The sequence below is a fragment of the Roseateles toxinivorans genome (assembly GCF_004362525.1).
GTDB lineage: Bacteria > Pseudomonadota > Gammaproteobacteria > Burkholderiales > Burkholderiaceae_C > Paucibacter > Paucibacter toxinivorans.
Genome location: NZ_SNXS01000005.1, coordinates 1 through 113,826, shown reverse-complemented (window position 1 = coordinate 113,826; position 113,826 = coordinate 1). Strand labels below are relative to the sequence as shown.

The window sequence follows — 113,826 nt, the reverse complement described above, 5'->3', positions numbered from 1 at the left end:
TCGGCGTGTTCGAGCTGCTGGCCGATGCGCGCTCGCAGATCGTCAGCGTCAATGCCTCTATCGAGGCCCTGCGCGACTTCTGGGTGGCGCAGGCCGATCTCGACATGGCCATCGTCGGCAAACCCAGCCTCAGCGGCAGCGGTCAATCAGCCGCGATGGCCCCGGTGGCCGGCGCTGCCGGCGGCCCGGCCCATTGAACAAGGACATGAACATGCTTTCACGACGCAACTTCTTCCAGGGCGCCGGGGCGCTGACAGCGGCCGTTTCGGCCGCCGCCGTCAGCCGCGTGGCGATGGCCGCACTGCCCGAGCCGGTGATGCAGGCCAAGCCCGACACGATGCCGCCGCTGGTGCCCGGCACCGGGCGACCCTACAAGCCGGTGGTCACGCTCAATGGCTGGACGCTACCCTGGCGCATGAACCAGGGGGTCAAGGAGTTCCACCTGGTGGCCGAACCTGTCGTGCGCGAGCTGGCACCCGGCACCAAGGCCCATCTGTGGGGCTACAACGGCCAATCGCCGGGCCCGACGATCGAGGTGGTGGAGGGCGACCGCGTGCGCATCTTCGTCACCAACAAGCTGCCCGAGCACACCAGCATCCACTGGCATGGCCAGCGCCTGCCCAATGGCATGGACGGCGTGTCGGGGCTGACGCAGAAATCGATACAGCCGGGCAAGACCTATGTCTACGAGTTCGTGGCCCGCCGGCCGGGCACCTTCATGTACCACCCCCATGCGGACGAAATGACGCAGATGGCCATGGGCATGATGGGTTTCTGGGTCACGCATCCGAAGGCGAAGAACCCCCTGATCGACGAGGTCGACCGCGACTTCTGCTTTCTGCTCAATGCCTTCGACATCGATCCCGGCGCGGCCACGCCCAAGATCATGACCATGCTGGACTTCAATCTCTGGTGCTGGAACAGCCGCATCTTTCCGGGCATCGACACCCTGAACGTGCGCCAGGGTGACAAGGTGCGCATACGCGTCGGCAACCTGACGATGACCAATCACCCGATCCATCTGCACGGCCACGAGTTCATGGTCACCGGCACCGATGGCGGCCCGGTGCCCAGGACCGCGCGCTGGCCCGAGGTGACGACCGATGTGGCCGTGGGCCAGATGCGCCAGGTCGAGTTCCTCGCCGACGAGGAGGGCGACTGGGCCTTCCACTGCCACAAGAGCCACCACACGATGAATGCGATGGGCCATAACGTGCCGACGATGATTGGCGTCGATCATCGCCAGGTGGTCAAACAGATCACCAAGCTCGTGCCCGACTACATGGTGATGGGCGAGCGGGGCATGGCCGACATGGGCGAGATGGAAATGCCGCTGCCGGACAACACCGTGCCGATGATGACCGGCCAGGGCCCGTTCGGGGGCGTCGAGATGGGCGGCATGTTCTCGATCCTGAAGGTGCGCAAGCATCAGAAGCCCGGCGACTACAGCGACCCCGGCTGGTACCGCCACCCCAAGGGCGAGGTCGCCTTCGAGTGGACCGGCGCGCTGCCCGAGCCCGCACGCTTTGCGGCCGAGGGCGGGCAGTCGATGCCACGCCAGCAGGCCGCCCCGCACGCCGAGCCGCTGAAGGTGCGCAAGCCCAGCGGCCACCAAGGACATTGAATGAAGAGGCTATCGATGATGAAGATGAATCAACACCCCGCGCTGCTGATGGTGGCCGTCAGCCTGTGCCTGATGGCCGGCACAGGAACCGCCATGGCCCATGGCGAAAAGGCCCATGCCGCCGCCCCGCTGAGACTGGAACAGAAGGCCTGGGGCATTGCCGCCAAGCCCGCGGCCGCCAGGCGCACGATCCAGGTCAGGATGACCGACGCGATGCGCTTTGTGCCCGATCAGCTGACCGTCAGGCAGGGCGAGACCGTGCGCATCGTGATCCGCAACGAGGGCGCGATGCTGCACGAGTTCGTGCTGGGCACCAAGAAGGAACTCGACGAGCACGCGGCCCTGATGCTCAAGTTCCCTGACATGGAGCATGACGAGCCCTATATGGCCCATGTGCCCGCCGGCAAGAGCGGCGAGATCGTCTGGACCTTCAACCGTGCCGGGGACTTTGACTTCGCCTGCCTGATCGCCGGCCATTACCAGGCCGGCATGGTGGGCAGGGTCAAGGTCGTGGCAGCCAAGGGCACCAAGCCCGGCAAGGAGGGGGGCCATGTCGAATCCAAGCAGTGATCCTCGCGCAGGCACCCGCCGCCGCCTCGTCTTGACCGGCGCCGCCGCCTGGCTGATGGCAACGGCCGCCGGCGCGAAGACCTCGCCACCCGCGCTCATACCGATCCAGGTCTGGAAGGGCCCTGCCTGCGGCTGCTGCCAGGACTGGATCCGTCACCTGGAGGCCCATGGCTTTCAGGTGCAGGCCAGCGACAGCGGCAACACCGACGCGCGGCTGCGCCTCGGCGTCGAACTTAGGTACGGTTCGTGCCACACCGCCCTGGTCGGTGGCTACGCCATCGAAGGCCATGTGCCGGCACGCGAGATCAAAAGGCTGCTGCTGGAGCGGCCGCAGGCCATCGGCCTGGCGGTGCCAGCAATGCCCATCGGCTCGCCCGGCATGGATGGTCCGGAATACGGCGCCCGCAAAGATCCCTATGACGTGCTGCTGCTGAGCAAGAACGGCGGCACACGTGTCTATCAAAGCTATCGTTGAAGGAGCAAACACCATGAAGGCAATCAAGAACATCACCCTGGCCGCACTGCTGGCCGCCACTGCTGCGCTGAGTAACTCGGTCATCGCGCAAGCCGCCGAGATGACCGACGGCGAGATCAGGAAGGTCGACAAGGACAGCAAGAAGCTGACGATCAAGCATGGCGAGATCAAGAGCCTCGACATGCCCGGCATGACCATGGTGTTCCAGGTCAAGGACCCGGCCGTGCTGGATCGGGTCAAGGCGGGTGACAAGATCCGCTTCAAGGTCGAGAAGAACGCCAGCGGCTTCGTCGTGACCGAGCTGCAGCCGGCGGCCAAGTAGGCCCATGACCGATTTGATCGATATCAAGGCCTCGGTCTGAGCTTGGTCCCAGCATCGGGGCATGGTCGGCACTCTTTGAACAGCGAAAGCATCAGCCCATGACTCTGAGCCTGCGATCAGCGCCCCGACGGCATCTGGCCGCCGCGATGCTGTTCGTCTGGTCGCTCGCCCTGGCCGCAGGCATCGTGAACGCCTGCGCGCTGGGTGAGGGCAGGGAAGTCCTCGATGCTGTTGCCAGGGCCACCCAGCACGGGCATGGTGCTCCCGCGAGTCATGACCACGAAGAGCCCTGTCAGAAGCTCTGCGACGACGAAGGCGTGGCGCTGAATCGTGTCGTCAAGGAGCTCGGAGGTTCAAGCGCCCTTGCGCCGATGCTGCTGCAGACGACCACCCTGGCCTGGGTGTCGGGAGGCGTCGCCGAGCAGGACGCGCCGCGGCCCCGCGTGACGGCCCGAGACAACGGTCCGCCGATCGCTATCCGCTATCTGCGCCTGACCCTATAGCGGCCGGCATGCGTGCCGCGGGCCGGTCGTGCCCGACGCGCGCCGGATCCGGACGCCCGCCCTCATCTGCGCGTGGCGGCACACGACGGCTGCACGCGCACCTCCGGCCAGGCCCCTGCCTGGTCGTCCTTGTCGCTTCCATCGGAGTTCATCATGATCAAGTTCCTCGCCCTCGTTGCCGCTGTGCCCTTCATCGTCGGCTGCGCCGCAGCCCAGCCCAAGCAACCCGATCACCAAGCCCACCATCCTGACGGCGCCGCATCTGCCGCCGTTGCCAAGCCGATGCCTGGCATGGGAGGGGACATGGCCGTCAAGATGAAGGCCATGCAGGAGATGCACCAGAAGATGATGGCCGCCAAGACCGCTGAAGAGCGGCAGGCGCTGATGGCCGAGCACATGAAGGCCATGCAGGGCGGCATGGGCATGATGAAGGGCATGTCCGGCATGGCGGGCGGCGCGGCGATGGGCAAGGACATGCCGGCCGACCCGCAGCGCCGCATGCAGACCATGGAGCAGCGCATGGACATGATGCAGATGATGATGGAGATGATGATGGACCGCATGCCGGCCGTTCCGGCACCGGGCCCAAGCGGCAAGTAGGGCGGGGTGCGGCATGAAGCACGATCATCAAGGACATTTGGCCGAGCCGGTGCCCGTGCCGCAGGGCTCAGGCGCGATTTACACCTGCCCGATGCATCCGGATATCCGCCAGGATCAGCCGGGCAATTGCCCCAAATGCGGCATGACGCTGGAGCCGTTGCTGCCGGAACTGGAGGCGCAGGAGAACCCCGAGCTGGAGGACTTCCAGCGGCGCTTCTGGTGGACCCTGCCCTTGACCGTGATCGTGACCCTGCTGGCCATGGCAGGCCACCGGCTGCAATGGTTCGAGATGGCCACGCAGAGCTGGGTCGAACTGGCCCTGACCCTGCCGGTGGTGCTGTGGGCCGGCTGGCCGTTTTTCGAACGGGGCTTGCAGTCTGTGCTGAACCGCAGTCCGAATATGTGGACCCTGATCGGCATGGGCACCGGTGCGGCCTTTCTCTACAGCGTCATCGCCACCGTCGCGCCTCAGGTATTTCCCGCTTCGTTCCAGGCCATGGGCCGCGTGGCAGTCTATTTCGAGGCGGCGGCGGTCATCATCTCGCTGACCCTGCTCGGTCAGATGCTGGAGCTCAGGGCCCGCTCGCAGACCTCGGCGGCGATCAAGTCGCTGCTGGGCCTGGCGCCCAAGACGGCCCGTCGCATCGACGCCCAGGGGCAGGAGAGCGATGTGCCGCTGTCCCATGTGCATGTGGGTGATCTGCTGCGCGTGCGCCCGGGCGAGAAGGTGCCGGTCGATGGTGTGGTCGTCGAGGGCCGCAGCGCCGTCGATGAGGCGATGCTGACCGGCGAGCCGCTGCCCATCGTGAAGAGTCCCGGTGACAAGCTGATCGGTGCGACCCTGAACACCAACGGTGCCCTGGTCATGCGCTCCGAGCGCGTCGGCTCGGCCACGATGCTGGCGCAGATCGTGCAGATGGTGGCGCAGGCGCAGCGCTCAAGGGCGCCGATGCAGCGCATGGCTGATCAGGTGGCCGGCTACTTCGTTGTCGCGGTGGTCGGCATCGCTGTGCTGACCTTGCTGGTCTGGGGGCTGTTCGGGCCCCAGCCCAGCTGGGTCTACGGCCTGGTCAATGCCGTTGCCGTGCTGATCATCGCCTGTCCGTGCGCGCTGGGCCTGGCCACGCCGATGTCCATCATGGTGGCCACCGGCCGTGGCGCGACCAGCGGCGTGCTGTTCCGCGACGCCGCGGCGATCGAGAACCTGCGCAAGGTAGACACGCTGATCGTCGACAAGACGGGCACGCTGACCGAGGGCCGGCCGGTGTTCGACCGGGTCGTGGCCATGCCCGGGGTCGAGGCCGACGAGGTGCTGCGCCTGGCCGCCAGTCTGGACCAGGGCAGCGAACATCCGCTGGCCGAGGCCATCGTGCGTGCCGCGCGTGACCGCGGCCTGCCGCTCGACAAGCCGGAGAGCTTCGAATCGGGCTCTGGCATCGGCGTGCGCGGCCGGGTCGGTGGCGGCGAGCTGGCGCTGGGCAACACGGCCTTGATGCAACAGATCGGCGTCAGCGTCGATGCCTTGGTGGACCAGGCCGAGGCGCTGCGCCTGGAGGGCGCCAGCGTCATGCACCTGGCCGTCGATGGCCGCCTGCTGGGCCTGCTGGCCGTGGCCGACCCGATCAAGGCCAGCACGCCGGAGGCGCTGGCCGCATTGAAGGCGGCCGGCATCCGCATCATCATGGCCACCGGTGACGGCCTCACCACGGCCAAGGCTGTTGGCGCCCGCTTGGGGCTGGACGAGGTGCACGGCGAGGTCAAGCCGGCCGACAAGCTGGCCCTGGTGTCGCGGCTGCAGGCCGAGGGCCGTATCGTGGCCATGGCGGGCGACGGCATCAACGACGCGCCGGCGCTGGCCAAGGCGGATGTCGGTGTGGCCATGGGCACCGGCACCGATGTGGCAATGAACAGCGCCCAGGTCACGCTGGTCAAGGGCGACTTGCGCGGCATCTCGACGGCCCGCGCGCTGTCAGAGGCGACGGTGGGCAATATGAAGCAGAACCTGATGTTCGCCTTCGTCTACAACGCGCTGGGTATTCCGGTCGCCGCCGGCCTGCTGTACCCGCTGACCGGCTGGCTGCTGTCGCCGATGATCGCCGCGCTGGCGATGAGCCTCAGCTCGGCGTCGGTCATCACCAACGCGCTGCGCCTGCGGCATGGCTGAGGACTACTCGTTCGCCTGACGTTGAACGATGAACTCGTGAGCACCACTTGAGAAAAAGCAAACACACCAGGGCATCAGTGCTTATGCTCTGCCGTATGGTCTTCTCAAGGCGATTGCGCTGCTGGGTGTCGGGTGCTGTGCTGATGACGATGCTGTTCATGCAGCTCGCCACGGCGGCCTATGCCTGCCCGCAGCTTGAGACTGCCCTTCAGGCACCGGTGATGGCAGCCACCATGCCCGGCTGCGACAACATGCCCGCACAGATGGATGCGGAGCAGCCGCAGCTGTGCAAGGCGCATTGCGACCGCGATGCACAGAACACCAGCTCGACGCTGGCGCCGGATCTGCAGCCGAATCCATCGGCCGCGATGCTGCTGATGGGCAGTGTCGAACCCGTTCAGCCGCCAGTGCTGCGTGGCGCCGCCCAAAACTGCACGGCAGCGCTGCCGCGCCCGCCCGGCGCACCACCGCTGTACATCTCTTTGCAGGTCCTGCGGAATTGAGCTGAACGCTCACCGGCGCGCGTCGCGCACCTGGTGCTCGTTCCAGCTTTCATTCCGAGGACCGTCATGCCATCTCATTCCACCTCTGTGCCCGCGAGGCACGCCACGGCGCGCGCCCTGCGTGCGCTGCTGCTCCTGGGTGCAGGCGCCAGCCTGGCCGGCGCATCGCTTGCGCTGGGCTACGCCGAGGCGCTGAGCCTGGCCGAGCGCCAGAACCCCGCTCTGCTGGCCCAGCAATCGTCGCTGGACGGCGCCCTGGCAGCTCAAGGTGCGGCCGGGGCCTTGCCGGACCCGCGCCTTTCCGTGGGCATCGAGAACCTGCCGATCAGCGGCATGGACCGCTGGAGCCTGACGCGTGACTTCATGACCATGCGGCGCGTGGCGCTGATGCAGGAGGTGCCCAATCGGGCCAAGCGCGACGCCCGGTCGCTGGGCGCGCAGGCCCGCGCCGAGCGAGAGCGGGCCGTGCTGATCATGCAGCGCTTGCGGCTGCATCAGGCCCTGAGCACGGCCTGGTTGAGCGTGCAGTCGGCCGAGCGGCGCGAAGCCGTGCTGCTCGAGCTGACGGCCGAGAATCAGCGTCTGCAACAGAGCATGGGGGCCCGCATTGCCGGCGGCAGCGTGCAGGCCGGCGAGCTGCTGACGGCGCGGCAGGAGGCGCTGGCGCTGTCGGACCGCCGGGACGAGCTGAAGCGGGATGCAGCGAAGGCCCGCGCCGCGCTCAGACGCCTGGTGGGCGCGCAGGCCGACGAGACCCTGGACGGCGAGCCGCCGCTGGCGCAGCTGAGCGCCGAGGCCTTGCGGGCGCGCCTGCACCAGCACGCCGAGCTGGCGGTGTTTCCGGCGATGCAGGGCATGGCCCAGGCGGAGCTGCGGGAGGCTCAGGCGGAGGCCCGCGGCGACTGGTCCTGGGAGCTTGCCTACAGTCGCCGCGGGTCGCAGTGGGGCGATATGGTGTCACTGCAGCTCAGCTTCGATCTGCCCTGGCAGAAGGACAGGCGCCAGCAGCCCCTGATCGCCTCCCGGCAGCGCGAGGCCGAGCGCGTGGCCGCCGAACGCGAGGACGCCGAGCGCCGCCACCGCCAGGAGCTGGACGATGAGCTTGCCGAGTTGCAGTCGCTGGACAGCCAGATCGCGCGGCTCGAAACCGCCGGCCTGCCGCTGGCGCAAGACCGTGCCGGCCTGGCCCTGTCGGGCTACCAATCGGGGCGCGGTGATCTGGGTGCCGTGTTGTCGGCGCGCACGCAGGTCCTGGAGGCACGTCTGCGCCTGATCGAGCTTGACCTCCAGCGCTCGCTGCTGCGTGCGCGCCTGAACTACCTCGCCGCAGAGTGAATACACCATGAGAACCAAGAACCTGATCGCCGCATTGGGCCTGCTTGCCGCAGGCCTTGCCCTGGGCTGGGGGATCGCCCGTTGGACCGCGACACCGGGGGCCGCCCCCGCGACGCACGCGGCGGCCCCGGCCGAGCGCAAGGTGCTGTACTGGTACGACCCGATGGTGCCCACGCAGAAGTTCGACAAGCCCGGCAAGTCGCCGTTCATGGACATGGAGCTGGAGCCCCGCTATGCGGACGAGGGCGGGGCCGATGCGCCGGGGCTTAGCGTGTCCCCGCAGGCGATCCAGTCGCTGGGCCTGCGTACGGCCACCGTCGAGCGGCGCAGCATCGCCAGCCATGTCGAGGCGGTGGGCACGGTGCAGCTCAACGAGCGCGATGTCAGCATCGTGCAGGCCCGCGCCGGTGGCTTTGTCGAAAAGGTCTATGCGAGGGCGCCGGGCGACGTCGTCGCGGCCGGCGCGCCCTTGGTCGATCTGCTGCTGCCGGAGTGGGTGGCCGCGCAGCGCGAATTCCTGGCCGTCAGGGCGCTGGGCGATGCGGCGCTGACCGCGGCCGCCCGGCAACGCCTGACCCTGCTTGGCATGACGGAATCCCTGATCGCACAGGTCGAGGTCAGCGGCCAGCCACAGGCGCGGCACACCATCACGGTGCCCGGCGGTGGCCTGATCGCCGAGCTGATGGTGCGCCAGGGCATGACGGTCACACCCGGCATGAGCCTGGCCCGCATCAACGGGCTGGGCAGCCTGTGGGTCGAGGTGGCGGTGCCCGAGGCGCAGGCCGGCACCCTCCATATCGGCCAGGCGGCCGAGCTGAACCTGGCCGCCTTTGCCGCGGAGACCTTCAAGGCCAGGGTCGTCAGTGTGCTGGCGGAAACCAGCCGGGAGACGCGCACGCTGCGCGTCAGGCTCGAACTGCCGAACCCGGCGCAGCGGCTGAAGGCCGGCATGTCCGCCCAGGTCAGCCTTCGTGGCCCCAGCCAGGACCAGCTGGTGCTGCCCAGCGAGGCGGTGATACGCACCGGCAGGAGGGCCCTGGTCTATGTGGTCGATGCGCCGGGGAAGTTCAGGCCCGTCGAGGTCGGTCTCGGGCGCGAGATCGATGACCTGCTGGTCGTGCTGGGCGGGCTGGAGGCCGGCCAGCAGGTGGTCGCCTCGGCCCAGTTCCTGATCGACTCTGAGGCCAGCCTGCGCGGGTTGCTGCCGGTGCCGCCGGCGGTACCCGGATCGGGAGCACGGCCATGATCGCCGGGCTGATCCGCTGGTCGGTCGGCAATCGCCTGCTGGTCCTGCTGGCCACGGTGATGCTGGCGGCCTGGGGCATCTGGGCGGTGCGCAGCACGCCGATCGACGCCTTGCCTGACCTGTCGGACGTGCAGGTCATCATCCGCACCAGCTACCCCGGCCAGGCGCCGCAGATCGTCGAGAACCAGGTCACCTATCCGCTGGCCACCACCATGCTGTCGGTGCCCGGCGCGAAGACGGTGCGCGGTTTCTCCTTCTTCGGCGATTCCTTCGTCTACGTGCTGTTCGACGATGGCACCGATCTGTACTGGGCGCGCTCGCGCGTGCTCGAGTACCTCAACCAGGTGCAGGGCCGCCTGCCGGCCACGGCCAAGACCGCGCTGGGGCCCGACGCCACCGGCGTCGGCTGGATCTTCCAGTACGCGCTGGTGGATCGCAGCGGCAGGAACGACCTGGCCCAGCTGCGCGCGTTGCAGGACTGGTTCCTGAAGTTCGAGCTGAAGAGCCTGCCGAACGTGGCCGAGGTGGCCTCGGTGGGTGGCATGGTCAGGCAATACCAGGTTGTCATGGATCCCGGCAAGCTGGCCGCCCACGGCGTCACGCAGGCGCAGCTTCGCGAGGCACTGATGGCCGCGAACCAGGAGTCCGGCGGCTCGGTGCTGGAGATGGCGGGCGCGGAGTACATGGTCCGGGCCAGCGGCTATCTGAAGACGCTGGACGACTTCCGCGCCATCGCGGTGACGGCGCGCGGCGGCGTGCCGGTGCGCTTGGGCGATGTGGCCAGCGTGCAGATCGGACCGGAGATGCGCCGCGGCATTGCCGAGTTAGACGGCGAGGGCGAGGTGGCCGGCGGCGTCGTGATACTGCGCTCGGGCAAGAACGCGCAGGAGACGATTGCGGCGGTGAAGGCGAAGCTGGCCGAACTGCAGGCCAGCCTGCCCAAGGGCGTGGAGATCGTCACCACCTACGACCGCAGCGCGCTGATCGAACGCGCCATCACCAACCTGGCCCACAAGCTCGGCGAGGAGTTCCTCGTCGTGGCCCTGGTCTGCCTGGTGTTCCTGTGGCATCTGCGTTCGGCGCTGGTGGCCATCATCTCGCTGCCGCTGGGCGTGCTGGCGGCCTTCATCGTGATGCGCTACCAGGGCATCAACGCCAACATGATGTCGCTGGGCGGCATTGCCATTGCCATCGGCGCGATGGTCGATGCCGCAGTGGTCATGATTGAGAACGCGCACAAGAAGCTGGAGGCCTGGCAGCACGCCCACCCGGGGCGGGAGCTGGCCGGGGCCGAGCGCTGGCAGGTCATCACCAAGGCGGCCGAGGAGGTCGGGCCGGCGCTGTTCTTCTCGCTGATGATCATCACACTGTCCTTCATCCCGGTGTTCACGCTGGAGGCGCAGGAGGGGCGGCTGTTCGGGCCGCTGGCTTTCACCAAGACCTATGCGATGGCGGCAGCCGCAGGCCTGTCGATCACCCTGGTCCCGGTGCTGATGGGTTACTGGATCCGCGGCCGCATCCCCGATGAGCAGAAGAACCCGATCACGCGCGGCCTGATCGCTGTCTATCGACCTGGCCTGGAGTGGGTGCTGCGCTGGCCCAGGGCGACACTGCTGATCGCCGTGGCTGTGCTGGCGACCACCGTCTGGCCGCTGATGCGCCTGGGCGGCGAGTTCCTGCCCGGCATCGACGAGGGTGACCTGCTCTACATGCCCTCGGCGCTGCCGGGGCTGTCGGCGCAGCGGGCTGGCGAACTGCTGCAGATCAGCAATCGAATGATCAAGACGGTGCCCGAGGTGGAGCGGGTGTTCGGCAAGGCCGGCCGCGCCGAGACGGCCACCGATCCGGCGCCGCTGGAGATGTTCGAGACCACGGTCAAGCTCAAACCGCGAGAGCAGTGGCGGCCGGGCCTGACGCCCGACAAGCTGATCGACGAGCTGGACCGCGCGGTGAGGATCCCCGGCCTGGCCAATCTCTGGGTGCCGCCGATACGCAACCGCATCGACATGCTGGCCACCGGCATCAAGAGCCCCATCGGCGTGAAGGTGACGGGCAGCGACCTGCGCGTGATCGAACGCATTGCCGGCGAGATCGAGCAGGTGGCCAAGACCGTGCCCGGAGTGTCTTCGGCCCTGGCCGAGCGGCTCACCGGCGGGCGCTATATCGACGTAGAGATCGACCGCGGCGGGGCAGGGCGCTACGGCCTCAGCGTGGCCGAGATCCAGGCCATGGTGTCGGGCGCGATCGGTGGCGAGAACGTCGGCGAGACGGTGGAGGGCCTGGCCCGCTTCCCGATCAACCTGCGCTACCCGCGCGAGTGGCGCGACTCGCCGCAGCGGTTGACGGATCTGCCGATACTGACCCCGACCGGGCAGCAGATCACCCTGGGCATGGTGGCCAAGATCGCGATAGCCGACGGGCCGCCGATGCTCAAGAGCGAGAACGCGCGACCTGCGGGCTGGGTCTATGTCGATGTGCGGGGGCGTGATCTGGCCGCGGTGGCCAATGATCTTCGAGTGGCGGTGGGAAAGTCCGTCAGGCTGGAGCCCGGTGTCAGCGTCGCCTACTCGGGGCAGTTCGAATACCTGGAGCGTGCCAATGCGCGGCTCAAGGTCGTGGTGCCCGCCACCCTGCTGATCATCTTCGTGCTGCTCTACCTGACCTTCAAGCGCATGGACGAGGCGGTGCTGATCATGGCGACGCTGCCCTTTGCCCTCACCGGCGGCATCTGGTTCCTCTACCTGATGGGCCTCAACCTGTCGATTGCCACCGGTGTCGGCTTCATCGCACTGGCCGGCGTCTCGGCCGAGTTCGGCGTCGTGATGCTGATCTATCTGCGCCACGCGCTGGAGGCCAGGCTTGCCGCAGGGCAGGCGCTGACAGTGGAGATGCTGCTCGACGCGATCCGCGAGGGCGCCGTGTTGCGCGTCAGACCCAAGGCGATGACGGTGGCCGTCATTCTGGCCGGCCTGGTGCCCATCGTCTGGGGCAGCGGCACCGGCATCGAGGTGATGAGCCGCATCGCCGCGCCTATGCTCGGCGGCATGGTCACCGCGCCTCTGCTGTCTCTGTTCCTGATACCCGCAGTGTTTCTGTTGATGAGGGCCAAGGGTGCTGCCGCCGGGCCCACGGCCTGACCGCGGCGCGCCCAATGAAAAAAGCCACTCCTGAAACCAGGAGTGGCCTTCCGGGAGTCCGCCGCTTGCAAGCGGCGGTCCTTCATCAGAATTCGTAGCGCACGGTGACCTGCACGGCCCACTGCGATTCGCCACGGGCCTGGCGGGTTTCGTAGTCGTCGGCGCCGATCACGCTGTAGACGTACTTGCCATTCTCCATGCCGGCGAAGTTGACGAAGCCGCGACGATTGCCGCCGTTACCGCCACCGGCGGTGAAGGGGATCTCGTCGATACGGCCCCAGCGCTTATTCAGCAGGTTGCCTACGTTGAGGATGTCAAAGGTCACCACGCCCTTCTGGCTCGGGCGGAAGCCCGGGATTTCCTGGCTGATGCGCAGGTCGAAGCTGTTGGTGAACTTGGACAGGCTGGTGTTGCGAGCCACCACGCCGCCCTTGGCCGAGCTGAGTGCCGAGTCGGCATCCACGACTTCCCAGAACTTGGCCTCGGCCTGCGCCGGGGTCAGGCCGCTGGCCGTGGTGCCGCGGAAGATGACTTCACCCGAGCCCGGAGCCTTGGGGATGTACATCAGGTCGTTGCCGATCACGCCGTCGCCGTTCATGTCGTTCTTGAAGGTCCAGCTATAGGGCTTGCCCGAGCGGCCTTCGTAGAACAGACCGAAGGTGGTCTTGTAGGCGCCGACAAAGGCCTTGGACCAGTTCAGCGAGCCATTGAAGCGGTCACGGATCAGCGAGGCCGAGGTCGCGTTGACTTCCTCGTTCGGATTCAGGATCGCGCGGTTGGCATAGTTGGAGCTGGAGGTCGAGGAGGTCAGCGGGCTGACTTCATCGGCGCTGGTGCGGGTGTACGCCACCGACCAGCCCAGGCCCTGCTTGGCCGGGCTCGTCAGCGACAGGGTCAGCGCATTGCCACCACCCTGGCTGGTGCGCTCGGCCAGGAAGGCGTTGCCATAGGCGCGGTCACGTTTGTCGCGCGCCGAAGCGCCGCAACCCGTGGTCGCAGAGGCGTCACCGGCCACCCAGCAGTTGCGGCTCAGACCGGCTGCGTTGTAGAACATATCGCGGCCATCGAAGGCCGTCACCGACGGTGCGCCCAGGTTCAGCTGCTTGTAGAAGATGCCGTCCTTGGTCTTGGTGTGCAGCCATTCGGCGCCTGCCACCAGGCCCATCCAGGGCAGTTCGGTGTCCACACCCAGGTTCAGCTTCCAGACCGAGGGCTGTTTCAGATTGCCTGAGATGAAGTCCACATTGGCCGCCGGAGGCACGCCGGTGATCGTCGGCTGGTTGGCGGTGTCCGAGGTGAACAGCAGGGTCGGCGGGCACAGCGGCGAGGTCTGGTTGCAGCTCAGCGTGGCCGTGGCCATGCCGGTGTTCGAGTAGGGGTTGGACAGCCAGACATTGGCCGCCGCGCCCTGGAACAGGCCGAAACCACCGCGCACCTGCGTGCGGCGCTTGTCGGCCGAGCGGATCGCGTAGTTGAAGCCGAAGCGCGGCTGTACCAGGTCCTGACCGTCGATGGTCTGGCTGTTGTCATAGCCGAACTTGGTCAGCGCCGCCTGATTGAACAGCGGCTTGTCACCGGTGCTGGCCTTGTCGATGCGGATGCCGCCAGTCAGGGTCAGGTCCTTGTTGACGGTCCAGGTGTCCTGCACGAACAGGCCCAGGTTCTGCAGCGACCAGTTGGCCGCGCCCTGGTCGATCACGCCCCCATTCAGTGGCAGCTGCACGGTGTAGCTGGTCGGCTTGCCGGCTGCCCACAGGGCCGCCGGATCCACACCACGGAAGGTGTAGGTGCCCTTGGTGTTCTGCAGGAAGGCGTTGAAGGTGTCGTTCTTGCTGTAGTCACCGCCGAACTTCAGCTCGTGGTCATCCAGCGCCCAGTTGCCGGCCAGGTAGGCGTCCAGCGTCTTGGTGCCCAGCACGTTGAAGTGGCGGCTGTTCTCGGTGCCGAGGAACAGCGTGCGGTCGACGCGGTTGGTGGCATCCGACTGATAGACCAGCGCAATCTGGGGCAGATTGGCGTTGTTGGTCGGCGAGCTGTCGAACTTGCGGTTCGAGATCTTGAACTCGGTCGAGAAGTCAGGCGTCCAGTCGGCGAACCACTGGCCCACCGCGGTCTCGATGACCTTCTTCTGCGTCCACCAGTAGGAGCTCATCGACAGCGAGTTGGCGTTGAAGCCGGCGAAGGTGGGCTCGCCCTGCTCGGTCTTGGCCAGGCGCAGGCTGGCGCGGTGCTTGTCGTTGATGTTCCAGTCCAGCTTCAGCAGGTAGTCCTTGACCACCAGCTCGACGCCGCTGGGCACATCGGGGCTGCCGATGTCGATGCCGTACTTGTCCTTGGCCACCTGCTGGGCCGCGGCGATCTGGGCCGGGGTTATGGCCACGTTCGTCAGCGCGCTGCCGGTCGGGCCGAAGCTGGGCGCCGAGCGCGAGCTGCGCAGCTCTTCATAGCTGCCGAAGAAGAACAGCTTGTCCTTGATGATCGGACCGCCGAGGACGAAGCCCTTGGTGTCTTCCTTGAACTTGGGCGGGGCGAAGTAGGTGCCCTTGACGCGGTCGAAACGGTCGCCGGCCATGCTGTCGTCACGATAGACGTAATAGACGCTGCCCTTGAACTCGTTGGTGCCCGACTTGGTCACCGCATTGATGTTGGCGCCGGTATAGCCCTGCTGGGTGACGTCGTAGTTCGACAGATTCACCTGCACCGACTGGATCGCATCGATCGAGATCGGCTGCTTGGCGGTCGGCAGGTTGTTGTCTTCCAGGCCGAAGGTGTCGTTGGTGCGCACGCCATCGACGGTGATGGCATTGAAGCGCACGTTCTGGCCCAGGGCCGAGATGGCGCCGCGTTCCTTGTCGGTCTGCGAGATGCGCGGGTCGCTGCGGGCATAGTCCTGCAGATTGCGGGCGATCGAGGCATAGGCATCAAGCTCCTGGCGGCCGATGCTGGTGCCGGCACCCATCGTGCTGCTGTTGAACTTGCTGGCGGCCTGACTTTGGCCGGTCACGGTGACGGTGCTCAGCGCGGTGGCGGCGCCACCCAGGCTGACGTCCAGGTTCAGCGATTCGGCAAGCGCCAGGAACAGGCCGTCGCGCACTTCGCGGTCTGCACCCTTGCTGACGGTGATGATGTAAGGGCCACCCACGCGCAGGCCGCGGGCCACATAGCGGCCCTCGTTGTCGGTGACCAGCGTGCTTGCGGAGCCCGACTCACGGTGCAGGATGGACACCGTGGCGCCGGCCACCGGCTTGCCATCGGCGCCCGTGATGCGACCGGCCACCGCCGCCGTCGTGTTCTGGGCCAATGCCGGCGCCGAGGCGACTATCGCCACCGCCGCATACAGCGCGGTGCGCTGAAAGCCATGCCAATATTTGCTGCTCATTCCAATAACTCCTCAAAAAGAACTCACCGATGCTTGAAAGGATCGTCGGCCCCGCCGCCTGATCCACGCCGAACCATCACTCCGCCGCAGCCGACCATCGCGCCAGCGTCCTGGCGGCTGCTAATCCCTGATTCGCGCCTGCAGGCCCTTTGGAGGGGCTCGCAAACGTTTTCCTCTTCCTTGCCCTGACCATTTCAAAAAGGTCCCGACCCGTGGCCCGCCTTGCTCTGCGGCCCCATGCGCTAGTCACAAACAAGATGACATCTCGCAATTACCATGCCCGTCGCTGTGCAAGGGCCGGCCGCTTGGGCCTGTGTACTGTCCCTGGGCTGACGGACTGAAGAAGCCACATTCGATCAATCTGAATCCAAAAAATGTACCACCAGGGGTGGTCGCAAACGTTTTCTTTCGGGGTTTGACCGGACCCGAGAAACTACGGCTTGAAAGCTTTATGGCTTTGTGCTTGATGACATTGATGGGCCGTTCGGCCTATCTTGCCCCAGGCAATTCACCTCAATCAAGCGCTGACCTGGTCGGTCCAGGGCCCGGTCCAAGCCCATTGCATCGCCTGCGATTTCAGCAATGCGGCAAGTATGTTGCGCAAATGTTTAAGGGTGATGACGCGATTCGCGGGTGTCGGCCCGGTTCGTGCGCAAGGATGTGAACCCGGCATTGGCAGCTGGAAAAAAAACCGCCCTTCCGGCGAGCCGGAGGGCGGTGAACGAGGGTGGGCACCACGGCGGTGCGCTCCCCCCGAGGGGCTTGGCACCAGTCTGGGGATCGGTGTCTGAAGGTCTTGCGGGGCCGCTGAGAGGCTTAACGCTCCCTGCGCAGCGCGCCGCTGGGGCTGGCCGCCCCATCCAGCATGAACAGGGTGTAGACACCCTGCTGCAGGATGTTGATCGTGGTCGCCGTGCCGTTGGTGGTCGTTGTGCTGCTGCTGTACAGGGTGGTACCGGTCAGGCCCGAGGTCACGTCGATGCGGGCGGCGCTGTTGCTGGGCACCAGGGCGAAGTCGGAGGCGCTGCCCACGGCCACGTTATTGGCCACGGCACTGAAGTCAACCGCCATGGTCAGGCCGCCCTGGCCGGACACACCGTTGATCAGCCGCATCTTGGCGCTGGTGCTGCTGCTGGGCAGGCGGTTGTCGTCGGCGATCAGGGTCAGCTTGGGGGCCGCCAGCGCGCCATGGGCCAGCAGGGTGTAGTCCCCACCCGCCACCAGGCTTTGCGTTTCGGGCGCCAGGGTCGTGCCGCTGACCTGGGCGCTGAGCACCTGGCTGCCGGCCGGCACCAGCACATAGCTGCCGACCGAGGGCGAGGGCAGGCCCACATTCAGCGAGCTGCTGCCGACGTTGGCGGTGACGGCGCCGTTGCCGGCCACGCTGGCCACCAGGCGCACGCGGGCCTGGGTGTTGGGGCTGGCCACGACGGCGCCCTTTTGCAGCAGTTGCAGGCCATGAACCAGCATGCCGCTCTGGCTGGGCTGGGTGATCAGGGTGAACACATCCAGTGCCGTCAGGTTGACCGAGGGCAGGTCCAGCCGCACATCGGTCTTGCTGCCGGTTGCCGTCACGCGCAGGCGGTAGGTGCCGGCAGTGACCTCGCTATAGCCGCTGAAGCGGCTGCCGCTGATGGCGCTGACCACTGGTGTGGCGCTGCCCAGGTCGGCATTGCTGGCGGTCAGGTAGAGGTCCAGCGCACCGGCGTCCAGCGAGGTGTTGAACAGCCGCACCTTGGCCAGGCCGGCGCTTGGCGCCTCTTCGTTGTCGGGGAAGTAAAAGGTCTGGGTGGCGCCGGCCAGACCCCAGGTGACGACGGTGTAGGCAACGTCTTTCTCGAAGGTGGGCGAGGCGCTGGACAGGGCGGTGGCCGAGCCGGTGTTGGTGGCCTTGATCGTGTAGTTGCCGGTGCTGGCGTCCTTGTAGGCGCTGGCCGCGTTGCCGCCCACGCCGCTGAGCAGCAGGCTGTCGCTGGCATACAGGTCCAGCGAGCTCACGCCCACCGTGGCATTGACCAGGCGTACCTGAGTCGTGCCCGAGCCGTCGCTGCCACCGCCGCAGGCCGCCAGCAGGGCTGCGCCCACCACGAGCAGGCCGGCCAGGCCGCCCCTCATCCATTCGCTTCTTTTCATTCCGTGTCCTTGTTTGAATCCAGCGACCGGCGCCGCGCGCCAACCGCCTTGGATTCCAACCGGCACGGGTTGCGCGGCTGTTGCCTCTTCGTAAGGTCTTGTTCGCGGTTTGTGTCAGGCCGGAAATGAAACGGATCGCCTCGTTGCTTCTTGGCGGCCCCCCGACCCCACTGCGGATGCGCTGGTGGCAGCCATCTCTGCCTCGTGCGCGTGCCTTGCGGAGTGGCGAGCCTGCACACCCGTTGCAGCAGGGGCGAGGGTGCGCCGGTCGCAGCGGGCATCAAGAAGCCGAGGTTCGGACCGTCCAGGGCGGGACAATGCTTCAGCCCGCAGCGGCCGGCGCGTCCTCGGTCCTGCCGCCTCATGTTTCACGTGTCGAGTGAGGGGCGCGGCTAGCGTACCTCCAGCACCAGGGCTGCTCGAGCCGGCACGCGCAGCATCTGGCCGAGTTCGTGCCGTGCGCCGGTCAGTACATCGGTGCCAACCGACGAGGGGCTCAGCATCTCGCTGAAGCGCCGCGTGTCCAGCGGCGTGTCGGTGCTGTTCTTGTTCAGCACCACCATCACTTTGGCGGCGTCACCGGGCAGGTAGCGGAAGAACACATACAGGCCCTGCTCCGGTGCGAACTGCATCAGCGCGCCCTCGTGAACCGCCCTCGACTGCCTGCGCCAGTTCAGCAGCCGGCGCATGAAGTCCTGCGCTTCGCGCTGCGCCGGGCTCAGGCCCGCGCCGGTGAAGGCATTGACCGCGTCGCCCTGCCAGCCCCCAGGAAAGTCGCCCCGCACCGCACCATCGTCGCGCTGGCGCGGGCTTTGCAGCAATACTTCGTCGCCATAGAAGAACTGCGGTATGCGCCGGGTGGTCGCGATATAGGCCATAGCCATCTTGTAAAGGGCCAGGTCTTGATGCAGAAGCGAGTAGATGCGCGGCGTGTCGTGATTGCCCGGGAACAGCACCAGCCGCGCCGGGTCCGGATAGACGAAGTCATGGGCCAGCGCCTCGTACAGCTTGGTGAAGCCGCTGTCATGGCCATCGCTTTCGCTCAGCGCTGCCAGCAGCGCGCCGTGCAGCGGGAAGTCCATCAGGCCGGGCATGTTCGAGACATAGCCATCGTGGTTGCGCTTGCCGCGCTGCCAGTAGGACACGATGGCCGGGTGCGGGCTCCATTCCTCGCCGACCATATTCAGCTGCGGATACTCCTTCAGAAGGCGCTGCGACCAGCGGGCCAGGAAGTCCCGATCCGAGTACGAATAGGTGTCGGTGCGCAGGCCGGACAGGCCGGCCGTCTCGACCCACCAGATGCTCATCTGAATCAGGTAGTTGGCCAGCAGCGGCTGGCGCTGGTTCAGGTCGGGCATATTGGGGCTGAACCAGCCATCGGCAAACCGCCGGCGGTCACTGGTGCTGGCATAGGGGTCCTGCAGGGTGGTGCGCGCGTGGTTGGTCTCGGTGTAGCCGGGCCATCGGTTGACCCAGTCCCGCGTGGGCGGGTCGCGCATCCACCAGTGATTGGCGCCGATATGGTTGAGCACGATGTCCTGGATCAGGCCAATGCCCTTGGCGCCAGCCTCGCGCGCCAGGGCCAGATAGTCCTCGCGGCTGCCCAAGCGCGGATCGATCTTGTAGAAGTCGGTGCTGGCATAGCCGTGGTAGCTGTAGCTGGCTGCATCGTTCTCGGTCAGCGGCGTCGGCCAGATCTGGGTGAAGCCCATCGCCGCGACGTAGTTCAGATGCTGGCGCATGCCGGCGAGGTCGCCGCCGTGGCGTCCGCCGGGCGCGCTGCGGTTCGGGCCCTCGCGCAGGCCCTGGGCGGTGTCACCGGCCGTGCCGCCTTTGGCAAAGCGGTCGGGAACGATCAGGTAGATCGCGTCCCGCGGACCAAAGCCCTGGCGCTGGGCCGAGCCCGGTGCCCGCGCCAGCAGCGGGTAGCCGTGGGTCAGCACGGTCTTGCCCTCGCGCTCGAAGCGCAGCTCAACGGTGCCGGGTCTTGCCTGGGCATCGAGCTTGAGGTCCAGGAACAGGTAGTTGGGGCTGTCGCCTCGGGTCACTCGTTGCAAGCTCACGCCGGCGTGCTGCAGCTGCGGCTGCAACTCCGCGATGCGCTCGCCCTGCACCAGCAGTTGCACGGTGGGCTCCTGCATGCCGACCCACCAGTTCTCGGGTTCGATGCGGGTGAGGGTTTGAGCGGGGCTTGAGGTCATCAGTCCGGCGGTCAGGGCCGCAGCAGCTAGCAGTTGTTGCGGAAGGTTCATCGGCAATACACCGCCAGCGATTGTGCGGGCAAGGCGATCTGCGCTCGGCCTTGGCCGTTGCTCAGCAGCGCAGCCGCTCCGGGTGGATGGGCGGCGAGCAGGCGCGTTCGCTCGGGCAGCTGTTCCACGCCCAGGCGCTGCGTTTCGGCCGCATAGTTGATCGCCACCAGGCAGTGCTGACGCCCCAGCACGCGCTGGAAGCTCAAGGTCTGACCCTCGGCGCGGGCGGCGCGGTAGTCGCCCCGGGCGATTGCCGGCAGGCCGTTGCGCAGCTTCAGCATCACCTTGTAGAAGTTCAGGATCGAGTCCGGATCGGCCGCCTGGGCTTTCGCGTTCTGGCTGGTGGCGTTCGGTGACAGCGGCCGGAAGGCCTTGCCGCTGGCGCTGAAGCCGCTCAAGTCGGACGTCCAGCTCATCGGTGTGCGCAGCGGCTCGTCGCCTGCCAGGCCCTTGACGCCTGCCATGCCGATCTCCTCGCCGTAGTAGATGAAGGGCGTGCCCGGCTGCAGCAGATAGGTGGCCGCGGCCAGCTTGTAGCGGGCCAGATCGCCCTGCAACTGGTCCCAGACCCGTTCGCCGGCAAAGATGTCATGGTTGGACAGCATCGTCGCCATCGTCAGCGGTGCGGTGTTGAAGTAGTCGGCCACCGCCTTGATGGCCTCACCATCACCCTGCGCGGCCTTGATGATGCGCTGCTCGTGGCCGAAGGCAAAGGCGCTGCCACAGACATCGGGCGCGGCATAGACCGTCGGGTTGGCGGTGGCCTCGCAAACGACGTGGCGCCGCTTGTACGCCGTGATCAGCCGGCGCAGCTCGTTGGTCAGCGCGCGGCTCTCCGGCTGATCGTTCCAGCGCACAGCGTCGTTTTCTATCAGATGGGGCACGGCATCAAGCCGGAAACCATCCAGTCCGCGGTTCAGCCAGAAGCGCAGGCTGCTCCTGTGATACTCCCGCACCGCCGGATGCTTCAGATTGAAGTCGGGCATATGCGGGCCGAAGGTGCCGAAGTAGGCACCGTTGGCAGTTGACGTCCAGGGGTTCTTGCCCCAGATGTCCCAGCCCTCGATCGCCGGATTGGGGGCCGGTCCCTGCCAGACGAACCAGTCGCGGTAGGTATTGCCGGGGCTCGATGCCGCCAGCTCGAACAGCGGGTGTGACTTCGAGCTGTGGTTGACGACATAGTCCATGATCACGCCGATGCCGCGCCGGTGGGCCTGTTTCAGCAGCTCATCGAGGTCGGCCATGCCGCCGTAGTCGGGCTCCAGCGCGCGGAAGTCGGTCGTCGCATAGCCGTGGTCATGGTCCGAGCTGGCGGTGATGGGCATCAGCCACAGGCCCTTGACGCCCAGCTCCTTCAGATAGTCCAGCTTCGATATCAGGCCGCGCAGATCGCCGATGCCGTCACCATTGCTGTCGGCGTAGCCGCGCACAAAGATCTCCATGAAGGCACCCTGCTGCCAGCCCGGTGCCAGGCGGCTGCCGGTATCGCGGGCCGTGATCGGCCGGATGTCCACCGGCGCCGCCGACAGCCCCGCCTGACTCAGCAGCAAGGCTGCGCTCAGACTCACTTTCAGTGTCTTGTATTTGTAGCTAAAGTACATATTCATGCCCAGTGACAGACATCAAGCATAGGGAAATTCAGAAAAAATTGAAACGGGTGGATGCGTTGATATGTAGTTTTGCTACTATTTTGATATTCGACTTCAGATGAAAAACAAGATGCGCATCCGCTTGCTTGAAGGTTTGACCGTGGTGCTGCTGCTGAGCCTGAACCCGGGCCAGGCCAGCGCCAATGCGCCGGCGGCCTGCGACGACGAAGCGCTGCATCGGGTGCTGCAGCCGGCACAGGCGATCGCGGCCGAGGGCATCTGGCTGGGTGCCAGGCTGTTGCAGTGGCCGGGCGTCCGTGCCGAAGCCGGCAGCCGCTTCAAGCTCTATGCCTCGCGCGACGGGCGCCTGCGGGCCGAGCCCGGGCGGCGCGTCAGTGGCGCTGATGGCGCTTGGACGCTCGCAGAACGAACCGCGCCGCTGCCTGAGGCGCTGGCGCAGCGCTTCAAGTACCTGCAGGCCGGCGTGCGCTTGAGTGTCTCCGCACCCAATCTGAGGGCCCTGCATCGCGGGCAGATGCTGCTGGTGCAGGAGCAGGCGGACGGCACCGTCCAGCGCGCCACCGGCCTGCAGGCCGCCGCCGCGCTGGACGATCTCTATGTCGCCGCCGAGCGGGTGGACGATCTGGGCGTCAAGCCCGGGCCGGGCTCGACCCGCTTCAAGCTCTGGGCGCCAACCGCGCAACGGGTCAGCCTGTGTCGCTACGCCGGTGGCTCGGGCAGGGCCTTGTCGGCTCAGGCCCTGCGGCTCGATCCCTCGACCGGCGTCTGGTCCTTGGCGCTGCCGGGCGATCTGACGGGCAGCTATTACAGCTATGTGCTCGATGTGTTCGTGCGCGGCGTGGGGCTGGTGCGCAACCGCGTCACCGATCCGTACTCGGTCAGCCTGACCACCGACTCCAGGCGCAGCTATGTCGCCAACCTCGAGGACCCGAAGCTCAAGCCCGCCGGCTGGGACGCCAGCCGCGCGCCGGCCAAGGTGCTGGCGCAGACCGATATGGTGATCTACGAGTTGCATGTGCGCGATTTCTCGATCGGCGATGCCTCCGTGATGCCGGCACATCGCGGCAAGTACCTGGCCTTCACCGAGCCGGAGTCGAACGGCATGCGGCACTTGCGCGCGTTGGGTGCAGCAGGGCTGACCGACGTGCATCTGCTGCCGGTGTTCGATATTGCCAGCGTGCCCGAGGCCGCCTGCATCACACCCAAGGTGCCCGACGCCGGCTCCGACAGCGAAGCCCAGCAGGCCGCGGTGATGGCGGTGGCCGCGAGCGACTGCTTCAACTGGGGCTACGACCCCTATCACTTCAATGCGCCCGAGGGTAGCTACTCCACCGACCCCGCCGATGGCGCGCGCCGCATCATCGAGTTCCGCCGCATGGTGATGGGCCTACATGCCGCCGGGCTGCGCGTGGGCATGGACATGGTCTACAACCACACGGCGGCCTCGGGGCAGAAAGACACATCGGTGCTGGACCGCATCGTGCCTGGCTACTACCAGCGGCTCAATGCCCGTGGCGAGGTCGAGCAGTCCACCTGCTGCGACAACACCGCCACCGAGCACCGCATGATGGCCAAGCTGATGAGCGACTCGGTGCTGCAGTGGGCGCAGGCCTACAAGATCGCCTCCTTCCGCTTCGATCTGATGGCGCACCAGCCCCGCGCGGCGATGGAAGCCCTGCAGGCCCGGCTCGATGCCGCGCTGGGCCGGCACATCAATCTGATCGGCGAGGGCTGGAATTTCGGCGAGGTGGCCGACGGCGCGCGCTTTGTGCAGGCCTCGCAGCTGTCACTGAACGGCTCGGGCATAGGCACCTTCAGCGACCGCACGCGCGACGCGGTGCGCGGCGGCGGCCATGGCGTCTCGGGCGAGGCGATGCTGACGAGCCAGGGCTATATCAACGGCCTGGTCCATGACCCCAATGAGCGCGTCACCACGCCACGACCGCGCAGCGAACTGCTGCGGGCGGCCGACCTGGTGCGGGTGGGGCTGGCCGGCTCGCTGCGCGACTATGAGATGACCACCCATGACGGTGCGCTGAAGAGGCTGGAGCAGCTTGACTACAGCGGCCAACCGGCCGGCTATGTCAGCCAGCCGGGCGAGGTCGTGAACTATGTCGAGAACCACGACAACCAGACCCTGTTCGACATCAATGCCTACCGGCTGCCGCAGACCACCTCGCGCGAGGACCGCGCCCGCGTGCAGATGCTGGGCGCGGCCATCACCGCCTTCAGCCAGGGTGTTGCCTACTTCCATGCCGGGCAGGATCTTCTGCGCTCCAAGTCGCTGGACGGCAACAGCTACGACTCGGGCGATTGGTTCAACCGACTGGACTGGAGCTATGCCGACAATCACTTCGGCAGCGGTGCGCCGCCCAAGGCTGACAACGGGGTGATGTATCCCTTCGCCCTGCCGCTGCTGGCGAACCCGGCGATCAAGCCCGGGCCGGCCGAGATCGCGATGTCGCGCGAGATGTTCCGCGACCTGCTGGCGATACGGGCCAGCTCCGGCCTGTTCCGCCTGCGCACGGCCGCCGAGGTCCGGGCCCGGCTGCAATTCCACAACACCGGGCCGCAGCAGAACCCGGTGCTGATCGTCGGCCGGCTGGACGGTCGAGGCCATGCCGATGCCGGATTCAAGACGGTGCTTTACCTGATCAATGTGGGCGCGCAGGCGCAGCGCCTGAGGATTGCCGCCGAGCAGGGCCGCGACTACGAGCTGCACCCGGTGCATCTGCGGCCCGGCGCGGGCGACCCGAGGCCGGCGGTGCTGGCCCGCTACGACGCCGCCGATGGCAGCTTCAGCATTCCGTCTCGCAGTGCCGTCGTCTTCGTCGAAAAATAGTCGCCATCCCGCGCCGGCCCAGCACGTAACATTCTCTCTGTCCGGGGACGGGTTCCGGATCAATATGGGGTCAAGTCTTGAGTGCTGAAACATTGGAGGCCGGCGGTTCCTCCCTGGGCCAGGCCGTGCAGCAGACGCGCTGCCGCAACTGCGGTTATGTGCTGGGCGAGCCGCGCCCGAAGTTCTGTGCCGCCTGCGGGCAGGACACCTCGCCCAAGCCTCCCACCGTCGGTGAGTTCATCCAGCACCTGGGTGGCAACTATGTGGCCATGGAGGGGGCGCTGTGGCGCACCCTGGCCCTGCTGCTGTTCCGCCCGGGTCGGCTGACCGTGGAGTACCTGACCGGCCGCAAGCGCCGCTATGTGCTGCCGGTGCGGCTGTACCTGACGATCAGCGTGCTGACCCTGCTGCTGTTGCGCTTCAGCGGCGCGATCCAGTTTCCCGCTGTGCGGCCCGATGGCAAGCCGATAGAGTTCAAGCCCGGCCGCGATCTGACCTTCATCGATGCCGGCGCGATGCGCGCCGGCGTGGACGAGAAAGGCGCCTTCTATTGCGAGGGTCTGCCCGCGGGGCTGTGCCTGAGGTTGGGGCAACGCTTCGATGCCGATCCCAAGACCCTGCGGCGTGAGCTGGAGGCGGCCCCCGAACGATTCCTTCGCCACTGGGGCACAGCGATGTTCCTGCTGCTGCCGATGTTCGCGCTGTGGTTGAAGCTGGTGTTCATTGACCGGCATATGCGCTACACCGAACACTTGGTGTTTGCGCTGCATGTCCATGCCTTCTGGTTCGCGATGGTCGCCTTGGCCCTGGTCGGCAACTCCTTGGTGGCTGCCTTGGCGATGCTGGCCGTTCCCGTCTATACGCAAATGGCCCAGCAACGCGTCTATGGTGGACGCTGGTGGCTGGGCCTGCTGCGGGCCATGCTGTTGATCATCCTCTACAGCTCGACCGTTTCGGTCGCGCTGATACTGGTAATGATCTTGACCGTGCTGTTCTGAACGTCAGTGCGAGGAGGCTGTCGGGCCCGACCCCAAACCCGACAGCCTCCTAGATCAGGACTTGATCAGGCTGAAGACCATCGCCTGAACGGCTTCCTTGAGCTTGGCGTTGGCCAGCTCCTTGCATTGTTCCTGAGTCGCCCCGGGCAGGGCGTCGAAGGTGGTGACCTTCTTCTCGGCCTTGAAGACCAGGGTCTTGCCGCTGACGCCGACCGGCAGCATCATCACCCGCGCCGTCACCACACAGGTTTTGCTGGCGGTGAAGCCACCTTCGACCTCGGTGGCGAAGCCCCACTTCTTCGGCGAATACAGCTTCAGCATCTGCGGGGTGGTGATCTCCTTGAGGGTCGCGGCCGCGGAGGCCTTGTCGATCAGATTGGGCGTCGATTGGTCGAGCACCAGGTACTGCGGCGTGGCCGCAAAGGCGCTGGACGACAGGGCGAACAGGGCGGTCAGGAAGGCGGAGCGAAATTTCATGGGTCAGATCCCGAAGGTAGTACGACAAAGATGCGCGGAGTGTACGCAGTCTGCGCGGCTCCTTACGTCCTGATCAACCCGAAGCGGCGGCCGTCAGCGCCGCCTGGGCCAGCAGCCACTGGGCCAGGGCCTGCACGCCGGGGCGGGCGGCAGCCTCGGGTGCCACCATCAGATGGAAGGCCCGCGCCGAGGCCAGGCCGTCATCGGCAAAGGGGGCGACCAACTTGCGGCTGTGGAGCAGGGCGTCGACCAGTGGCCGCCTGCCCAGGGCCACGCCCTGGCCGGCCAGGGCGGCGGTGATGGTCTCCCCATAGCCGTTGAAGCTGAGCGTGGCGGCCGGCTGCAGCCCGGCCTGGCCCTGGGATTGCAGCCAAAGCTCCCACTCCAGCGGCATGGCGGATCGGCGGCTGTTCAGCTGCATCTGCAGCAGGGTGTGCTCGCGCAGATCGGCAGCGGTGCGCAGCGGCGGGCCCGAGCGCAGCAGTTTGGGGCTGCACACCGGCAGCATGACCTCGCCGAACAGTTGCTGACCCTCGGTCTGGCCGACCCGGCCATAACGTATGGCCAGATCGAAGCCCTCGTCGCCCAGCGCGTGCAGATCCAGGCTGGCGTCCAGCCGCACATCGATGCCCGGATGGGCCTTGGTGAACAGCGCCAGCCGCGGGATCAGCCACAGCGAGGCCAGGCCCGGCGTGGTCGTCAGGGCCAGTTCCGCGCGCCTTGCGGGCGCGCGGATCTGCCCTATCCCGGCACGCAACTGCACCAGCATCTCGGTGCACAGGGCCTGCAACTGCTGGCCCTCGGGCGTCAACTCCAGCGCGCGGTGGCGGCGGCGGAACAGCGGCACGCCCAGCTCCTCTTCCAGCGCCGCGATCTGCCGGCTCATCGCCGACTGCGTGATGAAGCGTTCGGCACCGGCCCGGGTGAAGGACAGCTGCCGCGCCGCCGCCTCGAACGAGACCAACAGATCAAGGGGCGGCAGCCGTTTGGCGTGGTTTTGCATGCGCTGAAGGAATGCGTTGGATTCGATATGAACGTTTGTCCGCACGGTCGTGCGAGATCAGTATTGCACCCATTCCCCCGGTCTGTCATCTCGATCAAGGAGCTGATCATGTTCATCACCACCCGCAAGGTCAATCTGCCTGTGTCCGCCGGCAACGTCGCGCGGCTGCAGTACGCCCGCCACACCCGGCTGAGCGTGCGCAGCGGCGAGGCCTGGATCACCGTGGACGCCGACCCGCGTGACATCGTGCTGTCGGCCGGCGAGAGCTTTGTGCTCGAATCGGATGCGGCGGTGGTCGTCTATCCGCTGCGCGCCGGCGGCAATCTGGAGCTGGAGATTGATGGCGCGTCGGGCCAGGCCCAGGTGGTTCGCGCCGGCAGCGACACCGGGCTGCTGGCGCGGCTGACCGAAGGCTTGCGCCACTGGCTGCAGCCCGCGGCCTCGGCTGGAGCACGGTGATGCAAGCGCTGCTGCAACACGGCCCGGCTGCCGCGAGACCCCTGGGCCGCGGCCTGGGCCTGCACATCGCCCCGCTGCGCCCGCAGGACGCCGACGCGCTGCAGCGCTTTGTGCGCGGACTGTCCGCCCATGCGCGCTATATGCGCTTCCAGTACGGCCTGCGCGAACTCAGCCCGACCCTGCTGAGCCGGCTAACCCAGATCGATCAGCAAGACCATGTGGCGCTGGCGGCCTGGGGCGGCGACGAGGGTCGTCAACTGGTGGCAGATGCCCGCTATGTGCGGCAGGGCAGCAGCAGCGACGCCGAGTTTGCCCTGGTCGTGGCCGATGACTGGCAGGGACAGGGCCTTGCGCACGAGCTGCTGGGTCGCCTGATGGCCCATGCGCGCCGGCAAGGCCTGAAGCGCCTGCTCGGCGAGGTGCTGTGGGGCAACCACGCGATGCTGGCGATGACGCGCCGCCTCGGTGGCCGGCTGGTCGTGCAAGCCGGCCACACCAGCGTGGTGCAGGTGCAGTTCGAGTTGTGAGCGTTCAGCCCGCGCCTGTCGGCACGAAGGCCGGGCCGCCCGGGCGCAGGCGTTTGCCCGCCGGCAGCTTCGTCCAGGCCAGCGTGGCCGGATCGGCCGGCATCGCGCCCGGCGCCTGAGCCACCAGCACCCGCTCGGCGATAGGGGCAAAGTCCGCGCGGAAATGCACCGAGCTCTTGTTGACCAGTATCTTCATCGCCTCTGGGGCTATGCCGACATGGCGGTACAGCGCCCGGTCCAGCATCTGCATGCGGCCGCTGGACACGGCGATCTTCACGCCGCCAATCGCCAATTGCGCGCAGGGCCCCAGATTCGTCTGCACGCCGTTCATCATCCGGCCGGGGAGGGTGACGCGGCCATCGCCCAGGCCCTGCACGGTGAAGCGCCCGTACAGCGGCTCATTGCCCGCCATGCCGGGCTCACCGCCCAGGGTCAGTTCGATCTCTGCGCCGATGCCGGCAGCATGGGCCGCCGCCGCGGCCGCAGGGTCGTGCAGCAGGCCCAGCGCCGCACCCTGCGCGCCGGCGTCTAGCAACGCACGCAGCATGCCGGTGGTGTTGCAATGGCCTCCGGCGCCGGGGTTGTCCTGGGTGTCGGCAATCACCACCGGGCGCCGGGCGGTGGCGGCGAGGGCCATGGCCCTGTGCACCGCCTCGGCGGCGCCGAGCAGCTCGAAGTCCCAGTCGGCCTCCTGCGCTTCGACGGCATCGGCCAGCCTATCGACGGCCGCGCGCACGGCTGCCGCATCGCTGCCATAGCCCCACAAGGCCGGGCCGCAGCAGGCGATATCGGCGGCCGGGAAGCCGGTGGCAAAGCTCAGATGCTGCACGCCGCCCTGCTCCAGCGCGTCGAGCTGGCCGTATATCTGCCCCGGCAGGGCCAGGTCGGTGCACTGTGCGTTCAGTGCGATCAGAAAGGGCGTCTGCCGCCAGGCCAGGGCCAGCCGTGGCTCGCCGCTCAGCCGGGCCTGCAGCAGGGCGGCGGCGCGGGCGCCGGTGGCGCTCATGTCCACATGGGGGTAGGTGCGGTAGCTGACCAGCGCATCGGCCAGTTCCAGCATCTGCGGGCTGACATTGGCATGCAGATCGAGGCTGGCGACAAGGGGCGTCTGCGGCGGCAGCACCGCGCGCAACCGCACCAGCAGCTCGCCCTCGCAGTCATCCACATGCTCGGCCACGGCGGCGCCATGCAGGTCGAGATAGACGGCGTCGGGCTGCTCGCTGCGGGCGGCCTCGACGATGGCGTCAACGATGAGCTCAAAGGCCTCACGGGTGACCGGCCCGCTGGGGCAGGCCGCGGCCCAGATCACCGGCAGATAGCGGTGACCCCGGCCCTGCATCGCTTCGAGAAAGCCGCCCAGCGGCACGTCGATATCCTGCAGGCCCAGCAAGTCCTGGCCCCGCCTCAGCGCCGGAAAACCGCCGCCATTTTCGAACTCGGCCCAGCCGGCGCGGCTGTCGGCAAAGGTATTGGTCTCGTGCTGGAAGCCAGCGATCAGGATGCGCGAAATGAGATTCTCCCCGAGTCTTGTTGTCAGCCGGCGCGCTTGCCCATCTCGCGCACCACGGTCACCGAGCAGTCGGATTCGGCCACCACCCGGGCCGACACACTGCCCAGGTAGCGGCGCAGCACCGAGTTGTCGCGGGCGCCCATGATGATGTGATCGACACCCATCTTGGCGGCGAACTCGATCAAGGCGGTGGCCGGGTCGGGGGCCTCCAGCACATGGAAGGTCAGCCGGCCGTCCTCCAGCTTCAAGGCCTGCGACACCGGCCGCACCCAGTGCTTCAGCGCCACCAGCTGCTTGACATGGTGGCTGCGGCCCTGCTCATCGGTCAGCTCGTCCATGCCGATGCGCGCGGTTTTCATTACGCTGACGCAGGCCAGGCGCGCGCCGGGTTCGATCTCCAGCACGCGGCGCACCGTCTCGCTGAGCTTGGCCAGGAGGCCAGGCGTGGCGCCCTGCACATCGACGGCGGCCAGGATGATGGGGCTGCGTGCGACCTGTTCGGTGCAGCTCTGCTGCGTGGGCGGCTCGGCTCCCAGGGCGACGAACCAGCGGCGCAGACGTTTCATCAGCCCGCTCGTCTGCAGCTTGCTCGCCCGCACGGTGAGCTTGATCTCGCCCGGGTTCTGCAGATCAAGGGCCAGCTGGGCGGCACTCTGGTAGCGGCGCTCGGGCTTGACTTCGAGGCAGCGCAGCACCACCTCCTGCCACCAGGGCGGCAGCTCGGGGCGCAGCGCCCGCGGCGGCACCGGCTCGATATAGAGCCGGCGGCGCAGGCCGGCCACCGAGCTGGGCTGGCCAAACGGCCGCTCGCCGGTGGACAGGTGGTAGAGCATCACGCCCAGCGCGAACAGGTCGCTGCGCGGGTCATTGCGCACGAACTGCACCTGCTCGGGCGACATATAGGGCCCGGTGCCCATCGGCAGCGAGAACTCCTCTTCCAGCAGATCGGGCAGGTGGTCGTGGCGCGACAGGCCGAAGTCCACCAGCACCGCCTCGCCCGTGGCGCGGAACATGATGTTGCTGGGCTTCACGTCCAGATGCACGACATGCTGGCGGTGCAGGTCGTGCAGGGCCGTGGCGACCTTGATGCCGATGTCCACCACCTCGTCCAGCGGCAGCGGTGCGTGGTCCAGGCGCGGCCGCAGCGAGTCGCCGGGCACGCGCTCCATCACCACATAGGCCTGGCGGGTCCAGTCGCCGCGGGCGACGAAGCGTGGCACATGGGGGCCACTCAGGCGCGGCATCAGCATCTGCTCGACTTCGAAGCCGACGATGGTCGCTGGATCCTCGCCGCCCTTGATGCGCGGCACCTTCATCAGCAACGGCAGCTCGGGCTCGGTGCCGTCCAGCCTCGTCACCCGCCACAGATTGGCCATGCCGCCCTGGTGCAGGCGTTCCTCCAACCGGAACTGGTCGATGACCTGGCCAGGCTCCAGCGGGCCATGTTTGTCCTGCACCGTTGGTTCGGTGGCTTGGCCGGCGGCTTGTTCCATGCGCTCACTCTCCTTCGAACAGTCGCGCGGCCAGCCGGTCGGGCAGGCCGGCCTCGCGTATGCGCTGGGCGGCCCCTTCGATGTTGTAGGGCACGCGGTGAAAGGTCAGCTCGGCGTTGGCCAGGTCCAGCATGGCATAGGCCGCCGCCGGGTTGCCGTCGCGGGGCTGGCCCACCGAGCCCGGAATGGCCAGCCATTGGCGGTTGCTCAGCAGCGGGATCGGCACGCCGGCCACCGGTGCGAAGTCCCCGGCCTTGCCGGTGCCCGACAGATGGAACAGCATCGGCTCATGCATATGGCCGCAGAAGGTCAGGCGCTGACGCGTGGCGTGTAGGCTGCGCACCGCCTCGCTGCGGCCCAGGACGTACTCCCAGCCACCGGGGTCGAAGGCATTGGCATGGACATAGAGCCGGTCGTCGCGCTGCTGGTGCATGGGCAGCTTGGCCAGGAAGTCGAGTTGCTCGGGCTTGAGCTGGGAGCGCGTCCACTCGACCGCGGCGCGGGCGTCCTCGCGCATGCCCGAACCCGCGCCCTGCACCACGGCGGCGTCATGGTTGCCCATCACCGCCATGGCACCCTGGGCAACGAATTCGCGTACACGGTCGATCACCCAGCCGGGGTCGGCGCCATAGCCGACATAGTCACCCAGAAAGGCGTATTGAGTGGCGCCTTGGGCGCCGGCATGCTCCAGCACGGCCTCGAAGGCCTCGCGATTGGCATGCATATCGGTGATGAGAGCTTGTTTCATGGAAGGTGCAGCATGGCCTTTGCGGCTGACAGCAGGCTGAGCATAGGGCCCGCGGCGGTATCAGATGATGCCCAGGTCCGGTGTTGTGCGGTCAGCGCCAATATTCCGTGGTGTATCGATCCAAAATCGGCAAAAATGATTGAATCAACGAGAGGGGAACTCGGGTGCACACCAAGGTCAATCTGTGGCTGGGCCTGCTTGCGCTGATGGCATCGCCGAGCAGCCATGCCCAGTGCTCTCGCGCCATCCTGGTGCCGGTGGCAACCACCGGTCTGAGTGTCACCGTGGGCGCCGATGGTGTGGGGGGCGTCTATCCCGACATCTTGCGCAGTGTCTCAGCCAAGGAAGCGTGCACCTTCACGTTCACCGTGGTGCCGAGAGCGCGTCTGGAGGTGATGTTCGAGTCCGGCAAGGCCGACCTCCTGATCCCGGCCAGCAAGACCCCGCGACGCGATGAGCATGGCATCTTCGTGCCGATGATCTACAGCCGCGCGACCTTGATCTCCGTGGGTTCGGACCGGCCGGCCCTTCGCAGCATCCAGGAGCTGCTGGAGCGCCGCGAGCTGCGTGTGGCCCTGGTGCGCGGCTTCGACTACGGCGATGCCTACCAGGAGATGATCAGGGAGCTGGGCAAGCAGGGCCGTCTGACCTTCGACGTGGACGCCAATTCGATTGCCCGCAAGCTGGCGGCCGGCATGGCCGATGTGACGGTGATGGCGCCGTCCATCCTGCTTGGATCGATGGTGGGCGACGCCCGCGTCGAGCATCTGGCCGACAAGCTGCGCTACGAGCCGCTGCCCGAGCTGCCCTGGGGCGACAGTGGCGCCTATATCTCGAAGACGGCGGTCGGCGCCGAGGACCGCGCCGCCCTGCGTGAGCTGCTGGAAGGCGCGACCAAATCCGGCGCGGTGTGGAAGGCCTTTCTGCGCTACTACCCGCCGGGCAGCCTGAAGGACAGCATCAGGCCGCGCTAGCGGTCATCAGCCGATACGCCCGAGCAACAGGTACTCCATCAGTGCCTTCTGCACGTGCATTCTGTTCTCGGCCTCGTCCCAGACCACCGACTGAGGCCCGTCGATCACGTCGGCGCTGACTTCCTCGCCACGGTGCGCCGGCAGGCAGTGCATGAACAGTGCGTCGGGGCGAGCCAGAGCCATCATTTCGGCATCCACGCACCAGTCGGCGAAGGCCTTGCGGCGGGTTTCGTTCTCCGCCTCGTAGCCCATGCTGGTCCAGACGTCGGTGGTCACCAAGTCGGCGCCGCGGCAGGCCTCCATCGGGTCCTTGAAGACCTTGTAGCAATCCCTGTTGTTGATGCCTGCGACCTTGGCGTCCACCTCGTAGCCGCTGGGCGTGCTGACATGGACGGTGAAGCCCAGGATCTCGGCCGCCTGCAGCCAGGTGTTGGCCATATTGTTGCCGTCACCGACCCAGGCCACGACCTTGCCCTTCAAGCAGTCCGGGTCGATCACACCTCGCGCGCTGGTGCCTCGCTGCTCTATATAGGTGTAGATGTCGGCCAGGATCTGGCAGGGGTGGTACTCGTTGGTCAAGCCGTTGATGACCGGCACCCGCGAATGCGCCGCGAAGCGCTCGATCTTGGTCTGCTCGAAGGTGCGGATCATCACCAGATCGACCATGCGGCTGATCACTCGTGCGCTGTCTTCCAGCGGCTCGGCACGGCCCAGCTGGCTGTCGCCGGTGGTCAGGTGCACCACCGAGCCGCCCATCTGGTACATGCCGGCCTCGAAGCTGACGCGCGTGCGCGTGCTGGCCTTCTCGAAGATCATGGCCAGGGTACGGTCGACCAGCGGCTGGTACTTCTCGTAGTTCTTGAATCGTCGCTTGATGGTGGCCACTCGTTCGAACAAGTAGGCGTATTCCTCGGCGCGGAAATCCTTGAACTGGAGATAGTGACGCATCAGACTCATACCCGGTTTCATGTGGCTCAACTCTTGGCCAGAAAGGCCTTGATCAGGGGGCACAGGATGGCGACGATCTGGGCCGCCTCGTCCTCGCTCAATATCAGCGGCGGCACCAGGCGGATGACCTTGTCGGCGGTGACGCTGATCAGCAAGCCCGCATCGGCGGCCTGGCCCAGCAGCACGCCGCAGGGGCGGTCCAGCTCGATGCCAATCATCAGGCCCTGGCCGCGGATCTCGGTCACGCCACCCACACCTGCCAACTCACGCCGCAGACCATCGGTCAGCGCCGCGCCGACGGTGGCGGCATTGGCCATCAACCCATCCTCGACCATGATCTTCAGCGTCTCGACGCCGGCACGCATCGCCAGCGGGTTGCCGCCAAAGGTCGTGCCATGGTCGCCGGGGCGCAGCACGGTCGAGGCCTTGGGGCCGCAGACCACGGCGCCGATAGGCACGCCCGAACCCAGGCCCTTGGCCAGCGGCATCACGTCCGGCACGATGTCGGCCCATTGGTGGGCGAACCACTTGCCGGTGCGGCCGATGCCGCATTGCACCTCGTCGAGCATCAAGAGGATGTCGTGGGCATCGCAAACACGACGCAGATCCTTCAGGAACTGTATCGTCGCCGGGTTGATGCCGCCTTCGCCCTGAATCGTCTCCAGGAACACGGCGGTCACGTTCGGGTGTGCCTTCAAGGCGGCCTCGACGGCGGCGATGTCGTTCAGCGGCACCCGCACAAAACCCTCGACCAGCGGGCCGAAGCCGGCCTGTATGCGCGGATTGGCCGTGGCCGACAGGGTGGCGATCGAGCGGCCATGGAAGGCACCCTCGAACACGATCACCTCGGGGTTGTGGTTGCCGCGGTCATGGCCGTATTTGCGCGCGATCTTCAGCGCGCCCTCGTTGGCCTCCAGGCCGGAATTGCAATAGAACACCGTGTCCATGCCCGAGAACTCGGCCAGCATCGCCGCCAACTCCTCGCGCAGCGGCACGAAGTAGTAGTTGGAGCAGTGGATCAGCTTGGCGATCTGGTCCTGCAGGGCAGGCACCAGCTTCGGGTGGCCATGGCCCAGCGTGTTCACCGCGATGCCGCCCAGCCCGTCCAGGTATCGTCGACCCGCAGTGTCCCAGACCCAGCAACCCTTGCCATGGCTCAAGGCGATGGGCAGGCGGCCATAGGTGTGCATCACATGCGGTTCGGTCGGTACGGCAGGCTTCTCAGGGGCGTTCATCAATCCTCCAAAGGGGTTGCGGGAATAAAAAAGGCATCCCGGAAATGCGGGGATGCCTGATCCATTCTATAGCGCTGATTTTGCTGAACAAGCCATTGCTGCCCAAAACCACCGGCCTGAAGCCTGTTGCGGGCGGCTGGCGTGCTGCGCTGCAACACAAGCAAGGCACAATACTGGTTTTACGTTTCAGCATGACGCCGTCCCTCCCCAAACCCCGCGAAGTCTTTATCCAGGGCCTGACCCTGGAAGGCAAGACGTTCAGACCCAGCGACTGGGCCGAGCGGCTGGCCGGCGCGATGTCCTGTTTCCGCCCCGGCGGCGGCAAGGGCGGCATCGGTGCCTATATCGGCTACTCCCCCTATTGCGTGCCGCGCGTGATCAACGGCATCAAGTGCGTGATCGTCAACGAAGAGCTGAAAAGCCTCGAGCCCATGGCCTGGGACTTCGTGATGAACTTCGCCCGCGACAACCGGCTGCAGGTGGCCGAGGCCTGCTTGCTGCCCGAGGGCGGGGCGCCCAAAAAGGATTGATTCCCGGTCAGAATGCAAAAAGTCCGCCGAAGCGGGCCATCATGCAAAAAGCCCGCTTGCGCGGGCCGAATAAACAAAAAGCCCGCCGAAGCGGGCTTTGTGCTTTGCACCAGGGAGGCTGTTAGGCGGCTGCAGCCAGCGCCTTAATCTTCGCAGACAGACGGCTCTTGTGACGAGCAGCCTTGTTCTTGTGGAAGATGCCCTTGTCAGCCACCGAGTCGATGACGGTCTGAGCGGTCTGGAACAGCTCGGCTGCCTTGGCCTTGTCGCCAGTCAGCACAGCTTTTTGCACGTTCTTGATGACTGTGCGGAATTTGGAGCGCAGCGCCGTGTTGGCGGCGTTCAACTTGACGTCTTGGCGAGCGCGTTTGCGACCCGATGCCAGACGGACGGTTTTCTTTTTGGCTTTGGAAGAAGTGGCCATGCTGTAATGGTGCCCAGTTGGTGCAAAGACGACGAGTATAGCATTTGTGCGGACACTTAGCCAAGTTTGGTGACGGGGTCGAGTCAGACGCCGTGCAAAAACCGGCATTCCGATGGCGACCGCGCCCCGGCCGGACCCGATAATGCGGCCGTTCCGTCCTGCGCCCAGGCGCCCCTATGCTCATCGTCTGACTACATGAATCTTCTACGGGCCGCCTCGATTGTTTCCCTGCTGACCCTGGTATCCCGCATCACCGGCCTGGTGCGCGAGCAGATGGTGGCCTCGCTGTTCGGCGCCAACGCGATGACCGACGCTTTCAATGTGGCGTTTCGCATCCCGAACCTGCTGCGCCGGCTGTTCGCCGAGGGCGCCTTCTCCCAGGCCTTCGTGCCGCTGCTGGCCACTACCCGGGCCGAGCGGGGTGACGAGGCCACGCAGGCGCTGATCGACGCGGCCGCCACGCTGCTGGCCTGGGCGCTGCTCGCCACATGCGCTTTAGGCATCTTCGCTGCGCCGGCCCTGGTCTGGCTGCTGGCCTCGGGCATGGAGGGGGAGGGCCATGACGCTGCGGTGGTGATGACGCGCTTCATGTTTCCGTATATCGGCCTGATTTCGATGGTCTCGCTGGCCGCAGGCGTGCTCAACACCTGGAAGAAGTTCGTCGTGCCGGCGGCCACGCCGGTGCTGCTGAACCTGTCGTGGATTGCCGCGGGCTGGTGGTTGTCGCCGTACATGCCCGGCTGGGGCCTACCACCCATCTATGCCTTGGCCGTCGGCGTGATGATTGGCGGCGTGCTGCAACTGGCCGTGCAGGTGCCGGCGCTGATGCGTATCGGGCGGCTGCCGCGCATCGCGTTGAATCCGAGGCGCTTGAAGACCGCCTGGCAGCACGAGGGCGTGCGCAATCTGGTGCGGCGCATGGGGCCGGCGGTGCTGGGCGTGTCGGTGGCGCCGGTGTCCTTGATGATCAACAGTCAGATCGCCTCCCATATTGCCGTCGGCGCGATGTCCTGGCTGACCTATGCCGACCGGCTGATGGAACTGCCCACCGCCCTGCTGGGCATTGCGCTGAGCGTGGTGCTGACCGCCCAGCTGGCAGCGGCCCAGGGCCGGGGCGATACGGCCGCCTATTCTGCCCTGCTCGACTGGGGCCTGCGCCTGGTGCTGCTGCTGGCCCTGCCTTGCGCGGTGGCCCTGCTGGTGTTCGCCCAACCGATGGTGGCCGTGCTCTACCACCGCGGCGCCTTCCAGGCCGCCGATGTGCAGAACACGACCCTGGCGCTGATGGGCTATGGCGTGGGCCTGCTGGGCATCATCGCCGTCAAGGTGTTGGCGCCGGCCTTCTACGCCCGGCAGGACTACCGCACGCCGCTGCGCATCAGCGTCATCTCGCTGGTTGTCACTCAAGGGCTGAATTTGCTGTTTGTGCCCAGGTTGGGCATTGCCGGGCTGACCCTGTCGATCGGCGTGGCGGCCCTGCTGAATGCCTTGCTGCTGTTCCGTGGCTTGCGCAAGCTGGGTGGCTACAGCGCCCAAGCGGGCTGGACGGGCTTTGCGCTGCGCATCGTCATCGGCTCGGCCTTGATGGGCGGGCTGATGTGGGCGGCTGCTCACTACCTCGACTGGATCGCGCTGGGTGCCACCGACGGCCTGCGCGCGCTGTATCTGGCCGGCGTGCTGGTCGCCTCGGCCATCGTCTATTTCGCGGCGCTGCTGCTGCTGGGCATCAATTTGCGCCAATTTGCGAAACGGACCGCCTAGTCTGCCTAAACTGTGACCATGAGTTCATCCCTACGCCTGGAGGCGCCCAGCGCGCTGGAATACTTCCAAAGCCTGGTGGCCGATGACGCCAGCCTGCCGCTGTTCGAGACCGCCGTGTCGCTGGCCCAGGACGAGTTCGCCGGCCTGGACGTGCAGTCGGTACTGGCCGAGATGGATGCCCTGGGCGCACGTCTGCGCCGGCGCATACCGGCCGACAGCAGCCCGACCAACAAGCTGCGCTGGCTGAACAGCTATTTCTTCCAGGAGCTGGGCTTCGCCGGCAACGTCAACAACTTCTACGACATGCACAACAGCTTTGTGCATCAGGTCTTGAGCCGCCGGCGTGGCATACCGATCACCCTGGCGCTGATTTATATGGAGCTGGCCGGGCAGATCGGCCTGCTGGCAAGAGGCATCTCGTTCCCCGGCCACTTCCTGGTCAAGCTGCGCATGTCGCAGGGCGAGGTGGTGATAGACCCGTTCACCGGCAATTCGCTGTCGCGCGAGCACCTGGAGGAGTTGCTGACGCCCTACCGCCAGGCCCATGGCGAGAGCGGGGGGCCGGACGGCCAGGAACCGGCCACACCGCTGGCGCTGTTCCTGCGGCCGGCGGCACCACGCGAGGTGATTGCCCGCATGCTGCGCAATCTGAAGGAAATCCACCGCAGCAATCTGGACTGGGCCCGGGTGCTGGCGGTGATGCAGCGCCTGGTGCTGCTGCTGCCCGATGCCCCGGCCGAGCGGCGCGACCGCGGCCAGGCCTTCGAGCACCTGGGCCACTTCGACGCCGCCGCGGCCGACTATGTGCAGTATCTGGATCAATGCCCCGACGCGCCGGACCATGCCAGCGTCAAGCAGCGGCTGTTCGGGCTGCGCGGTGACGGGCGCTATCGCTTGCACTAGCCAGCGGCACCTTAGAATCCCGGCCGGCAGCTTCGAACTGCCATCGCCCACTCTTTCAGGACTCACCCACCGCGGATGAACCTCAGCACCCACCAACGCAAAGCCCTGAGCTGGGCGGCCCTGGCCGCCTTGTTTTTTGCTGCGCTCTGGCTGCTGTCGCCGGTGCTGGCGCCCTTCATCGTCGCGGCCCTGCTGGCCTACGCCCTGCATCCGGCCGTCGAGCGCCTGGTCGCCCGCGGCGTGCCGCGCCTGGCGGCGGCGCTGCTGCTGGAGACGGTGTTCTGCCTAGGGGTGCTGGCCCTGATGCTGCTGATCGTGCCGATACTGAGCAAGGAGTTGCCCCTGCTGCGCGACCAGATTCCGCGCGTGGCGGCGGCGCTGAACGAGCATGGGGTGCCCTGGCTGGCGCAGTTCGGCATCCATGTGTCGCTGGACACGGCCAGCATCAAGGCCTTTGTTGTCAAGTACCTGGACGCCAATCTCGAGGACTGGCTGGCCACCGCGCTGAGCTCGGCCCGCATCGGCGGCAGCTTCGTGCTGGCCATCGTCGGCAATGCGGTGCTGATGCCGGTGGTGCTGTTCTATCTGCTGATGGACTGGAACTCGCTGCGCGAGCGGGTCTGGGCCCTGGTGCCGCCGCGCGTGCGCGAGCCCACAGCCGCCTTCCTGGCGGACTGCGACGCGATGCTGGGCCAGTACCTGCGCGGTCAGATCCTGGTGATGCTGATACTGGCGGTGTACTACAGCGTGGCCCTGGCCTTGGCGGGATTCGACCTGGCCCTGCCGGTGGGCGTGTTCACCGGTCTGGCGGTGTTCATCCCCTACGTCGGCTTCGGCCTGGGCCTGCTGCTGGCCATGCTGGCCGGCGTGCTGCAGTTCGCCAGCCTGTATGGCGTGCTGGCCGTGGCGGTGATCTTCGGCCTGGGCCAGGTGCTGGAAAGCTTTGTGCTGACACCGCGCCTGGTCGGCGAGCGCATCGGCCTGAGCCCGCTGACGGTGATCTTCGCACTGCTGGCCTTTGGTCATCTGTTCGGCTTTGTCGGCGTGATGATCGCGCTGCCGGCCAGCGCCCTGGGCGTGGTGGCCGGCATGCGCCTGCACCGCCTGTATCTGAACAGCCCCCTGTTCAAGGGCTGAACCGGGATGTGGCGCAGTTGAAGCAGATTCCCCTGTCCCTGGGCCCCGAGCCCACGCTGAGCTTTGACAGCTTTCTGCCCGGCGCCAATGCCGCGGCCCTGGCCCATCTGCAGGGCCTGAGCGCGGGCTCGCCGCCGGTGTTTCTGTGGGGCGCGCACGGCAGCGGCAAGACCCATGTGCTGCGCGCACTGGCTCAACGCTGGCAGCAGCAGGGTGGGCAGGTCGGCTGGTACGACCTGAACACCCCCTTGCCCTGGGGCGTGGACGCCAATCAGAGCCTCTTGCTGATGGATGACTGCGACCTGTTCGATGCCGACCGCCAGCATGCCGCCTTCGCGCTGTTCGTCGAGGCCGCGACCCTGGGCCTGGCGGTGGTGGCTTCGGGCGCCCTGCCGCCGGTCGATCTGGCCGTGCGCGAGGACCTGCGCACCCGTCTGGGCTGGGGGCCGGTGTTCGGCCTGCAGCCCTTGAGCGAGCCGGAGATGCGGGCGGCGCTGCGCCGCGAGGCAGACCGCCGGGGCATCTTCCTCTCCGACGAGGTGATGGACTATTTGCTGACCCGCTTTGCGCGGGACCTGAAACACCTGATGCAGCTGCTGGACAGGCTGGATGTGTTCGCGATGTCGCACAAGCGCGGCGTCACCGTGCCCCTGCTCAAGCAAATGCTCGCCGATGCTGATGAAGAAGCAAAACCATGAACCTGACCCTTTTCGACCTTGATGGCACGCTGATCCCGACCGACTCCGACCACGCCTTCGGCCAGTTCATGGTCGATATCGGCTGGACCGACGGCGAGCGCTGGGCGCGCCGCAATGACGAGTTCTACGCCCAATACCAGGCCGGGCGCCTGGACCTGGACGCCTATGTCGATTTCGCCACCTCGGTGTGGCGGGCGCGGGCACCTAGCGAGTACCTGGCGGCACGCCGGCGCTTCATGGCCGAAGTGATGGAACCGGCGATGCACGACAATGCGCGTTCTTTGGTGCGTGACCACCAGCAGGCCGGCGACCTGGTGGCCATCGTCACGGCGACGAATGAATTCGTTACCGAGCCGATCGCCGAGGCCTTTGCCGTGCCGCACTTGATCGCCGTGGAACTGGAGCGTTTGGCCGAGGTGGACGGCCATGCGCCCTATACCGGCGCGGTGCGTGGTGTGCCCTCGTACCAGGCCGGCAAGATCACGCGCGTGCAGGACTGGCTGCGGGCGCAGGGCCGACGCTGGGAAGATTTCGAGCGCATCACCTTCTACAGTGATTCAATCAACGACCTGCCCTTGCTGGAGCGGGTGAGCCATCCGGTGGCCACCAACCCGACCCCGGCACTGGAGCACATTGCGCGCGAGCGCGGCTGGACCATTCTGAAACTCTTCGCATGATCAAGACCTTCATAGACAAGCTGCTGGGCAAGCCCGCGGCCGGCGCCAAGGGCGCCAAGAGCGTGTTGGGCAAGCGCGTGGAAATTCCGCTGGCCGAGCATCAGATCGACAAGACCCTGCTTGACGACCACGCGGTACGCGTCGTCAAGACCCTGGTCGATGCCGGCTTCGAGGCCTTCATCGTTGGCGGCGCGGTGCGCGACCTGGTGGTCGGCAAGCGGCCCAAGGACTTTGACGTGGCCACCAATGCCACGCCTGAGGATGTGAAGCGCCTGTTCCGCCGCGCCTTCATCATCGGCCGGCGCTTTCGCATCGTCCATGTCGTGTTCGGCCGTGGGCGCGAACACGAGGTGATCGAGGTCTCGACCTTCCGCGCGCTGCTGGTCAATGACGACGCCGAGCAGGTGGCGGGCAACGAGAAGACCTCCAAGGCCGAGATGGCCGGCAAGAGCCATGTGGTGGACGCCAGCGGCCGCGTGCTGCGCGACAACGTCTGGGGCCCGCAGATCGAGGATGCGGCGCGCCGCGACTTCACCATCAATGCGATGTACTACGACCCGGTGCGCGAGGTGGTGGTGGACTATCACAAGGGCCTGGCCGATGCGCGCAAGAAGGTGCTGCGCATGATCGGCGACCCCGAGACCAGGTACCGCGAAGACCCGGTGCGCATCATCCGCGTCGTGCGTTTCGCTGCCAAGCTGGGCTTCGACATCGAGCCCAAGACCCGCGCACCGATCAAGAAGATGGCTGAGCAACTGGTCAATGTGCCGGCCTCGCGCATGTTCGACGAGATGATCAAGCTCTTGCAGACCGGCCACTCGCTGGCGAGCCTGGAAGAGTTGCGCAAGCAGGGCCTGCACAAGGGCATCTTCCCGATTCTCGACGTGGTGCTGGAAGACGCCCACCGCAAGGACGGCCGCGACGCCTTCGTCAAGCGGGCGCTGGAAGACACCGATTTGCGCGTCAACGAGGGCCGTGGCGTGTCTCCGAGCTTCATGCTGGCCTGCATGCTGTGGCATGACGTGCTGGACCACTGGAATCGCCTGAAGGCCGGCGGCGAGGCGCCGGTGCCGGCGCTGCAGCAGGCGATCGAAACGGTGTTCGATGCCCGCATCGGCGATATCTCGGGCCGAGGCCGTCTGGCCGGCGACATGCGCGAGATCTGGATGATGCAGCCCCGCTTCGAGCGCCGCAGCGGCAATGGTCCGCTGGGCCTGGTGGATCAGCCGCGCTACCGCGCCGGCTTCGACTTCCTGCGCCTGCGCGCCGACGCCGGCGAGGTCGATCCGGCCTTGGCCGACTGGTGGGAAGACTTTGCGCTGGGCAGCGATGACGAGCGCCAGGCGCTGCTGGAGGTGGCCCGCGAGGCCGACCGCTTGCGCCGTGGCAACAGCCCGGCCCGCGCCGAGGGGGCTTCGGCAGGGCCTCGCGCACCGCGCCCGGAGGCGGCGGATGGTGAAGGCGAGGGCGCTGCGCCAGCCGCCAAGAAACGCCGCCGCCGCCGCAAGCCGGCCTCCCGCGGTGGCGCGGGCGGTGGCTCCGAGGGTGGTGCCCCCCCGCCGGCCTCCGAGCACTGAGCCGTCATGCCGGTGGAGAAGGCCTTCATCGGCCTGGGCGCCAACCTCGGTGACGCCCGCGCCACACTGGACGCCGCGCTGGCGGCCCTGCAGCAGCTGCCGCAGACGGAGTGGCTGGGCTGCTCGTCCTTCTACCGCACCGCGCCTGTGGATGCCCACGGCCCTGACTACCTGAATGCGGTGGCTGCCCTGCGCACCGGGCTGTCGCCTCAAGCCCTGCTGTCCGCACTGCAGGCCATCGAGCGGGCCAATGGCCGCGAGCGGCCCTACCGCAACGCGCCGCGCACGCTCGACCTGGATCTGCTGCTCTATGGCAACCAGGTGCTGGACACCTCGGCGCTGCAGCTGCCCCATCCGCGCATGCACCAGCGCGCCTTTGTGCTGGCGCCGCTGCTTGAAATCGATCCGGGCGTGCAGATTCCGGGACAGGGCGCTGCTGCGCCTCTGCTGGCCGGCCTGGGGGATCAGACCATGCAACGCCTGGGCGAAACGCGCTAAATCGAGGTTTCCCCGCCCGATCGGGCCATGCCGGATGCTCGTGATCCGGCCTTCGCACGTACACTTCGCACCCGTCGTGTGTGACATGACGATGACAAATTGATGACATGAGCGCGCCGGCATGGCCCGCGCTCGTCCAAGGACCCACTATGTTTTTTGGCAAATTCCTGCCCCGCGAAGGCAATTTCTTTGAGCTGTTCAATGAGCACGGCAGCAAGATCGTCGAGGGCTCTCGTGCCTTCATGCTGATGGTGCAGAACTACTCCGACCTGACCCTGCGCGAGAAATATGCCGCCGAGGTGGATGCCGCCGAGCGCCACGCTGATCGTGTCACCGCCGAGGTCAACCGCCTCTTGCACCGCACCTTCATCACGCCCATCGATCGAGAGCAGATCCACAGCCTGATCAACGCGATGGATGACATCCTGGACCTGTTCCAGGACGTCACCGAGACGCTGTCGCTGTACGACGTGCGCAAGATCACCGAGGAAGTGTTGCGCCTGGGCGAGCTCAGCACCAAATGCTGCGAGCGCGTGCAACACGCCGTGACCCTGCTGCCCAGGCTGAGCCGGCCCGAGGTGGCCGAGTCGGCGATCAAGACCTGTGAAGAGATCGACCGCCTGGAGTCCGACGCCGACCGCGTCATGCGTTCGGCCATGTCCAAGCTGTTCCGCGAGCAGGAAGATGTGCGCGAGCTGATCAAGCTCAAGGCGATCTACGAACAGCTCGAATCGATCACCGACCGCTGCGAAGACGTGGCCAATCTGATCGAGGGCATCGTCCTCGAGAACTCTTGAGTTGGTACGGTCTTGATGGAACCCCTACAGATCAGTTTCTGGGTCATCGTCCTGCTGGTGATACTGGCGCTTGGATTTGACTTCATGAATGGCTTTCACGACGCAGCGAACTCGATCGCCACCGTCGTCAGCACCGGCGTGCTCAAGCCGCAGCAGGCCGTGCTGTTCGCGGCCTTCTTCAATGTCGTGGCGGTGCTGTTCTTCCAGCTCAAGGTCGCGGCCACCATAGGCAAGGGCATTGTCGATCCGGGTATTGTTGACCACCATGTGGTGTTCGGTGCGCTGATCGGCGCGATTGCCTGGAATGTGCTGACCTGGTTCTACGGCATTCCGTCGAGCTCCTCGCACGCGCTGATCGGCGGCATCGTCGGTGCGGTGATTGCCAAGGCCGGATCTGGCGCCCTGGTCGCCGCCGGCGTGCTGAAGACGGTGCTCTTCATCATCGTCTCGCCGCTGCTGGGCTATCTGCTGGCCTCGCTGATGATGCTGCTGGTGGCCTGGATCTTCAGACGCACGCCGCCGTTGCGAGTGGACAACTGGTTCCGGCGTATGCAGCTGGTCTCGGCCGGCCTGTACAGCCTCGGCCACGGTGGCAATGACGCGCAGAAGACCATAGGCATCATCTGGATGCTGTTGATTGCTGCGGGCATGGTCGGCGCCGGCGACAAGGCCCCGCCCGGCTGGGTGATCTGGAGCTGCTATCTGGCGATCGGCATGGGCACCATGTTCGGCGGCTGGCGCATCGTCCAGACCATGGGCCAGAAGATCACCAAGCTCAAGCCGGTCGGCGGCTTCTGCGCCGAGACGGGCGGGGCGATCACGCTGTTCCTGGCCACGGCGCTGGGCGTGCCGGTGTCCACCACCCACACCATCACCGGCGCCATCGTCGGCGTCGGCTCGGTGCAGCGGGCCTCAGCCGTGCGCTGGGGCGTGGCCGGCAACATCGTCTGGGCCTGGATTCTGACCATCCCCTGCGCGGCCTTTGTGGCCGGGGTGTTCTACTGGCTGAGCTTCACCCTGTTCTGACGTGTTAGAAGTAGGACGCAGAGTCCGCAGAGCAAGCGCAGAGGCCGCAGAGAATCCCTATGGAAACTCTGCGGCCTCTGCGCTTCTTGACGTGCTCTGCGTCTGCTCTTCCTTACTGGCTCAGTTCCTGCGCGGCCTCGACCTGGCTCTCGAAGAAGCGCTGGCTGCCAAACGCTATGGTGGCCATCAGCGCGGAGGCCCCCAGCAGCAGCGACAGCACGACGGCAATGATGGCCGCCCAGCCGCTGGGCGCACTGGCCTTGCCGCCGTTGTAGCGCGCATCCCACTTCTCGTCCGAGGTCAGGCCGTAGACGATGGCCTGCAGCATGGCCTGGGCCAGCATCAGGCCCAGCAGCGGAATCAGCAGCCAGGCCAGGCGGTCATCCTGGCCCAGCAACTCCATCCGCTGCAGGCCGTAGTAGCCGGCCAGGGTGGGCAGCGGATGCAGCCAGGCCAGCTTGTCCTTGAAGCCGAACATATAGAGGCGGTGCAGGCCCAGGCTGCCGCCGGTCAGGGCCAGCCAGGTGGCCAGGGTCTTCGAGCGCAGGCTCATGAAGCGGCCTTGGCCACGTCCACCGGCGGGGTGTCGGCGCCCTGGCCCAGTTGCTTTTGCATCATCACCACGTCCAGCCAGCGGCCGAATTTCCAGCCGGCGTTGTTGATCACGCCGGTGGGCTTGAAGCCCAGGCTGCGGTGCACGCCGATCGAACCGAGGTTCTGCGAATCGCCTATCACAGCCAGCATCTGGCGCGCGCCCAGCGCCTCGCAGCGCGCCACCAGCTCGGCCAGCAGCAGCCGGCCCACGCCCTTGCCGTGGGCGTTGGGCCTCAGATAGATCGAATCCTCCAGGCAGAAACGGTAGGCCATGCGCGGGCGGAAGTAGTTGGCATAGGCATAGCCCAGCACTTCGCCCTGGTGTTCGGCGACCAGCCAGGGCAGGCCCCGGCCCAGCACCTCCTGGCGGCGGCGGGCCATCTCGGGCTGCTCTGGTACCTCGGTTTCGAAGGTGCCCGTGCCCTGCAAAACGGCCTGGGCATAGATGGCGGTGATGGCGGACAGGTCCGATTCGCTGCTCGGACGTAGGAATAAATTGGAAGACTCGGTGCTCATGTGGTCCCATTGGTTGCAGCTGGAGTTTATAATGCCGGGTTCCGGTGCTGGTCGGTCGCAAGATCGGCGTATCTACAGCGCCTCCCTCGCGAGGATGCAAAAAAGCATCTGAGCCCCCGATTTGCTCGCCTGAGTGTCTCCTGGTGTGGCGGTCGATCTGAAGATCAAGGAAACATCATGGTCGTTATTCGACTGTCTCGCGGCGGCTCCAAGCGTCGTCCGTTTTACAACATCGTTGTGGCCAACAGCCAGAACCGCCGTGACGGCCGCTTCATCGAGAAGGTTGGCTTCTACAACCCCGTGGCTTCCGGCGCTGCCGAATCGCTGCGCGTGGCTGTTGACCGCGTGACCCACTGGGTTGGCGTTGGCGCCCAGCTGTCGCCCACGGTGACGCGTCTGGTGGACCAGGCCAAGAAGGCCACGGTCTAACAAGACCGGACGCGATTGAACACCGAAGTGAGCTCACCCGACAGCAACGCCGCCTGGCCGGCAGATGCCATCGAAGTGGGCCGCATCGGTGAGGCCTGGGGGATCAAGGGCTGGGTCAAGGTTTTGTCCTACTCCGCCGATCCCCAGGCTCTGTTCCGGGCCAAGCGCTGGTTCCTCAAGGCTTCCGAGGACCGCAAATCGCTGCCCAAGCCAGGCTGGGTGCTGCCCGCCTCGCTGCAAATTACCCAGGTGCGTGAGCATGGCGATGGCATCGTTGCCAGCATCGATGGCGTGATCGACCGCAACGGCGCCGAAGCGCTGCGCGGCGCCCGCATCTTCACCTCACGAGCCGAATTCCCCAGCCCGAAGGCCGACGAGTACTACTGGATCGACCTGATCGGTCTGCAGGTCGTCAACACCCAGGGCGAAGATCTGGGCACGGTGATCGGCCTGATCGACACCGGTCCGCACAGCGTGTTGCGCGTGATGCCGGCCGGCCTGGTCGAGCCGATCAAGCCCGACGAGGAGCGCCTGATTCCGTTTGTGGCCGCCTATGTGGGCGAGGTCAGTCTGGAGCAGCGCCGCATCACCGTCGATTGGGGTCTGGACTACTGAGTCAGACCGTGGCCGAGGCCATGCACCGCCATGCGCTTTGACGTCGTCACCCTGTTCCCCGAGTTGTTCGGCCCGCATCTGAGCGAGGGCGTGACGCGCCGCGCATTCGACAGCGGCCAGGTCGACGTGCGGCTGTGGCAACTGCGTGATTTCGCCGATGGCAATTACCGCCGCGTCGATGACCGCCCCTACGGCGGCGGCCCGGGCATGGTGATGCTGGCCGAGCCGCTGGAGCGTGCGCTGGCTGCGGTGCGTGCCGACCGCGCCGATGCGACGCCGCTGATCCACTTTTCACCCACCGGCCGGCGCATCGACCAGGCCCTGGTGCAGGAAATGGCCGCCGGCCCCGGCGCCGTGCTGCTGTGCGGCCGCTACGAGGGCATAGACCAGCGCGTCATCGACCGCCATGTGACCCTTGAGCTAAGCCTCGGCGATTTCGTGCTGTCCGGCGGCGAGTTGCCGGCGATTGCCTTGCTGGATGCGATCGCCCGGCTGCAGGACGGTGTGCTCAACGATGCCGCCTCGCACCAGCAGGACAGTTTTTCCGATGGTCTGCTCGACTGCCCGCACTACAGCCGGCCCGAGCGCCTGGTCACGCCGGAGGGCGAGCTGGCGGTGCCGGCCGAGCTGATGAGCGGCCACCATGGGCATATTGCGCGCTGGCGCAGGGAGCGCTCGCTGGAGATCACGGCCCGCCGCCGGCCGGACCTGATCGCCGCGGCCCGCGCCGCCGGCAAGCTGAGCCGCGACGACGAGCGTTTTCTCTCCACGTTGAAGCCGGGTTGAAGCACGCCTCGCCGAATCCGACGCAAAGCTGCGCTATAATCAAAGGCTTTTCGATCCTCTGGCGGGCTGGGATGGTCCTCATCCCTGGAAAACATATGAGCGCCGCCATGATCACAAGGAGAACTCTGTGGACTTGATCCAAACCCTTGAGCAAGAAGAAATTGCTCGTCTGAACAAGACCATCCCCTCGTTCGCCCCCGGCGACACGGTGATCGTCAGCGTGAATGTGGTCGAAGGCACGCGCAAGCGCGTCCAGGCCTACGAAGGTGTCGTGATTGCCAAGCGCAACCGCGGCCTGAACTCCAGCTTCATCGTGCGCAAGATCTCCAGCGGCGAAGGCGTGGAGCGTACGTTCCAGCTGTACAGCCCGCTGATCGCCACGATCGAAGTGAAGCGTCGCGGCGATGTGCGCCGTGCCAAGCTGTACTACCTGCGCGAGCGTTCGGGCAAGTCGGCACGTATCAAAGAGAAGCTGGCTTAATTGCCCGCTGCCGGTCCAGGAGGTGCGAAAGTACCTTTTTGACCAGTGCCCACAAGGCCGCCTCCGGGCGGCTTTGTCGTTTCCGCCCTATGCTCTGCTGCTGTGACCGTTCCCATCTTCGATCCCCATGCCGTTCCGGTGATCAGCCGCGACGAGTACCTGCCCGCGCTCGGTCCCGAACGGATGACGCCGGCCTTTCTGCGCCAGCGTTTTCGCGATGGCGCCGACTGGCAGCCCGAGATTCCGGGCGACGGCCGCATGAGCGATCGCGAACCGGCCCAGGCCTCGGTGCTGGTGCCGCTGGTGATGCGCGAGGCCGGCCTGAGCGTGCTGCTGACGCGGCGCACCGCGCATCTGCGCGCCCACGCGGGGCAGATCAGCTTTCCCGGCGGCCGTGTCGAAGAGCATGACTTCGACCCGGTGGCGACCGCCCTGCGCGAGACCGAAGAGGAGGTCGGCCTGTCGCATGACTTCGTCGAAGTGATCGGCCATTTGCCGATCTACACCACGGTCACCGCCTTCCAGGTCACGCCGGTGGTCGGCCTGGTGCGGCCGGGCTTCACGCTGACGCTGGACACCTTTGAAGTGGACGAAGCGTTCGAGGTGCCGCTGCAGTTCCTGATGACGCCGGCGCACCACCAACGCCATCAAGTCGACTTCGAAGGTGGCCGCCGGCAGTTCCTGTCCATGCCCTGGACAGGCCCCGATGCAGCGGGCGCGCAACGCGAGTACTTCATCTGGGGCGCCACCGCCGCAATGCTGCGCAACTTCTACCGCTTTCTCTCTGTGTAGCGAGGCTTGACCGCTATCATCCCTGGCCATGAACTTCTTCGCGGTCTTGTTTGCGCTGCTGTTTGAACAGCTGAAACCTTTGCCTCACGGGAACCGGGTCCACGACTCCGTCATTGCTTGGGTGCGCTGGACCGGACGCAACTTCGACGCCGGCCGCGAGCATCACGCCACTGTCGTCTGGTGCATCACCGTGCTGGGTCCTGCCCTGGTCACCGCGCTGATCCATCTGCTGATCAACCACTTCAGCATCTTCCTGGCCCTGGCCTTCGATGTGCTGATGCTGTACCTGACCCTGGGCTTCAGGCAGTTCAGCCACTACTACACCGATATCCGCGACGCGCTGGAGCGCGGCGACGAGCTGGAGGCCCGGCGCATGCTGGCCGAGTGGCGCCATCTGGATGCCAGTGAGTTGCCGCGCACCGAGCTGCTACGTCACGTCATCGAGCACTCGCTCTTGGCCGCGCACCGCCATGTGTTCGGCGTGTTCTTCTGGTTCATCGTGCTGTCCACCCTGGGCCTTGGCCCGGCCGGTGCGGTGCTCTATCGCATGGCCGAATTCGCTAGCCGCTACTGGGCCTTCAAGAGCCGCACCACTGATGCGCCGACCAACGAGCGGCTGATGCAGGTCTCGCAGCGTGTGTTCGGCTGGATCGACCATGTGCCCGCGCGGCTGACCGCCGCCGGCTTTGCCATCGTCGGCAATTTCGAGGAGGCGGTGAATGGCTGGCGCCGTGACGCCGGCCTCTGGCGCCATGCCAACGAGGGCATCATCCTGGCCTCGGCCGCCGGTGCCCTGGGCCTGCAGCTGGGCGGCAGCGCCGCACCCGGCGTGACGCCGGACCGCTCCAAGACCTTCGATGCAGGCATCAATCCGGACAGCATGGACACCGATGGCGCCACGCCCGGTCAGCAGGCCCAGCTGGGCCATCTGCAAAGCGTGGTCGGCCTGGTCTGGCGCTCGGTGATTCTGTGGATGCTGCTGCTGGCCTTGATGACCTTGGCGAATCTGATCGGGTGAGGAGTCCCGGATTCCATCCGGGCTACCGTAGCCCGGATGCAATCCGGGGCCGCCGGCCGTTCAGTATCTCTTCCCACCCAGCTCCTGCAAGATCTCGCCGTAGATGCGGTATCGCGAGGCATTGATCTCGCCACGCTCCAGCGCCGCGCGCACGCCGCAGCCCGGCTCGTGCTGATGGGTGCAGTTGTAGAACTTGCAGGTTTCTGCGTGCCTGCGCAGATCGGGCATCAGCCCCGGCAGCTGCAGCGGCTCGATCTGGCGCAGACCGAATTCCTGGAAACCCGGCGAGTCCAGTAGACCCGTCTTTCGCTCGTCGTCCAGCCAGTACCACTTGGTTGTCGTCGTCGTGTGGCGGCCCGAGTTCAGCGCCTGCGAGATGTCGCCGACCTGCGCGTTGGCGTCGGGTATCAGCATATTGATCAGGGTCGACTTGCCGGTGCCGCTGGGGCCCAGCACAAGGGTGGCCTTGTCTTTCAGCCAGGGCTGCAGCAGGGCGGTGGAGCCCACCGGGTCGGCCTTGAAGGCGACCTCGATCACCTCCTGCCCCATCGCGCGATAGGGTGCCAGGCGTTCGCGTGCCAGCTGCACGCCGGGCAGATCGGTCTTGTTCAGGGCGATCGTGGTGCTGATGCCGGCGCTTTCGGCAGCGATCAGCGCACGGGCCAGCTGCGACTCGCTGAACACCGGCTCCACCGCGACCAGTATCAGCAGCTGGTCGAGATTGGCGGCAAAGCTCTTGGTCTTCCACTCGTCCTGGCGGAACAGCAGATTGCGCCGCGGCTCGACCTGCTCGATCACGCCCTCGTCGCCGGTGATGGCCCAGCGCACGCGGTCGCCGACGACGCAATCGCTCTTCTTGCCCCGCGGCCGGCAATTGACGCGCCGGCCTTCGGGTGTTTCCACGAGATAGTGGCGGCCATGGCCAACCACCACCAAGCCAATGTCCAGATCGCTGAACCGGCTCATGCGGATGTGGGCTGCATGGCGTTCACCAGCTGAGCGCAGATGAAGTCATTGACCGAGATGCCTCTGACCGAATGGGTGTTGAAGCGGACGACGCAACGGCCGTAGGCGATGTGCATATCGGGGTGGTGATCCTGCTCGTTGGCCAGTTGCGCCACCGCATTGACGAAGGCCATGGTCTGGTGGAAGTTGGGGAAGTTGATGCGCCGCTCCAGCGCGCCCTGCGTCAGCCGCCAGCCGCTGATCTGGTCCAGCAGGTCACTGACCTCGGCCTCGCTGAGCGCCGTGACCTCATTCGAGCAATGCGTGGGCAGATCGGCAAGCGTCATGCGGCGCGGCCTCCATGCAGACTCAGCGCGGCCAGGCGTTCGCTGGCCGGCGGGTGTGAGTAGTAGAAGCGAGCATAGACGGGGTCGGGCGTCAGGGTGCCGGCATTGTCCTCATGCAGCTTCAAGAGCGCATTGGCCAGGTCCTGGCCGCTGGCCTGGGCGCAGGCGTAGGCGTCTGCCTGGAACTCGTGCTTGCGCGACAGCATCGCGCTCAGCGGCGTGAAGAAGAAGCCGAACACCGGCACCACCATCAGGAACAGCAGCAGGGCCAGCGCATCATTGGGCGCGCTCATGTTCGGCCGCACGCCCAGGCCGGCGAAGAAGCCCGCCTGCTGCGACAGCCAGCCGAGCAGCGCGAACGCCAACAGGCTCAAGGCGAACATCGAGACGATGCGTTTCAGCACATGCTTGTGCTTGAAGTGGCCCAGCTCGTGGGCCAGCACCGCCTCGACCTCGCCGGCGTTGAGCCGCTGCAGCAGCGTGTCGAAGAAGACCACGCGCTTGGCCGGGCCCAGGCCGGTGAAATAGGCATTGCCATGGGCCGATCGGCGGCTGCCGTCCATCACGAACAGGCCCTTGGCGGCAAAGCCGCAGCGCGCCATCAGCGCCTGCACACGTGCCTTCAGGCCCTCGTCGGCCAGTGGCTCGAACTTGTTGAACAGCGGCGCGATCACGGTCGGGTACAGCACCAGGATGATCAGGTTGAAGGCCATCCAGGCGCCCCAGGCCCAGGCCCACCAGTAGGCACCGGCGGCGCCCATCAGCCACAGCATCAGCGCGGCGATCGGCAGGCCGATCAGGGCGCTGACCAGCAGGCCCTTCAGTGCATCGCTGACGTAGAGCTTCCAGGTCGTGCGGTTGAAACCGAAGCGCTGCTCCAGCCGGAAGGTGTTGTACAGCTCCCAGGGCAGGTCCAGCAGCGAGGCCATCAGGCTGAAGGCGGTCAGCAGCGCCAGCTGGTAGGCCATGGTTCCCCAGGTCGGCTGCACCAGGTCGCGCAGGGCCAGGTTCAGCCATTCCAGGCCACCGAGCAGGGTCCAGCCCAGCAGCACGGCCGCACCGAAGGCGGTGGCCAGCAGGCCGTAGCGGCCCTTGGCCAGCGTGTAGTCGGCGGCCTTCTGGTGGGCTTCCAGCGACACGGTGCCGACAAAAGCGGCCGGCACGGCGCCGCGGTGCTGGGCGACAAAACGCATCTGGCGGGTGGACAGCCAGAACTTGACGAGCAGCGAGGCGATCAGCGCAGCCACGAACAGGGCGGTCAGCGTGGGGGCGTCAACAGGGGGCAAAAAGGATGAAAGCATGGGGCGAAGTGTAGGGCTGCGACAATCCGGCTTGAAGCAATACACGAGGAAATGCCCATGAGCGAAGCCGCAACCCTGGCCAGCAGCGACCAGAACCTGATCTGGATCGACCTGGAAATGACCGGTCTCTACCCCGACACCGACCGCATCATCGAGATCGCCGTGGTCGTCACCGATGCCAATCTGACCCAGCGCGTCGAAGGCCCGGTGTTTGCCATCCACCAGAGCGACGAGACGCTGGACAAGATGGACAACTGGAACAAGGGCACGCACGGCAAGAGCGGGCTGATCGATCGCGTCAAGGCCTCGACTATCACCGAGGAAGAGGCCACCGCCCAGGTGATCGCCTTCCTGAAGACCTATGTGCCCAAGGGCAAGTCGCCGATGTGCGGCAACAGCATCTGCCAGGACCGCCGCTTCCTGGCCAACTACATGCCGACCCTGGAAAGCTTTTTCCACTACCGCAATCTGGACGTCAGCACCCTGAAGGAACTGGCCAAGCGCTGGAAGCCCGGCATCCTGGACGGCTTCAAGAAGGCCCAGGCGCACACGGCGCTGGCCGACATCCATGAGTCGATCGACGAACTCGTCTACTACCGCACCCATCTGCTGAGCCTGTAAGGCTGCCGGGGCGCCATGTACGCCGCCTTCGACTTTCCGCGCCACCCGCTGTCCCGCGAGGACGGCGAGCGGCTGCGTGGCGCCTTTTTGCGGCCGCCGGCGCGTTGGCTGCGGGCGTTCGCGCTTAGCGAGGTAGTGGACGTGCTCGATCAGGCCTGGCGTGCCAGCCTGAATGGCGCCTGGGTGCTGGGCGGCGTGCGCTACGAGGCGGCCGCTGCTTTTGATGCCGCGCTCGTCACCCAGGGTTGGCCGGATAGACCCTTGGCCGAGTTCGCCGTATTCGAGCAGGCGCCGACCGAGTGGCCGGCCGCGGTCACGCCGGATCGGGCGCTGAACAGCGACTGGCTCGATGCCCAGGCCGAAGCCGCCGAGCTGCAGCAGATCGAACGCATCCGCGAATGGATACGCAGCGGCGACTGCTACCAGGTCAATCTGACCACCCGCCTTGATTCGCTCCTGGCCGAGGGTGCGACCGCCTGGCAACTGTTCCGCGCGCTGCATGCCGCCCAGCCCGGCGGCTTCTCGCTGTTCCTGCAGGACGGTGAACGTGCCGTCGCCAGCGTCTCCCCCGAGCTGTTCTTCGATTGGCGCCCCAGCAGTGCCCAGGGCGAGAGCGCAGGCTCGCAGGACTGGCAGCTCGCCGCCCAGCCAATGAAGGGCACGGCGCCGCGCGGCCGCGACGTGGTGGAAGACGAGGCCCGGCAGCAATACCTGCGCACCAGCGTCAAGGAGCGGGCCGAGAACCTGATGATCGTCGACCTGCTGCGCAATGACATGGGGCGGCTCGCGCGCCTGGGCAGCGTGCGCGTGGCGCGGCTGTTCGAGCTGCATGCGCTGTCCACCGTCTGGCAGATGACGTCCACCGTCACGGCCCACACGCCGGCCACCACCACCTTGGCCCAGGTGTTCGCCGCGCTGTTTCCCTGCGGCTCGGTGACCGGCGCACCCAAGGTGCGGGCGATGCAGATCATTCATGAGCTGGAGCCCGGGCCGCGCGGCTTCTACTGCGGCGCGTTAGGCCTGCTGCGGCCGGGCGGGACGGCTACCTTCAATGTGCCGATACGCACGGTGGAACTGGATGCGGGCCGTCTGCAATGCGGTATCGGCAGCGCCATCACCCTGGATTCCGATCCGGCCGCCGAGGTCGGCGAATGGCGGGCCAAGAGCCGCTTTCTGCTGCGCGCCCAGGCGCCGATCGCTGCGCTGGAGACCCTGCGGCTGCAGGAGGGCGAGTACCCGCGCCTGGACGGCCATCTGCAGCGATTGCGGCGCACGGCCCGCCACTTCGGCCTGGCGCTGGATCTGGCCGAGGTTCGCGCCGCGCTGCAGCGGCTTGCCCAGGGCAAGCCCGAGGGCAACTGGCGCACCCGGCTGACCGTGGCCGCCGATGGCGCCATCGGGCTGCAAGCCACACCGCTGGCCGAGACGCCACCGGTCGTCATGCTGGCCCTGGCCGCTCAGCCGATGGCCAGCCACGGCCCCGCCGCCGAGTTCCTGCAGCACAAGACCACCCGCCGCGAGCTTTACGACGCGTTGCTGGCGCTCAAGCCGCCCGAGGCCTTCGACCTGATCCTGTGGAACACCGACGGCGAACTGACCGAGTGCGCGATCGGCAATCTGGCCCTGCTGCGTGCTGGCCAGTGGCTGACCCCGCGCGCCGAGGCCGGCCTGCTGCCGGGGGTCTATCGCGAGCAGTTGCTGGCCGAGGGACGCATCGTCGAGGCGCGGTTGATGAAGGACGATCTGGCGCTGGCCGAGGGTTTGGCCTTCTTCAACAGTTTGCGGGGCTGGTGCCCTGCAAAGCTCCTCTAGCCTGGGCTCGTCGCCGCCGGTCCGGTTTCGTCGCAATGACGCCCCGGCGCGCCGCCGTCCGACGCACAATCCGCCCATGCCGATTTCCACCGCTCCACCCAGCGCCACGCCCGGACAGGCCTTCAAGGCCGTGTTCAACCTGCGCGTGTTGCTGGTGATGTTCGGCCTGTGCTCGGTGTTCGCCTGCGCACGCATGCTGTCCTGGTACGCGGGCTACGACAGCGAGGACGCCTGGTTCCCGGGTTTGCTGCGCTACACCCGCCAGACCCTGCTGTCCGGCCTGACCCTGTTGCTGGGCATTGCCTGCGCCGAGGCCTGGCTGGCTCATAGACCTGGCGCCAAGGCGCTGCCCTGGCAGGCACTGGCGATCGTGCTGGCTGCCGCGACCGGGGCTATCTTGCGCAATCGGGTGGCCTTTTTCTTCAACCCCAAGATCACTTTCGAATGGGTGTGGATGTTGTCCATCGTCGGCCTGTGGAGCCTGATGGGCGGCATGGCCTATGCGCTGTTCCTGCGCGCCCGCCAGGCAAGGCAGGCAGAGCAGACCCTGCTGGCCGCCGGTCTGCTGCAGGAGCGGCTGCAGACCCGCCAGGTCGAGGCCCAGCTTTCGGCGCTGAATGCGCAGATCGAGCCGCACTTCCTGTTCAATACCCTGGCCAATGTGAAGCGCCTGTACGAGACCTCGCCCGAGCGCGGCCGCGACATGCTGCGCCACCTGATCGCCTATCTGCGCGCCGCTCTGCCCAGCATGCGCCGTGCCGATTCGACCCTGGGCGAGGAGCTTGAGCTGGTGCGCAACTACCTGAGCATCCTGCAGATGCGTATGGGTGCGCGGCTGGGCTATGCGATCAGCGCCGCGCCGGAGTTGCTGAGCGCGCGGCTGCCGCCCATGGTGCTGGCCACATTGGTCGAGAACGCCATCAAGCATGGTCTGGCTCCTCTGCCTGAGGGCGGCCACATCACCATTCGCGCGCACCAGCAAGGCGCAGGCATGCTGATTGTCGAAGTTGCCGACACCGGACAGGGGTTTTGCACCAGTGCCAGCGCCGGCAGCGGCGTGGGCCTGGCCAATACGCGAGCGCGCCTGCATTCGTTGTTCGGACCTGATGCCGCGCTCGAGCTGGAGGCGGCCTCGCCACGTGGCGTGGTGGCGCGCCTGCGCCTGCCCTGCGGCTCCGTCCTGCCGGTGACGATGGCGATGGAGGCGGCATGAGTGCGGTCATGCCACTGTCCTCGGAGCAGGGCCGGCAGACGCCCTTGGCCTTGGTATGGCAGGCCTGGCGCTCCACCCAACCGCGCGAGCTGATGGTCTGGCTTTTGATCGGCCTGCTCTATGGCGCGGTCGACCTGGGGGCGATCTACGAGGTCTGGCACCGGCCTGAGGCGCTGCTGGCCATGGCGCGCCAGCTGCTGTTGCCCGTGCTGGCTGCACTGTTGCTGGCGCTGTGCTGGCTGCCGGCGGATCGCAGCGACCCGGAACACCCGCACCGCGCCTGGCGCCTGGCATTCGCCACCCTGGTGGGCGCGGCGCTGTCCGTTCTGCTGGTCCGCGTGGTCATCGAATGGCTGCAATGGCCCAATGCGATGGACCTGATGTACCTCGCCAAGGGCAAGCCGCCGATGCCGATCTGGCATTGGAGTTCGATGCTGGGAGACCTGCTCGGCATCAGCCTCAGTGCCGGCCTTGCAGTGGCCGTGCATGAGATGAATCTGCGCCTGCGTCGCAGCGAGGCCGCAGTGCAGCGCAGTCTGCAGACCCAGAGCGTGCTGACGCGCAAGGCGATGGCCGCGCGCCTGGCCACGATGCAGGCGCAGATCGATCCGCAGTTCCTGTTCGACACCCTGGTCGGCATCGAGCAGGACTATCAGCATGGCAAGGTAGCCGCCGCGCCTCGGCTGGAGCAGCTGATACGCCATCTGCGCGTGGCGCTGCCGCGGCTGCGTGACATGGGCAGCACGCTGGAGGCCGAGGCCGAGCTGCTGGACAGCTATCTGGCCGTGCGCCTGGGCGAGGCCGCCCCTCGTCTGCAGCGTGACTGGCCGGCCGAGCTCGGTGGCCTGCCGCTGCCGCCCATGGTCCTGCTGCCGCTGCTGCAGCGCGCCTTGCAGCTGTGCGATGACGAACTGCCCGCCTGCGGCTTGCAGGCCGAACTGGCCGCCCGCGGCTGGCGCATCAGCCTCAACCTGGGCCGGCCCGGCCTGTGCGGCGACGCCGCCGAGATGGCCACCCTGCAGCAGCGCCTGCAGGCCCTGACCGGCCAGGGCACGGCCCTGCGCTGCGAGAGCGGCGACCACGAGACTTCATTCATTCTGGATCTGCAGCCATGAAGAGCATGCCCACCGCCATCGTCGCCGAAGACGAGGACACCCTGCGCCAGGAGCTGATCGAGCACCTGGGTCAGCTTTGGCCGGAGCTGAGCATCATCGGCGAGGCCAGCGACGGCCTGCAGGCCCTGCAACTGCTGCAGACGCACCAGCCCGACCTGATGTTTCTGGACATCCAGATGCCCGGCCTGACCGGCATGGAGGTGGCGCGCCAGGTGGGCCAGCGCAGCCATGTGGTCTTCGTCACCGCCTACGATCAGTACGCGGTGGAAGCCTTCGACCAGGGCGCGGTGGACTACCTGCTCAAGCCCCTGCAGCCGGCGCGCCTGTTCACCGCCATCAACCGCATCAAGCAGCGGCTGAACCAGCCGGCGCTGGACATCGGCCGCGTGCTCGACCAATTGGTGGCTCGCTCGGCGCAGACGGTGTCCCGTCAGCCGCTGCGCTGGATCAATGCCTCGGTGGGCCAGATGCTCAAGCTGATCACCGTTGACGAGGTACTGTACTTCCAGTCCGACACCAAATACACCCGCGTGATGACGCGCGAGGCCGAGGCACTGATACGCAAGCCACTGAAGGAGCTGGTCGAGGAACTGGACCCGCAGCAGTTCTGGCAGATCCACCGCTCGACCCTGGTCAATGCCACGGCGATTGCCGGCGTGACGCGCGACTTCCGCGGCCGCCTACAGGTCAAGCTCAAGGACTGCGCCGACACCCTGCCGGTGGCCGAGAGCTACACCCACTTGTTCAAGCAGATGTAGCCTGGGCGCATCAACGGCTCAGCGAGCGCTCCCGCAATTCACGCAGCAGCGGCAGCATGTCCGGCTCGGGTCTGGCAGGGAGCTTGCGGTACTCCTTGCCGCCATCGGTGCGGGCCAAGAGTTTCATCTCGACCAACTCGCGGCGCAGCGTGCAATGGTCACCAAAGCCGTGGCGCGAGTTCAGGATCTCGTTGACCTCGGGCTCGCTGTAGCGGCGCTTGCCATCGAAATGCAGCCACAGGCCCCACAGCGCATAGCGCTGCACCTGGTAGCGGCTGGGCCAGCGCACGAGTCGGCCCTGGTCGTCGAACTGACGCAGTGCGCGGTCGGCGATCTCGCTCAGCTCGGGGTGCCTGGGGCCGCGCGCCGGTGCGGGTTGCGGCTGGGTAGCTGTTTTCGCTTTGACCGCCGGCAGCGCTGCGGCGCGCAGGCCCTGCACATTGCGATGACCAGCGGCGCGCGCCAGCATGTTCAAGAGGCTCAGATGGCCGGGCAGGGCGGCGCGGGACTCGAGGTGTTGCGCCAGTTGCAGGCTCAGGGATTTGGCAAAGGCCGACAGATCGTCGGCCTGCAGGGGCAGGGATTCACGGGACATGGAAGGTCTCCAAACGCCTGTGCTCAGATCTCCGCAAGGGAGCGCTGGTGCTCGCCGACTTCCAGCCGGGCACACGCATGAGGGTGACCACAGCATAGGGTTTTAATGGCAGGTTTAGCTCGCGGAAGACCGCGCGGCAAGGCCTGGGTGTACTGCCGACCGAGCGGCGATTATAGGCAGGGCGCCTGTTCATGCAAGCCGCGAGCTGAGTATCAACGGATGTGAACTATTCCCCGGTTCGCGGGGGTAGGGCTAAAAATGTTCAAACCAATACTCGTGAAAACCCGAATCGGTATAGAATGCGAGCTTCGGCGCAAAATTTGTGCTGTTCGTTCATCCCCTTCGACCTCTTTCAGGCAGCCAAGGCCAGCAGGCATTCCCAGCGAATGACTTGCAAATCGATCCCCCTGATCGATAACGCCACCGGGCAGTCTCGAATACCCCCTGGGTTCGGTCGGCGGCGATGCCGTCGCTTTTGACTGTTCCCCCGGCGCCGCACCTCTCAGGTGCGCTACGCGAGCTTTCTCCCGGCGACTTGACCCGAAGCCAACCGATATCGGCTGGCTTGTGCCCTTTGTCGTGCCCCATTTGGGCACCGTGGGGCATTGCATCCTGAAAGAAGTAAATATGAATTTCGATACCCTGGGCCTGCATGAAGTTCTGGCCCGTGCTGTTGCCGACGCTGGCTACACCGAAACCACCGAAGTCCAGTCCCGCGCCATTCCGCTGGGCCTGAAGGGCGCCGACCTGATGGTGTCCTCGAGCACCGGCAGCGGCAAGACTGCCGCCTTCATCCTGCCGGCCCTGCAAGGCATACTGGACGCACGTGCCGACAATGACACACGCCGCGAAAAGGGCGTGGTCTACGGCCCGCGCGTTCTCGTGCTGTGCCCGACCCGCGAACTGGCGATGCAAGTTGCCAAGGCCGCCAGCACCTACGGCCGCCATGTGCAAGGCCTGCGCGTTGCCACCGTCCTGGGTGGCGTGCCTTATCCCCTGCAAATCAAGGCGCTGCGTGGCCCCCTGGACATCCTGATCGCCACTCCGGGCCGTCTGCTGGACCACCTGCAAAGCGGCAAGGCCGTGCTCGACAACGTGCAGATGCTGGTGCTCGACGAGGCCGACCGCATGCTGGACATGGGCTTCATTGACGACATCCGCACCATCGCCGACCGCGTGCCCGCGACCCGTCAGACCGTGATGTTCAGCGCGACCTTCGCCGGTCACGTTGGCCGTCTGGCTCAAGACCTGCTGCGCAACCCGGAGCGCGTCGAAGTGTCGTCGCACACCGACACCCACGAGAACATCGAGCAGCGCCTGCACTGGGCCGACAGCAGCTCGCACAAGGATCAGCTGCTGGAGCATCTGCTGGCCGACAAGTCGCTGGATCAGGCGGTGGTCTTCACCTCCACCCAGCGCGACGCCGACTGGCTGGCCGAGCGCCTGTATGAGATCGGCCACTCGGTCGCGCCTCTGCATGGTGGCATGCCCCAGGGCCGCCGCAACCGCACGCTGATGGCCCTGCGCCGCGGCGAACTGCGCGTGCTGGTCGCCACCGACGTTGCCGCCCGCGGCATCGACGTGCCGACGATCAGCCATGTCATCAACTACGGTCTGCCGATGAAGGCCGAAGACTATGTGCACCGCATTGGCCGTACCGGCCGTGCCGGCCGCAATGGCCTGGCCGTGACCCTGGCCGAGCGTGGCGATGTGTCGATGATCCGCCGCATCCAGCAATTCACGACGCAGAACATTCCGGCTGGCGTGATCGAAGGCCTCGAGCCCAAGATGCCCGAGCCGCGCATGTACGCCGCCCGTCCGGAAGGCGCAACCCGCCCGGCCGGCAAGCCCTATGGCAACAAGCCCAGCTACGGTGGCAAGCCGAGCTATGGCGCCAAGCCGGGTTTCGGCGGCAAGCCCTCGTTCAACAAGTCGGGCGGCGCGCCGTTCAACCGTGACGGCGGTGCTCCGTTCAACCGTGAAGGCGGCGAATCGCGCTTTGCCCCGGCTCCGGCCGCCGGCGACAGCCGCCGTGGCGCCGGTTTCGGCGACCGTGCTGCCCCGCGTGGCGACAGCTTCGGCGGCGACCGTGGTCCTCGCGGTGCCGGTGGCCCGGGTGCTCGCACCCAGCGTCCGCGTACCGGTGGCTACAGCCGCTAAGCAACCGATCAGCGCTGCGGCGCTGCGGTGAACAAGAAGGGCTCGCTTGCGAGCCCTTTTTTCATGGTCGGTCGATCAGGGCGGCCAGGCGCTGCACCTGCTCGTCGCTGAGCCGGCCGGCCTCGCGCGCCAGGCCCAGTTGCCGCCGCGACAGCGCCCGGTAGAAGGCGCCATGCTCGCCGCCCAGCGCATCGAAGGCGGCCAGATGGGCGCCGACCACGCCGGCATCCCCGCGCGAGATCGGCCCGGCCAGTGCGCCGGCCAGTCCGCGCGCTTCGGCTGACTGCAAGGTGCCCTTGGCCAGCGGCAACAGCGCCTGCAGGGCCATGTCCGGTGGCAGGCCGATGCGGGCCCAGACCTGCACCGCCTCGTCCAGCATGGACAGCAGAAAGCTCGCCGCGAAGCTGGCGGCGCCATGGTAGGCGGCGCGTGTGCCCGGCTGCAGCTGCAACGGCTTCATGCCCAGGCCCAGCGCCAGCCTTTGCAGCTCGGCCTGCAGCGCCGGTTCCGCTTCGATTGCCACCGCGCTGCCGGGCAGCAACTGCAGCGCCAGCGCGGGATCCGAGAAGATCTGCAGCGGATGAAAGCCGCCGACCCGGGCGCCGGCCCGCGCTGCGGCATCAAGCGCACTCAGCTCGGTGGCGCCGCTGCAATGCACGACCGCCTGGCCGGCGCGCCAGGGCAGGGCCGCGCACAGCGGCGCGATCGCATCGTCGGGCACGCACAGAAACACCAGCTCGGCCGCGGCGGCAGCTTCCTCAGGCGTCATCGCCTGGCAGGCCGGCAGGCGCGCGGCCAGCGCTTCCGCTGTTGCGGCCGTGCGGCTGGCGACGGCCACCACCGCCTCGCCTCTTTCGCACCAGGCCAGTGCCAGGGTCTGGCCCAGGCGCCCCAGGCCGATCACGGCAATCGTCGTCATGAGTCCTCGGCTGTGCGCGTGGGCGACTTGAGGGCGGCCAATGGCAGCCGATGCCGATCCGATCGAAGTTGTTCGAGCCGCCTCTTGGCAGGGGCGTCCCGAACGCTCAAACAAACTCAGACGGCCAGCAGTTCCACTTCGAACATCAACGTCGCATTGGGCGGGATCACGCCGCCGGCGCCGCGGGCGCCGTAGCCCAGCTCGGCCGGGATCACTAGCAGGCGGGTGCCGCCGACCTTCATGCCCTGCACGCCCTCGTCCCAGCCACGTATCACCATGCCGGCGCCCAGGGAGAACTGGAATGGGTCGCGACGGTCCTTGCTGGAGTCGAACTTGGCACCCTTGGTGCTGTTGTTGTAGAGCCAGCCGGTGTAGTGCACGGTGACGTTCTGGCCGGCTTGCGCCTCGGCGCCGGTGCCTTCGACAGTGTCTTCGTATTGCAGGCCGCTGGGGGTGGTGTTCATGGGGGTTTCCTTCAATTACGGAGCACGGGGCTCCAGGGTGCAGGGTGACTCAAGGGCGGTGATCATGCCATTGCTTTGCCCAGGCCTGCGTGGCGCTGCGCAACCAGTCGCCCAGCGTGGTGTCTGCCGGGGTGTCGAACTGCAGGCCCAGCGTCTGCGCGGCGGCGCGCAGCGCGGGCAGCGGGTCGTCCAGCTCCAGCGCCGCCGCGCCGTTCTGCTTGGACAGCTTCTCGCCGTTCTCGCCCAGCACCAGAGGCGTGTGCAGGTATTTCGGGGTCGCGAAGCCGAACACCCTTTGCAGGTGGATCTGGCGCGGCGTGTTGTCGGCCAGGTCTTCACCTCGAACGATGTGGGTGATGGCTTGCTCGGCGTCGTCCACCACCACGGCCATCTGGTAGGTGAACAGACCGTCGGCGCGCTTCAGGACAAAGTCGCCGACGTCGAGCGTCAGGTCTTGCTGTTGGGCACCCAGTCGCCGGTCGTTCCATTGAATGGTCACCGGTTCGTCGCTGCTCACGCTGACGGTGGTGCGCACGCGGGTGGCGGTGGCGGGCTTGCCGTGCACGCCGTGGCGGCAGGTGCCGGGGTAGGCCAGCTCGGTGTGGCGGGCGGCGACCCGGCCCTGTGCTTCGAGTGCGGCGGCAATCGCCTTGCGGCTGCAGCCGCAGGGGTAGACCCAGCCTTGGCTGTGCAGTTGTCCGAGCTTGCGCACATACAGTGCGCTGCGCCGCGATTGGTACACCGGCGGCTCGTCGGGCAACAGGCCGCACTGGGCCAACTGCCGCATGATGATCAGGTCAGCGCCTTCGACGCAGCGTGGGCTGTCTACATCTTCCATGCGTACCAGCCAGCGGCCTTTGAGCGCGCGGGCGTCCAGCCAACTGGCCAGGGCGGCGACCAGGGAACCGGCGTGCAGCGGGCCGGTGGGTGAGGGCGCGAAGCGGCCGATGTAGCGGTGTTGGGGCTTGGTGGGTATCACAGCAAAAGTCCTTCATGTTGTTCGACGAGGGCCTTGCGCGTGGCGGCGCTGCCCAACTGCTGCAGCCACCATGCCAGGGCCCGGCCGGGCGGATGGCCGGTGTTGCGCCAGGAGTAGTGCAGATTGGCGCTGCGCCGGCCGCTCTCGGTGGCCTTGATGCGCAGACGCCCGGCCTCGACATGGCGGCGCACCATCGGTTCGGGGATGGAGCCACAACCGAGGCCGCGCAGCTGCGCCTCCAGCTTGGCCGCCATCGAGGGCAGGGTGAGCACATCCTGGCCGGGCATCACGCCTATGGTCATCGCGTCCAGCGTGCGGGCGGTGTCGGCCACGGCGACGATGCGGTGCTGAGCCATCTGCGCCAAGGTCAGCGGTTCGGCCACATCGGCCAGCGGATGGTGGGGGGCGACGCAGAACACGAAGTCCAGCTCGCCCAGCGGTTCGGAATGCACGGCGCTGCTCTGCACATTGCTGGCGCCGGTGCCTATGGCCAGATCGGCCTGGCCGGAGATCAGCGCCTCCCAGGTGCCGGACATGACCTCGTTACGCAGCTTGATGCGGGTGGGCACGCTGCCACCGTCCTCGACCCGCAGCTCGTAGAAGGCGGCGATCAGATCGAACAGCGCGCGGCGGGCCAGCGCGTCATCGACTGCGATGGTCAGCTCGGTCTCCCAGCCGGTGGCCACGCGGCGCACCCGGTTGGCCACCGCGTCGATCTCCTGGAGCAGGCGCCGGCCCTCGTTGAGCAGTTCGTGGCCGGCGGCGGTCAAGGTGGCCTGGCGCGAGCCGCGGTCGAACAGCAGCACGTCCAGCGCATCTTCGAGCTGGCGCACGCTATAGGTCAGGGCCGAGGGCACTTTGCCCATGTCGCGGGCGGCGGCGGCAAAGCTGCCGGTGCGGGCGATGGTGTCCATCATCGCCAGGGCTTCGGGGGTCAGAACATTGCGTCTATCGGTGGCGGACATGGAGGATGTGGGGCTGCGGGCAGACGTTCATCTTATTTGAATGAAGGCTTCAAGTCCGGTCCACCGCCAGTTATAGGCCCGGCACTACATTGGATTCATACCCCAACACCACCGGAGAACGACCATGATGGAACTGATCAAGTCCTGCGACCGCGGCCATGCCGACCATGGCTGGCTCAACTCCTTTCACAGCTTTTCGTTTGCCGATTACGTCGATGCCAAGCGCATGGGCTTCGGCAATCTTCGCGTCATCAACGAGGACCGCATCGCCCCCGGCACCGGCTTCGGCTCGCACGGCCACAAGGACATGGAAATCGTCAGCTATGTGCTGGACGGGGAGCTGGCCCACAAGGACAGCATGGGCAACGGCACGGCGGCGGGTGCGGCCGGCGTGATACGCCCCGGCGACGTGCAGCGCATGAGCGCAGGCCGCGGCGTGGTGCACAGCGAGTTCAACAATGCGCCGCAGCAGACCCACTTCCTGCAGATCTGGATACTGCCCGACAAGAAGAACATCGAGCCGGGCTACGAGCAGAAGCAGTTCAGCGAGGCCGACAAGCGCGGTCGCCTGCGACTGGTCGCCGCCCCCGATGGCCGCGACGGCGCGGTGACGATTCACGCCGACGCCAGCATCCGCGCCGGTCTGTTCGACGGCGCCGAGACCGCCGAGCTGGTGCTGGATCCGCAGCGCCTGAGCTATGTGCACCTGGCCCGCGGCGAGTTGACCGTCAATGGCCAGGCACTGAAGGCCGGCGACGCGCTGCAACTGCGCGGCGAGACGCAGCTGCGCATTGCTGCAGGCAAGCAGGCCGAGGTGCTGGTGTTCGATCTGGCGGCATGAAAGCCTGAGCCGGCGGCGGGCCGGGGTAAGCTTGCGGCATGAACTCCCTGTTCGCGATCGTCCACTTCCTGCCGCTGGCCGACTGGCTGGCGCTTGGCCTGTTCTTCATTGCCTGGGTGGGCTATGCGCTGGTGGCCAAGCGCTGGGCGCTGAGCAAGGGGTCTCTGCTGGCGGCGACGAACCGGATACGCCGGCAGTGGATGATCCAGGTCACCTACCGCGAGGTCAGGGTGGTGGACGGCGTGGTGGTGCAGAACCTGTCGACCAGCCCGTCCTTCTTTGCCTCGACGACGATTCTGATCATCGGCGGCCTGTTGGCCGTGCTGGGTGCCAGCGACAAGGCCAGCGAGCTGGTGCGCGAGCTGCCCTTTGCGGCGCGCACCACCGGCCTGGTGTTCGACTTCAAGCTGGTGCTGCTGGCGGCGATCTTCGTCTATGCCTTTTTCCGCTTCACCTGGAGCATGCGGCTCTATACCTTCGGCACCCTGCTGGTCGCCTCGGCGCCCAGCGAGCTGATGTTTGAGCACGAGGGCATGGCTGCACGCGAGGCCTTCGCCGACCGCGCCGGCCGCGTCGTGGCCATCGCCGCCGAGACCTTCAACGACGGCCTGCGCGCCTACTACCTGGCCTTCGCTGCCGTGGCCTGGTTCTTCTCGAGCTGGGCCTTCATGGGCGCAACGCTTGGCGTGGTCTACATCCTCTACCAGCGCGAGTTCCGCTCGGAGGTGCTGGAGATCTTGCGTGAGGCATGAGGGCAGGTCGGACGAGCCTATGGTCGAGATCGAACTGAAGTTCCAGGTGCCGGCGGAGCGTCGCGCGGCCGTGAGGCAGGCGGTCGCCACGTCCGGTGCACGCACGACTCACCTTCGGGCCCGGTATTTCGATACACCCGACCGCCGGCTGGCCCGGGCCGGTTTTGCGCTGCGCCTGCGCCAGGAAGACCATGTTTGGGTGCAGACGTTGAAGGGCCGCGGCGACGGCCGGCTGGCACGCTTGGAGCATGAGGTCTCATTGGGCCCGCAGCCGGACGTGCCGACGCTCGACATTCAACTGCATGCGCAGATCCCGGTCGGTCAGGCCCTGCTGGATGCGCTGGGCAAGCATGTGGGCGCGCTGCAGGCCGTATTCGAAGTCGATGTGCTGCGCACGCACCGCATTGTGCGCAGCCTCGGCAGCCGCATTGAGCTGGCGCTCGATGTGGGCGAGATACGGGCCGGTGCGGGGCGGCTGGAGGTGCATGAGCTTGAGTTCGAGCTCAAGTCCGGCACCCTGGCGGGCTTGCTCGATCTGGCCTCCCGCTGGGTCGGGCGGCACGGGCTGTGGCTGGACGTGCGGACCAAGTCCGAGCGCGGTGATCGACTTGCGCGCGGCCAGATTTGCGGCCCCGTTGTCCAGGCACGCACGCCATCGTTGACCGCCGACATGGGCCTGGACGCGGCGCTGCGCGCGATCACGGGCGTGTGCATGGAGCAGATACTGCCCAATGTGGCAGAACTGGCCTCCGGTGACGGCAGCGCCGAGCACCTGCACCAGGCCCGTGTCGGCATGCGCCGTCTGCGCAGCGCGCTGCGCTTGTTTGGCGACCCCGAGGGCCCTGCCTGGGAACCGCAGCTCGCGGCGCTGGCCAAGCGGCTCGGCGCTGCACGTGATCGCGATCTGATGGATACCTCGCTTCGGCCGGCCCTGCTGGCTGCTGGCGCACCGCTGGGCGAGCTGCCTGTCGCTGAGCAGGCCAGTGATCCTGCTCTGGCGCTGCGGCGTACGTCCTGTACCCAACTACTGCTGGCGCTGCTGCAGTTTGCACATGGCGCTGAGGCGAATCAGCCTGCCGACGAGGGCGCCGCGCTGCAGACGTCGATCGGGGTGGTTGCGCGGGCGGGTATCAAGGGCCTGCATCGCCAGCTGCGCAAGGATGCCGCCGCGTTCGACGACATGGACGACGCCAAGCGCCATCGCGTCCGCAAGCGACTGAAGCGCCTGCGCTATGGGGTTGAGTTCGTTTCTTCCCTGTACCGGGGCAAGGCGGTCAAGCGCTATCTGGCCTGCCTGCGGCCGGCGCAGGAAGCGCTTGGTCTGTACAACGACCTCTGCGTGGCCGAGGCGGCGTTCCGGCAACAGGCACAGACAGATCCGCGTGCCTGGTTCGCCGTGGGCTGGCTGTCAGCGCAGCGTGAGCCTCTGCGCGAGGCTGCGGCGCGAGCCTTGCGGGAAGCGATGGCGACGAAGCCGCCTACTTCAAGCCGCCGCTGAGGAACTGCTGCAGCCGCTGGCATTGGGGCCGCAACAGCACCTCGCGCGGATCGCCTTCTTCCTCGACCACGCCCTGGTGCAGGAACAGCACATGGTTCGACACCTCGCGGGCAAATCCCATCTCGTGGGTGACGACAATCATCGTGCGGCCCTCGGCGGCCAGGTCCTGCATCACCTTCAGCACCTCGCCGACCAGCTCCGGGTCCAGCGCCGAGGTCGGTTCGTCGAACAGCATCACCTCGGGGTCGACGGCCAGCGCCCGGGCAATCGCCACGCGCTGCTGTTCACCGCCGGACAGCTGGGCCGGATAGACGTCTTGCCGGTGTGACACACCGACGCGGGCCAGCAGGGCCTTCGCCCGCTCCAGCGCCTGGGCCTTGGGTTGGCCCAACACGTGGATCGGGGCCTCGATGACGTTTTCCAGCACGGTGCGGTGCTGCCAGAGGTTGAAGTTCTGGAACACCATCGCCAGCCGTGCGCGCCACAGCTGCAACTGCTTGGCATCGCTGGCGCGCAGGCTGCCATCGCGGTCGCGCTCCAGCCTGAGGCTCTCGCCGCCGAGTGTCAGCTTGCCTTCGTGCGGCTGCTCCAGCAGGTTGATGCAGCGCAGAAACGTCGACTTGCCCGATCCGCTGGAGCCGATCAGGGTGATCACATCGCCCTTCTGGGCGGTCAGCGAGACGCCACGCAGCACTTCGCGCTCGCCGAACTTCTTGTGCAGGTTTTCTACGATCAGGCTGGGAGTCGTCATGTTCTTTGGCTCAACTACCGAGCAGGTTTCCGGTGCGTGTGGCCTGGGTGCCGGCCACCTTGGCGATCTTCGTGCCGGCGCTGGCAAAGCGGCCGCTGATATGCGCGTACATGACGCCATCAACGGGGGTCTTGATCTCGGTCACCTGGCCGCTCAGCGGGTCGATCAGCTCGGCCACCACCTCGCCGGCACGCAGCAGCGTGCCGGGCTCGACCAGAAAGGTCAGCAGGCCGCTGGTGGGTGCGGCCAGCGGCACCGAGCCGGCCAGCGGTGTGGCCGGGTGCAGCAGCGGCGGCAGGGTAGGTGCCGGTCCCTTGAGCACGCCGCGATGACGCAGGAAATCTATGATGCCGTCGGCGTCCTTGGCGGCAAGCCCATGGTTGACGTCGCGATTGCCGCGCAGCTCCACCGTCACCGACAGGCAGGCCGGCGGGATCGGGTAACGGCCGGCGAATCGCTCCGACAGCTGCCACCAGATCTTCGAGCAGGCCTCGTCGAACGGTTCACCGCCCGACTCCTTGGCCAGCAGGGTGGCGTGCGCACCCAGACAGCGGGCCAGCGGCTCGCATTGCTGCCACAGATCGGTACCGGTGTAGAGGTGCAGCACGGCCTCGGCGTCGCAGTGCAGGTCCAGCACCACCTCGGCATCCATGCTCAGACCCATCAGCGTGCGGCGCAGATGCTGCAGTTCGGTGGTGGCGGGCAGGGCGGCAATGCTGTCGCGCAGCGCCTGGCGTATCACTGCCACATTGCTCAGTGCGTCGTCGCCCAGCCTGGACTCGATGCGCGCGGCCACCGCCTCGGCAAGGTCGCCGTAGTGCCGGTTGAAATTCTCGCCGGTGTTCAGCTCGAAGCGGCCGAGCGCGGCGCCGAGCACCCACTGCGACAGGCCGATCGGATTGGCAACCGGCACCAGCACGATCTGACCCTGGATCTGGCCCTGGGCTTCGAGCTTGTCCAGCCGCTGGCGCAGATGGTGGGCCACCAGCATGCCCGGCAGCTCGTCGGCATGCAGCGAGGCCTGGATATAGATCTTGGGGCCGCTGCCCTCGCCGTAGTGCAGGCTGATCAGCTCGCGCTGCGTGCCCAGCGTGGCGCTCGGCAGCGGATGTTTGACGGTACGCATGGTGGTGGCCTGGGGTTCAGCGCGGAAGCAGCGGCTTGAGCCAGCGGGCCTCGGCCGCATGGAACAGGCCCACCAGGGCCGAGGTCATGACGAAGTACATCAGCGCCGCCATGATGAAGGCCTCGAAGGGCAGGTAGTGGGTGGAGTAGGTCTGGCGTGCGGCGCTGGTCAGGTCGAGCAGGGTGACGACGCTGGCCAGCGAGGTGCCGTGCAGCATGAAGATCACCTCGTTGCCATAGGCCGGCAGCGAGCGGCGCAGCGCCGAGGGCAGGATGATGCGGCGGAACATCACGCTGCGCGACATGCCCAGCGCCTTGGCAGCCTCGATCTCGCCGGCCGGCAGCGCGCGGATCGCGCCGGCAATGATCTCGACCGTATAGGCACAGGTGTTGATCGCAAAGGACAGGCAGGCGCAGAACCAGGCCGACTGCAGCCAGGGCCACAGCCAGCTGTCGCGCACCAGCTCGAACTGCGCCAGGCCGTAATAGATCAGGAACAGTTGCACCAGCAGTGGCGTGCCGCGGAACACATAGGTGAACAGCGCCACCGGCCGACTCAGCCAGGGGTTGTGCAGCGTGCGCAGCACGGCCAGCGGAATGGCGAACAGCAGACCGAAGGCCAGCGAGATGGCCAGCAGCTCGACCGTCGTCACCGCGCCGCTGAGGTACTTGGGCAGGGCCTCGATGATGGGCGCGAAGTTCATAGCCGGCTGGCCTTCACGCCTATGGACAGGCGTTGCTGCGCCCGGTTGAAAAGGAATTCGGAGACACTGGTGAAGGCCAGGTAGATCACCGCCACCGCGCCGTAGAAGACGAAGGGCTCGCGGGTGGCGCCTGCCGCCAGACCGGCGCGGTTCATCATGTCGCTCAGGCCAATCACCGAGACGATGGCCGTGCTCTTGATCAGCACCAGCCAGTTGTTGAACAGCGCCGGCAGTGCATGGCGCATCATCTGCGGCCAGGTGATGCGGACCAGCACCTGGGCCGGGCTCATGCCGAAGGCGATGCCGGCCTCGCGCTGACCCGGCGGCACGGCCAGAAAGGCGCCACGGAAGGTCTCGGTCAGGTAGGCGCCGAAGATGAAGCCTATCGTCAGCACGCCGGCCACGAAGGGATTGATGTCGATGTATTCGGTGTGGCCCAGCCGTTCGGCGATGTCATTCACCGCCACCTGGCCACCGAAGAAGATCAGGAGCATCAGCACCAGGTCCGGCACACCGCGGATCGCGGTGGTGTAGACCTGGGCCGATGTGCGCAAGAAGCGCGAACGCGACAACTTGGCGATCGCCCCCACAAGGCCCAGCAGGACCGCGATCAGCAGCGAAAGCAGGGCCACGCTGAGCGTGATCCAGGCACCTTCGAGCAGGCTCGTGCCATATCCGTGCAACATGGGAGCTGGGTCGTCTTACTTGGGCAGGATGTCGTACTTGAAGTACTTGTCGGCCAGGGCCTTTGTGGCGCCGCTGGCACGGTGGGCGGCAATCGCGTCATTGAACTTCTTCACCAGCGCCGTATCGGCCTTGCGCACCGCCACGCCGACGCCGTCACCAAAGAACTTCTTGTCGGTGAAATCGGGGCCTGTGAAGCCGAAGCCCTTGCCGGCCGGTGTCTTCAGGAAGCCGTCATCGGCGGCGACCGAGTCGGCCAGGGTGGCATCGATGCGGCCGGCGGCCAGATCCAGGAACACCTCGTCCTGCTTGGTGTAGCGCTTGATCTCGCTTTGCTTGAAGGTCGCGGCGGCGAAGGTTTCGTGGATGGTGCCGCTCTGCACGCCGATCTTCTTGCCCTTCAGGCCGGCGGCGGTGCCGTCCAGCTTCGTACCCGTCTTGGCCACCAGGCGCGCCGGGGTGCTGTAGTAGGCATTGCTGAAGGCCACGGCCTTCTTGCGCTCGTCGGTGATGGACACCGAGGCGATGATGGCGTCAAACTTCTTCGCCTGCATGGCCGGGATCAGGCCGTCGAAGTCCTGCTGCACCAGCGTGCATTCGGCCTTCATCTGGGCGCAATAGGCCAGGGCCAGGTCGATCTCGAAGCCCTTGAGCTTGCCGTCGGCGCCGACCTCGCTGAAGGGAGGGTAGGCCCCTTCCACGCCGATGCGGATCTTTTTCCAGTCGGGCGCCTGGGCCTGGGCAGCAAAGCTGCTGACGGCCAGGGCGAGCAGGGCAGCGATATGACGTCGTTGCATGGGTATCCTCCGAAGGTTGAAAAAAGGCATTGTGTGCTGGATTCCCGGGCTTGCCGAGCGGGCTGTGAATTTTATGTGACGCTCGGCAACAACCCTTATTGCCATCGCTGCCGGGGCTACAACCGGGCCAGGAAGGCCTTCACGGCCAGCACCGTTTGCGCAGGGTCTTCCTCCTGCGGCACATGGCCCAGGGCGTCGAAGACCTTGAGCTCGCTGCCGGCGATCTCGCGGGCGAAACGCTGGCCATTGCTCAGTGGTATCAAGCGGTCGCGGCCGCCCCAGAGGATCAGCGTCGGCTGCTTCAAGGTCGGGACCTGCTGCGCATAACGGCCCGGCTCCAGCTGGGCCATGCGCTGCGTCAGTGCTTCTCGGTTGCCCTCGCGCACGGCCATCTCGAAATAGCGGTCGACCAGCTCGCTGCCGACCTTGGACGGATCGCCATAGACATTGCGCACGCTCTGCTCGACCAGCCTGCGCGGCAGGATGCCCTTGATCAGATAGCGCGCACCGGGCAGGCGGGCGAGCTGAAAGCTCAGCGGTATCGACTCCGGCTGGAAGTCATAGCCGCCGGCATCTACCAGCACCAGCGCCTTGACCCGGGCCGGTGCGCTGGCGGCCACCTGCCAGGCGATCTCTCCGCCCAACGAGTTGCCGCCTATCACCACCTGCTTCAGCTTGAGCCGGTCCATCAGCGCCAGCACGAAGCGCACATAGGCCGGGTCGCTGTAGTCGCCGCTGTCGTTGGGTCCGGTCAGGCCGAAGCCCGGCAGGTCGAAGCTGATGACGCGACGGGTTGGCTGCAGCTCGCGCACCCAGCCCTCCCAGGTGTGCAGGCTGGCTGAGGTGCCGTGTATCAGCACGATGGGTGTGGTGTCGGTCTTGGGGCCCTGGTCGCGCAGATGGACCAACTGTCCGTCCAGGTCGATGAACTCGGATGGCGGCGGCGCCCACCGCGGCACCAGGCTCTGCACCGGCCGCTCGGGCGCGCGTGACAGGCCCACGCCCAGGGCCAGCAGCAGTATCAGCAGACCCGCTGCGCGCAGCAACCAAGTCGCGATCATGTCTTGGCGTTGGCCGGGGGCAGGCTGTAGCCCGGGTGCGGCCTGCCGACGGGATCGGGCTCCAGGCTGGGCGCCAGCGCCTCGCGCTCGTCGAACACGAAGCAGCTGCCGTGGTAGTGGGCGCCGCCGGTGTCCTCGAAGTACTTCAGGATGCCGCCATCGAGCTGATAGACAGGGCTGCCCAGGTTCTGCTCCTGCAGGTAGATGGCGGCCTTCTCGCAGCGTATGCCGCCGGTGCAGTAGCTGACGACGGTCTTGCCGCGCAGCTCCTCGCGATGGGCCTGCACGGCGGCGGGGAAGTCGCTGAACTTGTCTATGCGCCAGTCGATCGCGCCATCGAAGCCGCCATAGTCCACCTCGAAGGCATTGCGGGTGTCCAGCGTCACCACCGGCCGGCCCTCGTCATCATGGCCCTGAGCCAGCCAGCGGGCCAGATCCTTGGGCGCCAGGGCCGGGGCACGCGCCTGCTGGTCGGGCCTGATGGTGGGGTGGTTCATGCGGATGATCTCGCGCTTGATCTTGACGAACAGGCGGCGGTACGGGATCTCGCGGGACCAGCTTTCCTTCGGGCTCAGATCGGCCAGCCGCGGATCCTGCCGCAGATGGGCGAGGAACTGGCGCATCGCCAGCGCCGGGCCGGCGATGAAGATATTGATGCCTTCCTCGGCCAGCAGCACGGTGCCGCGTATGCCCAGCTCGGTGGCCAAGGCCTTGTAGCCGGCGCCCAAGGCGGCGCAGTCGGGCAGACCCACAAATTTGTAGGTCGCGTAGTTCAGGATGGGGGTGTCAGGGTGTTCTTGCACGGGCGCTATTGTAGGCAGGCGCCTCATGCCGGGCCTTGCGCCGAATCAGGGCGCAGGTTGGTTGCGCACCGGCACCGTGGCATTGCACAGGTTGATATGACCGGGGTTGTGGACGAACCATTCCTCGCGGCGGTCGCGCCGGGCGGCCAGCAGTTGCTGCCACAGCGGCGTGTCGGTGCGCAGCACTTGAAGGGCAGGCCGCTCGGCCTCGGGCAGGTCGGCCAGCAGCTGGGTGCTGCGAATGGCGGTGCGCTGCTCGGGCTTGTCATAGAAGCCCATGTTCGGGCCGCCGCGCGGCAGGCCGGACAGCAGCTCCATGCCCTTGAGCACGCGGCCGACCAGGGTGATGTTCAGGTCCAGCCCGCGCGGCGCCTGGCCGATCACGACGTACAGCTCGGCACCGGTGCTGCTGTCCGGCGGGTTGTTGCGCCCGGCGCCGACCATGCCGTAGCAGTGCGCCAGCCAGGCGCGACCCTTCCTCGGGTCTGCCGCCACCGGCATGCCATCGACAAAACCGGTCACCGGCGCCCAGCCGTCGGCATCGGGCAGCCGGGTCAAGGGCAGGCCCTTCAACGCGACATCAAACTCGGCCGGCACATGCTTTGCAGCCGTGCCCAAGGGCTTGGCCCGCTCGGCGTTCTCGGCGTCGGGGTCGCCCCACTGGGTGACGAAGTTGTCCTGCACCCGCAGAACAGCCAGACCATCGAAATAGCGCTCCTTGGCCAGTGTGCGGATATTGGCGCTGTGCTGCGGCGCAAAGCGCGGCGCCAGTTCGATGATGACCTGACCGCTGTCGAGTTGCATCAGCAGCGTGTTTTCAGGGTCCAGGCCGCGCCAGTCCTGTGGCTTGGATTGGGCGATCAGTTCGGCCGCGCCGAGCTTTGGCTCAGGCTTGGTAGTCGCCGTCTTGGTCGCCGCTTGGGCGCCGACGCTCCAGGCGCAGCAGAGCAGGGCGACAAGAAATCGGGTGGTCTTGGCGTGCATGGGGCGATCCTGTGGGGCGGTGGCGCGGGAGCATAGCAGTGGCTGGTTGGATTTCCTTGGCTGGTTACGGCTGGTGGCGGCGCAGGCACAGCCCCGCCAGCCGCCGGACTTCAGTGCGTGGGTCGAGCGGGCCCTTGGCCCGCTCGACTGCCTTGCAGTGCTCGCAGCTTGGGCCGGGCGCATAACTCGCGCCCGTTCGCTTCGCTCACTAAGCTCGGACAAACGCGCCCAGTCAGATGTTGAATCGCGCGCCAGGGCGCGCTGGCCCAAGCCGCTGCGCGCTTCAGCCCCGCACAGGCGCCCATCGGCTGGCGGGGCTGTGCCTGCGCGGATGCACCGAGGCGTGGCAAGAACAGGGTGCCACCGGCGGTGCCCGCATTGCGAGCCGGTGGCGACGACACCCCTTATGCGGCGCCGAGCAGCGCAGCGGCCTGAGGTTGCCCATCGCTCCGAGCGATGGGCCGAGCGTCTTTGTTCGAGCACCGACCACAGGCAGCTGCCAAAGGCAGATGCCGGCCCCGCAGGGGGTGGGAGGGCGAGTTAGGCGCGTAGGCTCAGGACGTGAGCAGCACAGAGGACTTGGCCCGCAGGGCCAAGCGCCGCATTCGGGGTGTCGGCGACGCCGGCTCGCAATGCGCTCCAGAGGCATGAATACGGCATTTCTCAGCGACCGCAAATGCGCTGAGCTCTTTATTCCGGACCCCGGCACAGGTCAGCCCCCCAGGGTCCGTAAAATCCCCGGATGTCATTTGTTCATCTGCGTACCCATACCGAGTTCTCCGTCGTTGACGGCACCTTGAGGATTGACGATGCCGTGTCGGCGGCGGCCAAGGACGGACAGGTGGCGCTGGCCATCACCGATCTGGCCAATATGTTCGGCGGCGTCAAGTTCTACAGCGCCGCGCGCAAGAAGGGCGTCAAGCCGATTCTGGGCGCCGATGTCTGGATGGAGCCCGAGGGCGGTGACAAGCATCCCAGCCGCCTGCTGCTGCTGGTGCAGTCGCACAAGGGCTATCTGAATCTGTGTGAACTGCTGTCGCGGGCCTGGTTGACGAATGTGATTCGCGCCCAGGCCTGCGTGAAGTGGGAGTGGCTGGCCGAGCTGGGCGAGGGGCTGATCTGCCTGTCGGGTGCGCAGTACGGCGCCATCGGCATGGCCTTGCTGAGCCAGGATGCAGCCCGGGCCAGGACCGTGGCCGAGCGGCTGGCCGGCTGTTTCCCGCAGCGCTTCTACATCGAGCTGCAGCGCGCCGGCCTGGCCGGCCAGGAGGCGCTGGTGCGGGCCTCGGTGCCGCTGGCGGCCGAGATGGGTCTGCCGGTGGTGGCCACGCATCCGGTGCAGTTCTCCACACCCGAAGACTTCGAGGCCCATGAGGCGCGCACCTGTATCGCCGAGGGCGAGACCTTGGGCAATCCGCGCCGGGTCAAGCGCTTCGCTCGCAGTCAGTACTTCCAGACCCAGGCGCAGATGGAGGAGCTGTTCGCCGACATCCCCTCGGCGATCGCCAACACCCAGCAGATCGCGCTGCGCTGCAACCTCAAGCTGACCCTGGGCAAGCCCTGCCTGCCTGACTTCCCGACGCCCGAGGTCAACGGCCAGCGCATGACGCCGGAGGAGTATTTCCGCTACACCAGCTTCGAGGGGCTGGCGGAGCGCATGCTGCTGCTCTACCCCGATGCGGCCGAACGTGAGCGCCAGAACCCCACCTACGTCGAGCGGCTCGAGTTCGAGATCAAGACCATTCTGAAGATGGGCTTCCCGGGCTACTTCCTGATCGTGGCGGACTTCATCAACTGGGCCAAGAACAATGGCTGCCCGGTGGGCCCGGGCCGGGGCTCGGGCGCCGGCTCGCTGGTCGCCTACGCGCTGAAGATCACCGACCTGGACCCGCTGCGCTACAACCTGCTGTTCGAGCGCTTCCTGAACCCCGACCGCGTCTCGATGCCCGACTTCGACATCGACTTCTGCCAGGGCAACCGCGACCGGGTGATCGACTATGTGAAGGACAAATACGGCCGCGACGCCGTCAGCCAGATTGCCACCTTCGGCACGATGGCCGCCAAGGCCGCGTTGCGCGACGTGGGCCGCGTGCTGGGCATGGGCTATGGCCAGGTGGACGGCATTGCCAAGCTGATTCCGGCGCCGCCCGGCAAGAGCGTGACCCTGGCGCGCCCGCCGGAGAAGCCGGACCCCGGCATCATCTACGCCCGCCTGGAAGCGCCCGAGATCGAGGAGCGCGAGAAGAAGGAAGAGGAGGTTGCCGAGCTGCTGTCGCTGGCCGAGCGTGTCGAAGGCATGGTGCGCAATATCGGCATGCATGCCGGTGGCGTGCTGATCGCGCCGGGCAAGATCACCGACTTCTGCCCGCTGTACATGCAGCCGGGCTCGAACAGCGCGGTGAGCCAGTACGACAAGGACGACGTCGAGGCCATAGGCCTGGTCAAGTTCGACTTTTTGGGTCTGGCGACCCTGACGATTCTGGAGATGGCCAAGGACTTCATCGTCATGCGCCACCCGGACCAGAAGGACTTCGACTTCGCCAAGATCGCGCTCACCGACAAGGCGACCTACAAGCTGCTGTCCGACGGCCTGACGGTCGCCGTGTTCCAGCTGGAAAGCCGCGGCATGCAGGGCATGTTGCGCGACGCCAAGCCCAGCCTGTTCGAGGACATCATCGCCCTGGTGGCGCTGTACCGGCCGGGCCCCATGGACCTGATTCCGTCCTTCTGCGCGCGCAAGCATGGCAAGGAAGAGGTCACCTATCCGCACCCGCTGATGGCCGAGGTGCTGAAGGAGACCTACGGCATCATGGTCTATCAGGAGCAGGTGATGCAGGTGGCCCAGCGCGTGGGCGGCTACACGCTCGGCGGCGCCGACCTGTTGCGCCGCGCGATGGGCAAGAAGAAGGTCGAGGAGATGGCCGAGCACCGCAGCATCTTTGCGGAGGGCGCGGCCAAGAACAATATTGCGCCGCCGCTGGCCAACGAAATCTTCGACCTGATGGAGAAGTTCGCCGGCTACGGCTTCAACAAGTCGCATGCTGCTGCCTACGCCCTGCTGGCCTATCACACCGCCTGGCTGAAGGTGCACTACCTGGCCGAATTCACCGCCGCGAATATGAGCGTGGCGATGGACGACACCGACAAGCTGAAGATCTTCTACGACGACGCCTTGGCGATGGGCCTGACCTTCGAGCCACCCAATGTCAACACCGGCGTGCACCGCTTCTGGCCCGTCAGCGCCAAGGTCGTGCGCTATGGCCTGGGCGCGATCAAGGGCACGGGCCAGGGGGCGATCGAGTCCATCGTCAAGACCCGTGAGATCGGCGGCCCGTTCACCAGCTTCTTCGACTTCTGCGCACGCATCGATCGCAAGGCGGTCAACAAGCGCGTGGTCGAGGCGCTGATCAAGGGCGGTGCGTTTGATCTGATCGAGATCGACCGCGCGCGGCTGCTGGCCAGCGTGGCCCGCGGCTACACCCATGCCGAAACGCTGGAAGCGAATGCCGACCAGGGCGGGCTGTTCGACTTCGGCGACTCACACGCGTCGTCGACCCAGGAGCCCGATCTGGTCGCGGCCGACACCTGGAGCATCAAGGAACGGCTGAGCCTGGAGAAGACGGCGATCGGCTTCTACCTGTCGGGCCATCTGTTCGACCAGAGCGGCGACGAGGTGCGCCGCATCGCCCGCCGCCGCATTGCCGACGCGGTCGACAGCCGCGAGCCGGTGATGCTGGCCGGTATCGTCAGCGATCTGCGCATCATCAACGGCAACCGCGGCCGCGTCGGCATCTTCAAGCTCGACGACAAGAGCGATGTGATCGAGGCGGTGGCGAATGAAGAGCTGCTCAATGCCAATCGCGAGACGCTGGCCGACGATGAGCTGATCATCGTCTCGGGCAAGGTGCAGAACGACCGCTTCTCTGGCGGCCTGCGCCTGAACGTGCTGCAGGTCTGGGACCTGGCCGGTGCCCGGGCCCGCTTCGGCAAGTTTCTGCGCCTGAAGGCCAATGGCGTGGCTCCGCCCATCGTCGAGGTGGTCAAGGCCTGGCCCCCGCGCCAGATCCAGACCGAGCAGGGCCCATTGGCGCTGGGCCTGAGCCTGCGCCTGAGCATCAAACGCGAAGGCGCTTCGGCGGAGCTGGAGCTCGGCGACGACGCGCGCTTCTGGCCCTGCGACGAGGCCCTGGCCCGCTTCGCGGCGGCCCAGCCCGAGGCGCCGCCACTGATCGTCTACGAGGCGGGGGCCTGACTCAGCCTAGATCAGCCAGTTGTGAGTTTGCTCATGCTCGTCGATGGGCCTGTGCAGCCAGGCTGACAGCAGTGCGGGCGCCACCTCGGCGCTGTGCATGGGCGGCGCGCTGGGCTGGGCCAGCAGTGCTTCGCCCGGCTGGGCCAGCAGGTCGGCCAGGCCGGGCAGTTCTGCCGGTGCTGAACCGAACAGATGCCGCTCGGGCGGGCTCACGGTTGCGGCCCAGTCCAGGTTCAGTGCTGTGTCGACGGCGCCCGTGGCCGCTGTTGGCAGCATTTTCTGCAGCGTGAAGATGTCGTGCGCGTGGGTGGGCTGGCTGTCGGCCGGCGCCACGCCGATGCCGCCCAGATCGACAAAGCCGCTGGCCTGCATCGTCGGTGCGGCCAGCGGCTGAACATGGCTCATGTTCAGTGCCTGGCGTGTGGCCTCGGACATGGCGGCCACCGTCTCCGGGCGCAGCTGATGCAACTGGTCCACCGTCATCGCTGCCGCCTGGGCGGCGGTCATCGCAGCGGCCTGAACAGGGCTGAGCAGGGCGATATCGGACGGGCTCAGCGCCGCGAACTGCTGGCTGGCCAGCTGGCGGATCTGACTGTCCTGCAGCGCCTGCACCTGGGCGCCGGTCAGCGCCTCGATCTGCTGCGGGCTCATCGCGTTCAGCGCGGCGCCGCTGATGGCCTGCACCGCCGCGGTCGACAGCTGAGCGAGGCTGCCGTTCGACAGGGCGCGCCACTGCTCGGCATGCAGCAGCTCCAGCTGGCCCGGCTGAAGCGCCGCCACCTGGTCCGGTGACAGGGCGCGCAGTGCCTGGGTGCTCAAAGACTCCAGCTGCTGGGCCGACCAGGCCTGCAGCTGCTCGCCGTTCAGTCCGCGGATCTGGGCGCTGGCCAGCAGGGCTATCTGACCGGCGTTGAAGGCCGCTATCTGGCCGCCGCTGAAGGCGCCCAGCTGCTGGGCGCTGAGGGTGGCGAGCTGCTGATCCGTCAGCGCGCTGATCTGCTCGCCGCGCAGTGCCTGCAGGTCGGCATCATTGAGCTGCCTCAGGTCGGCCAGGCTGATGGCCTGCACCTGGCGCGGGCTCAAGGCGGCGATCTGGGCGGTGCTCAGCGCGTTGAACTGTTCCGGGCTCAGCGCCGCGATGGCCTGCGGGCTCAGGGCCTGTATCTGTGCCAGGCCCAGACCCGCCAGCTGGCTGGCGCCAAGGGCCGCCACCTGGGTGGCGCTCAGGGCACCGAGCTGGGCCGGATCGAGCTGGTTGAGCAGCGCCGGTGGCAAGGTCTGCAGTACGGCCGGGGCCAGATAGCGCAGCTGCTCACCGTCCAGCGCATGCCATTGCGCGGGCGTCAGGCTCAAAGCCTGGGCGCTGCTGAGGGCGGCGATCTGCTCCGCGCCCAGGGCGGCGATCACCTCGGTGCCGAGCACGCTCAGGCGGTAGGACGACAGCGCGGCGAACGAGGCGCCGCTGATCTGCGTGAACTGCTGCGGCGCCAGCGCCTGCAGCTGGGCGATGCTGAGGCTGGCAAAGGTGCCGGCCGACAGCCCACCCAGCTGGGTGGCGCTGAACTGGGCCAGTTGCTCCGGCGCCAGGCCTTCGAGCTGCTGGGCCGTGAGGCCGCGCATCTGCGCCACATTCAGCGCGCGCAGGCTGGCGTTGCCGAGGGCCTGGAGGTCGGCCCGCTCGAGCGCGGCCACCTGGTCCGGGCCCAGCGCGGCGATCTGGCCGGGCGTGAACGCGGCCACCTGCTCGGGCTGCAAGGCACGGATCATGGCCGTGCCCAGGCGCGCCAGCTGATCGGGCGTCAGCGCCTGCCATTGGGCCGTGTTCAGTGCCGCCCACTGGGCGGCGCTTAGCGCCTGTAACTGCTCGGGCCGGATGGCGGCCAGTGCCTGTGGCGACAGCAGCGGCATGGCCTCGGCCGGCAGGGCCAGCAATTGCTCGGCGCTGAGGCGTGCCAGCTGGGCCGGGCTCAGCGCCTGGATCTGGCCGTTGCTCAGCGCGTGCACGGCGCCGGTGGACAGCGCCGCCAGCTGCTCGGGCCGCCACTGCTCCAGGGTGCCGGCTGCCACGCCTGCCATCTGCGTGGCGCTCAGCGCCGCGATCTGGGCGCTGCCCAGCTGGGGCAGGGCGCTGTTGCTGAACTGGGCAATCTCCTCGCTGCTCAGCGAGGCCAGCGCCGCCGGCGAAAGCGCGACGATGCCTGCACTGCCCAGCGCCGCCAGCTCGCGCAGGCCCAGCGGGCCGACCGCGGCGGCGCTCAGGCCGCTGATCTGGGCCGTGCTGAGTTGCCCCAGCAGCGGCTCGCCCAGGGCCTTCAGATCGGCCGCATCGAAGCTCTTCAGCTGCGCGCTGCTCAGCGCCGCCAACTGCTGCGGCGTGAAGGCGGCCATGGCGGCGCTGGACAGCGCAGCCACGGCGCCGAGCGCCTGCACTTGCTCGGGCGACAGCCGGGCCACCGTGTCGGCGCTCATTGCGCCGACCTGGGCACTGGTCAGCGCCCCCAGCTGGCCGGCACTCCACTGCGGTAGCTGGGCCTGCAGGGCCGGCAGATCGGCTGCGGGCAGGGCGGCAATCTGGCTGCTCGTCAGCGCGAGCTGCTGCGCTGCGGACAGGCTGGCGATCTGCGCCGTGCTCAGCGCGTTCAGCACCGCCGCCGGCAGGGCCTGGATCTGGCTCGGCGTGAAGGCCTGCAGCTGTACGGCGCTGAGCGCGGTCACCGGCGTGCCGGCCAGTCCGGCGAGCTGGCCGGTGCCCAGGGCCTGCAGCTGCTCGACCGTAAGGCTGCCCATTTCGCTGGCCGTCAGGCCGCGCAGTGCAGCGCTGCTCAAAGCGCCGAACTGCTCGGCGCTGAGTGCGCGGAGTTGTGCGCTGCTGAAGGTGCCTATCTCGGAGGCGGTCAGCGCGCCGAGCTGGCCGGCGGTCAACCAGCTCATGTGCTGTGCACTCATCGCGCGCAGCTCGATGGCGCTGAGTGCGGCGATGTCGCGGCTCTCGATGGCCTGGAATTGCAGGCTGTCCAGCGCCAGGAACTGGGCCTTGCTCAGGCCGGCTATGGCGCTGGCGCTGAGCGCCGCAATCAGCTCGGGCGGCAGTCGCTGCAGCTGGGCCACGCTCAGGCCCTGCACCTGGCGCGCGCCCAGCTGTGACCACTGTTCATGGCTCAGCGCCTGCAGTGCGGCCTCGCCGAGGCTTGCCATCTGCGTGCCGCTGAGGGCACCGAGCTGCGAGCCGCTAAGCGCACGCCAGTCCTCGCCGCTCAGTGCCGCGAGCTGGGCCGGGCTCAGCGCCGCGATCTGGGTCGGGCCGAGCGCCTTCATCTGGTCGATGTCCAGGGCCTGGATCTGCTGGCTGCTCAAGGCCTGGATGGCGGTGGGCGCCAGCGCCTGCACCTGGGCCGTGCCCAGCGCTGCCAGCTGTTCGGCGCTCAGCGCCGCTGCCTGCAGCTTGCTGAGCCCGCGCAGGCTTGCTTCGCTGAGATGGGAGAACTGCTCGGCGCTCAAGGACTGGATGACTCGGGTGCCCAGGCCGCCCAGCTGGGCTGCGGTCAGCGCCGCCATTTGCGTGTCCGACAGCGCGGCCCAGTCATCCGTGCCGAGGGCGAGCAGCTGCGCCGCGCTGAACACAGCCAGCTGGCTGGTGCTCAGTGCGAGCAGGTCTTCGGCATCCAGCGCGGCGAGCTGGGTGCTGCTGAGGGCGCGCAGGGCCGTGGGGCTCAGCCGCTCCACCTGCTCTGCCGTCAGTGCCTGCATCTGGCTGGTGCTCAGGCCCATCAGCTGGCGGGCTTGCAGGGCAGCGATCTGCTCCGGGTCCAGACCGTGGAACTGGGCGGCGCTGAGGGCTCCGATCTGAGCACTGCCCAGGGCCGCGAACTGAGCCGGGCTCAGCGCCTGCAGGTCCTCGGTGCCCAGTGCCGCCATCTGGGCCGGGCGCAGCGCGCCGAGCTGGGCGCCGTTCAGCGAGGCGACCTGCTCAGGGTCCAGTGCCGCGATCGCGGCGGTGCTCAGCGCGGCGAGCTGGGCCGGGCTCAGCGCCCGCAGGCGGTCGGCGGACAGGCCGGCCACATCGCCGGCGTCAAACGAGGCCAGCTGGGCCGGAGTCAGGCTGCGCAGCGCGGCCGGGCTCAGCTGGGCGATCTGCTCGCTGCTGAAGGCCTGCAGCTGTGCCGCGCTCAGTGTCGTCAGCTGCCTGCCGCTCAAGCCGCCGAGCTGGGTGTCGCTGAGCGAATGCAACTGCTCGACGCTCAGCCTGGCGAACTGGCTGGCGCTGAGCGCATTCAGCTGGGCAGGGCTGAAGGCCTGCAGGTCTTCGATCGCCAGCGCGGCCATCTGCACCGGCTTGAGCGCCGCCATCTGCAGCGTGCTGAGGGCGGCCAGCTGGGTGGCGGACAGCGACTGGATCTGCTCGGCGCTCCAGCCCTGAATGGCCTGCGGCGACAGACCCTGGATCTGAGCACCGCTGAGCGCGGCCAGCTGGGCCTCGCCCAGGGCGGCCAGATCGGCGGCGATCAGGCCGCGCAATGCGACTGGACTGAGGGCGGCCAGCGATGCCGGGGGCAGCAACTGGAACTGCTGCGGGCTCAAGCCCGCCAGCTGGGCCTGCGTTGCCACCGCCCATTGCTCGATGCGCAGGGCCGGCAGCACGGCGTCGCCCAGCGCGGCAAACTGGTTGGGCTGCAGGGCCTGCACACGCTCCACCGGCAGCGCGGCCACCAGCTCGGCGCCCAGGGCGGCCATCTGGCCGGTGCTCAGCGCACGCCAGCTGACCAGGCTCAGTTGGCCGACCTGGTCGGCGCTCCAACTCTGCAGCTGCGTGGCGCTGAGGCCCAGCAGATGCCGGGGTGCCAGAAAGCCCATCTGCTCCTCGGTGAGTGCATGCAGCTGGGCGCTGTCGAGGCGGGCAAACTGGGCGGTGGAGAAGGCATTCAGCTGCGGGCTGGACATTTGCTGCAGCGCCTGCGGCGTGATGGCCGCGATCTGCGCCGGCGTCAGCCGCGAGATCTCGGCCGGCGTCCAGTTGGCGGGCGTGGCGGGTGTGGTGGTGGTGCTGCTGGCTGTGGTCATTTTTTTTCCCCTGCCGGCCTCAGGTTCTGTGGCCAGTTGCCGAGGAATCTAAAGCTGCAGGCCCGGGTTTGATCCGTCGAACTGGCTGCGCTTTCCGGCCCAGTGGCCAGGGCTTTGCGCTTTGCGCACAGTTCCGCTGTCATCCTGATAAAAACTGCAAGTGCCAGGTCTTGCCTGACCCACGGACGCTAAGCTCGGGCAGAATCAAGTCGGCACCGCAATCCCAATAGAGCACAGCATGAATGCGCCCCCCCACTTCCCGACCACCGGCCTGGTGCTGACCGGCGGCGGCGCGCGCGCCGCCTACCAGGTAGGGGTGCTGGCGGCGCTGGCGCAGATCCGCCGCGACTGCGGCGTCTGGGGTGGCGTCAACCCCTTCCCGGTGATTGCCGGCACCTCGGCCGGGGCCATCAATGCCGCCGCCCTGGCCTGCGGCGCCGATGACTTCGACGGCACTGTGGATCAGTTGGTGAAGCTGTGGGAGAACCTGCACGCCGACAACGTCTACCGCTCGGATTCGTTCGGCGTGATACGCACCGGCGCGCGCTGGCTGACGATGATGTCGGTGGGCTGGGCGATCGCCCGCTGGCGCAAGGCCAAGCCGCGCAGCCTGCTCGACAACAGCCCCCTGCGCGAGCTGTTGGAGCGGGTGGTGCCGATACACAAGCTGAATCGCATGTTGCTCGACGGCCATATGCAGGCGCTGTCGGTCAGTGGCTCCAGCTATAGCTCAGGGCTCCATGTCAGTTTCTATCAGGCGATCAAGGATTTCGAGCCCTGGGAGCGCACCCAGCGTATCGCGGTGCGCACGCCGCTGAGCATCTCGCACCTGATGGCGTCCAGCGCCATCCCCTTCATCTTTCCGTCGGTATCGCTGAACCTGGACGGCCAGAACGAGTGGTTTGGCGATGGTTCGATGCGCCAGAACGCGCCGATCTCGCCGGCCATCCACCTGGGCGCCGAGCGGGTGCTGGTGGTCGGTGCCGGGCGCATGCACGAACCGCCGGGCCGGCGCGTGCAGGTGGATGGCTACCCGAGTCTGGCCCAGGTGGCAGGCCATGCGATGTCGAACATCTTCCTGGATGCGCTGGCGGTCGATATCGAGCGCTTGCAGCGCATCAACAGCACCCTGGGCCTGCTGACGCCCGAGCAGCGTCGCTCGACCAAGCTGCGGCCTATCGAGGTTCTGGTGATTGCGCCCAGCCAACGCCTGGACGACCTGGCCGCCAAGCACCAGGGGGATCTGCCCACGCCGATACGGGCGATGCTGCGCGGCGTTGGCGTTTCCGGCCAAGGCGAGCAGGCCAAGGGCGCGGCGCTGGCCAGCTATCTGCTGTTCGAGCCGTCCTACACCGGCGAGCTGATGGCGCTGGGCAGGCATGACACGATGAGCCGCCGCGACGAGGTGGCCAAATTCTTCGGCTGGGACCGCTACACACAGCCGATGGGCATGTACAAACTGGATCCAATGCCGGCGGCCCGCAGCCAGGAAACGTCGCGAGGCTTGCCTTGAGCCTCAGCGCACTCTGAAGGCGGCGGGCCGACCGGACCGCTCAGCTCTTGGAGGCCGCCTTGGCTGCGGTCTTGGCCTTCTTCTCCGACTTGGCATCGGCTGCGACGGCCGTCGTTGCGGTGTCTGCCTTGGCCGGCTTGGCGTCTGCCTTGGCTGACGCAGGCGCGGCGCCCTTGAAGCCCGCCCCATTGACCGTCAGCCCCTCGGCCGAGAACTTGGCGGCGTTGCCCTCACCCACGCCCTTGACCCGTTCGATGAAGTCGGCCCAATCCTTGAACGCGCCCTTCTTGCGCTCGTCGAGAATCTTGCCCGAGACCCCCGGGCCTATGCCCTTGATGGTTTCCAGATCGGCCTGGCTGGCCTTGTTGACGTCAACGGCCGCAAACGCTGCGGCCGCGAACAGGGCCATCACGATGGCCAGCATCTTCTTCAACATAAGCGCTCTCCCTGGTAGGTGGATGGTGCGGCTCCCGTGGTCAAGCGGCTACGCCGCGCTGAGGCAGGCAAGGGCCTGACCCAGCGCTAGCATAACTCCGTATGGTGGCGGAGAAAAGGCCTGGTTTACCCAGGTTACTGATGCTGTGCCGCGACCATGGCCGCATAGGCGGTGCCTAGCGCCATCAGCTCCTCATGCCGGCCCTGCTCGATGACGCGGCCGTCGGCCAGCACGTGGATGCAGTCGGCGTGGCGCACCGTACTCAAGCGGTGAGCGATGACGATCAGGGTCTTGCGCCCATGCCATTGCTCCAGCGCCTGCTGGACGGCGCGCTCGCTCTCGGTATCCAAGGCCGAAGTCGCTTCGTCAAAAACCCAGATCGGGGCGTCCTTGTACAGCGCGCGGGCAATGGCCAGGCGCTGGCGCTGGCCGCCGGACAGCCTGCTGCCATTGGCGCCGACCAGCGTCTGCAGGCCCTGGGGCTGGCTGACGGCAAAGTCCCACAGATTGGCGGCGCGCAAGGACCGCTCCAGCCGGGCCTCGTCGCGAGGGCTGGCGTAGATCACGTTGTCGGCCAGGCTACCGTCGAACAGCACGATGTCTTGCGAGACCACGGCGAACTGGCGGCGCAGCGAGGCCTTTTTCAGCTGCTGGATGTCGACACCGTCCAGGGTGATGTGGCCGCGGTTCGGCGCCACAAAGCCCAGCAGCGCGCTGACGATGGTCGATTTGCCCGCCCCCGAGGCCCCGACCAGCGCAATCGTCTGGCCGGCACCGACCTGCAGCGTGAATCCATTCAGCGCCGCGCGCTCGGCACCGTCGTACTGCAGGATCACCGCGTCGAAGCTGATATCGCCCCGGCACTGGTCAAGGCTGAGCGTGCCGCCATCGGGCTCGGGCGGTACGTCCAGCAATTCGAAGCAGCCGCGGGCCACGACCAGGCTGCTCAGCACCGGCTGCGATACATCGGTCAGATGCCGCACCTTGGAGATCAGCAATAGCATCGCGGTGATGAAGGCCACGAACTCGCCGACGGTGGCGCGCTGCTGTTGGGCCTGCACCAGGGCCAGGGTCAGGATGATGGCCAGTCCGACGCTGGCCACGACCTGGGACACCGGGCTCATCAGCGCGCTCGATGCGGCGTTCTTCAAGGTCATGCGCTGCAGATGGCGGGCCTCGCGCTCGAAGCGGGCCGCCTCCCAGGCGCCGGCATCGAAGGTGCGCACCACCCGCCAGGCGCGGGCGATGTCATCGACCACCGAGACCAGGCGCATCTGCGAGTCATAGGCCTGGGTGCCCAGCCGCTTGGCGCGCTTGTGGATCAGGCGCACGGCCACGCCAAGCACGGGCACGACGACCAGGGTCAGCAGGGTAAGCCGCCAGTTCAGGTAGAACAGATAGGCCAGCATCACGATGCTGGTGCTGCCGTCGCGCAGTATGGTGGTCAGCGCGCCGCTCATCAAATTGGTCAGCTCGTGCGGATTGCTGACCACCTTGGTGACTGCCTCGGCCGGCGTCATGTGGCTGAACAGCTTGGCGTCGGCGCGTATCACGCTGCGCATCAGCGCCTGGCGGATGTCCAGCACGGTGCGCGAGGCGGTGCGGTTCATCATGTAGGCGCCACTGAAGGCGAACAGGCCGCGTGCGGCGAACAGGCCGATCAGGGTCAGCGGCACGGCCCAGATCGGGAAGCTCATCTCGCTGGTAAAGCCCTCGTCGAGCACGAACTTCAGCAGCCAGGGCACCAGCGGCTCGGTCGCCGAGGCCAGCAAAAAGGCCAGCACCGACACCACCAGGCCCTTGCGATGCGGGCGTACAAAGGCCCAGAAGCGGCGGGCGGGGGACGGTGGTTTGGCGGTCATTGGCAGTGCGATCGTGGGGGTTTTGTGGCGTGGGCCACACTCTAGCGCAGCGGCTGCAGCGTACGGGGAAGGGCCCTGCATATACTCGCCGCATGATTTCTGACGCGCCCCCGAGCAGGCATGACCTGGACACCCTCCCGCTCATGCCCGCCTCGACGCCACCGGTGCGCGTGCTCCACTTCGTGACCGGGGGTTTCTCGGGCGCCACCCAGGTGGCCGTCGATCTGGCCAGCGCTTCCCTGAGCGGCCGGCGCGTTGAGCCGCTGCTGGTGCTCAGGCGCAAGCGCAACACCGATGCGGCCCGCGTCCAGGCACTGCAGGACCAGGGCCTGGCAGTGCGCGTGGTGCCCGGCTGGTCGCATCTGGCGACGATCTGGGCCCTGGTCAAGATCTGCCGAGAGTTCAAGCCCGAGGTGCTGGTGGCCCACGGTTTCCCGGAGCATTTGCTGGGCCGCCATGCCGGCCTGTGGGCAGGCGTGAAGGCGCTGGTGCAGGTGGAGCACAACACCCGCGAGCGCTACACCCGCTGGCGCCTGGCGCAGGCGCGCTGGCTGAGCGCGCGCACTGCCTGGCTGGTGGGGGTGTCCGAGGGCGTGCGCCGCCGCTTGGTCGAGCTGGGCTTCCCCGAGGCCAAGACGCTGGCGATACCGAATGGCATACGCATGGAGCCCTTTGCCGATGCCGAGCTGCACGCCTTCGACGCGCGGGTGCCGGGCATCGTGATGTCGGCCCGCTTTGCACGGCAGAAGGACCACCTGACCTTGATACGCGCCATTGCGCTGCTGAAGGCCCAGGGGCTGACACCGCCGGTGCTGTTGGCCGGCGGCGGCAAAGCCTCGCTGCGCGCCCAGGCCGAGGCCGAGGTCGCCAAGCTGGGACTGCAGGGCCAGGTGCGCTTTCTGGGTCATTACAAAGGCGTGCCCGAGCTCTTGATGACGCAGCAGATTTGCGTGCTGTCCACCCACTGGGAGGGCATGCCGCTGTCCCTGGTCGAGGGCATGGCGGCCGGCTGCGCCGTGGTGGGCTCGGCTGTGCCTGGGGTGCAGGAGCTGATCATCGACCAAGTGACGGGCTTTCTGGTGCCCGAGGGCGATGCCAAGGCCCTGGCCGAGGTGCTGGCCGAGCTGCTGCGCGACCCGGGCCTGGCCAGCCGCGTTGCCCAGGCGGCACGCCGGCGCGCGCTGGAGGAGCACGGGCTGGCGCTGATGACGCAGCGCTATGAGGACTTGCTGGTGGGCCTGGCGACCCAGGCTTAGGTGCTGCGTTCCAGCCAGCGCCTGATCGGCCGGCCCAGACCGTAGACCAGGCGCTGCCACGCGTTGCGGCTATGACGTTGCACAAAGATGCGCCGGTACCAATGGCCGTGCCTGAGTTCAGGCTTCTCGCGTTCGATCAGCGCAATGCAGCGAGCCTTCAGCGCATCGCGTTCCATCGCCGCCGTGCGGCCATTGCGATAGGTCTTCTGCCCGCTAGTGACCGGCCGCACATGGCTGGCCACGATCGTGTTCAGGATCGCCGTGCGCTCCATGCCCAGCAGCTTCTGCAGGGTCGGTATCAGATATTTGTCTATGCCCCAGGACGAGACGTTGCCTTCGTAGTGGGGCGCGCCGGCCATGAACAACGGGCCGCGGTAGAAGGGCATCATCACCTCGACCCAGTCCACCGGGTGGGCCATCGCCTGGCCCTGCTGCAGGGTCCAGCGATGGGTGTAGTGGCTGTCGTGGCTCAGGCAGGGTGAGAATACGTCCAGGCCGGTGGCGCGGGCCAGGTGCAGCGCGCGGTTGATGTCGCTGACGCCGATGATGATGTCGTCGTCGATCAGGCTCACGTACTCGGGCAGTGGGCTTGCCCCGGCCAGATGTGCGGCGAGCGCCTGGTAGATCTCGCCCTTGCACTCGGTCGCGCCGGACAGCACCCGGCAGCGCAGGCCCTGCACCGTCAGCTCGGACTGCGCAACTGTGCCCGAGAAATCGAACAGCACGAGGCTGAACTGCGGCGTGGCGTCGATGTGCAGGCATTGCAGCGGCGGGCTCTTGCCGTCCCAGGAGACGAGCACCAGCGGCTGGATGGAGTTTGGCGTCTCGGACACTGGCGCCTCCTCAGCGGCGCGCGCCATGCCAGGCGTTCAGCACCGTGTAGCCGAACTTGCGGCGGAACTTGCGGAACTTGGCGCCGAGGCCCGCCTCGCTGACCTTGGCCCCGATCGAGCTCTGGAAGCTGGTCTCGTCGAGCGCGATGGCGGCCGGCAGCACGCCCTGCACACGCAGATCGTTCTCCCACCAATGGCGCAGATCGACATCGATGGGCCGGCCGAAGGGCACACGGCTGGCCAGCAGCTTTTGCGCGCCGCTGCGGCTGACCACATATCCGGCGGTGAGGCTGGGCACGCGGCGGTAGTCCACCAGCTCGAAGCCCGGAGTCAGTGGCGCGCGGCGGCTGAGCTTTTCACTGTCACGGCCGATCAGTTTGATCATGTCCCAGCCGGGCGGCAGTGCGGCAATGGCGGCGATCACGGCCGCGAACTGAGGTTTGGGGCGCACGTCGTCTTCGAGCACGACCAGCGCGTTATGCGGGCCGTCCAGCAGCTGGCGCCAGGCATTCAGGTGGCTGGCGTAGCAGCCCTTCTCGCCATTCACCAGCGGCTTGTGGAATTGATGCGCGTTCAGCGCGGCGGAGTAGAGACGGTCCTGCTCGGCCTGGGGCAGTTCGGTCCAGCGGGTGGCGGTGAAGCGCTCGGCGGCCAGGCCCAGGCGCTCGAACTCGGCCTGCAGGCGTGCACGGCGGTCGCCGTCGCTGTCCAGATTGATATAGACCACCGGCAGGGCCAGTGGCTGCGGCTGGCCCACCATCACTCGCGCCAGTGCTGGGCGATCCAGGGCGCCGGGCGCGCATGGCGCCAGTTGCCGTTGTTGCGGCCGGCCAGCGCGTCGGGCGGGTTCATCACGCCGTGGAAGATCAGGATGCGTGCGCCCTTGGGAATGAAGGGCTCGCGCCAGTAGCTGGTCGGCCAGGCGGGGATGCAGTGGTATTTGTAGCTGGCGCACCAGGCATCGTCCCAGTACTGCAAGCGGCCCTGCTTGTGCATCTCGTCCGACAGATAGGCCTGCTCGTTTCGGAACGCTTGGCGTATCGCCTCATGCTCGGTGCGGAACTTGGCCAGCACATCGGCATGTGCGCCCAGCGTGAAGCGGTAGACCGAGGAGTTGCCGGTGACGCGCCAGGGCCGCTTCCAGTCGTGGATGATCAGGAACTCGCCGGGCACCTCGAAGAAGGGCGTGATGTCATCGACGATGACCACGTCCAGATCGAGGAACAGCGCCGTGCCCTTGAGGCCGTGCAGATCGGCCTCGAACGTGGTCAGCTTGGTCCAGCCGCGTTCCGGTATACCGGCGGGCAGCTTCAGCTCGGGGATGGGCAGGCATTGCACCTCGGCGCGAATGCCCTCGCTTCTATCGGTCAGGCAGACGAAGCGGAACTCGCCCTTGAGATGCCTGCGCACCATCGCGTACAGGCGATTCACATATTCGGGGCCGTACTTGGTGCCCCACTTCATGCACAGGATGACGCGGTCGGGCGCGCGGGCGGTATCGGGCGGCATCACAGTTCCTCAACGCGCTTGGGCGGGTAGGTATCCCAGCCCAGGCAGCCCGGGCATTGCCAGAAGTAGTGCTGAGCCTCGAAGCCGCAGGCGGCGCAGCGGTAGCGCTGCAGCGGCCGGCCGGCGCGCTCCAGGGCTGTGTTGATCAGGCTGGCCTCAGGCTCGGGCAGCGTGTTGCTGCGCACGCTCAGCAGGCGCTGCGCGGCCGACAGCGTCGGTTGGTGGCGCAGATGCTCCTGCAGGCGCTGGCACTGGGCGTTGCGGTCGGGCTCGACCTTCTCCAGCGCCAGCAGCAGCGGCATGCTGGGCGTGCGTTGGTACTGGGCGAGCAGGCTGGCGTGGGCCGTGGCCTGCTGGCCGCAGGCCAGGGCGGCATCGGCATAGTCCTTGGCGACCAGATTGAAGGCCTCGGGGTTCAGCGCGATCAGCTGGGCGTAGGCGGCCATGGCCTCGGCGTGCAGGCCGCGCCGTGTCAGGCTCTGGCCGGTCAACACATGGCCCCGGGCCGATTGCGGCGAGGCGGCGATGGCATTCAGCAGCGCCTGGCCGGCGTCCTCTTCCTTGTGCGCTGCCTGTGCTTCCAGCGCCAGCTCGCACCAGTAGTGCGCGATGCGCGAGGCGAAGGACCCGGTGCCGCTGCGCTCCAGATGGCGGGCGATCTCGATCGCCTGACGCCATTCGCGCGAGCGCTCGTACAGCGACAGCCGGGCCAGGCGCGCCTCCAGTTCGAAGGGCGTGCCGTCCAGCGCCTTGAAGGCTTCTTCCGCGCGGTCGAACAGGCCGGCTTTCAGAAAGTCTTGCGCCAGTGCGTGCTGGGCGCGCTCGCGTTCGGCGCGGGGCAGGTCACCGCGCTGCAGCAGGTGCTGGTGCACGCGCACCGCGCGCTCGTATTCGCCGCGGCGGCGGAACAGGTTGCCCAGGGCGAAGTGCAGCTCCGAGGTGTCGGGGTCGTTCTGGACTGCCTCGATGAAGGCGTCGATGGCCTTGTCCTGCTGCTCGTTGAGCAAGAGGTTCAGGCCCTTGAAATAGGCCTTGGGCGCATCGCGCTGCTCGCGCTTCCACTGGCGCAGGTCCAGCCGCGAGGCCAGCCAGCCCAGGCCGAAGGCGACCGGCAGCGCGATCAGCAGCCACTGCAGATCAAAGTCCATCGGGCAGGCTGCTGTTCAGATGATCGGGCGCGGGGGCGGCCGCTGCGGGGGCAGGGGCCGCCGGGGTGGCGGCATGCTTGCGCTGCGCCTGCCGGCGCTGGCGCCACCAGGCCGGCACCATGGCCAGCACGCCGAAGGCGCAGCCCATGGCGAAGGCCACCAGCACGATGATGATCATCGGCGCATGCCACTCGTGGCCGAAGAACCAGCGCACACCGGCCTCCTGGCTGTTGTTCAGGGCGAAGGCAAACAGGGCAAAGAAGAGCAGGCCGCGAAGGGCCCAGACGATCAGTCTCATCCGAAGGATTCTAGGCCCTGAAACCGGTCAATCCTGGGCGGGCGCTGCTGCGGCTTCGTTGTGCACCGTCTGCAGGTCCACCGCTTCGCGCAGCGCCTTGCCCGGCTTGAAGTGGGGCACCAGCTTCTCGGGAATAGTGACCTGCTCGCCGCTGCGCGGATTGCGGCCCACGCGGGGCGGACGGCGGTTGATCGAGAAGCTGCCGAAGCCGCGGATCTCGATGCGGTGGCCCTTGGCGAGCGCGTCGGACATCGCGTCCAGAATCGTCTTGACGGCGAACTCGGTGTCACGCTGCGTGATCTGGGTGAAGCGTTCAGCCAGCTGTGCAACGAGGTCGGATCGGGTCATGGCGGGTGCAGGTTCCTGAGCGTGAATGAATGCGAGGCCTCGACATCATGCCTGCATATTTAGGAAAAAAGCCCGCGGTACACGAGGTACGGCGGGCTTTCCCTTAAACATGGGGGATAGGCGCAGTGCGCCGTCCCTCAGGTTTGTCTGACAAGGCTGATCAGCCGTTGTCCTTCTGCGTGTCCAGCTTGGCGCGCAGCAGGGCGCCCAGGCTGGTCGTGCCAGCGTTTTCACGCTCGGACGTGGCCGACAGGCGCTGCATGGCTTCCTGGTTGTCGGCGTTGTCCTTGGCCTTGACCGACAACTGGATGGAGCGCGTCTTGCGGTCCACGTTGATGATCAGGGCGGAGACTTCGTCGCCATCCTTCAGCACATTGCGGGCGTCTTCCACGCGGTCACGCGAGATTTCCGAAGCGCGCAAGTAGCCGGTGACTTCCTCGCTCAGCTGGATCTCGGCGCCACGGGCGTCAACGGTCTTGACCTTGCCGACCACGATCATGCCGCGATCATTGATCGAGGTGTAGTTCGTGAACGGGTCGCTGTCCAGCTGCTTGATGCCCAGCGAGATGCGCTCGCGCTCGACGTCCACGGCCAACACGACGGCGTCAACTTCTTGACCCTTCTTGAAGTTGCGCACGGCGGCTTCGCCCGGCTCGTTCCAGGACAGGTCGGACAGGTGCACCAGACCGTCGATGCCCTGGGCCAGGCCCACGAACACGCCGAAGTCGGTGATCGACTTGACGGGGCCGCGCACCTTGTCGCCGCGCTTGACGTTCTCGGCGAACTCTTCCCAAGGATTGGCCTTGCACTGCTTCATGCCCAGCGAAATGCGACGCTTGTCTTCGTCGATTTCCAGAACCATGACTTCGACTTCGTCGCCCAGCGAAACGATCTTCGACGGAGCCACGTTCTTGTTGGTCCAGTCCATTTCGGAGACGTGCACCAGGCCTTCGATGCCGGGTTCGATCTCGACGAATGCGCCGTAGTCAGCGATGTTGGTGACCTTGCCGAACAGGCGCGTGCCGGTCGGGTAGCGGCGAGCCACGCCGAACCAGGGGTCGTCGCCCAGCTGCTTCAGGCCCAGCGAGACGCGGTTCTTCTCGGCGTCGAACTTCAGGACCTTGGCAGTCAGTTCCTGGCCAACCGTCACGACTTCCGACGGGTGACGGACACGGCGCCAGGCCATGTCGGTGATGTGCAGCAGGCCGTCGATACCGCCCAGGTCCACGAACGCACCGTATTCGGTGATGTTCTTGACCACGCCGTTGACGATGGCGCCTTCGGACAGGGTTTCCAGCAGCTTGGCGCGCTCTTCGCCCATCGAAGCTTCGACCACGGCACGGCGCGACAACACGACGTTGTTGCGCTTGCGGTCCAGCTTGATGACCTTGAATTCCATGGTCTTGCCTTCGTACGGGCTCATGTCCTTGACCGGACGCGTGTCCAGCAAGGAGCCCGGCAGGAAGGCGCGGATGCCGTTGACCAGGACGGTCAGGCCGCCCTTGACCTTGCCCGACACGGTACCGGTCACGAAGTCGCCCGACTCCAGTGCGGTTTCCAGCGACATCCACGAGGCCAGACGCTTGGCCTTGTCGCGCGACAGGATGGTGTCGCCGTAGCCGTTTTCGATCGCGTCGATGGCCACCGACACGAAATCGCCCACTTGGACTTCGAGCTCGCCCTTGTCGTTCTTGAACTCTTCGATGGGCACATACGCTTCGGACTTCAGGCCGGCGTTGACGACCACGAAGTTGTAGTCGATGCGAACCACTTCGGCAGAGATGACCTCACCTGCGCGCATATCGGAGCGCTGCAGGGATTCCTCGAACATGGCGGCAAACGAGTCACCACCAAAGCTGGCGGTTTGGGATTCGGACATGGTGTTTCCTGGTGCCGGGCTGATCCGGCAGGTTGTGCAAGCGTGAAGCTTGCGGGTTAAGTTGTTGAGTTCGCCGCCCTCAGTGCAACTGACGTTGCGGGAGGGAAGGGCAGCGGGCCCGTTTTCGACGGCAAGCCCGAGGACTTGTCGTCTGCCGTTTCAATGCCCAGCGCTATGAAACGGCCTGCGATCAGCCCACCAGCTCAATACCAGATCCACCGATTCCTCGATGGTCTGGCTCGAGTTGTCGAGCATCAGCGCGTCTGCAGCTGGCTTCAAGGGCGAAACTTTACGGCTTTGATCCCGCAAGTCGCGCGCCTCTAGGTCTTCACGCAGGTCTGCAATGCTAGCTGAAATTCCCTTGGAAATCAATTGCTTATGCCTGCGCTCGGCGCGCGTTGCCGCGCTCGCGGTCAAAAATACCTTGAGGCCGGCCTGGGGGAACAGCATCGTGCCCATGTCGCGCCCATCGGCCACCAGGCCGGGCAGGCGGCGGAAGGCCAGTTGCAGGCTGTGCAGGGCCAGGCGAACAGCCGGCAGCGCGGCAACCTTGGACGACATGGCACCCACGGTCTCGTCGCGCAGCGCATGGGTCACGTCCTCATGGCCCAGGAACACCTGGCCGCCCTCGAAGTGCAGATCCAGTTGGCTGGCCAGGGCGGCGATGTCGTGCTCGTTGTCCAGCGACACGCCGGCGCGCAGGCTGGCCAAGGCGGTGGCACGGTACAGGGCACCCGAGTCCAGCACCCAATAGCCCAGCTTGGCGGCGACCAGATCGGCCAGGGTGCCCTTGCCGGAGGCGCTGGGCCCGTCGATGGTGATGACCGGAATGCTGTCCCGCTCCGGCTCGACGACCGAAAACAGCGTCTCGAAGTAGTCGGGGAAGGTCTTGGCCACGCATTTCGGGTCGAGGATGCGCACCGGCACGCCCGTGCTGCCATTCAACCCGCTCAATCCGTTCAGCGCCGCCAGCGAGAAACACATCGCCACACGGTGGTCGTCATAGGTGTGAATGGCGGCCGGCTGGAAGGTCTTGAGCGGATGCACGCGCAGCCAGTCCGGGCCTTCTTCGACGGTGGCGCCCAGCTTGCGCAGCTCGGTGGCCATGGCGACGATGCGGTCGGTCTCCTTGACCCGCCAGCTGGCGATATTGCGCAACGTGCTGGTGCCATCGGCGTACAGCGCCATCACGGCCAAGGTCATCGCGGCGTCGGGAATGTGGTTGCAGTCCAGGTCGATGGCGCGCAGCGGCCAGACGCCGCGCTTGACCTGCAGCCAGTTCGGCCCGCTCTCGACCCAGGCGCCCATCGCCTCGGCTGCCTCGACAAAGCGCACATCGCCCTGGATTGAGGCCGAGCCCACGCCTTCGATGCGCACCGGCGCGTCGATGCCGGCAATCGCGCCCAGCGCAACAAAGTAGGAGGCCGAGGAGGCGTCGCCCTCGACATGGATGCTGCCCGGCGAGCGGTAGCGGCTGCCGGCGGGAATGGTGAAGCGCTGCCAGCCATCGCGCTCGACCGTGATGCCGAAGCGCGCCAGCAGCAGCAGGGTGATCTCGACGTAAGGCTTTGAGATCAGCTCGCCCTGCACCTCGATCACCACCGGCCGGTCGGTGGCCACCAGAGGCAGGGCCAAGAGCAGGGCGGTCAGGAACTGGCTGGACACGTCGCCACGTACCTGTACCGGTTGGTCGAGCTCCAGCGTGGATGGGCCCGTCAGCCGCAGCGGCGGATAGCCCTCGTTCTCCAGGCAGTCGATCTGGCAGCCGAGCAGGCGCAGCGCATCGACCAGATCACCGATCGGTCGCTCGTGCATGCGCGGCACGCCGCGCAGCGTGATGTCGCCGCCTTGTGTCGCCACCAGCAGGGCCAGCGCGGCGGTCAACGGGCGCATCGCCGTGCCGGCATTGCCCAGGAACAGATCGGCCTGAGTCGCGCCGAGCCAGGCGCCCAGGCCGGTGACGCGCAGCGGTCCCTTGTCTTCGCGTTCGAGTTTGCAGCCCAGCGTGCGCAGCGCATCCAGCATCACGGCGGTGTCGTCCGAGTCCAGCAGATCGTGGACCACGGTCACACCGTCGCTCAGGCCCGCCAGCAAAAGCACGCGGTTGGAGATGCTTTTGGAGCCCGGCAGATGCACGGTGCCGGCGGCCGACACCAGCGGCGGCAAGTCAAGAAAGGAGGTCGAATACATGAGGGAGACAGGACAAAGGCGAGGTCGGGCTCAGCGCGGAGGGCTCTTGGGTGGCGTACTCATATGCCATTGCGAGCGGGTGTCCGAGGCCTGGCTGATCAGCTTCTCCAGGGCCGGGCCGTCGCCGTCCTGCACCAGCTTCTCGAAGTGATGGAGCACGGCGCGGAAGAATTTGGACTGCTTCAGCACTTCCTCGCGGTTGGCGACGAGTATGTCGCGCCAGATCGCCGGATCGCTGGCGGCGATGCGGGTGAAGTCGCGAAAGCCCGGACCCGCCAGCGACAGAAAGTCCGCGCCCGCCGGCTGCTGGGCAATCGCCGAGAAGTAGGCAAAGGCCAGCAGATGGGGCAGATGGCTGACGGCGGCAAAGGCAGCGTCATGGTTCTCGGGCGACATCTTCAGCACCTGGGCGCCAATCGCGGACCAGACGTCGGTTGCTTTCTGCAGCAGCGCCGCATTGGTCTGCGGCAGCGGCGTCAGGATGACCTGGCGGCCCTGGTACAGCGCGGCATCGGCGTGCTGGACGCCGGCCGACTCCTTGCCGGCGATCGGATGCGCTGGCACAAAGGAGCCCAGCCGGTTGCGCAACGCCCGCTTGGCGGCCAGCACCACATCGCACTTGGTCGAGCCCACATCCATCACCAGCATGCCCGGCTCGACCATATGGCAGATCGCCTTGAAGGTGGCCTCGCTGGCCGCCACAGGCACGGCGATCAAGACGATGTCGGAGCCCGACACCGCCAGAAGCGCCGACTCGGCAATAGTGTCGATCACGCCCAGCCGGCGGGCCTTCTCGGTGGTCGATGGCGATTTGCTGTAGCCGACCACATGCTTGACCAGACCGGCCTTCTTGAGCGCCAGGGCAAAGGAGCCGCCCATCAGGCCGCAGCCGATGACGCCGAGTTGGTTGAACATCGCGGCAGCCTCGCTTAATGCACGTCGAGCGGGTAGGTGCCCAGCACCTTGAAGAAGGCGCAGACCGCGCGCAGCTCCTGCATCGCCTGCGCGACATGGGGCTCGTCCGGGTGACCCTGCAGGTCGATGTAGAAGTAGTACTCCCACTGGCCCGAGCGGGCCGGGCGCGACTCGAAGCGGCTCATCGACACGCCATGGGCCTTCAGCGGCACCAGCATGTCATGCAGCGCGCCGGGGCGGTTCGTCACCGAGACGACCAGGCTGGTGCAGTCGTGGCCCGAGGCGGCAGGCTGCGGGTGGCGGTCCGGGTGGGCGAGCACGGCAAAGCGGGTGCGGTTATGGGCATCGTCCTGGATCGCCGGCGACACCAGGTGCAGGCCGAACTCGCTGCCGGCGCGCTGGCTGGCAATCGCCGCCAGCTTGGGGTCAAGACTGGCCAGCCGTGCACCCTCGGCATTGCTGGCCACCGGCCGGCGCTCGGCCTGGGGCAGATGGGTGCTCAGCCATTGGTGGCATTGCGCCAAGGCCTGCGGATGGGCGCAGACGGCCTCGATGCCTTCCAGCGAATTACTCTTGCGCAGCAGGTTGTGGCGCACCACCAGGCTGGTCTCGCCGATGATGGACAGCGGCGTGCTCAGGAACAGGTCCAGCGAGCGCGTCACCACGCCCTCGGTTGAGTTCTCGACCGGCACCACGCCGAAATCGGCCGCGCCGGCAATCGTCTGGTGCAGCACCTCGTCGAAGTTAGCACAGGGCACGCGCACGATGCTGGAGCCGAAATAGCCCAGCGCCGCCTCCTCGCTGAAGGTGCCGGCCGGGCCCAGATAGGCCACGCGTATCGGCGTTTCCAGCGCGCGGCAGGCCGACATGATCTCGCGCCAGATTGGCGCCACGCTCTCGGTCTGCAGCGGGCCACTGTTCTTCAGCTTCAGGCCGTCGATGACCTGGGCCTCGCGCTCGGGGCGGAACACCACCGAGCCCTCGTGCTTCTTCAGCTCGCCCACGGCCAGGGCCAGTTGGGCGCGCTGGTTGAGCAGCTGCAGCAGTTGGCCATCGACGCTGTCTATCTGCTGGCGCAGGGCCAGCAATTCGGGGGGGACGGGTGCGGTAGGTGTTGTTGAATCAGCCATGACGGGCTTCGAAATCTCGCATTAAGTCGACCAAGGCCTGCACGCCTTCCAGCGGCATGGCGTTGTATATCGAGGCACGCATGCCGCCCACGGACTTGTGTCCCTTGAGCTGGAGCAGGCGGCGCTCGCGGGCGTCGGCCAGGAAAGCGTCATTCAAGCGTTCGTCACGCAAAAAGAAGGGCACGTTCATGCGCGAGCGGGCGTTGTGGGCCACGCGGTTGATGAACATGCCGCTGCCGTCCAGGGTGCTGTACAGCAGCTCAGCTTTATCGATATTGCGCTGCTCGATCGCGGCCAGCGCGTTGCGGCCCCGGTACGAGAAGCGCTTCAGCCATTGAAACACCAGCCCGGCCATATAGATGCCATAGGTCGGTGGGGTGTTGAACATCGACTGGGCCTGGGCCACGGTCTGGTAGTTGAAGGCCGAGGGGCAGGCCTGAAGCGCATGACCCAGCAGGTTGTTACGCACGAAGACCAGAGTCAGGCCGGCCGGGCCGATGTTCTTCTGGGCACCGCCAAAGGCCAGGCCGACGCGCGACCAGTCCAGCGGGCGGGACAGCTGCTGCGACGAGAAGTCGATCACCAGCGGGGCATCGCTGCCCAGCGCCTTCAGGTCGGGAATCTCGTGGAACTCGACGCCGTGGATGGTCTCGTTGGAGCACAGATGCACATAGGCAGCATCGCGCCGCAACTGCCAGTTCGACGGCTCGGGCAGGGCGGTGAAGCCGCTGGCCTCGTTGCTGGCGGCGATATGCACGTCGGCGTAGCGCTTGGCCTCGCCGGCGCTCTTCTGTGACCAGGCGCCGGTGACGACGAAGTCGACCTTGCCCCCGCGCGACAGATTCAGCGGCACGATCGCGTTCTCGGCAAGGCCGCCACCCTGCATGAACAGGATGTGGAAGTCCTTCGGGACAGCGAGCAACTCGCGCAGATCGCTTTCGGCCTGCTCATAGATGGAGATGAACTCCTTCCCGCGATGGCTCATCTCCATCACGCTCATGCCCGAGCCATGCCAGTCCAGCATCTCGGCAGCGGCGGTTTCCAGCACCTCGGCGGGCAGGGCTGCCGGCCCGGCCGAGAAGTTGTAGGGGCGTTGCTGCAGCTGTGCTTGCATTACTTCTTGGCGGCGCTGGTGCTCGGGGTCACTGGCTTGGTGGTCGTCGGTGCCGTGGGCGCCGGCTGCGGGCTCAGGCCCAGGCGCTTGGCCACGCCCTGCTCCAGGGTCTTCAGCCGACCCTCGATGGCGCCGCGCATCTCGGCCACCAGCTTCTGGCCCAGCGCGTTCTGCATCTCGCCGCCCATCTGCTGGTACTTCTTGTTCACCGGGGACTCGAACCAGGCGATCAACTGCTTCAACTCGTCCTCGTTGAACTTCTCGTCCAGCATCGGGCCGATGGTGGTCGGGGCCAGCTGCACAGCCTTGTCACGGGTCAGCGCGGAGGCCTCGTCAACGAACTTGCGCACATCGGCCTCGATCGCCTTGGCGGTGGCTTCGCGCTTGTCGGCTGGCACCTGCTGAAGCGCTGCGCCTGCACCCTGCATCATGCGGGCGGCGGGCTGCTCGACCAGCGCACGGGCCAGCGACTCGATGCCCGGTTGCTGGAAGGCCAGCACCTTGGCGATCAGCTCCTTCTTGGCTGCACTGGGCGCGGCCGCGGTTTGCGCCTGGGCGCCGAAAGCCAGCAGCAGAGCGGCCGCAACGGTGAGCTGTTTCAGATGAAATTTCAAGTCGATTCCTTGTTTGAGCTGTCGTCCGGCGCGTTGCCGTTGTTGGCTTCGGTGTCGCCTTCGGCGACGGTGTCGTTGGCGTCGTTCTCGACGATGCGCTGCAGGCCCGAGAGCTGGGCGCCATCGTCCAGCGCGATCAGGGTCACGCCTTGCGTGGCGCGGCCAAGCTCGCGGATCTCCGAGACCCGGGTGCGTACCAGAACGCCCTTGTCGGTGATCAGCATGATCTCGTCTTCCGGGCGCACCAGCGTGGCGGCCACGACACGGCCGTTGCGCTCGCTTTGCTGGATCGCGATCATGCCCTTGGTGCCACGGCCATGGCGGGTGTACTCGATGATGGAGGTGCGCTTGCCGTAGCCGTTCTGCGTCGCGCAGAGCACGCTCACCGGCGAGCTGGAGCCATCGTCCTGCTCGGCCACCAGCATCGCGATGACGCGCTGACCTTCCTCGAGCATCATGCCGCGCACGCCGCGGGCCTGGCGGCCCATCGGGCGCACATCGTCCTCGTCAAAGCGCACCGCTTTGCCGCCATCGCTGAACAGCATCACGTCGTGTTTGCCATCGGTCAGCGCTGCGCCCACCAGGGCATCGCCCGGGTCCAGGTCAACGGCAATGATGCCGGCCTTGCGCGGGTTGCTGAACTCGTTCAGCGCCGTCTTCTTGACCGTGCCCATGTCGGTGGACATGAACACATAGTGGTCCGCCGGGAAGCTGCGGAACTCGCCGGTCAGCGGCAGCACGACGGTGATCTTTTCCTCGGGCTGCAGCGGGAACATATTGACGATGGGGCGGCCGCGCGAATTGCGCGAGCCCTGCGGCACTTCCCAGACCTTCAGCCAATAGACACGGCCACGGTTGCTGAAGCACAGTATCCAGTCGTGCGTGTTGGCGATGAAGAGCTGGTCAATCCAGTCGTCGTCCTTGGTCTGCGCCGCCTGCTTGCCGCGACCACCGCGCTTCTGGGCGCGGTACTCGGCCAGCGGCTGGCTCTTGATATAACCGGTGTGAGAGAGCGTGACCACCATGTCGGTGGGCGTGATCAGGTCCTCGGTGCCCAGCTCCTGGACGTTGTGCTCGACCACCGAGCGGCGGGCGCCGACCTTGGTCTGGCCGAACTCCTGCTTCACGCCGGTCAGCTCTTCGCTGATGATGAAGGTCACGCGGGCGGGCTTGGCCAGGATGTCCAGCAGATCGGCGATCTGCGACATCACTTCCTTGTACTCGCCGATGATCTTGTCCTGCTCCAGCCCGGTCAGGCGCTGCAGACGCATCTGCAGGATTTCGCCGGCCTGATCGTCGGACAGGCGATACAGGCCGTCGGCCTGCATGCCGAACATCGGCGCCAGACCCTCGGGGCGGAAGGCCTCGCGGCCGCCGGGCGTGTCGCCCTCGGCGCGCACCAGCATCTCGCGCACAAGTGATGAGTCCCAGCTCTTGCTCATCAGCGCGGCCTTGGCGACCGGCGGCGTCGGCGAGTTCTTGATCGTCTCGATGAACTCGTCGATATTGGCCAGGGCCACGGCCAGGCCTTCCAGCACATGGCCACGCTCGCGCGCCTTGCGCAGTTCGAAGATGGTGCGGCGGGTGACGACCTCGCGACGGTGCTCGAGGAAGACCGTGATCAGGTCCTTCAGATTGCACAGCTTGGGCTGACCGTCGATCAGCGCCACCATATTCATGCCGAAGGTGTCTTGCAGCTGAGTCTGCTTGTACAGATTGTTCAGCACCACCTCGGGCACTTCGCCGCGTTTCAGGTCGATGACCACGCGCATGCCGGACTTGTCGGACTCGTCCTGGATGTGGCTGATGCCCTCGATCTTCTTCTCGTTGACCAGCTCGGCAATGCGCTCCAGCAGGGTCTTCTTGTTGACCTGGTAGGGCAGTTCGTCAACGATGATGGACTGGCGCTGGCCGCGATCGATGTCCTCAAAGTGCACCTTGGCGCGCATCACGATCTTGCCGCGGCCGGTGCGGTAGCCTTCGCGCACGCCCTGCAGGCCGTAGATGATGCCGGCGGTCGGGAAGTCCGGCGCCGGGATGATCTCCATCAACTCGTCGATCGTGCAGTCCGGGTTCTTCAGCGAATGCAGGCAGGCGTCCACCACCTCGTTGAGGTTGTGCGGCGGGATGTTCGTCGCCATGCCCACGGCAATGCCGCCCGAGCCATTGATCAGCAGGTTCGGCAGCTTGGTCGGCAGCACCAGCGGCTCTTTCTCGGAGCCGTCGTAGTTGGGGCCGAAATCGACCGTTTCCTTGTCCAGGTCGGCCAGCAGCTCGTGGGTAATCTTGGCCAGGCGGATTTCGGTGTATCGCATGGCGGCGGCGTTGTCGCCGTCCACCGAGCCGAAATTGCCCTGACCATCGACCAGCATATGCCGCATGGAAAAGTCCTGCGCCATCCGCACGATGGTGTCGTAGACCGACTGGTCACCGTGCGGGTGGTACTTACCGATCACGTCACCGACGATACGGGCCGACTTCTTGTAGGGGCGGTTCCAATCATTGTTCAACTCGTGCATGGCGAACAAGGCGCGCCGGTGCACAGGTTTGAGGCCGTCGCGGGCATCGGGTAGGGCCCGGCCCACGATCACGCTCATGGCGTAATCGAGGTACGAGCGCCGCATCTCCTCTTCGAGGCTGATGGGCAGGGTTTCCTTGGCAAACTGAGTCATGCGCTGGGCGCGGCTTGAGCCAGAGGTGTCCACATACCTCCGGCTGGCCAACGTCTAATTGGACGGAAGCGTGAATTCTAATTGCCCTGGCGTGTCGCTAGCGCACAACATTGTGCGAACACTGGCCGGGCGCATTGAGCAAAATGGAGCCGTCCCAGTGCCCTATGGCACAATGACTCGTCGATGGCAGACCCCCGTGCAAGCTGGGGTTTACGCCAACGTACCCATACTTGTTGTGGACGTATCGCAGGGCAACTGCGGCTTTCCTTGAGAGGAGAATCATGAAGAAACTGAATCGAGTGGCATCGCTCTTCGCGTTCGCTGCTGTCGCCGCGTCTGGCGCTTCCGCCCAGACGATCGACAACTGGCGTGCCACAGACGGCACTGTCTGGAAGAACGGTACCAACGAATACTGCTGGCGCAATTCCAATTGGACCCCGGCTACCGCCGCGGCCGATTGCGATGGCGCCATCAAGCCGGCTCCCAAGGTTGTGGCTCCCCCGCCGCCTCCGCCGCCTGCTCCGGCGCCTGTCGCCGCGCCGAAGCCTCCGGCTCCCGTGGTGCCTCCCGCACCTGTGAGCGAGAAGGTCACCTTCGCTGCTGACGCTTTCTTCGACTTCGACAAGTCTGTGTTGAAGACCGAAGCCAAGGCCAAGCTGGATGATCTGGTCGGCAAGACCGGTGGCATCAATCTGGAAGTCATCATCGCCGTGGGTCACACCGACTCGGTCGGTACCGATGCTTACAACCAGAAGCTGTCGGTGTCTCGCTCGGAAGCCGTCAAGGCTTATCTGGTGAGCAAGGGCGTCGAGAAGAATCGCGTCTACACCGAAGGCAAGGGCGAGAAGCAGCCTGTTGCTGACAACAAGACCTCCGAAGGTCGCGCCAAGAACCGCCGCGTCGAAATCGAAGTGGTCGGCACTCGCGCCAAGAAGTGATGTATCGAGCGTCTTGACGCTCGTCATCGAAGCCCCGCTCCGGCGGGGCTTTTTTTATGTCCGGGCCGGTGGTGCCCCGACTTGTTCGTAAGATTGCGCCCATGATCAACGCCGACCCCCAAGAGCTTGCCAAGTTCAGCGAGCTGGCCCACCGCTGGTGGGATCCGCACAGCGAATTCAAGCCGCTTCACCAGATCAACCCGCTACGCCTGGCCTGGATGGACGGTTTGAGCCCGTTCAAGGGGCTGAAGGTTCTGGATGTGGGCTGCGGCGGCGGCATCCTCACCGACTCGATTGCGCGTAAAGGCGCCCAGGCGCTGGGCATAGACCTGTCCACGAAGGCGCTGCGCGTGGCGCAGCTGCATGCGATGGAGGCGGGTACCGAGGGTGTTGAGTACCGCGAAGTGCCGGTCGAGGAGCTGGCTGCCGAGATGCCGGGCGCATTTGACACCGTCACCTGCATGGAAATGCTGGAGCATGTGCCCGACCCGTCTTCGGTGGTGCGCGCCTGCAGCGCCCTGGTCAAGCCCGGCGGCTGGGTGTTCTTCTCGACCTTGAACCGCAACCCCAAGGCCTTCCTGTTCGCCATCGTCGGCGCCGAGTACCTGCTCAAGATGCTGCCCAAGGGCACGCATGAGTACGCCCGCTTCATCCGCCCCAGCGAGCTGGCTCAATACTGCCGTGACGCCGGGCTGGAGCTGCACAGCAGCAAGGGGCTGGAGTACAACCCGCTGACCCAGGCCTATTGGCTGTCGGCCGACACCAGCGTCAACTACATGATCGCCTGCCGAAAGCCTACGTTGTGAACAGTAGTGACGTGCGGGCCGTACTGTTCGATCTGGATGGCACACTGGTGGATAGCGCTCCGGATCTGGCCGGCGCTGCCAACCAGATGCGCAGCATCCGGGGTTTGGCCGACCTGCCCTATGCTCAATTGCGGCCCATGGTGGGCACCGGCGCGCGCGGCATGCTGGGTGTGGCTCTGGGGGTGACGCCCGCCGCGCCCGACTACGAGGCGCTGAAACACGAGTTTCTCGACCTCTATGAGAGCCGCATGCTGCAGGAAACGCGGGTTTTCGAGTCCGTCATGGGCCTGCTGGACGCGCTGCAGCGACGATCGCTGCCCTGGGCCATCGTCACCAACAAGGCCGAACGCTTTGCCCTGCCGCTGACCCAGGCCCTGGGCCTGCAGCGCGGCGCTGCAGCCGTGATCGGTGGCGACACGACGCCCCATGCCAAGCCGCACCCGGCGCCGCTGCTGGAGGCTGCGCGCCGTGCCGGCGTGGCCGCCGAGCACTGCATCTACGTCGGCGACGACGAACGCGACATCCTGGCCGGCCGTGCCGCCGGCATGCGCACGGTGGCCGCTGCCTGGGGCTATCTCGGCCAGGGCGCACCTATTCATGAGTGGGGGGCCGATTTAACAATAGAAAGTCCGCAGGCCCTCTTGCATTGGTTATCTGTGGCCTAATATCACTTTCAGGGGCCGACCTGGTTTCGACGTGGGTGCGGATCCGGAGTGGGGCATGCCGAGCACCAGTTCGCTCGTAAAACCACTGGAAACAAAGTAACTGCAAACGACTCTACGTTCGCACTCGCTGCTTAATTGCAGATGAGCTTCTCAACGGTTGGCCTATGGGCCGGGCCGCGAATCGCAAGGTTCAAGGCTGAGAAGTCATTCACATAGGCTGGTTTCGTGGCGGGTCACTCGTCACGGAACAAGATTTAGTGACTGGCGGGAAAGGTAGCGTGCCGCTGCGCGACCTGAACGCGAGATTCAAATCAGACGGCTACGCATGTAGAACTGCCTGGTGATGGCTGACGGACGGGGGTTCAATTCCCCCCGGCTCCACCAATTAAGTGAATCACGATGGTTCACAACCCCTAAAGCACCTAAGTAAATCAACGACTTAGGTGCTTTTTTCATGTCAGGACCACGCACGAGAGGGCTTTACATCTCGCTATAGACCGTACAACAATCCGGACAACTGCTCGTTTTGAGTTGTACGTTTTAGGAGTTGTACGAAATGGCCGGCATTGAGAAGCTCTCCGACAAGGCAATTCAGGCGACGTTTAAGGCGGTGGCTGCCGCTGGCAAGGCCAAGACCATCGGCGACGGTGGCGGCCTGGTGCTGGAGGTCCAGCCCAGCGGAGCGGGCTGGTGGCGCCTCCGGTACAGCTTCGGCGGCAAGGAGAACCGGCTCAGCGTCGGCACCTATCCCGAAGTCACGCTGGCCAATGCCCGACAGCGGCGCCGGGATGCCCTGGTGTTGATCGCCGCCGGCACCGACCCCAGCGACAAGCGCAAGGCCGACAAAGAGGCCCAGGCGATGAAAGCTGAAACGGCGCGGCTGGCCGATGCGGGTCTGCCCGGCCCCGGCACCTTCGAATTCGTCGCGCGAGATTGGCTCAAGACTGTTCACGAGGTCAAAGTCAGCGCCGGCCACGCCGAGCGCACGCGCATTCGTCTGGAGCAAGACGCCTTCCCCTGGATAGGGCGGCGACCCATTGGCGAGATTGAGCCGCCCGAACTGCTGCAATGCCTGCGGCGCGTCGAGGCGCGCGGCGCCATCGAGACGGCCCACAGGGTCAAGGACGCCTGCGGGCAGGTGTTCAGGTTCGGCATCGCAACCGGCGATTGCCAGCGCAACCCCGCCGCCGATCTGCGCGACGCGCTGAAGCCGGTGCAATCCACCCACCATGCCGCCATCACAGACCCCAAGCAGGTCGGGAAGCTCCTGCGCGACATGAACGAGTACGAGGGGCAGCCGGTGACCCGGGCGGCGCTGCAGTTGTCTGCACTGTCTCTGCTGCGCCCCGGTGAGTTGCGGCACATGGAATGGGCCTGGATCGACCTGGAAGCCGCAGTGCTTACCGTGCCGGCAGAGACGATGAAGCGCAACAAGGCCGACAAGGCGGACGGACCGCCGCACATCGTGCCATTGGCGACTCAGGCCGTCGAGGTGCTGAACGGCTTACAGCCGCTGACGGGGCATGGGCGCTATGTGTTCCCTGCTTTGACGACCAGCCAGCGGTGCATGAGCGAAAACACGGTGCGCAGCGCCCTGCGGCGCATGGGCTACGGCAACGACGACATGACCGCCCACGGCTTCAGGGCGACGGCGCGCACCTTGATTGCCGAGCGCCTGAACGTTCGCCCTGAGGTCATCGAGGCGCAACTAGCGCACGCCGTTCCCGATGCACTCGGTCGGGCCTACAACCGTACGCAGTTCATCGATCAGCGCCGGCAGATGATGCAGGCCTGGGCTGACTATCTCGATCAGTTGCGGACCGGTGCCAAGGTCATCGAGTTTCGGGCCGCCTGACACGTTTGGGTCGTTGTATGTCGGAACTGTTCCGACCCTTAGGCACGTGGCAGGAACCCTGTAATCGGTCCCTGGAATGGCAATGCGGGGCGATCCCTTAGGGATAGGTGCGACCGAACCCTTAGGGGCAAGCGACGCAGGCCCCCGGCGGGGGCGTCGATTGCGGAATCGACAACGTTCCGGCGTGCACAGCCATCCTTTAGCGGCCTTGGTGTCCTTCCCCTTAGGGTCTTGGGGAAGCTTGGCATCGAGTTGAAACCGAATCGTCTGCGTGCAGCAGTCCTTAGGGGCAATGCGATGCAATCACATCGCACCCGCCAAACGAGGGCATTTGCAATTGCAGCCGCTCACCCTAAGGTTCTTTGCCGTGGACAATGAGGGTTGTTCTTTTGAGCGAGGCGTGACGGAAGTCAGCTGTTGATACATGGACGACCCGAATGCTGAGTTTGAAGAGAAGGCCCGCGCCTGGCGCGATGAGTTGGCTGAGATTGCGCGCACGAGGTGGAAGCACATCAAGTCGAGCGAGGCACGAGCCCAAGCTGTCCTTGATCAGTTTTTCAAGTACGAGGACACGCCGTACGAAACCAATGACTCGGAGGATTTCTTTAATGAGATGCAGCTGCTGGACGAGTCAATCAAGATCTGTCTGGACTCTAGATCGATGTGGCATTTCATCGAATTGGCAGCCCAGGTTGTCATCAGCAGCAATGCATCTGGCCTAGCGGGCAAGAGACACGCCGAAAACCGCGCCATGAAGGCCGAGGTCTTTGCATGGCTCGACGCCAACATGGCGCAGTACAAGAGCATGGATGCGGCAGCACAGGCAATTGCGGGAGTCGTCGTTCCGGTGACGTTCAGAACCGCGCGTGACTGGGTAGTTGGATGGAAGAAGCTACGGTCTGCCGGCACGCCGTAGGTTCTGCGGGCACACCCTGCAGGAAGCCCGCAAAGCGACTTCACTGGCGACGCCCTAGAAATAAAGATGCACCCATCCAAACAGGAGGGCGCACATGCAAGCAGGCACGATCAAGACCACTCGGGGTAACGACCGAAACCCCCAATCGCTCCACGCGGTTCAACTCTCAGATGCGCTGCTGCGCATCCAAACGGTAGCCCAAGCGACGGGGCTGTCGGACGCGACGATTTACCGCAAGTTGGCGGCCGGGGAGTTTCCAGAACCTATCCGGCTGGGAAAGCGTTGCACCCGTTGGAAGGCGGCGGACGTGCGGACCTGGATTCAGTCTCAAGGGGTCAGCTCTTGATCCCGCAGCACCTGGAGGCCCATGCGAGGGGCTCGCTGCATAGCTTCGGTGATCCACGGCCAGAACCTAGCTGTGACGGCTCGTCAGCGATTCGCCCTGTCAGTGTCAGCCGGGATGGTGTGATCCTCACCTGTGCTGCATCGCTGAAGCCGGAGCCGGTAACTTGGCTGTGGCCGTACTGGCTCGCCCAAGGCAAGCTGCACATCCTGGCTGGGGCGCCTGGACAAGGAAAAACCACCATCGCACTTGCCTTTGCGGCGACCGTGACCACCGGCGGGCGTTGGCCCGACGGATCACGTAGCCCCGTGGGCAATGTACTTATGTGGAGCGGCGAGGACGATCCCGCCGACACACTGGTTCCTCGTCTGCTTGCGATGGGGGCGGACCCTGGCCGGGTTCATTTCATCACGGGCTCTCGTGTCGGCAGCGAGGTGCTGCCCTTCGACCCGGCAAGGGACATGACGCAAGTGCTGGCCGCGGCGGAGCAGATCGGAGACGTGCGATTGCTGATTCTGGATCCGGTAGTTTCTGCCGTGGCCGGCGACAGTCACAAGAACACAGAGGTCCGAAGGGCGATGCAGCCATTGGTTGACCTTGGCGCGGCGCTGAATTGTGCGGTGCTGGGGATCTCTCACTTCAGCAAGGGTGGGGCGGGCTCCGAACCGGCATCACGGGTTGTCGGGTCGATCGCGTTCACAGCGGTTGCGCGCGTCGTGATGGTGGCGGCCAAGGTGCACAGCGACGACGGCGAGGACCGGCGCATTCTGGCGCGTGGCAAATCCAATATCGGGCCAGACGATGGCGGGTTCGAGTATCAGATCGAACAGAGCGAGCCGCTACCAGGCATTCATGCCAGTTACATCGCTTGGGGCGACTCTGTGGATGGATCGGCGCGGGAACTGCTGGCCGAACCCGATCAGGGTCAGGGTGAGGGCGGCGAGGTCGGTGCGTTCGATGACGCTTGCGCGTTCCTGCGGAGCGAGTTGGCGCAGGGGCCGAAGTCGGCCAAGTACCTGCTCGGGGAGGCTCGCCAAGCTGGACACAGTGAACGCACTATCAAACGAGCCAAGGCGCGCTTGAACATCGAGTCGCGTAAAGAGTCGACTGGCTGGCTCTGGGGTATGGCGCTGGAAGCTGAATTCAAGGGTGCCAAGAATGCCAAGGAATCCAACGTTAGAAACCTTGGCACCGTTGGCACCCTTTAGCCAGAAAGCGAGGTGTTTTGATGGGTGTCTGAGCTTCGCGAGTACCAGCACTGACAGTCGCTTGAGGCGACGTGGCAGTAATGGGATCTTCACGGGCATAGGAGCGCTGTCTGAACACTGCGCTTCACCGCATCTGGCTATCATGTAAACAACTGACTACACGGATGCGCAAATGCCCCCCCTTTCGTTCGATTTGCACGTTCTAGGCTGGAAAGCTTTCGAAGATCTAGTTGCTTGCATTTTCCGCGACATTCTCGGCCAAACACTCCAGGTATTTTCAGAGGGTCAGGATGGTGGGCGTGATGCGGCATATTACGGCGCTTGGACACCCAAAAATGAAACCAAGTCTTATTCAGGGAATTTCTGCATTCAATGCAAACATACTAGTAAGCCGTCGCGTCAAATTTCGATGTCAACGATTGATGGTGAGCTAGAAAAAATAGAGCGGCTTGCAAAGTCCGGGCTGTGCGATAACTATTTTTTGGTAACAAATCACACGCTGCCTGCAGGATTTTCTGAACAAGCAGAAGCCCGTATTGTCGCTTCAGGCGCGAAGACCGCACGAGTTTTTGGTAGCGAATGGATCGCGCAGACAATTTCTGAAAACCCCAGACTGCGAAGACTGGTGCCTCGCCTTTATGGGCTTGGCGATTTAACGCAAATTATTACCCATCAAGCATATAGTCAAGCGCGAAGCGTACTTGATTCCATTGCGCCTGATTTGGCTTGTTTCGTGCCAACTGGGGCGTATCGGCAATCAGCTCAAGCATTACAGGAGCACGGATTCGTTTTGCTACTGGGGGAGCCTGCCAGTGGCAAGACGATGATCGCAAATTTACTGGCCTTGTCTGCTGCCGATGAATGGAATCTACAAACACTGATGATCAGCAATCCCGCTGACTTCTCGAAGCTATGGAATCCAAACGATCCGGGGCAATTTCTATGGGTTGATGATGCTTTCGGGGCTACTCAATACAATTCGGGCTGTGTTGGCGAATGGAATCAACAGCTTCCAAAGCTAAAGGCGGCGATAAAGCACGGCGCACGTGTTGTATTTACATCCCGAGACTATATATTTTCTGCTGCACAGCGCGATCTAAAAACATCAGCATTCGAACTCTTTAACGACAGCCGCGTCATCATCCAAGTTGAGGCACTTACCGAAGGTGAGCGCCAAATGATTCTGTACAGCCACTTGAAAGCCGGGTCCCAGCCTATCAAATTTAAGACCGATGTAAAGGCATCCCTGGAAGTGGCCGCTCAAGTGCCAAAATTTCTGCCTGAAATTGCGCGTAGGTTTGGTAATCCGAAATTTACCCAAGGAATGGCGACTACAAGTGAGGGTGTCCAGACCTTCTTTGAGCGACCAGTAGATGTTCTATTCGATGTTGTTAGTTCACTCGCAGCGGCGGAAAAGGCCGCGATTGGGCTCGTATTCATAGCTGGCGGTAAGCTTTCTATTCCAGTGACTGCAGATGACCATGTGGCTGGAACCCTAGAGTTACTGGGGGTGACTTTAGGGGAGGTAAAGGCTGCACTGGTTAGCCTGGAGGACTCCTTGCTAAAAAGGACAAGAGAGTCATCGTCGGAGTTTTGGGTCTTTCGTCACCCCACTATTCGGGATGCATATGCGACTTTGGTCGGTGGAAATCCAGAGTTGATTGATGTCTATATTGCTGGGGTAAGCACTGAGCGATTGGTCGAGGAAGTGACCTGCGGCAATCCTGTGCAAGGCGCTAAAATAGTTGTCCCAACAAACAGATACCAGCAAGTGCTGGAGAAACTGAAATCCCAGCCGCCGGCAAAATCTTGGTGGGCCGATCCGGTTAAGAGTTTCTTGGGCTCGCGATGCTCAGCTGAATTTATATCAGCCTATTACGCTACCGATGATATTTCTACGTGCATTCCAATGCATTCGTGGAACATTAGTCCACATGACAGTGGCGTGAAGATCTTATCTAAATTGAATGAAGCTGGTCTCCTTCCCGAAGAGGTAAGGAAAAAGACCGTCGAAAAAATCATCAAAGTCTCTGAAGAAAAGTATTCTGCTAGATTTTTTGGCTCTTCTGGAGCGAACGGAATTCTAACCAATGAGGAGCGGAATAATGGGCTAAAGAGTGTCGCAAAATCCGTCCTAATGAATGGTGCGTCGATTTTGCAGGAAATTAAAGAGAGCTGGGATCGTGAAGAGAGTCCTGATGGTATTTTTTATGAAATTGACGGATTGCTTGAACTTGTCGATGAAAACGATATGTTTGACGAGGACAGCCAGGCAGAGGCTTTGGGTTTGCGTGAAAATATTAGAGAAATAGTTTTAGATCTTGAGAAGAATATCAAAGAGCCAGAATACGAAAAACTTGATACTGAGGAGGCGATTGAAAAATCGGCCACTATCGCGCGTAGCGTTTTTGACGACGTCGATCAATGATCTATTGCTATTGAGGTTGTACGTGCTACCGGATTGCAGATGAATCTTTGATGGTCAACGGCGCTGCACAACATGAAATTGATCTCCCAGAGCGGGGCGAGTCGGCGTCGTGCGCCAACCGCTGGTGTGCTCGTTCTATTTGAGTGAAACTCTGAATCTCTCAGGGAACTAGACCAAGGGCCACTATGCTGACCGGCATTCAATCGCTGAAGGGCTTCGGCATCTTCGATGAGTACTCGCGTCCTGCGGGCACCCATGACTTCTGCGACCGAAACATCATCTATGGCTGGAACTACTCCGGCAAGACGACGCTGTCGCGCCTATTCCACGCCCTTGACCAACGAGCACCGCACCCTGAGCTGGCTGGCTGTCGGTTTTCGCTCACCGGTAGCGATGGAACGACCATTACCGAGGCCAACGTGGCTGCGTGTACAAAGACAGTCAGAGTCTTCAACTCTGATTTCATAGCCGATAGCCTGAATTGGAATGGGGGGGCTTTTCGGCCCATCCTCCTTCTTGGGGAAGAGGCGAAGGACGCTCAGCAGAAGATCGATCACTTCGAGAGGGTCATCTCTCGTTGCGCCGCAAGCGCCGCAAATCGGCAGCGCGACGCTCAGGCGATTGACGACTCGCTCAGTGAGGCAAAGACGGCAGCCGCCAAGCAGATCAAGACGACTCTCGGGATTGTTGAGGTGTTCACGGCGGCGCATCTAAGCCAGCTCTTGACGGTTATAAGCGTGCTTGACGACACAGTTCATAGCCTCCCCGCAGACAAGCTTGCCAGTGACCTTAGCCTTGCCAACTCGTCCGCCAAAGATCAGTTGCCGTTAGTACACGAAGTGAAGTTTGCTTCGGGTGCGGCGGCCGTTTACGGCACTGCTCGCGCCCTGTTTAAGCAGAGGCCAGCTTCCTTGATGTCTATTGAGTCACTAAGGCAGCAGCCTTTGGTTGCCTCCTGGGTGGGCCAGGGTCTTCACCTTCATGAAAACACGGATACTTGTGCGTTCTGCCGTAAGCGGTCAATTAACCGCGTCCTTGAGCAACGAGTGTTGAGCTGACAGCCTACGTTCCCATGTACATCAACGTGGGAACGTAATGGCCAGTGATTTGGAAGACATCA

Annotated in this window: 100 protein-coding genes and 1 other RNA gene (1 of these 101 only partly in view); 55 read left to right on the top strand and 46 right to left on the bottom strand. The window is 66.0% G+C overall.

The genetic code is table 11. The annotated features are described in order from the left end of the window. The 12 genes from DES47_RS18810 to DES47_RS18755 all read left to right on the top strand — a co-directional run. Nucleotides 1-197 carry the end of a TolC family protein gene (locus DES47_RS18810; RefSeq protein ID WP_243748387.1) on the top strand. Its footprint begins 1,135 nt before the window's first position, so only the last 197 of its 1,332 coding nucleotides appear in the window; the start codon falls outside the window, past its left edge; its stop codon occupies nt 195-197. A 14-nt stretch (nt 198-211) separates the two neighbouring features. Continuing rightward, nucleotides 212-1,624, top strand: a complete 1,413-nt coding sequence (locus DES47_RS18805; protein ID WP_133702289.1) for a multicopper oxidase family protein — start codon at nt 212-214, stop codon at nt 1,622-1,624. Between the two features lie 24 nt (nt 1,625-1,648). Continuing rightward, nucleotides 1,649-2,194, top strand: a complete 546-nt coding sequence (locus tag DES47_RS18800; protein ID WP_425057470.1) for a cupredoxin domain-containing protein — start codon at nt 1,649-1,651, stop codon at nt 2,192-2,194. Then, on the top strand, nt 2,175-2,669 hold the full coding sequence (locus DES47_RS18795) for a DUF411 domain-containing protein (RefSeq protein WP_133702288.1): 495 nt from the start codon (nt 2,175-2,177) through the stop codon (nt 2,667-2,669). Before DES47_RS18800 ends, DES47_RS18795 begins: the two co-directional genes overlap by 20 nt. 13 nt (nt 2,670-2,682) lie before the next feature. Beyond that, the gene (locus tag DES47_RS18790) at nt 2,683-2,991 is read left to right on the top strand and encodes a copper-binding protein (protein WP_133702287.1); all 309 of its coding nucleotides are present in this window, start codon (nt 2,683-2,685) and stop codon (nt 2,989-2,991) included. A 98-nt stretch (nt 2,992-3,089) separates the two neighbouring features. Further along, entirely contained in the window at nt 3,090-3,494 is a 405-nt protein-coding gene (locus DES47_RS18785; RefSeq protein ID WP_133702286.1) for a hypothetical protein, read from the top strand. Between the two features lie 153 nt (nt 3,495-3,647). After that, the gene (locus DES47_RS18780) at nt 3,648-4,094 is read left to right on the top strand and encodes a hypothetical protein (RefSeq protein ID WP_425057462.1); all 447 of its coding nucleotides are present in this window, start codon (nt 3,648-3,650) and stop codon (nt 4,092-4,094) included. A gap of 13 nt (nt 4,095-4,107) precedes the next feature. Next, complete coding sequence (locus DES47_RS18775; RefSeq protein WP_133702285.1) at nt 4,108-6,258, top strand: copper-transporting P-type ATPase; 2,151 nt, start codon at nt 4,108-4,110, stop codon at nt 6,256-6,258. Between the two features lie 143 nt (nt 6,259-6,401). Further along, a complete protein-coding gene (locus DES47_RS18770; RefSeq protein WP_133702284.1) occupies nt 6,402-6,761 on the top strand; it encodes a hypothetical protein in 360 nt (119 codons plus the stop codon). A 66-nt stretch (nt 6,762-6,827) separates the two neighbouring features. Further along, nucleotides 6,828-8,096, top strand: coding sequence for a TolC family protein (locus DES47_RS18765; protein WP_133702283.1), 1,269 nt, complete (start codon nt 6,828-6,830; stop codon nt 8,094-8,096). A 7-nt stretch (nt 8,097-8,103) separates the two neighbouring features. Then, nucleotides 8,104-9,342: an efflux RND transporter periplasmic adaptor subunit gene (locus DES47_RS18760; RefSeq protein WP_133702282.1), complete on the top strand. Its 1,239-nt coding sequence runs from the start codon at nt 8,104-8,106 to the stop codon at nt 9,340-9,342. Beyond that, on the top strand, nt 9,339-12,479 hold the full coding sequence (locus DES47_RS18755; protein ID WP_133702281.1) for an efflux RND transporter permease subunit: 3,141 nt from the start codon (nt 9,339-9,341) through the stop codon (nt 12,477-12,479). Before DES47_RS18760 ends, DES47_RS18755 begins: the two co-directional genes overlap by 4 nt. 85 nt (nt 12,480-12,564) lie before the next feature. On the opposite strand, the gene DES47_RS18750 is transcribed toward DES47_RS18755, so the two are convergent. The 4 genes from DES47_RS18750 to DES47_RS18735 form a co-directional block, all read right to left on the bottom strand. After that, on the bottom strand, nt 12,565-15,858 hold the full coding sequence (locus DES47_RS18750) for a TonB-dependent receptor (RefSeq protein WP_133702280.1): 3,294 nt from the start codon (nt 15,856-15,858) through the stop codon (nt 12,565-12,567). Between the two features lie 816 nt (nt 15,859-16,674). Next, nucleotides 16,675-17,991, bottom strand: a complete 1,317-nt coding sequence (locus DES47_RS18745; RefSeq protein ID WP_133702279.1) for a DUF4397 domain-containing protein — start codon at nt 17,989-17,991, stop codon at nt 16,675-16,677. 392 nt (nt 17,992-18,383) lie between these two features. Further along, nucleotides 18,384-20,243, bottom strand: a complete 1,860-nt coding sequence (locus tag DES47_RS18740) for a glycoside hydrolase family 13 protein (protein ID WP_133702278.1) — start codon at nt 20,241-20,243, stop codon at nt 18,384-18,386. Beyond that, a complete protein-coding gene (locus tag DES47_RS18735; RefSeq protein ID WP_243748386.1) occupies nt 20,240-21,850 on the bottom strand; it encodes an alpha-amylase family glycosyl hydrolase in 1,611 nt (536 codons plus the stop codon). The genes DES47_RS18740 and DES47_RS18735 overlap by 4 nt, the downstream gene beginning before the upstream one ends. 100 nt (nt 21,851-21,950) lie before the next feature. Here DES47_RS18735 and DES47_RS18730 point away from each other — a divergent pair, with 100 nt between their 5' ends. Both DES47_RS18730 and DES47_RS18725 read left to right on the top strand, forming a co-directional pair. Continuing rightward, entirely contained in the window at nt 21,951-24,695 is a 2,745-nt protein-coding gene (locus tag DES47_RS18730; RefSeq protein WP_243748385.1) for an alpha-1,6-glucosidase domain-containing protein, read from the top strand. 77 nt (nt 24,696-24,772) lie between these two features. Continuing rightward, nucleotides 24,773-25,693 carry a DUF3667 domain-containing protein gene (locus tag DES47_RS18725; RefSeq protein ID WP_133702277.1) on the top strand — a complete coding sequence of 307 codons (921 nt, stop codon included), beginning with the start codon at nt 24,773-24,775 and terminating at the stop codon, nt 25,691-25,693. Between the two features lie 54 nt (nt 25,694-25,747). Here the strand turns inward: DES47_RS18725 and DES47_RS18720 are convergent, their stop codons facing one another. Next, a complete protein-coding gene (locus DES47_RS18720; RefSeq protein ID WP_133702276.1) occupies nt 25,748-26,170 on the bottom strand; it encodes a hypothetical protein in 423 nt (140 codons plus the stop codon). Nucleotides 26,171-26,243: 73 nt separating this feature from the next. After that, a complete protein-coding gene (locus tag DES47_RS18715) occupies nt 26,244-27,173 on the bottom strand; it encodes a LysR substrate-binding domain-containing protein (protein ID WP_133702275.1) in 930 nt (309 codons plus the stop codon). A gap of 108 nt (nt 27,174-27,281) precedes the next feature. Between DES47_RS18715 and DES47_RS18710 the strand changes: the two genes are divergently transcribed. Both DES47_RS18710 and DES47_RS18705 read left to right on the top strand, forming a co-directional pair. Further along, complete coding sequence (locus tag DES47_RS18710; protein ID WP_166652067.1) at nt 27,282-27,632, top strand: DUF2917 domain-containing protein; 351 nt, start codon at nt 27,282-27,284, stop codon at nt 27,630-27,632. Beyond that, the gene (locus DES47_RS18705; RefSeq protein ID WP_133702273.1) at nt 27,632-28,159 is read left to right on the top strand and encodes a GNAT family N-acetyltransferase; all 528 of its coding nucleotides are present in this window, start codon (nt 27,632-27,634) and stop codon (nt 28,157-28,159) included. The genes DES47_RS18710 and DES47_RS18705 overlap by 1 nt, the downstream gene beginning before the upstream one ends. Nucleotides 28,160-28,163: 4 nt before the next feature. Here DES47_RS18705 and DES47_RS18700 read toward each other — a convergent pair whose 3' ends face one another. Genes DES47_RS18700 through DES47_RS18690 form a run of 3 tightly spaced genes read right to left on the bottom strand, consistent with a single transcriptional unit; the run spans nt 28,164 to nt 31,910 of the window. Continuing rightward, nucleotides 28,164-29,696: a M81 family metallopeptidase gene (locus DES47_RS18700; protein WP_243748406.1), complete on the bottom strand. Its 1,533-nt coding sequence runs from the start codon at nt 29,694-29,696 to the stop codon at nt 28,164-28,166. Beyond that, the gene (locus DES47_RS18695) at nt 29,693-31,162 is read right to left on the bottom strand and encodes a serine/threonine protein kinase (RefSeq protein ID WP_133702271.1); all 1,470 of its coding nucleotides are present in this window, start codon (nt 31,160-31,162) and stop codon (nt 29,693-29,695) included. Before DES47_RS18695 ends, DES47_RS18700 begins: the two co-directional genes overlap by 4 nt. 4 nt (nt 31,163-31,166) lie before the next feature. Next, nucleotides 31,167-31,910 (bottom strand): metallophosphoesterase family protein, encoded by a 744-nt coding sequence (locus tag DES47_RS18690; RefSeq protein ID WP_133702270.1) that lies wholly within the window; start codon nt 31,908-31,910, stop codon nt 31,167-31,169. A gap of 164 nt (nt 31,911-32,074) precedes the next feature. On the opposite strand from DES47_RS18690, the gene DES47_RS18685 reads away from it, so the two are divergent. Beyond that, nucleotides 32,075-32,884, top strand: a complete 810-nt coding sequence (locus DES47_RS18685; protein WP_243748384.1) for a substrate-binding periplasmic protein — start codon at nt 32,075-32,077, stop codon at nt 32,882-32,884. A gap of 6 nt (nt 32,885-32,890) precedes the next feature. On the opposite strand, the gene argF is transcribed toward DES47_RS18685, so the two are convergent. Next, on the bottom strand, nt 32,891-33,853 hold the full coding sequence (gene argF / locus DES47_RS18680; protein WP_133702269.1) for an ornithine carbamoyltransferase: 963 nt from the start codon (nt 33,851-33,853) through the stop codon (nt 32,891-32,893). 5 nt (nt 33,854-33,858) lie between these two features. Then, the gene (locus DES47_RS18675) at nt 33,859-35,067 is read right to left on the bottom strand and encodes an aspartate aminotransferase family protein (protein ID WP_133702268.1); all 1,209 of its coding nucleotides are present in this window, start codon (nt 35,065-35,067) and stop codon (nt 33,859-33,861) included. 191 nt (nt 35,068-35,258) lie between these two features. Between DES47_RS18675 and DES47_RS18670 the strand changes: the two genes are divergently transcribed. Further along, entirely contained in the window at nt 35,259-35,597 is a 339-nt protein-coding gene (locus DES47_RS18670; RefSeq protein WP_133702704.1) for a DUF3579 domain-containing protein, read from the top strand. A 121-nt stretch (nt 35,598-35,718) separates the two neighbouring features. Here the strand turns inward: DES47_RS18670 and rpsT are convergent, their stop codons facing one another. Next, nucleotides 35,719-36,021, bottom strand: a complete 303-nt coding sequence (gene rpsT, locus DES47_RS18665) for a 30S ribosomal protein S20 (RefSeq protein ID WP_133702267.1) — start codon at nt 36,019-36,021, stop codon at nt 35,719-35,721. 195 nt (nt 36,022-36,216) lie between these two features. Here rpsT and murJ point away from each other — a divergent pair, with 195 nt between their 5' ends. From murJ to DES47_RS18620, 9 genes are all read left to right on the top strand, one after another. Next, on the top strand, nt 36,217-37,782 hold the full coding sequence (murJ, locus tag DES47_RS18660) for a murein biosynthesis integral membrane protein MurJ (RefSeq protein ID WP_133702266.1): 1,566 nt from the start codon (nt 36,217-36,219) through the stop codon (nt 37,780-37,782). Nucleotides 37,783-37,800: 18 nt separating this feature from the next. Next, nucleotides 37,801-38,685, top strand: a complete 885-nt coding sequence (locus tag DES47_RS18655; protein WP_133702265.1) for a SirB1 family protein — start codon at nt 37,801-37,803, stop codon at nt 38,683-38,685. 75 nt (nt 38,686-38,760) lie between these two features. Next, on the top strand, nt 38,761-39,822 hold the full coding sequence (locus DES47_RS18650) for an AI-2E family transporter (RefSeq protein ID WP_133702264.1): 1,062 nt from the start codon (nt 38,761-38,763) through the stop codon (nt 39,820-39,822). A 17-nt stretch (nt 39,823-39,839) separates the two neighbouring features. Further along, nucleotides 39,840-40,520: a DnaA regulatory inactivator Hda gene (gene hda, locus DES47_RS18645; RefSeq protein WP_133702263.1), complete on the top strand. Its 681-nt coding sequence runs from the start codon at nt 39,840-39,842 to the stop codon at nt 40,518-40,520. Further along, complete coding sequence (locus DES47_RS18640; protein ID WP_133702262.1) at nt 40,517-41,197, top strand: histidinol-phosphatase; 681 nt, start codon at nt 40,517-40,519, stop codon at nt 41,195-41,197. Before hda ends, DES47_RS18640 begins: the two co-directional genes overlap by 4 nt. Then, nucleotides 41,194-42,774, top strand: coding sequence for a polynucleotide adenylyltransferase PcnB (gene pcnB, locus DES47_RS18635; RefSeq protein WP_133702261.1), 1,581 nt, complete (start codon nt 41,194-41,196; stop codon nt 42,772-42,774). Before DES47_RS18640 ends, pcnB begins: the two co-directional genes overlap by 4 nt. A gap of 6 nt (nt 42,775-42,780) precedes the next feature. Continuing rightward, nucleotides 42,781-43,272 carry a 2-amino-4-hydroxy-6-hydroxymethyldihydropteridine diphosphokinase gene (gene folK, locus DES47_RS18630; protein WP_133702260.1) on the top strand — a complete coding sequence of 164 codons (492 nt, stop codon included), beginning with the start codon at nt 42,781-42,783 and terminating at the stop codon, nt 43,270-43,272. A 149-nt stretch (nt 43,273-43,421) separates the two neighbouring features. Beyond that, nucleotides 43,422-44,069 carry a DUF47 domain-containing protein gene (locus DES47_RS18625; RefSeq protein ID WP_133702259.1) on the top strand — a complete coding sequence of 216 codons (648 nt, stop codon included), beginning with the start codon at nt 43,422-43,424 and terminating at the stop codon, nt 44,067-44,069. Nucleotides 44,070-44,084: 15 nt separating this feature from the next. Continuing rightward, nucleotides 44,085-45,095, top strand: coding sequence for an inorganic phosphate transporter (locus DES47_RS18620; RefSeq protein ID WP_133702258.1), 1,011 nt, complete (start codon nt 44,085-44,087; stop codon nt 45,093-45,095). 112 nt (nt 45,096-45,207) lie between these two features. Here DES47_RS18620 and DES47_RS18615 read toward each other — a convergent pair whose 3' ends face one another. Continuing rightward, nucleotides 45,208-45,648, bottom strand: a complete 441-nt coding sequence (locus DES47_RS18615) for a hypothetical protein (RefSeq protein WP_133702257.1) — start codon at nt 45,646-45,648, stop codon at nt 45,208-45,210. Continuing rightward, nucleotides 45,645-46,205, bottom strand: coding sequence for a GNAT family N-acetyltransferase (locus DES47_RS18610; RefSeq protein ID WP_133702256.1), 561 nt, complete (start codon nt 46,203-46,205; stop codon nt 45,645-45,647). Before DES47_RS18610 ends, DES47_RS18615 begins: the two co-directional genes overlap by 4 nt. 177 nt (nt 46,206-46,382) lie before the next feature. Here DES47_RS18610 and rpsP point away from each other — a divergent pair, with 177 nt between their 5' ends. The 6 genes from rpsP to DES47_RS18580 all read left to right on the top strand — a co-directional run bounded on the left by rpsP (nt 46,383) and on the right by DES47_RS18580 (nt 50,326). Next, nucleotides 46,383-46,634, top strand: coding sequence for a 30S ribosomal protein S16 (rpsP, locus tag DES47_RS18605; RefSeq protein WP_133702255.1), 252 nt, complete (start codon nt 46,383-46,385; stop codon nt 46,632-46,634). A 27-nt stretch (nt 46,635-46,661) separates the two neighbouring features. After that, complete coding sequence (rimM, locus tag DES47_RS18600) at nt 46,662-47,249, top strand: ribosome maturation factor RimM (protein WP_133702254.1); 588 nt, start codon at nt 46,662-46,664, stop codon at nt 47,247-47,249. Nucleotides 47,250-47,279: 30 nt separating this feature from the next. Beyond that, on the top strand, nt 47,280-48,035 hold the full coding sequence (gene trmD / locus DES47_RS18595) for a tRNA (guanosine(37)-N1)-methyltransferase TrmD (RefSeq protein WP_133702253.1): 756 nt from the start codon (nt 47,280-47,282) through the stop codon (nt 48,033-48,035). Nucleotides 48,036-48,162: 127 nt separating this feature from the next. Continuing rightward, the gene (gene rplS, locus DES47_RS18590) at nt 48,163-48,516 is read left to right on the top strand and encodes a 50S ribosomal protein L19 (RefSeq protein WP_133702252.1); all 354 of its coding nucleotides are present in this window, start codon (nt 48,163-48,165) and stop codon (nt 48,514-48,516) included. A gap of 102 nt (nt 48,517-48,618) precedes the next feature. Further along, nucleotides 48,619-49,308: a CoA pyrophosphatase gene (locus tag DES47_RS18585; protein WP_243748383.1), complete on the top strand. Its 690-nt coding sequence runs from the start codon at nt 48,619-48,621 to the stop codon at nt 49,306-49,308. A 28-nt stretch (nt 49,309-49,336) separates the two neighbouring features. After that, nucleotides 49,337-50,326, top strand: coding sequence for a CobD/CbiB family protein (locus DES47_RS18580; RefSeq protein WP_133702251.1), 990 nt, complete (start codon nt 49,337-49,339; stop codon nt 50,324-50,326). A gap of 60 nt (nt 50,327-50,386) precedes the next feature. Here DES47_RS18580 and rsgA read toward each other — a convergent pair whose 3' ends face one another. The 3 genes from rsgA to DES47_RS18565 are packed head-to-tail and all read right to left on the bottom strand — an operon-like array spanning nt 50,387 to nt 52,919. After that, nucleotides 50,387-51,292, bottom strand: coding sequence for a ribosome small subunit-dependent GTPase A (gene rsgA / locus DES47_RS18575; protein ID WP_133702250.1), 906 nt, complete (start codon nt 51,290-51,292; stop codon nt 50,387-50,389). After that, nucleotides 51,289-51,618, bottom strand: a complete 330-nt coding sequence (locus DES47_RS18570; protein WP_133702249.1) for a 4a-hydroxytetrahydrobiopterin dehydratase — start codon at nt 51,616-51,618, stop codon at nt 51,289-51,291. Before DES47_RS18570 ends, rsgA begins: the two co-directional genes overlap by 4 nt. Further along, complete coding sequence (locus DES47_RS18565) at nt 51,615-52,919, bottom strand: M48 family metallopeptidase (RefSeq protein WP_133702248.1); 1,305 nt, start codon at nt 52,917-52,919, stop codon at nt 51,615-51,617. The genes DES47_RS18570 and DES47_RS18565 overlap by 4 nt, the downstream gene beginning before the upstream one ends. Before the next feature lie 57 nt (nt 52,920-52,976). On the opposite strand from DES47_RS18565, the gene orn reads away from it, so the two are divergent. The 5 genes from orn to DES47_RS18540 all read left to right on the top strand — a co-directional run bounded on the left by orn (nt 52,977) and on the right by DES47_RS18540 (nt 58,438). Beyond that, on the top strand, nt 52,977-53,540 hold the full coding sequence (orn, locus tag DES47_RS18560; RefSeq protein WP_133702247.1) for an oligoribonuclease: 564 nt from the start codon (nt 52,977-52,979) through the stop codon (nt 53,538-53,540). Nucleotides 53,541-53,555: 15 nt separating this feature from the next. After that, on the top strand, nt 53,556-55,352 hold the full coding sequence (locus DES47_RS18555; protein WP_133702246.1) for a chorismate-binding protein: 1,797 nt from the start codon (nt 53,556-53,558) through the stop codon (nt 55,350-55,352). 76 nt (nt 55,353-55,428) lie between these two features. Further along, complete coding sequence (locus tag DES47_RS18550) at nt 55,429-56,565, top strand: sensor histidine kinase (protein ID WP_133702245.1); 1,137 nt, start codon at nt 55,429-55,431, stop codon at nt 56,563-56,565. Nucleotides 56,566-56,573: 8 nt separating this feature from the next. After that, the gene (locus DES47_RS18545; RefSeq protein ID WP_166652066.1) at nt 56,574-57,680 is read left to right on the top strand and encodes a sensor histidine kinase; all 1,107 of its coding nucleotides are present in this window, start codon (nt 56,574-56,576) and stop codon (nt 57,678-57,680) included. Continuing rightward, the gene (locus DES47_RS18540; protein ID WP_341800634.1) at nt 57,677-58,438 is read left to right on the top strand and encodes a LytR/AlgR family response regulator transcription factor; all 762 of its coding nucleotides are present in this window, start codon (nt 57,677-57,679) and stop codon (nt 58,436-58,438) included. Before DES47_RS18545 ends, DES47_RS18540 begins: the two co-directional genes overlap by 4 nt. Nucleotides 58,439-58,448: 10 nt before the next feature. Here DES47_RS18540 and DES47_RS18535 read toward each other — a convergent pair whose 3' ends face one another. Next, nucleotides 58,449-59,033: a DUF2087 domain-containing protein gene (locus tag DES47_RS18535; RefSeq protein ID WP_133702243.1), complete on the bottom strand. Its 585-nt coding sequence runs from the start codon at nt 59,031-59,033 to the stop codon at nt 58,449-58,451. A gap of 627 nt (nt 59,034-59,660) precedes the next feature. Here DES47_RS18535 and DES47_RS18530 point away from each other — a divergent pair. Further along, nucleotides 59,661-61,193 carry a DEAD/DEAH box helicase gene (locus DES47_RS18530; protein WP_133702242.1) on the top strand — a complete coding sequence of 511 codons (1,533 nt, stop codon included), beginning with the start codon at nt 59,661-59,663 and terminating at the stop codon, nt 61,191-61,193. Nucleotides 61,194-61,254: 61 nt separating this feature from the next. Here the strand turns inward: DES47_RS18530 and DES47_RS18525 are convergent, their stop codons facing one another. The 4 genes from DES47_RS18525 to DES47_RS18510 all read right to left on the bottom strand — a co-directional run bounded on the left by DES47_RS18525 (nt 61,255) and on the right by DES47_RS18510 (nt 64,520). Further along, a complete protein-coding gene (locus DES47_RS18525; protein ID WP_133702241.1) occupies nt 61,255-62,112 on the bottom strand; it encodes a Rossmann-like and DUF2520 domain-containing protein in 858 nt (285 codons plus the stop codon). A 116-nt stretch (nt 62,113-62,228) separates the two neighbouring features. After that, entirely contained in the window at nt 62,229-62,576 is a 348-nt protein-coding gene (locus tag DES47_RS18520; protein WP_133702240.1) for an FKBP-type peptidyl-prolyl cis-trans isomerase, read from the bottom strand. Nucleotides 62,577-62,625: 49 nt separating this feature from the next. After that, entirely contained in the window at nt 62,626-63,555 is a 930-nt protein-coding gene (gene gluQRS, locus DES47_RS18515) for a tRNA glutamyl-Q(34) synthetase GluQRS (RefSeq protein ID WP_243748382.1), read from the bottom strand. Then, on the bottom strand, nt 63,552-64,520 hold the full coding sequence (locus tag DES47_RS18510) for a LysR family transcriptional regulator (protein ID WP_133702239.1): 969 nt from the start codon (nt 64,518-64,520) through the stop codon (nt 63,552-63,554). Before DES47_RS18510 ends, gluQRS begins: the two co-directional genes overlap by 4 nt. Nucleotides 64,521-64,644: 124 nt before the next feature. Here DES47_RS18510 and DES47_RS18505 point away from each other — a divergent pair, with 124 nt between their 5' ends. The 3 genes from DES47_RS18505 to DES47_RS18495 are packed head-to-tail and all read left to right on the top strand — an operon-like array spanning nt 64,645 to nt 67,611. Next, entirely contained in the window at nt 64,645-65,361 is a 717-nt protein-coding gene (locus DES47_RS18505; RefSeq protein ID WP_133702238.1) for a pirin family protein, read from the top strand. A 38-nt stretch (nt 65,362-65,399) separates the two neighbouring features. Then, nucleotides 65,400-66,113 carry a DUF599 domain-containing protein gene (locus DES47_RS18500; protein WP_133702237.1) on the top strand — a complete coding sequence of 238 codons (714 nt, stop codon included), beginning with the start codon at nt 65,400-65,402 and terminating at the stop codon, nt 66,111-66,113. A 19-nt stretch (nt 66,114-66,132) separates the two neighbouring features. Continuing rightward, nucleotides 66,133-67,611 carry a CYTH and CHAD domain-containing protein gene (locus tag DES47_RS18495; RefSeq protein WP_133702236.1) on the top strand — a complete coding sequence of 493 codons (1,479 nt, stop codon included), beginning with the start codon at nt 66,133-66,135 and terminating at the stop codon, nt 67,609-67,611. Here the strand turns inward: DES47_RS18495 and DES47_RS18490 are convergent. The 8 genes from DES47_RS18490 to DES47_RS18455 form a co-directional block, all read right to left on the bottom strand. Further along, complete coding sequence (locus tag DES47_RS18490; protein ID WP_133702235.1) at nt 67,592-68,362, bottom strand: ABC transporter ATP-binding protein; 771 nt, start codon at nt 68,360-68,362, stop codon at nt 67,592-67,594. The genes DES47_RS18495 and DES47_RS18490 overlap by 20 nt on opposite strands. Nucleotides 68,363-68,372: 10 nt before the next feature. Beyond that, nucleotides 68,373-69,488, bottom strand: coding sequence for a succinylglutamate desuccinylase/aspartoacylase family protein (locus DES47_RS18485; RefSeq protein ID WP_133702234.1), 1,116 nt, complete (start codon nt 69,486-69,488; stop codon nt 68,373-68,375). A gap of 16 nt (nt 69,489-69,504) precedes the next feature. Beyond that, nucleotides 69,505-70,191 (bottom strand): ABC transporter permease, encoded by a 687-nt coding sequence (locus tag DES47_RS18480; protein ID WP_133702233.1) that lies wholly within the window; start codon nt 70,189-70,191, stop codon nt 69,505-69,507. Continuing rightward, nucleotides 70,188-70,877: an ABC transporter permease gene (locus DES47_RS18475; RefSeq protein WP_133702232.1), complete on the bottom strand. Its 690-nt coding sequence runs from the start codon at nt 70,875-70,877 to the stop codon at nt 70,188-70,190. The genes DES47_RS18480 and DES47_RS18475 overlap by 4 nt, the downstream gene beginning before the upstream one ends. 15 nt (nt 70,878-70,892) lie before the next feature. Further along, nucleotides 70,893-71,672, bottom strand: a complete 780-nt coding sequence (locus DES47_RS18470) for an ABC transporter substrate-binding protein (protein WP_133702231.1) — start codon at nt 71,670-71,672, stop codon at nt 70,893-70,895. 116 nt (nt 71,673-71,788) lie between these two features. Further along, nucleotides 71,789-72,733: an alpha/beta fold hydrolase gene (locus DES47_RS18465; protein ID WP_133702230.1), complete on the bottom strand. Its 945-nt coding sequence runs from the start codon at nt 72,731-72,733 to the stop codon at nt 71,789-71,791. Further along, nucleotides 72,730-73,536: a sulfurtransferase gene (locus tag DES47_RS18460; RefSeq protein WP_243748381.1), complete on the bottom strand. Its 807-nt coding sequence runs from the start codon at nt 73,534-73,536 to the stop codon at nt 72,730-72,732. Before DES47_RS18460 ends, DES47_RS18465 begins: the two co-directional genes overlap by 4 nt. Nucleotides 73,537-73,581: 45 nt before the next feature. Next, nucleotides 73,582-74,520: a peptidylprolyl isomerase gene (locus DES47_RS18455; RefSeq protein WP_133702228.1), complete on the bottom strand. Its 939-nt coding sequence runs from the start codon at nt 74,518-74,520 to the stop codon at nt 73,582-73,584. A gap of 742 nt (nt 74,521-75,262) precedes the next feature. Between DES47_RS18455 and dnaE the strand changes: the two genes are divergently transcribed. Next, nucleotides 75,263-78,772, top strand: coding sequence for a DNA polymerase III subunit alpha (gene dnaE, locus DES47_RS18450; RefSeq protein WP_133702227.1), 3,510 nt, complete (start codon nt 75,263-75,265; stop codon nt 78,770-78,772). A 6-nt stretch (nt 78,773-78,778) separates the two neighbouring features. Here dnaE and DES47_RS18445 read toward each other — a convergent pair whose 3' ends face one another. After that, on the bottom strand, nt 78,779-83,830 hold the full coding sequence (locus tag DES47_RS18445; RefSeq protein ID WP_133702226.1) for a hypothetical protein: 5,052 nt from the start codon (nt 83,828-83,830) through the stop codon (nt 78,779-78,781). Nucleotides 83,831-84,068: 238 nt separating this feature from the next. Here DES47_RS18445 and DES47_RS18440 point away from each other — a divergent pair, with 238 nt between their 5' ends. After that, complete coding sequence (locus DES47_RS18440) at nt 84,069-85,343, top strand: patatin-like phospholipase family protein (RefSeq protein ID WP_133702225.1); 1,275 nt, start codon at nt 84,069-84,071, stop codon at nt 85,341-85,343. Between the two features lie 40 nt (nt 85,344-85,383). On the opposite strand, the gene DES47_RS18435 is transcribed toward DES47_RS18440, so the two are convergent. Together DES47_RS18435 and DES47_RS18430 are read right to left on the bottom strand one after the other, a co-directional pair. Beyond that, nucleotides 85,384-85,779: a ComEA family DNA-binding protein gene (locus tag DES47_RS18435; protein ID WP_133702224.1), complete on the bottom strand. Its 396-nt coding sequence runs from the start codon at nt 85,777-85,779 to the stop codon at nt 85,384-85,386. 134 nt (nt 85,780-85,913) lie between these two features. After that, nucleotides 85,914-87,641: an ABC transporter transmembrane domain-containing protein gene (locus tag DES47_RS18430; RefSeq protein WP_133702223.1), complete on the bottom strand. Its 1,728-nt coding sequence runs from the start codon at nt 87,639-87,641 to the stop codon at nt 85,914-85,916. A 143-nt stretch (nt 87,642-87,784) separates the two neighbouring features. Between DES47_RS18430 and DES47_RS18425 the strand changes: the two genes are divergently transcribed. Further along, complete coding sequence (locus tag DES47_RS18425) at nt 87,785-88,897, top strand: glycosyltransferase (protein WP_133702222.1); 1,113 nt, start codon at nt 87,785-87,787, stop codon at nt 88,895-88,897. Here DES47_RS18425 and DES47_RS18420 read toward each other — a convergent pair. The 13 genes from DES47_RS18420 to gyrA all read right to left on the bottom strand — a co-directional run bounded on the left by DES47_RS18420 (nt 88,894) and on the right by gyrA (nt 103,547). Then, on the bottom strand, nt 88,894-89,730 hold the full coding sequence (locus DES47_RS18420; RefSeq protein ID WP_133702221.1) for a hypothetical protein: 837 nt from the start codon (nt 89,728-89,730) through the stop codon (nt 88,894-88,896). The two genes, DES47_RS18425 and DES47_RS18420, sit on opposite strands and share 4 nt — an antisense overlap. A 10-nt stretch (nt 89,731-89,740) precedes the next feature. Further along, the gene (locus tag DES47_RS18415; protein WP_243748380.1) at nt 89,741-90,490 is read right to left on the bottom strand and encodes a glycosyltransferase family 25 protein; all 750 of its coding nucleotides are present in this window, start codon (nt 90,488-90,490) and stop codon (nt 89,741-89,743) included. After that, entirely contained in the window at nt 90,490-91,239 is a 750-nt protein-coding gene (locus tag DES47_RS18410) for a glycosyltransferase (RefSeq protein WP_133702220.1), read from the bottom strand. Before DES47_RS18410 ends, DES47_RS18415 begins: the two co-directional genes overlap by 1 nt. Continuing rightward, on the bottom strand, nt 91,239-92,387 hold the full coding sequence (gene lapB / locus DES47_RS18405; RefSeq protein WP_133702219.1) for a lipopolysaccharide assembly protein LapB: 1,149 nt from the start codon (nt 92,385-92,387) through the stop codon (nt 91,239-91,241). Before lapB ends, DES47_RS18410 begins: the two co-directional genes overlap by 1 nt. Beyond that, nucleotides 92,377-92,685, bottom strand: coding sequence for a LapA family protein (locus tag DES47_RS18400; protein ID WP_133702218.1), 309 nt, complete (start codon nt 92,683-92,685; stop codon nt 92,377-92,379). Before DES47_RS18400 ends, lapB begins: the two co-directional genes overlap by 11 nt. Nucleotides 92,686-92,712: 27 nt before the next feature. Further along, nucleotides 92,713-93,033: an integration host factor subunit beta gene (locus DES47_RS18395; protein ID WP_133702217.1), complete on the bottom strand. Its 321-nt coding sequence runs from the start codon at nt 93,031-93,033 to the stop codon at nt 92,713-92,715. 160 nt (nt 93,034-93,193) lie between these two features. Continuing rightward, nucleotides 93,194-94,912, bottom strand: coding sequence for a 30S ribosomal protein S1 (gene rpsA, locus DES47_RS18390; protein WP_133702216.1), 1,719 nt, complete (start codon nt 94,910-94,912; stop codon nt 93,194-93,196). A gap of 159 nt (nt 94,913-95,071) precedes the next feature. After that, a complete protein-coding gene (locus tag DES47_RS18385) occupies nt 95,072-97,102 on the bottom strand; it encodes a bifunctional 3-phosphoshikimate 1-carboxyvinyltransferase/cytidylate kinase (RefSeq protein WP_133702215.1) in 2,031 nt (676 codons plus the stop codon). 30 nt (nt 97,103-97,132) lie between these two features. After that, nucleotides 97,133-98,017 (bottom strand): prephenate dehydrogenase, encoded by an 885-nt coding sequence (locus DES47_RS18380; protein ID WP_133702214.1) that lies wholly within the window; start codon nt 98,015-98,017, stop codon nt 97,133-97,135. A 14-nt stretch (nt 98,018-98,031) separates the two neighbouring features. Then, nucleotides 98,032-99,147: a prephenate dehydratase gene (pheA, locus tag DES47_RS18375; protein ID WP_133702213.1), complete on the bottom strand. Its 1,116-nt coding sequence runs from the start codon at nt 99,145-99,147 to the stop codon at nt 98,032-98,034. Then, nucleotides 99,140-100,261 carry a 3-phosphoserine/phosphohydroxythreonine transaminase gene (serC, locus tag DES47_RS18370; protein ID WP_133702212.1) on the bottom strand — a complete coding sequence of 374 codons (1,122 nt, stop codon included), beginning with the start codon at nt 100,259-100,261 and terminating at the stop codon, nt 99,140-99,142. The genes pheA and serC overlap by 8 nt, the downstream gene beginning before the upstream one ends. Then, a complete protein-coding gene (locus DES47_RS18365; RefSeq protein WP_243748379.1) occupies nt 100,261-100,875 on the bottom strand; it encodes a DUF2059 domain-containing protein in 615 nt (204 codons plus the stop codon). The genes serC and DES47_RS18365 overlap by 1 nt, the downstream gene beginning before the upstream one ends. Next, nucleotides 100,872-103,547, bottom strand: a complete 2,676-nt coding sequence (gene gyrA / locus DES47_RS18360; RefSeq protein WP_133702211.1) for a DNA gyrase subunit A — start codon at nt 103,545-103,547, stop codon at nt 100,872-100,874. The genes DES47_RS18365 and gyrA overlap by 4 nt, the downstream gene beginning before the upstream one ends. Before the next feature lie 281 nt (nt 103,548-103,828). Here gyrA and ompA point away from each other — a divergent pair, with 281 nt between their 5' ends. The 10 genes from ompA (at nt 103,829) to DES47_RS18310 (ending at nt 113,764) form a co-directional block, all read left to right on the top strand. Next, on the top strand, nt 103,829-104,485 hold the full coding sequence (ompA, locus tag DES47_RS18355) for an outer membrane protein OmpA (protein ID WP_133702210.1): 657 nt from the start codon (nt 103,829-103,831) through the stop codon (nt 104,483-104,485). A 101-nt stretch (nt 104,486-104,586) separates the two neighbouring features. Then, the gene (gene ubiG / locus DES47_RS18350) at nt 104,587-105,291 is read left to right on the top strand and encodes a bifunctional 2-polyprenyl-6-hydroxyphenol methylase/3-demethylubiquinol 3-O-methyltransferase UbiG (RefSeq protein ID WP_425057457.1); all 705 of its coding nucleotides are present in this window, start codon (nt 104,587-104,589) and stop codon (nt 105,289-105,291) included. Between the two features lie 11 nt (nt 105,292-105,302). Further along, entirely contained in the window at nt 105,303-105,956 is a 654-nt protein-coding gene (gph, locus tag DES47_RS18345) for a phosphoglycolate phosphatase (protein WP_243748378.1), read from the top strand. 11 nt (nt 105,957-105,967) lie between these two features. Continuing rightward, nucleotides 105,968-106,340, top strand: a transfer-messenger RNA (tmRNA) gene (gene ssrA, locus DES47_RS18340). 172 nt (nt 106,341-106,512) lie between these two features. After that, nucleotides 106,513-107,811: a tyrosine-type recombinase/integrase gene (locus DES47_RS18335; protein ID WP_133702208.1), complete on the top strand. Its 1,299-nt coding sequence runs from the start codon at nt 106,513-106,515 to the stop codon at nt 107,809-107,811. A 424-nt stretch (nt 107,812-108,235) separates the two neighbouring features. Continuing rightward, nucleotides 108,236-108,727 carry a hypothetical protein gene (locus DES47_RS18330; RefSeq protein WP_133702207.1) on the top strand — a complete coding sequence of 164 codons (492 nt, stop codon included), beginning with the start codon at nt 108,236-108,238 and terminating at the stop codon, nt 108,725-108,727. 94 nt (nt 108,728-108,821) lie between these two features. After that, a complete protein-coding gene (locus DES47_RS18325) occupies nt 108,822-109,073 on the top strand; it encodes a helix-turn-helix transcriptional regulator (protein ID WP_133702206.1) in 252 nt (83 codons plus the stop codon). A 119-nt stretch (nt 109,074-109,192) separates the two neighbouring features. Continuing rightward, nucleotides 109,193-110,278 carry an AAA family ATPase gene (locus DES47_RS18320; protein WP_133702205.1) on the top strand — a complete coding sequence of 362 codons (1,086 nt, stop codon included), beginning with the start codon at nt 109,193-109,195 and terminating at the stop codon, nt 110,276-110,278. A gap of 172 nt (nt 110,279-110,450) precedes the next feature. Beyond that, on the top strand, nt 110,451-112,706 hold the full coding sequence (locus DES47_RS18315; RefSeq protein WP_133702204.1) for an nSTAND3 domain-containing NTPase: 2,256 nt from the start codon (nt 110,451-110,453) through the stop codon (nt 112,704-112,706). Nucleotides 112,707-112,891: 185 nt separating this feature from the next. Further along, entirely contained in the window at nt 112,892-113,764 is an 873-nt protein-coding gene (locus tag DES47_RS18310) for an AAA family ATPase (RefSeq protein WP_133702203.1), read from the top strand. Nucleotides 113,765-113,826 lie beyond the last annotated feature (62 nt).

What these genes read in the sequence shown, in the direction of transcription:
- DES47_RS18805 (WP_133702289.1), top strand. Translation starts at nt 212, where the DNA reads ATGCTTTCACGACGCAACTTCTTCCAGGGCGCCGGGGCGCTGACAGCG.
- DES47_RS18800 (WP_425057470.1), top strand. Translation starts at nt 1,649, where the DNA reads ATGAATCAACACCCCGCGCTGCTGATGGTGGCCGTCAGCCTGTGCCTG.
- DES47_RS18795 (WP_133702288.1), top strand. Translation starts at nt 2,175, where the DNA reads ATGTCGAATCCAAGCAGTGATCCTCGCGCAGGCACCCGCCGCCGCCTC.
- DES47_RS18790 (WP_133702287.1), top strand. Translation starts at nt 2,683, where the DNA reads ATGAAGGCAATCAAGAACATCACCCTGGCCGCACTGCTGGCCGCCACT.
- DES47_RS18785 (WP_133702286.1), top strand. Translation starts at nt 3,090, where the DNA reads ATGACTCTGAGCCTGCGATCAGCGCCCCGACGGCATCTGGCCGCCGCG.
- DES47_RS18780 (WP_425057462.1), top strand. Translation starts at nt 3,648, where the DNA reads ATGATCAAGTTCCTCGCCCTCGTTGCCGCTGTGCCCTTCATCGTCGGC.
- DES47_RS18775 (WP_133702285.1), top strand. Translation starts at nt 4,108, where the DNA reads ATGAAGCACGATCATCAAGGACATTTGGCCGAGCCGGTGCCCGTGCCG.
- DES47_RS18770 (WP_133702284.1), top strand. Translation starts at nt 6,402, where the DNA reads ATGACGATGCTGTTCATGCAGCTCGCCACGGCGGCCTATGCCTGCCCG.
- DES47_RS18765 (WP_133702283.1), top strand. Translation starts at nt 6,828, where the DNA reads ATGCCATCTCATTCCACCTCTGTGCCCGCGAGGCACGCCACGGCGCGC.
- DES47_RS18760 (WP_133702282.1), top strand. Translation starts at nt 8,104, where the DNA reads ATGAGAACCAAGAACCTGATCGCCGCATTGGGCCTGCTTGCCGCAGGC.
- DES47_RS18755 (WP_133702281.1), top strand. Translation starts at nt 9,339, where the DNA reads ATGATCGCCGGGCTGATCCGCTGGTCGGTCGGCAATCGCCTGCTGGTC.
- DES47_RS18750 (WP_133702280.1), bottom strand. Translation starts at nt 15,858, where the DNA reads ATGAGCAGCAAATATTGGCATGGCTTTCAGCGCACCGCGCTGTATGCG.
- DES47_RS18745 (WP_133702279.1), bottom strand. Translation starts at nt 17,991, where the DNA reads ATGAAAAGAAGCGAATGGATGAGGGGCGGCCTGGCCGGCCTGCTCGTG.
- DES47_RS18740 (WP_133702278.1), bottom strand. Translation starts at nt 20,243, where the DNA reads ATGAACCTTCCGCAACAACTGCTAGCTGCTGCGGCCCTGACCGCCGGA.
- DES47_RS18735 (WP_243748386.1), bottom strand. Translation starts at nt 21,850, where the DNA reads ATGAATATGTACTTTAGCTACAAATACAAGACACTGAAAGTGAGTCTG.
- DES47_RS18730 (WP_243748385.1), top strand. Translation starts at nt 21,951, where the DNA reads ATGAAAAACAAGATGCGCATCCGCTTGCTTGAAGGTTTGACCGTGGTG.
- DES47_RS18720 (WP_133702276.1), bottom strand. Translation starts at nt 26,170, where the DNA reads ATGAAATTTCGCTCCGCCTTCCTGACCGCCCTGTTCGCCCTGTCGTCC.
- DES47_RS18715 (WP_133702275.1), bottom strand. Translation starts at nt 27,173, where the DNA reads ATGCAAAACCACGCCAAACGGCTGCCGCCCCTTGATCTGTTGGTCTCG.
- DES47_RS18710 (WP_166652067.1), top strand. Translation starts at nt 27,282, where the DNA reads ATGTTCATCACCACCCGCAAGGTCAATCTGCCTGTGTCCGCCGGCAAC.
- DES47_RS18705 (WP_133702273.1), top strand. Translation starts at nt 27,632, where the DNA reads ATGCAAGCGCTGCTGCAACACGGCCCGGCTGCCGCGAGACCCCTGGGC.
- DES47_RS18695 (WP_133702271.1), bottom strand. Translation starts at nt 31,162, where the DNA reads ATGGAACAAGCCGCCGGCCAAGCCACCGAACCAACGGTGCAGGACAAA.
- DES47_RS18690 (WP_133702270.1), bottom strand. Translation starts at nt 31,910, where the DNA reads ATGAAACAAGCTCTCATCACCGATATGCATGCCAATCGCGAGGCCTTC.
- argF (WP_133702269.1), bottom strand. Translation starts at nt 33,853, where the DNA reads ATGAAACCGGGTATGAGTCTGATGCGTCACTATCTCCAGTTCAAGGAT.
- DES47_RS18675 (WP_133702268.1), bottom strand. Translation starts at nt 35,067, where the DNA reads ATGAACGCCCCTGAGAAGCCTGCCGTACCGACCGAACCGCATGTGATG.
- DES47_RS18670 (WP_133702704.1), top strand. Translation starts at nt 35,259, where the DNA reads ATGACGCCGTCCCTCCCCAAACCCCGCGAAGTCTTTATCCAGGGCCTG.
- rpsT (WP_133702267.1), bottom strand. Translation starts at nt 36,021, where the DNA reads ATGGCCACTTCTTCCAAAGCCAAAAAGAAAACCGTCCGTCTGGCATCG.
- murJ (WP_133702266.1), top strand. Translation starts at nt 36,217, where the DNA reads ATGAATCTTCTACGGGCCGCCTCGATTGTTTCCCTGCTGACCCTGGTA.
- DES47_RS18655 (WP_133702265.1), top strand. Translation starts at nt 37,801, where the DNA reads ATGAGTTCATCCCTACGCCTGGAGGCGCCCAGCGCGCTGGAATACTTC.
- DES47_RS18650 (WP_133702264.1), top strand. Translation starts at nt 38,761, where the DNA reads ATGAACCTCAGCACCCACCAACGCAAAGCCCTGAGCTGGGCGGCCCTG.
- DES47_RS18640 (WP_133702262.1), top strand. Translation starts at nt 40,517, where the DNA reads ATGAACCTGACCCTTTTCGACCTTGATGGCACGCTGATCCCGACCGAC.
- pcnB (WP_133702261.1), top strand. Translation starts at nt 41,194, where the DNA reads ATGATCAAGACCTTCATAGACAAGCTGCTGGGCAAGCCCGCGGCCGGC.
- folK (WP_133702260.1), top strand. Translation starts at nt 42,781, where the DNA reads ATGCCGGTGGAGAAGGCCTTCATCGGCCTGGGCGCCAACCTCGGTGAC.
- DES47_RS18625 (WP_133702259.1), top strand. Translation starts at nt 43,422, where the DNA reads ATGTTTTTTGGCAAATTCCTGCCCCGCGAAGGCAATTTCTTTGAGCTG.
- DES47_RS18620 (WP_133702258.1), top strand. Translation starts at nt 44,085, where the DNA reads ATGGAACCCCTACAGATCAGTTTCTGGGTCATCGTCCTGCTGGTGATA.
- DES47_RS18615 (WP_133702257.1), bottom strand. Translation starts at nt 45,648, where the DNA reads ATGAGCCTGCGCTCGAAGACCCTGGCCACCTGGCTGGCCCTGACCGGC.
- DES47_RS18610 (WP_133702256.1), bottom strand. Translation starts at nt 46,205, where the DNA reads ATGAGCACCGAGTCTTCCAATTTATTCCTACGTCCGAGCAGCGAATCG.
- rpsP (WP_133702255.1), top strand. Translation starts at nt 46,383, where the DNA reads ATGGTCGTTATTCGACTGTCTCGCGGCGGCTCCAAGCGTCGTCCGTTT.
- trmD (WP_133702253.1), top strand. Translation starts at nt 47,280, where the DNA reads ATGCGCTTTGACGTCGTCACCCTGTTCCCCGAGTTGTTCGGCCCGCAT.
- DES47_RS18580 (WP_133702251.1), top strand. Translation starts at nt 49,337, where the DNA reads ATGAACTTCTTCGCGGTCTTGTTTGCGCTGCTGTTTGAACAGCTGAAA.
- rsgA (WP_133702250.1), bottom strand. Translation starts at nt 51,292, where the DNA reads ATGAGCCGGTTCAGCGATCTGGACATTGGCTTGGTGGTGGTTGGCCAT.
- DES47_RS18570 (WP_133702249.1), bottom strand. Translation starts at nt 51,618, where the DNA reads ATGACGCTTGCCGATCTGCCCACGCATTGCTCGAATGAGGTCACGGCG.
- DES47_RS18565 (WP_133702248.1), bottom strand. Translation starts at nt 52,919, where the DNA reads ATGCTTTCATCCTTTTTGCCCCCTGTTGACGCCCCCACGCTGACCGCC.
- orn (WP_133702247.1), top strand. Translation starts at nt 52,977, where the DNA reads ATGAGCGAAGCCGCAACCCTGGCCAGCAGCGACCAGAACCTGATCTGG.
- DES47_RS18555 (WP_133702246.1), top strand. Translation starts at nt 53,556, where the DNA reads ATGTACGCCGCCTTCGACTTTCCGCGCCACCCGCTGTCCCGCGAGGAC.
- DES47_RS18550 (WP_133702245.1), top strand. Translation starts at nt 55,429, where the DNA reads ATGCCGATTTCCACCGCTCCACCCAGCGCCACGCCCGGACAGGCCTTC.
- DES47_RS18545 (WP_166652066.1), top strand. Translation starts at nt 56,574, where the DNA reads ATGCCACTGTCCTCGGAGCAGGGCCGGCAGACGCCCTTGGCCTTGGTA.
- DES47_RS18540 (WP_341800634.1), top strand. Translation starts at nt 57,677, where the DNA reads ATGAAGAGCATGCCCACCGCCATCGTCGCCGAAGACGAGGACACCCTG.
- DES47_RS18535 (WP_133702243.1), bottom strand. Translation starts at nt 59,033, where the DNA reads ATGTCCCGTGAATCCCTGCCCCTGCAGGCCGACGATCTGTCGGCCTTT.
- DES47_RS18530 (WP_133702242.1), top strand. Translation starts at nt 59,661, where the DNA reads ATGAATTTCGATACCCTGGGCCTGCATGAAGTTCTGGCCCGTGCTGTT.
- DES47_RS18525 (WP_133702241.1), bottom strand. Translation starts at nt 62,112, where the DNA reads ATGACGACGATTGCCGTGATCGGCCTGGGGCGCCTGGGCCAGACCCTG.
- DES47_RS18520 (WP_133702240.1), bottom strand. Translation starts at nt 62,576, where the DNA reads ATGAACACCACCCCCAGCGGCCTGCAATACGAAGACACTGTCGAAGGC.
- DES47_RS18510 (WP_133702239.1), bottom strand. Translation starts at nt 64,520, where the DNA reads ATGTCCGCCACCGATAGACGCAATGTTCTGACCCCCGAAGCCCTGGCG.
- DES47_RS18505 (WP_133702238.1), top strand. Translation starts at nt 64,645, where the DNA reads ATGATGGAACTGATCAAGTCCTGCGACCGCGGCCATGCCGACCATGGC.
- DES47_RS18500 (WP_133702237.1), top strand. Translation starts at nt 65,400, where the DNA reads ATGAACTCCCTGTTCGCGATCGTCCACTTCCTGCCGCTGGCCGACTGG.
- DES47_RS18495 (WP_133702236.1), top strand. Translation starts at nt 66,133, where the DNA reads ATGGTCGAGATCGAACTGAAGTTCCAGGTGCCGGCGGAGCGTCGCGCG.
- DES47_RS18490 (WP_133702235.1), bottom strand. Translation starts at nt 68,362, where the DNA reads ATGACGACTCCCAGCCTGATCGTAGAAAACCTGCACAAGAAGTTCGGC.
- DES47_RS18485 (WP_133702234.1), bottom strand. Translation starts at nt 69,488, where the DNA reads ATGCGTACCGTCAAACATCCGCTGCCGAGCGCCACGCTGGGCACGCAG.
- DES47_RS18480 (WP_133702233.1), bottom strand. Translation starts at nt 70,191, where the DNA reads ATGAACTTCGCGCCCATCATCGAGGCCCTGCCCAAGTACCTCAGCGGC.
- DES47_RS18475 (WP_133702232.1), bottom strand. Translation starts at nt 70,877, where the DNA reads ATGTTGCACGGATATGGCACGAGCCTGCTCGAAGGTGCCTGGATCACG.
- DES47_RS18470 (WP_133702231.1), bottom strand. Translation starts at nt 71,672, where the DNA reads ATGCAACGACGTCATATCGCTGCCCTGCTCGCCCTGGCCGTCAGCAGC.
- DES47_RS18465 (WP_133702230.1), bottom strand. Translation starts at nt 72,733, where the DNA reads ATGATCGCGACTTGGTTGCTGCGCGCAGCGGGTCTGCTGATACTGCTG.
- DES47_RS18455 (WP_133702228.1), bottom strand. Translation starts at nt 74,520, where the DNA reads ATGCACGCCAAGACCACCCGATTTCTTGTCGCCCTGCTCTGCTGCGCC.
- dnaE (WP_133702227.1), top strand. Translation starts at nt 75,263, where the DNA reads ATGTCATTTGTTCATCTGCGTACCCATACCGAGTTCTCCGTCGTTGAC.
- DES47_RS18445 (WP_133702226.1), bottom strand. Translation starts at nt 83,830, where the DNA reads ATGACCACAGCCAGCAGCACCACCACCACACCCGCCACGCCCGCCAAC.
- DES47_RS18440 (WP_133702225.1), top strand. Translation starts at nt 84,069, where the DNA reads ATGAATGCGCCCCCCCACTTCCCGACCACCGGCCTGGTGCTGACCGGC.
- DES47_RS18435 (WP_133702224.1), bottom strand. Translation starts at nt 85,779, where the DNA reads ATGTTGAAGAAGATGCTGGCCATCGTGATGGCCCTGTTCGCGGCCGCA.
- DES47_RS18430 (WP_133702223.1), bottom strand. Translation starts at nt 87,641, where the DNA reads ATGACCGCCAAACCACCGTCCCCCGCCCGCCGCTTCTGGGCCTTTGTA.
- DES47_RS18425 (WP_133702222.1), top strand. Translation starts at nt 87,785, where the DNA reads ATGCCCGCCTCGACGCCACCGGTGCGCGTGCTCCACTTCGTGACCGGG.
- DES47_RS18415 (WP_243748380.1), bottom strand. Translation starts at nt 90,490, where the DNA reads ATGGTGGGCCAGCCGCAGCCACTGGCCCTGCCGGTGGTCTATATCAAT.
- DES47_RS18410 (WP_133702220.1), bottom strand. Translation starts at nt 91,239, where the DNA reads ATGCCGCCCGATACCGCCCGCGCGCCCGACCGCGTCATCCTGTGCATG.
- lapB (WP_133702219.1), bottom strand. Translation starts at nt 92,387, where the DNA reads ATGGACTTTGATCTGCAGTGGCTGCTGATCGCGCTGCCGGTCGCCTTC.
- DES47_RS18400 (WP_133702218.1), bottom strand. Translation starts at nt 92,685, where the DNA reads ATGAGACTGATCGTCTGGGCCCTTCGCGGCCTGCTCTTCTTTGCCCTG.
- DES47_RS18395 (WP_133702217.1), bottom strand. Translation starts at nt 93,033, where the DNA reads ATGACCCGATCCGACCTCGTTGCACAGCTGGCTGAACGCTTCACCCAG.
- rpsA (WP_133702216.1), bottom strand. Translation starts at nt 94,912, where the DNA reads ATGTCCGAATCCCAAACCGCCAGCTTTGGTGGTGACTCGTTTGCCGCC.
- DES47_RS18385 (WP_133702215.1), bottom strand. Translation starts at nt 97,102, where the DNA reads ATGTATTCGACCTCCTTTCTTGACTTGCCGCCGCTGGTGTCGGCCGCC.
- DES47_RS18380 (WP_133702214.1), bottom strand. Translation starts at nt 98,017, where the DNA reads ATGTTCAACCAACTCGGCGTCATCGGCTGCGGCCTGATGGGCGGCTCC.
- pheA (WP_133702213.1), bottom strand. Translation starts at nt 99,147, where the DNA reads ATGGCTGATTCAACAACACCTACCGCACCCGTCCCCCCCGAATTGCTG.
- serC (WP_133702212.1), bottom strand. Translation starts at nt 100,261, where the DNA reads ATGCAAGCACAGCTGCAGCAACGCCCCTACAACTTCTCGGCCGGGCCG.
- gyrA (WP_133702211.1), bottom strand. Translation starts at nt 103,547, where the DNA reads ATGACTCAGTTTGCCAAGGAAACCCTGCCCATCAGCCTCGAAGAGGAG.
- ompA (WP_133702210.1), top strand. Translation starts at nt 103,829, where the DNA reads ATGAAGAAACTGAATCGAGTGGCATCGCTCTTCGCGTTCGCTGCTGTC.
- ubiG (WP_425057457.1), top strand. Translation starts at nt 104,587, where the DNA reads ATGATCAACGCCGACCCCCAAGAGCTTGCCAAGTTCAGCGAGCTGGCC.
- DES47_RS18335 (WP_133702208.1), top strand. Translation starts at nt 106,513, where the DNA reads ATGGCCGGCATTGAGAAGCTCTCCGACAAGGCAATTCAGGCGACGTTT.
- DES47_RS18330 (WP_133702207.1), top strand. Translation starts at nt 108,236, where the DNA reads ATGGACGACCCGAATGCTGAGTTTGAAGAGAAGGCCCGCGCCTGGCGC.
- DES47_RS18325 (WP_133702206.1), top strand. Translation starts at nt 108,822, where the DNA reads ATGCAAGCAGGCACGATCAAGACCACTCGGGGTAACGACCGAAACCCC.
- DES47_RS18315 (WP_133702204.1), top strand. Translation starts at nt 110,451, where the DNA reads ATGCCCCCCCTTTCGTTCGATTTGCACGTTCTAGGCTGGAAAGCTTTC.
- DES47_RS18310 (WP_133702203.1), top strand. Translation starts at nt 112,892, where the DNA reads ATGCTGACCGGCATTCAATCGCTGAAGGGCTTCGGCATCTTCGATGAG.